Here is a 115343-nt window from a genome sequence, read left to right on the forward strand (position 1 = left end):
GCGCCGTACGGCGAGTGCACGACGACGCGCCAGTCGCCGAGCTCGTCGCGGAAGCGCTCGACGACGACCGTGCGGTCGTCGGGGACGCGTCCGGTCGCGTCGCGCTGCTCGCGCAGGTAGGCCAGCAGGTTGTCGCTCGCCCACGCGTCGAGGCCTGCCGTGCGGAGCCGGTCGGCCGCCGCGTCGGGGTCGGTGGCGGCGAGCGCGTCCGTCTCGCGCACCCACGCGCCGAGCGCACGGCCGAGCTCGGCGGGTCGGCCGGGGGAGTCACCCTTCCAGAACGGCAGCCGCCCGGGGATGCCCGGCGCGGGCGTGACGAGCACGCGGTCGGGCGTGATGTCCTCGATGCGCCACGTGCTCGAACCGAGCGTGAACGTGTCGCCGACGCGCGACTCGTAGACCATCTCCTCGTCGAGCTCGCCGACGCGCTTGCCGCCGCGCGGGGCGCGGCCGCCCGCGGTGTCCGGGTCGCCCGCGACGGTCCCGGTGCCGGCGTCCGTCGCGAGGAACACGCCGTACATCCCGCGGTCGGGGATCGTGCCGCCGCTCGTCGCGGCGAGCCGCAGCGCGCCCGGCCGCCCGGTCAGCCGGCCCGACGCGCGGTCCCACACGATCCGCGCGCGCAGCTCGCCGAAGTCCTCGCTCGGGTAGCGGCCTGCGAGCATGTCGAGGACGGCGTGCAGCGACGCGTCGCCGAGGTGCGCGTAGGGCTCGCTGCGCCGCACGAGCGTCGCGAGCTCCGCGACCGTCCACTCGTCGACCGCGACCATCGCGACGACCTGCTGGGCGAGGACGTCGAGCGGGTTGGCGAGCACGTGGAGCTCCTCGATACCTCCGGAGCGCATGCGCTCGGCGACGACCGCCGACGGCACGAGGTCGCCCCGGTGCGTGGGGAACACCACGCCGTGCGACACGGCCTCCACCTGGTGGCCCGCGCGCCCGATCCGCTGCAGGCCCGACGCGACCGAGGGCGGCGCCCCGACCTGGACCACGAGGTCCACCGCGCCCATGTCGATGCCGAGCTCGAGGCTCGACGTCGCGACCACCGCGGGCAGCCGGCCGTCCTTGAGTTCGGTCTCCGTGCGCGTGCGCTCGGCCCGGCTCATCGACCCGTGGTGCGCGCGGGCGATGACGGGCTCGACGCCCGAGCTCGCGCCCGACTGCGCCTGCACCTGCGCCGCGGTGACCGTGCCCGGGTCGAGCACGTCCTCGCCCTGGCGCTCGGCCCACAGCTCGTTCATGCGCGCCGTGAGGCGCTCCGCCCCGCGGCGCGAGTTCGTGAAGACCAGCGTGGAGCGGTGGTCGGTGACGAGGTCGACGACCCGCTCCTCGACGTGCGGCCAGACCGACGGGCGCGGTGGCCGGACGTCGGGCGCGCCCGTCGGGCGCGACGTCGCAGGGCCCGTGAGGTCGCGCTCGCCGGGGGGCAGAGGTGGCAGGCCGCCGTCCGACCGCGACCCGGCGTCCGGCACGAGTGCCGCCGTCCCGAGGTCCGAGAGGTCCGGGACGGGCACGACGACGTCGACCTCGATGCGCTTGCTCGACGGCGGCTGCACGACGACGACCTCGCGCCCGCCCTCGGCCTCGGGCCGGTGCCCGCCGAGGAAGGTCGCGACCGCCTCGACGGGGCGGACCGTGGCCGAGAGCCCGACGCGCTGCGCCGGGGGCCGCTCGTGCGCCTCGAGCAGCGCGTCCAGGCGCTCGAGCGACACGGCCAGGTGAGCGCCCCGCTTGGTGCCCGCCACCGCGTGGATCTCGTCGACGATCACCGTCTCGACGCCCACGAGCCCCGCGCGCGCCTGCGACGTCAGCACGAGGAACAGCGACTCGGGCGTCGTGATGAGGATGTCGGGCGGGTGGGTCGCGAGCCGGCGGCGCTCGCTCGTGGGGGTGTCCCCGGTGCGGGTGCCGACGACGACGTCCGGCACGTCGAGCCCGAGCCGCACCGCGGCCTGGCGGATGCCCGCGAGCGGCGAGCGCAGGTTCCGCTCGACGTCCGCGGCGAGCGCCTTGAGCGGGGAGACGTAGAGGACGCGACAGCGCGCCTCGCGAGCCGGGGCCTCGTCCGGGGGCGCGGCGAGGATCCGGTCGAGCGACCAGAGGAACGCGGCGAGCGTCTTGCCCGAGCCCGTCGGGGCGACCACGAGGGCGTGCCGGTCGCTCGACACGGCCTCCCACGCACCGGCCTGGGCGGCGGTCGGCGCGTCGAACGCGCCCGAGAACCACGCGCGCGTGGGCGCGGCGAAGCGGGCGAGCGGGTCCGAGGTCACGCGCCCATTCTGGGGCTGCCCACCCACACGCGCCCGCCGCAGCGTGCCGGCGCCCCGGCGGCCTGCCCGTGCGCCCTCGGCGCGACCTGGTGCGACCCCGGGCGACTTCGGTGCGACCTTGGGCGACGCGGTGCGGCCCCGCGCGTCCCGGCGCGCGACCGGGCGGCCGCGGATCCGTGCAAGGCTTGGTCCGTGCGCTACCGCGAGTTCTCCGAGCTGGTCGACGAGGTGTTCGGTGCGGCCCTGGGCCGCGCCTACGTGCGCGAGCAGGTGCTGTCCGTGCTCGACGACCGGACCGCCGCCCAGGCGCTCGAGGACGGGGTCGAGCCGCGCGTCGTCTGGCACGCGCTGTGCGACGCGCTCGACGTGCCCGACGCGCGGCGCTGGGGGAACGACGACCACCGCCAGGCGCCGCCGCGCCGCTGACCGGCCCCGACCTGCCCGGCCCCCACCTGCCCGGCCCCGACCTGACCGGCCCCGACCTGCCCGCAACCCGGGGACGCCCGAGGGGCGCACCCCGCCGTGCCCCGCGATGATGGCGGCATGAGCGTTCCCGCCCGCGGCCGCCTCGCCACGCTGCGCCTCACCGCCGCCGACGTGCGCGGCGCGGCCTGGTCGCTCGTCTCGACGGCGGCCGGGCTGGGGCTCGCGATCTGGGTCGTCCCCGGGGTCGAGGTGACCAACCCCTGGTCGCTCGTCCTCGCGGCGCTCGCGGTGGCGGTGGGCGACGCGCTGCTGCGCCCGGTGCTGCGCGGGGTCGCGCGCCGGTCCGGCGTCGTCGGCGCGCTCGTGTCGGGCGTGGTCGCCCAGGTCGCGGTCGCGTGGGCGGCGCTCACCTACCTCCCGGGGTTCCGCAGCGGGACGTGGACCGCCGTCCTCGCCGTCCTCGTCATCGCGGCCGTGCTCATGGCGCTCGGGCGCTGGGTCGTCGGGGCGAGCGACAACGAGTACGTGATCGGGGACCTGCTCCGGCGCGCGCGACGCCAGGCGGGCGTGCCCCGGGGAGCCGCCGCGGGCGCCGCCGCGGAGCGCCCGGCGGGCCTGCTCGTCGTCCTGCTCGACGGCGTCGCGCGCCCCACGCTCGACTACGCCCTCCAGGCCGGCCTGGCCCCGACGCTCGCGCGGTGGCTCGGCGACGGCAGCCACCACCTCACGACGTGGTGGGCCCGCGTGCCCGCGACGACGCCGGCCTCGACCGTCGGGCTCCTGCACGGGTCGACCGAGCACGTCCCCGCCTTTCGGTGGTGGTCGCGCGCGCTGGGGAGGCTCGTCGTGACGAACCGGCCCGCGGACGCGGCGGCGGTCGAGGCGCGCACGAGCGACGGCGCGGGTCTGCTAGCGGGGGGCGGCGTGGCCGTCTCGACGATGTTCTCCGGGGACGCGGCGACGAGCCTGCTCGTCATGAGCCGGGCGCGCGAGGGCCTGGGGCCCGGGCAGATGTTCGTGCACTTCTTCGCGAGCCCGTTCGTCCTCGTGCGCGCCGTGGTCGTCGCGCTCGGCGAGCTGCTCAAGGAGCTCTACCAGGGCTGGCAGCAGGCCGTGCGCGGCGTCGAGCCGCGCGTCTCGCGCCTCGGCTGGTACCCGGTGCTGCGCGCCGTGACGAACGTCGTGCTCCGCGACCTCAACACGACGCTCGTCGCGGAGCAGCTCGTGCGCGGGGCGCCCGTCGTGTGCGTCGACCTCGTGGACTACGACGAGATCGCGCACCACGCCGGGCCGCTGCGGCCGGAGTCGCTGCGCGCGCTCGAGGGCCTGGACCGCGTCGTCGGGCTCTGGGAGCAGGTCGCAGCCGTCGCGCCTCGGCGCTACGACGTCGTCGTGCTCTCGGACCACGGGCAGTCGCTCGGCCCGACGTTCGAGCAGGTCGCCGGGCGGTCCTTCCTCGACGAGGTGCGACGCCTCATGGCGCTCGACCCGCCCGGTGACGGGGCTCGTGCGGACGACGACGGCCGCGCCCGGGACGGCACCGGGTCCGCCCGGGGCGAGGGGCGGCGTCGGGCGACGGCCCCGGACAGCGAGGCGTGGGGCCCTGCCAACACGGCCCTCAACGCGCTGCGTCCCGGGCAGCCGGACGCGCAGGCGGGCCGCATGCTCGTGGGCCCGGACCGCTCCGAGCGCCGCGCCGACGCCGCACCCGCCCTGCCCGAGCTGCCCGAGGTCGCGGTCGTCGGGTCGGGCAACCTCGGGATGGTGTGGTTCCCGCGCGAGCCGCGGCGCCTCACGGGTGACGAGGTCCGCGCCCGGTGGCCCGCGCTGCTCCCGGGTCTCGTCGCGAACCCCGCGGTCGGCGTCGTCGTCGAGCGCGGTCCGCACGGGGAGGTTCGGGCGCACGGCCGGGGCGGCTCGCGCGACCTGCTGACGGGCGAGGTCGTGGGCGCCGACCCGCTCGCGTCGTTCGGGTCGCGCGCGGCGGCGGACCTCGTGCGCGTCGCCGGGCTGGAGGACGCCGGGGACCTCGTGCTCGTGTCCAGCGTCGACGAGGTCGGGATGGTGCACGCGTTCGAGGGCCTGGTCGGGTCGCACGGCGGCCTCGGCGGGGCGCAGAACCAGGCGGTGCTGGTGCACCCCGCGCACCTCGCGGTGCCCGACGACGAGCTCGAGGACGTCGACGGCACGCCGATGCTCGTCGGGGCGGAGGCGGTGCACCGCCGGCTCGTCGCGTGGCTCACCGACCTGGGGGTACGGCCGCCGGTGGCCGAGGACGCGCCGGGCCGGGGGAGCGGCGCGTGAGCGTCACCGTGACGTGGCTCGGCCACTCGAGCGCGGTCCTCGACCTCGCCGCGACCCCCGGCGGGCCGACGGCGCGGCTCGTGACCGACCCGCTCCTGCACCGGCACGCGGGGATGCTCCGCCGGCGCGGAGAGCAGCCGGCCCCGGTGTGGCGGGGCGGCGACGCCGTCCTGCTGTCCCACCTCCACCACGACCACGCCGAGCTGCGGTCGCTGCGGCTCCTCGGCGACGTGCCGGTCCTCACGGCACCCGCCAACGCGCGGTGGCTGCGCGGCAAGGGGCTGCGCGGCGTCGGGCTGGGCGACGAGTGGCACGCGGTGGGCCCGCCGGGGGCCGGGGTCGAGACGCGGCTCGTCACCGCGGTGCACGGGCACCGGCCGATGCCGCACCGGCCCAACGCCGCGAACGGTCACCTCGTGCGGACCACCGGTCCCGACGATCTGCGCGTGTGGGTGGCGGGCGACACCGAGCACCACCCCGGCATGGCGCACCTCCCGGCGCTCGCGGGCGGCCCGGTGGACGTGGCCCTCGTGCCGGTCGGCGGGTGGGGGCCGCGGCTCTCGGGCGGGCACCTGGGCCCGGTGCAGGCCGCGCGGGTGTGCGCCGAGGTCGGGGTGCGGGTCGCGGTGCCGGTGCACTGGGGGACGCTGCACGCGCCGGGCGGCCAGCACCTGCCGCGCGGCTGGATGGACCACGCGGGCGCGGCGTTCGAGGCGGCCGCGCAGCGCGAGGCGCCCGGGACGCGGGTCGTCGTGCTGCGGCCCGGGGAGTCGTGGTCCGCGGACGACGACGGGTGAGCCCGCGAGTCGCGGACACGCCGGGGCGGGTTCCGTGATCGAACACGTGTTCGGCTAGAGTTGTGCACAGGGCGCGCTCCGGCGGGCCCGGGACGCCGGTCCGGCACGACGGTCCCCAGGTCTGGGGCTCGTCGGCACCGCGTGTCGGTGGCTGCCCGTAACGTCGGGCCACAACGAACAGATGGACGTCGAACCGAAGGTGGACTGACATGCCCGCACCCGCAGACCGCGAGAAGGCGCTCGAGGCAGCCCTCGCCCAGATCGACCGGAGTTTCGGCAAGGGCTCCGTCATGCGCCTCGGCGAGGAGGGCCGTGCCCCCGTCGAGGTCATCCCCACGGGCTCCATCGCGCTGGACATCGCGCTCGGCATCGGCGGTCTGCCCCGCGGGCGCGTCATCGAGGTGTACGGCCCGGAGTCCTCCGGAAAGACGACCGTGGCGCTGCACGCCGTGGCCAGCGCCCAGCGCGCCGGCGGCATCGCGGCGTTCATCGACGCCGAGCACGCCCTCGACCCGGAGTACGCCAAGAAGCTCGGCGTCGACACCGACGCCCTGCTCGTCTCCCAGCCGGACACGGGGGAGCAGGCGCTCGAGATCACGGACATGCTGATCCGCTCGGGCGCGCTCGACATCATCGTCATCGACTCCGTCGCGGCCCTCGTGCCGAAGGCGGAGATCGAGGGCGAGATGGGCGACAGCCACGTCGGTCTCCAGGCCCGCCTCATGTCGCAGGCGCTGCGCAAGATCACCGGTGCGCTCAGCGCGTCCGGCACGACCGCGATCTTCATCAACCAGCTCCGCGAGAAGATCGGCGTGTTCTTCGGCTCTCCCGAGACGACGACCGGTGGCAAGGCGCTGAAGTTCTACGCCTCGGTCCGTCTCGACATCCGCCGCATCGAGACCCTCAAGGAGGGCACCGACGCGGTCGGCAACCGGACCCGCGTGAAGGTCGTCAAGAACAAGATGGCGCCGCCGTTCAAGCAGGCCGAGTTCGACATCCTCTACGGGGTCGGCATCTCTCGCGAGGGTGGTCTCATCGACATGGGCGTGGAGCACGGGTTCGTGCGCAAGTCCGGGTCGTGGTTCACCTACGGCGGCGACCAGCTCGGGCAGGGCAAGGAGAACGCGCGCTCGTTCCTGCGCGACAACCCCGACCTCGCGAACGAGCTCGAGAAGAAGATCAAGGAGAAGCTCGGCGTCGGGGCCAAGGTCGACGCACCGGCCGACCCGGCCGCCGGCGTGACCGTCGCGGCCGACGCCGCCGTGGCCGCTCCGGCTAAGGCGACCGCCGCGGCCGGCAAGGGGAAGAAGTCGCCGTTCTGATCGGCGAGCAGGACGGGGTCGAGGGCGCTGAGCCCGTCGACCCGTCCGCGGAGGATGACGGGCGCCGCACCGGCCGCAAGGCCGGGCGGCGCCCGCGCCCGTCGCTGCACGAGCTCGTGGAGCGCGGCGAGATCAGCGACGCCGACCTCGCCGAGCGCGCCCGCGAGACCGTCCTGCGCATCCTCACCGCGGCACCGAAGAGCCGCGCGGAGCTCACGCAGTCGCTCGCGCGCAAGGGATACCCCGAGCACGTCGTGCTGCCCATCCTCGACCGCTTCGAGGAGGTCGGGCTCGTCGACGACGCGCAGTACGCGGAGATGATCGTCCGCACGCGGCACGCCGAGCGCGGGCTGTCCCGCCGCGCGATCTCGACCGAGCTGCGCCGGCGGGGGATCGACGGCGAGGTCGGTGCGGCCGCGCTCGAGCAGGTGGACGACGACTCCGAGGCGGACGCCGCCCTGGCCCTCGCGCGAGCACGTCTCGCCAGGACCCGCGGTCTCGACCGCGACGTGCGCGTGCGTCGGACGGTCGGCGCGCTCGCCCGCAAGGGGTACAGCCCCGGGCTGGCCTTCGAGATCGTGCAGCGCGAGCTCGACGCGGAGGAGTGACGCTCGACCGGCCAGGACGAGCACGGGCGGCCCACCCCACGGCAGAGCGGCCCGTCGCCCGCCCGAGCACGGGCGGGCGACGGGTGCGTCAGCGCACGGTGGAGGTGGCCGGGGCGTCCTCCGTGGGGCCGCCCGCGACCGCCGTCGGGTTGCCGATGCCCGGTCCCGCAGCCGTGGCGCCCGCGGTGCGCCCGCTGAGGAAGCGTGAGAGCCACTGGGCCAGGGCGGTCAGGGCGTAGTTGATGACGATGAAGATGACCGCGGCGACCGTGAGGGTCTGCAGGGTGTTGCCGAAGGCCGTGCCGAGGATCTGCGCGGCCCGCAGCAGCTCGGGGTACGTGATGATCTGCCCGAGCGCGGTGTCCTTGAGCACGACGACGAGCTGCGACACGAGCGCGGGCAGCATCGCGATGAGCGCCTGCGGGAGCTGGATCGACCGCAGGGTCTGCCCGCGCGTCAGGCCGATCGCCACGCCGGCCTCTCCCTGGCCCTTCGGCAGGTTGCCGACGCCGGACCGGACGAGCTCGGCGATCACCGAGCCGTTGTAGAGCACGAGGGAGATCACGACCGCGAGGAACGGGGCGTCCGGGACCTTCTGCAGCCCCAGCAGGAGCCAGAAGAAGATCATCATGAGGAGCACCGGCACGGCGCGGAAGAACTCGACGACGACACCGCACGCCCAGCGCAGCGCGCGCACGTGCGAGAGCCGGCCGGAGCCGAAGACCAGCCCGAAGATCACGGCACCGACGATCGCGAAACCGGCGGCGCGCAGCGTGTTCTGGAGGCCCGGCAGGAAGAAGTTCTCCCACGCGTTGGCGGTGAAGACGGGACCCCACTGCTCCCACGAGAGCTGGCCCTTGCGTCCGAGCTCCAGCAGCACGAGCACGGCGATCCCGATCACGATCACGGCGCCGATCACGTTGCCGACGGCGATCGCGCGCCGGGCCCGGGGCCCGGGGGCGTCGAAGAGGACGGACTGACGCGGGGCGCTCATCGGCGGACCGCCAATCGGGTCGAGAGCGAGGTGGTGAGCAGGCCGATCGGGATGACGAGGATCACGTAGCCGATCGCGAAGGTGAGGAAGATCGCGTAGATGTAGTTCGAGTTGAACTCGATCATCGTGCGCATGAGGCTCGACGTCTCCGTCGTGACGCTCGCGGCGGCCGCGACGGTGGAGTTCTTCAGCAGCGCGATGAGGGTGTTGCCGAGGGGGGCGATGGCGCCGCGGAACGCCTGCGGGAGGATGACGAGGCGCGCGGCGGGAGCGAAGGAGAGGCCGATCGCCCGCGCCGCCTCGGCCTGGCCGATCGGCACCGTGTTGACGCCCGAGCGGATCGCCTCGCACACGAAGGCGGCGTGGTAGACGGTCAGGCCGATGACCGCGAACCGGAAGAAGTTCGTCGGGAAGTCGGGGGACAGGCTGATCTGCAGCTGGGTCCACACCGCGAGGACCATGAACGTCATGATGATCGTCAGCGGCGTGTTGCGCAGGAGGTTCACGTAGGTCGAGCCGGCCCACCGCAGGCTCGAGACGGGGGAGATCCGCATGAGCGCGAGCGCCGTGCCGAGGATCAGGGAGAAGATCGCAGCCCAGAACGTCAGCTGGATGTTCACCCAGAACGCGCCGAGCACGTCGTAGGTGCTGAGGAGCTCGGTGAACTGGGAGAGGTAGTCACCCACGGTTGGTCATCCTCCGGGAGGGCGTGGTCGTGGACCGACCGGACGAGGCCGGGGAGCGGAGCGCGGCACGCCGCGCTCCGCTCCCCGGCAGAGAGGTCAGGCGCAGGGGTCGACCGTCGGCGGGTTCTCGCTCGCGTTCGGCGTGTACCCGGTGCCCTCGGTGTTCTTGCTGACGAACTCCTCCCAGGAACCGTCCTCGATCATCTTCTCGATCGCGGCGTTGACGTCCTCGCAGACGTCGTTGTCCTGGGGCAGGCCGACGCCGTAGCGCTCGGTCGAGAACGGCGCCCCGACCACCTTCACCTTGCCCTGGTTCTGCGGCTGCGCCGCGAGGCCCGCGAGGATGATGTCGTCGGTCGTGACGGCGTCGACCTGGCCGGCCGTGAGCGCGGTCACGCACTCGGCGTACCCGGGGCGCTCGAGGAGCTGCACGCCCGCGGCGTACTCGTCCTTGATGCGCTGCGCCGACGTCGAGCCCGTGACGGAGCAGAGGTTCTTGCCCTCGAGCGACTCCGGGCCGGTGATGTCGGTGTTGTCCTCGGCGACGAGCAGGTCCTGCCCGGCGACGAAGTACGGCCCGGCGAACGCGACGGTCTCCTTGCGCGTGTCCGTGATGGAGTACGTCGCGAAGATCATGTCGACCTGACCGGTCTGGAGCATCGTCTCGCGCTGCGCGGACGGTGCCTCGACCCACTCGATCTGATCCGGGGAGTAGCCGAGCTCGCCCGCCACGTAGGTGGCGACGTCGACGTCGAACCCCGTGTAGGTCGACCCGTCCTGGAACCCCAGGCCGGGCTGGTCGAACTTGATGCCGATCTTGACCGTCTCGCCGCCGCCGTCGCCGCTGCCTCCGGCGGACTGCTCGGGGTCCGTGGTCGTGCTGTCGTCGCCGACGTCGCCGCTGCTGCACGCTGCGAGCGTGAGCGCGGTGAGAGCGGCCAGCACGGCAGCACCTGCGTGTCGTGTGCGCATCGTTCCTACCCTTCGTGAGTGGTGGTCGTCCGACGACGGTGTGCCTCGTCGGTCGGCCGGGTGTGGGGGGCCTGGCGGCCCGGTCCGTGGTGGTCGGTGCGTGGTGAGGGCGGGGGACCTCAGTGCGTGAGGATCTTGGAGAGGAAGTCCTTGGCCCGCTCGCTCTTCGGCGCGGTGAAGAACTCCTCGGGGTGCGCCTCCTCGACGATCTGGCCGTCCGCCATGAAGACCACCCGGTTCGCGGCCTTCCGGGCGAAGCCCATCTCGTGGGTGACGACGATCATGGTCATGCCCTCCTTGGCGAGCGAGACCATGACGTCCAGGACCTCGTTGATCATCTCGGGGTCGAGCGCCGACGTGGGCTCGTCGAACAGCATGACCTTGGGCTTCATCGCGAGGGCCCGGGCGATGGCGACGCGCTGCTGCTGGCCGCCCGAGAGCTGCGCCGGCATCTTCTGCGCCTGGTTCTTCACGCCGACCCGGTCGAGGAGGGCCAGGGCGCGCTCCTTCGCGTCCTTGCTCCGCTCGCGCCGCACCTTGACGGGCCCGAGCGTCACGTTGTCGAGGATCGTCTTGTGCGCGAAGAGGTTGAAGGACTGGAAGACCATGCCGACGTCGGAGCGCAGCCGCGCGAGCGCCTTGCCCTCCTGGGGGAGCGGTTCGCCGTCGACGAGGATCTCGCCCGAGTCGATCGTCTCGAGCCGGTTGATCGCCCGGCACAGGGTCGACTTGCCCGAGCCGGAGGGTCCGATGACGACGAGCACCTCGCCGCGCCGGACCGTGAGGTTGATGTCGCGCAGCACGTGGAGCTCGCCGAAGTGCTTGTTCACGTCGCGCAGCTCGACGAGCGGCTCACCGAGGACCTGCTCGGCGGGGAGGGGCTGAGCGTCCTGAGCGCTGCGCTGCGCGTCGGACGGCGAAGGGGTTTCGTCGGCCATTCCTGGACACTATGTCCCTTCTGTTGCACGGTGCCACCTCATCCGGCAACAACCGGGCAACAGTTCAGTAACACGGCACCCGGAGCCGTACCCTGGACGGTGATGTCCACGATCGCCCCTGCCCCCGTCCCGGCCGCCCCCGCACCGCACGCCACCGCCGCTGCGCCGGCCGACGCGTACCCCCGCACCTACGTCGTGCGCACCCTCGGGTGCCAGATGAACGTCCACGACTCCGAGCACATGGCGGGGATGCTCGAGCAGGCGGGCTACACGCGTGCGAGCGCGCAGGACGAGGCCGCGAACCGCGCCGACGTCGTCGTCATCAATACGTGCGCCGTGCGCGAGAACGCCGCGACGCGCCTGTACGGCAACCTCGGCCAGCTCGCCTCGGTGAAGGCCGCGCGACCCGGCATGCAGATCGCCGTCGGCGGCTGCCTCGCGCAGAAGGACCGCGGCACCATCGTCGAGAAGGCCCCCTGGGTCGACGTCGTGTTCGGCACCCACAACCTCGACGCCCTGCCCGTCCTGCTCGAGCGCGCGCGGCACAACGAGGCGGCGCAGGTCGAGATCGCCGAGTCGCTGCAGGTGTTCCCCTCGACGCTGCCGACGAAGCGCGAGTCCGTCTACGCGGGGTGGGTGTCCATCAGCGTCGGCTGCAACAACACGTGCACGTTCTGCATCGTGCCGCACCTGCGCGGCAAGGAGCGCGACCGCCGTCCGGGTGAGGTCCTCGCCGAGGTGGGCGCGCTCGTCGAGGCCGGTGCCATCGAGGTGACGCTGCTCGGCCAGAACGTCAACAGCTACGGCGTCGAGTTCGGCGACCGCGGCGCGTTCGCCAAGCTCCTGCGCGCGTGCGGGACGATCGACGGGCTCGAGCGGGTGCGGTTCACGTCGCCGCACCCGGCGGCGTTCACCGACGACGTCATCGCGGCCATGGCCGAGACGCCGAACGTCATGCCCCAGCTCCACATGCCGCTCCAGTCGGGCTCCGACCGGGTGCTGCGCGCGATGCGCCGCTCCTACCGCTCCGAGCGGTTCCTCGGGATCCTCGACCGTGTCCGGGCCGTCATGCCCGATGCCGCGATCACCACCGACATCATCGTGGGCTTTCCCGGCGAGACCGAGGAGGACTTCGCGGAGACGATGCGGGTCGTCGAGGCGTCGCGCTTCTCCTCCGCGTTCATCTTCCAGTACTCCCCGCGCCCCGGGACGCCCGCCGCGACGATGGACGGCCAGCTCCCCAAGGAGGTCGTCCAGGAGCGCTTCGAGCGGCTCCAGGCGCTCCAGGAGCGGATCGCCGGCGAGGAGTCCGCACGCCAGGTGGGCCGGACGATCGACGTCCTCGTCGGCGAGGGCGCAGGGCGCAAGGACGGCGCGACGCACCGCGTCACCGGTCGCGCCCCCGACAACCGCCTCGTGCACCTCGCGCTCCCCGCGGCCGTCGTGGCCGGGGCGCCCGACGACGCCCCCTCCGACGGGACCGGTACGCCCGGGTCCGTCGACCCGCGCCTCGCGGACGACCTCGACGTCCGCCTGCCGCGTCCCGGCGACGTCGTCACCGTCGAGGTCACCCGCTCGGCGCCGCACCACCTCATCGCGGACTCGGCGCTCGCGGGCGGCACGTTCGCCGTGCGCCGCACCCGCTCCGGCGACGCGTGGGCGCGGCGTGAGCGCGCCCGCCTGGGCGGGGGCGACGACGACCACGGCCACGGGCACGGCGGCGGCGCGCCGTCCGGCCCGGTCGTCCTGGGGCTCCCGACGCTCCGCGCCTGAACGGCGGGGTCCAGGACCCCGACGGCGGGCGCGGACGACGGCGCCAGGACGTCAGTCGTCCAGGGTCCCCGGCGGGAGCTGGGCGCCGATGGCGTGGAAGAGCTGCACGGCGGTACCGAGCCCGCACGAGACGGTCTGGGCGAGCTGGTCGTCGGTCGCGCCGTGCTCGAGGTCGACGGAGACCTCGGCGTAGAGCGCGAGCCGTCCGCCCTCCTCGCGCACGTAGACCTTGGGCCAGATGCGCTCGCGGTTCCAGTCGTTGACGGTCTGGAGCGTGACGAGGCGCGACTCGACGGGGAGCGTCGTCGACCAGCGGCCGCGGACCTGGAGGATCTCCGACCGGTCACCGAGCAGCAGGAACCAGAAGCGGTGCCCGTCCCACGTACCCGTGATGTCGCCGTCGTCGTCCACGCGGAAGTGGTAGCCGCGGCGCGTCAGGTGGTCGCCGATGCGCGCCATCGACAGCGCGCGCGGCAGCTCCTCCTCGCGCGGGAGCGAGTCCGGCGCCTTGGGCCGGCGGTTGCCGAACAGGCGCGTGAACCAGTTGGTGCGGGCCTGCGTCATGGCGCCTGCCTCGCGGGGTCCGGGTAGAACTCGTCGAGCGCGTCGAAGAACATCGACCCCGTGCTCAGGCCGCACTGGAGGAGCTGGTCGAGCTGGTCGTCCGTCACGCCGTGCTCGAGGTCGACCGTGACCTCGGTGAAGACCTGGATCATCCCGTTGTCGCGGACGCGCGTGTAGGTCTTGGGCCAGATCCGGTCGGCGTTCCACTCGTTGCAGAACTCGAGGATCTCCTCGAGGCGCTCGAGCGCGAGGTCGCGGTTCCACTGGCCGCGCACCTGGAGGATCTCGTCGTCGTTGCCGAAGAGCAGGAAGTAGAACAGGCGGCCGTGCCACAGCCCGCCGACATCGCCGTCGGAGTCGACGAAGTAGCTGTACCCGCTGTCGGTGATCCACTCGACGACCCGCGAGAGCGTGAGCGGTGTGGGAGGCCGCAGGACGTCGGTCGCGACCTGACCCAGCTCGCGTGCCAGCAGGTCCTCGACCTGCGACTGCAGGTCGTCCGCCGGCCGGGCCGCGCCCGACCGGCCCCCGTCCTGCGCTCCGCCGGGATTCCCGTCCCGCCGGTCGTCGTCGTCCCGCGCCCCGAAGAACCTCACCTCCCTACCGTACTCGCGCGCGCCCGCGGACGCCGCATCGCGGGCCGTCCGGGGAGGCGCGGCGAGGGTGGTGGAGCGGGCACCACTACGGTGGGACGGTGACCGTCCGCGCCGTCGTGCTCCCCGGAACCGCCCTGCTCGTCCCGGGGGCGGCCGGTGCCGCCTCGGTCCTCGGGCCGGTGCGCGACGCCGCGCTCGCGGCGCTCGCCGACCTCGTGGCGGGCCCGCCCGGTGAGGCGGGTGCGTCGGCCGTGGTCGTGGTCGCCCCGGGAGCCGCGCGCGCCCGCGGCGCCGCCCGGGCCTCGCTCGCCGCGGCGGGTGTCGCGGACCGGTGGATCGACCCCGCGTGGGCCGCCGCCACGCGACCGCTCGACCGACCCGTCGCCGGGACGGCCGCCTCCGTGGCGCTCCTTGCGCTCGCCGGTGCGGGCTGGACCGGTCCCGTCGACGTCGTGGAGCTCGGTGGCGCGGCGACGCGGACGGCGGCAGGTGCGATCACGGAAACGAGCTTGGAGACGAGTACGGAGACGAGCTCGGGGACGAGCACGGAGGCGGGTGCGGCGACGGAGACCGTCCTGGACGCCGCCCGAGAACTCGGTGCGGAGCTCGCCCGGGAGGGGGCGCGGCTCGTCGTCGTGCACGACCCGCGTGCGCCCCTGCCGCAGGCCGTGCTCGACGGGTTCGTCGCCGCGGCGGGCGCCGAGGCCGCGCCGGCCGACGAGCCGGACCCCGTCGCGGCGGTCCGGCGGTACGAGGTCCGCGCCCCCGCAGCCGCCGCCCGCCCGGCGGGGCCCGCCGCCCGCCCGGCCGGGCCCGTCGTCAGCCGCTGAGGCCCGTCCCGACGGCGGCCGCCTCGTCGTCGCGCCCGAGCCGGCGCAGCGCCGCGACCATCTCGTTGCCCACCATCGCGCGCGACTCCGCGTCGTGGACGATCGCGAAGCCCTCCATGGCCGACTCGAGCAGCTCCACCGCGTCCGTGTCCTTCCCCGCCGCGCAGCGCGAGCGCCCCGCGAGCCAGAAGGCGTGCGCCGCGTCGCGGACGTCCCCGACGCGGGCGAACTCCTCGGCGACGGACTCCGCGAGCGTCGCCGCCGCGTCGAGCTCGCCCGCGGTCGCGAGGAGGCGGGCGCGCGTGTCGTCGAGGTCGCGGCGCTCGCGCGCGTCGGCCGCCGCGTCGCGCTCGACGAGCTCGGCGGCCCGCGGCGCCGGCGCGACGTCGCTGCCCTCGCCCGCTGCGGCCAGGTCGTCGAGCGTGCGCTCGACCTGGGCCAGGGCGGCGGTCACGTCGCCCCGCCCGGCCTCGAGCCGCGCGTAGGCGCGCACGACCGGCCCGACGAACCGGGGCGCGACACCACCGGCCCGCAGGAGCGTGAGCGCGTGCAGGAAGGCGGGCGCGGCGCCCTCGTCGTCGCCCTCGAGCGCGGCGAGCTGCGCCGCCTCGGCGAGCGCGAAGCCGGCGCGGTCGAGGTGGCCGGAGCTCTCCAGGTGCGACGACGCGCGACGCAGGAGGCGTGCCGCCCGGACCGGGTCGTCACCCGCGACGTCGTCGGCGAGCGCGAGCAGGCCGTCGGCGTCGGTGGGCTCGTCGGTGCCCTCCGCCGGGGCTCCACCGGTGACCGCGGGCTCCTCCGGCGCGAGCCCGGCGGGGAGGTCCGACGGACCGCTCGTCGCGCCCTCGGCCACGGCGACGGGCCGCGGCGACGCAGGCGGGGCGTCCAGGGAGAGCACCGCCAGGTCGACGGGGAGCGTGCGCGCGCCGCGCTCCCACGCGTCGCGCAGCCGCTCGGACGCCGCCGTCGTGCCGTTGCGCGCGTCGAAGGACTGCGCGAGGGCGGCCGCCTCGCCGCGCACCCACGCGTCGAGCTCCGCGAGCGTCGTCGCGGGAACGTCCCGCAGGGCGAGCGCGGTGTCGCCGTGGTCGGCCCGCAGGACGCCCGTCGCGACGCTCACGCTCGTGAGGAAGCCGAGCCGGTCGCCCGGCGAGTCCGCCTCCGTGAGGAACGCCTGGTGCTCCACGAGCAGGCGCAGCGCGCGCGACGCGTTGCCCGTCCGGGCGAGGAACTCCACGTGACGACCCTTCGGGCCCGTCATCGTCACCCCGGTGTCGAGGTGGCGCAGCCCGCGGCGGTGCGAGCGGGCCGCCGCCTCGGCGTCGCCGACCTCCACGTACGCGAGCTGGAGGTGGGACAGCATGTCGCCCGGCTCGGTGGCGCACGACGGCGATCCCTGGAGCACGCCCTCGAGCAGCCGGATGCCCTCGTCGTGCCGGCCCGTCTCGAAGAGGTACGCCGCGCGGTCGCCCGGCTCGCACGCCTCGCACTGCGAGTAGTCGTCGCGCGGGGTCGCGACCCACGCGCGGTACGCGTCCTCGACGTCCGCGCCGCCACGCTCGCGCGCCCACTCGAAGCGCTCCAGGGCGACGGCGTTCGTGCCGTTGCCCGCGAGCGCGTACCGGCGTGCCATGTCGTCGAGCGTGCGCTCGATCTGCGCGGCGGGGACGTCGGGGAACTCCATGAGGTGCCCGACCATCCACTTGAACGACCAGAACAGCGAGTGCGTGTCCTCGGCGTCGAAGTGCTCGGGGTGCTCGTCCCACCAGCGCAGCATCTTGGTGAACGGCAGGTACGCCTTAGTCACCTCGCCGCCCCACACGTACGACTCGACGAGGACGAACAGCGCGTAGGCGCGCGCGGCGTCGGGGCCCTCGGCCTCGACGCGCTCGAGCTCGGCCACGGCGGCCGTGGAGCGCGCGAGGCCGTAGGGCATGCGGCGGACGTCGTACAGGGCGGCGTTCACCTGGTCCACGGACCGGGTCATCGGTTCTCCTCGTCGGCAGGGGGGTCGGTTTCCGTGGCGGGGTCCTGCCCGGCCGCGAGGGCGCGGGCGAGCAGGAGCGACAAGGAGTCGTTCATGAGGGTCGCCTCGACGGGCTGGAGCGCCTTGCCGGACGCGAGCACCGCCGTGACGTAGAGGGAGCGGGCACCCGCGGCGCGCACCTGCGCGTCGGGGCTCGCGAGCAGGTCGCGCACCGTGGCGTTGGCGTCGTTGAGGACCAGGCGGCGGGGGCGGGCCGGGGCGCTGAGGCCCGCGAGGATCTCGCCCCAGAGGTCGTCCGTCTCCGCGACGCGGGCGGCCTCGCGCGCGTGGTCGCCCTCGCGGTCGTGCAGGAGCATGGCCGGGAGGGCGTCGGGCTCGTACCGGCGCAGCACGACGTCGCAGTCCTGCTCGGCGAGCGCGGCGTCGAGCGACGCGAGCGCGTCGGCGACCTCGAGCTCGCGCAGCGGCTCGACCTCCGTGAGGACGTGCGCGACGTCCGCGGCCGAGACGGGCGACAGCCGCCACTGCGGGAACCGCGCCGCGACGCGCTCGAGCAGGTCGGCGTCGTAGACGTAGCCGCCGTTGACGACCGCGAGCCCCTGCGCCGCCGCGACGGGCGCGATGCGCCGGAACTCCTCGACGCTCGCGGTGTACAGCAGGCGCCCGTCGGGGTGGTCCGTCGCGAGGTCGGCCAGGGTCGTGGACCCGGCCGTCGTCTCGAAGGGCAGCACGCGCGCGGCGACGTCGAGCATCTCGTCGTCGGTGAGCGCGAGCGCGCGCACGGCGAGGTGGTGGGTCTCGAGGAAGCGCCGCGCGAGGACCGAGTCCGTCGCGAGCGTCTCCAGCAGCCACCGGCGCACCTGCGCCCCGAGCGCGTCCCGGGTCGCGAGCAGGACCTCGTCCTCGTACAGCCCCTCGCGCGACGCCGTCGGGCGCAGCACGGACGCGTCGAGGACGCACCGCACGAAGAACGCCCACGGGGGCAGCAGGTCGTCGACCGCGCTGCCCAGGAGCATGCGCTTGAGGTAGACCCGGTGCCGCGACGTCGTGGTCGGCGCGACCGCGGCCGGGAGCACGTACGCGACGCCTGTCAGGCCGGCGAGCGGCAGGTCGAGGTCGATCCGTGCGAGCGGGGTGAAGCCGAGCGTGCGCTCGGCGTAGCCGGCGAGCTCGGCGTCGCGGGCCGCGGGCGTCGGGTGCGCAGCGCGCCACGGCAGGTCCTCCCCGCTGAGCCGGCGCACCGCGACCGGGGCGTCGCCGCCCGCTCCGCCGTCACGGTCCTCGCCGGGGCCGCCGTCGAGACGCGTCTCGAGGAGCAGCTCGACCGGCAGGAGCGAGCCGAAGTCCTGGGCGAGCGCGACCACCGACTCCGGGGCGAGCCAGTGCTCGGTGTCCCGCCGCGGGTGCAGCCGGACGACGCTCCCGGGCTCGACGGGCGCCACCGGGTCGTCCGGCGCGAGCTCGACGAGCTCGTACCGGCCGTCGGCGCGGCCGCGCCAGCGCACGGGGACGGGCGCGTCGCCCGCCGTCGTGCGGCGCGCGGAGCGCGAGACGAGCTCGATCTCGTCGGCGACCATGAACGCGGACAGGAGCCCGATGCCGAACTGGCCGAGGAACTCCTCGCGACCCGTCCCGAGCTCGACGTCGCGCTTGGAGCTGCGCCCGATGGTCGCGAGCAGCTCCTGCGCCTCGTCCCGCGTGAGGCCGACACCCGAGTCGTGCACCTCCAGGCCGCCGTCGGGCAGCGGACGGAGCAGGATCCGCGCCGGCGCCTGCGGTCCCTCGAGCCCGGCGCGCGCGGTGATCGCGTCGACGCCGTTCTGCAGCAGCTCACGGAGGTAGACGCGCGGGCTCGAGTACAGGTGCCGGGCCAGGAGGTCGACGACGCCCCGCAGGTCGACCTGGAAGGCCGTCGTCGCCTCCTCGCCCGGGGCGCCGTCCGGAGCGGTGCGGCCCGCGGTGGTCTCGTGCGTGCCGGTCACCGCGCGTCGACGTCGGCGCCGCCCTCGGCCACGGTCTGCGCGGCCGTGTCGGGGAAGCGGGCGTCGAGCGCGTCGAAGAACTGCAGGCCCGTGAACAGGCCGCACTCGATGAGCTGGCCGAGCTGGTCGTCCGCGACGCCGAACTCCAGGTCCGTCGCGACCTCGGTGTAGACCGCGAGCTGGTCGTCCTCGACGCGCGCGTAGACCTTCGGCCAGATCTTGTCGCGGTTGAACTCGTTGGCGACGAGCGCGACCTGCGCCTCGGCCGACGCCGGGAGCGTCCGGTTCCACCGGCCGCGGACCTGCAGGATCTCCTGCTTCTCACCCATGAGGAAGAAGAAGAACACCTTGCCGTCCCAGTTGCCGCCCAGGTCCCCGTCCGAGTCGACGAAGTACCGCCACTCGCGGCTCGTGAGGAACGCCTCGACGCGCTCGCGCGTCAGCGGCGCGTTCTGGCTCGTCGGTGCGGCGTCCGGCTTGGTGAAGAAACCCATGTTCTCGAGTCCTTGTCGTCTGAGAGGTCGTGCGAGGTCGTCGTGCTGAGGTCGTACGCGTCGGTGCGCGCGGGCGGACCGACCACGGACACCCTACGCATCCTCGCCCACACGCCTCGGGCCGCCGACCGCCCGGACGGTACCGTTGCGCGGGTGAAGACCGAGCACGACCCCGCAGGCCCGGGCGTCGTCGTCGCCGTCGTCGGGCCGACGGCCACGGGGAAGTCCGACCTCGCCCTCGACCTCGCCGAGCGCCTGTCCGTCCCCGGGGCGCCCGCGGAGATCGTCAACGCCGACGCCTACCAGCTCTACCGCGGCATGGACGTCGGGACCGCGAAGGTCCCCGTCGCCGAGCGCCGCGGCGTGCGCCACCACCTCCTCGACGTGCTCGACCCCGCCGAGGACGCGTCCGTGGCCCGCTACCAGAGCGAGGCCCGCCGCGTGCTCGACGAGATCGCCGCCCGGGGGGCGCGCGCCGTCGTCGTGGGCGGCAGCGGGCTGTACGTCCGCGCCCTCCTCGACGACATGCGCTTCCCGGGCACGGACCCCGCCGTGCGGGCGGCGCTCGAGGCGCGCGCCGAGGAGCAGGGCCCGCGCGCGCTGCACGACGAGCTCCTCCGGCGCGACCCCGCGGCGGCCGCGAGCATCGGCCCGGCCAACACCCGCCGGCTCGTCCGGGCGCTCGAGGTCATGGAGCTCACCGGCGAGCCGTTCACGGCGAACCTCCCGCGCCAGGTCTACGTCCGCCCGACCGTGCAGATCGGGCTCGACTGCGACCGGGCCGTGCTCGACGCGCGGGTCGCCGGCCGCGTCGAGCGGATGTGGGAACAGGGCCTCGTGGCGGAGGTGCGCCGCGTCGAGGCGCACGGCATGGGCCGCACGGCCCGGCGCGCCGTCGGCTACGCGGAGGTGCTCGCCGCGCTCCACGGCGAGACCACGGAGGAGGCCGCGCGCGAGGCCGTCACCGCGAACACGCGCCGCCTCGCGCGCAAGCAGATGGGCTGGTTCGGCCGGGACCCGCGCGTCGGGTGGCTCGACGCGCAGTCGCCGACACGCGTCGAGGACGCTCTCGCGCTCGTCGCCGCGGCGGACGAGCGCACTGCCGCGCAGGGCACGGACGGGCACGACCCCGCGACCGTGCCGGGCACCGCCGTCGGGCCGGACGAGGCAGACAGCAGCGCGCCCGTGCGCCGTAGTCTGGGCTCATGACGCGCACCCGCTTCACCAAGGGCCACGGGACCCGCAACGACTTCGTGCTCCTCGCCGACACGAAGGGCGAGCTCGACCTCACGCCCGAGCTCGTGCGCGCCCTCGCCGACCGCCGCGGCGGCGTCGGGGGGGACGGCGTCATCCGCCTCGTGCCGACCGCGCTCGTCCCGGAGTCGCGCGACGTGCTCGCGGAGGACCCGCACGCCATCTGGTTCATGGACTACCGCAACGCCGACGGCTCGGTCGCCGAGATGTGCGGCAACGGGGTCCGCGTCTTCGCGGCCTTCGCCGAGCGCCTCGGGCTCGTGAGCTTCGCGGGCGGCACCGAGGTCCCGGTCGGCACGCGCGCGGGCGTCAAGCGCGTGCGCAAGGAGGACGACGGCTGGTTCGCCGTCGACATGGGCCCGTGGTTCCTCCCCGGCGGCCGCCCCGCGCTCCAGGACGGCTACGACGCGACCGTCGTCGTGCGGGGCTGGGAGGTGCCGCGCCCGGCGCTCAGCGTCGACCTCGGCAACCCCCACACCGTCCTCGCCGTCGCGCGCGAGGACGTGCTCGAGCGCGCCGACCTCACCGAGGCGCCCGTCGTCGAGCCGCACCCGTCCCACGGGACGAACGTCGAGCTCGTGGTGCCCCTCGGCGAGACGACCGCGGACGACGGCACCGTCGTCGGGCACGTCCGCATGCGCGTGCACGAGCGCGGCGTCGGGGAGACGCCGTCGTGCGGCACGGGCGCGTGCGCGGCGGCGCTCGCGGTCCGCGTGTGGGGCGGCCCCGACGCGCCGGACACCTACCTCGTCGACGTCCCGGGCGGCACGGTGCGCGTGCGGGCGCTCCCGGGCGGCCGCGTCGAACTCGCCGGTCCCGCGGTGCTCGTCCACGCGGGGGAGATCGACCTCGCCGCGCTCGTCCCGGGGACGCCGGTCCCGCCGGAGGAGGACGCGCACGAGGGCGCGGACGGCCACGTGACCGCCCCGCCCGCCGAGCCGGTCGCGGCGGCGTCCGAGGGCGACCGCGCGCCGGTCTGACCGCCGGCTCAGCGGGGCGCGACGACCTCGAGGACGCGGAACCCCTTCGCGCTCGCGGCGCGCTCGACGACCGCGCCCGGCAGGAGCGGGGGCAGCGCCTCGGCGAGCCAGCGCTGGAGCGAGTCCGAGCCCAGGTTGCGCTGCACCACGAGGTGCGCGCTCGCGCCCGGCGCGAGCCGGGGCAGCCAGTGCAGGAGCATCCCGTGCAGGACGTCCTTGCCGACCCTGATCGGCGGGTTCGACCACAGCGCGGCGAGCGCGACGTCGTCGGGCACGTCGTCCGGGAGGACCGCACGGACGTTGTCCAGCCCGAGCCGCTGCGCGTTGCGGCGCACGAGGTCGAGCGCGCGCTCGTTGACGTCGACGGCCCACACGGTCGCCTCCGGCGCCTCCAGGGCCATCGTCAGGGCGACCGGGCCCCAGCCGCAGCCGAGGTCGAGGACATGGGCGGGGCCGTCGTCGGGCCGGGCCGCGAGGACGTCGTCGAGCGGCGGGGTGGTGCGCAGGAGCACCTGCGTGCCGAGGTCCAGGCGGCCGGGGGAGAAGACGCCCGAGGCGACCTCGACCTCGACGTCGCGGCCCGCGAGCCGCACGGAGATCGTGCGGCGCTCGGCGGCGGACGCGGGCCGGGCGGTGAAGTAGTGGTCCGCCGCGCCGTCGGGCGCGGCGTCGACGGCGGGGTCCTGGTCCTCGGTCACGTCGGCCGATCCTACGCGGGCGCGCCCACGTCAGGAGGCGGCGCGGCGCGTCCGGGCCGCCCGTCGTGGGCTTAACCACTGGCCTCGGGACGATTTCGCGTGCCACGCTTGTTGTCACACCCGGGACGCACGAGCGCCCACCACCGACGGAAGGCGGCACATGAGCCCAACCCCTGCGAACACTCCGAACCCCACCTCGGCTCAGGACGAGCCGACCGGCGCGACGCGGGACATCGCGAGCGACGTCGTGGCGCGGGTGCTCGCTCGGGCCGGGACGGCACGCGCCGAGGGCGGCACGGTCCACACGGAGCACGACGGCGAGCAGCTCGAGCTCGAGGAGCGCAGCGCGCTGCGCCGCGTCGTCGGCCTGTCGACCGAGCTCGAGGACGTCACCGAGGTCGAGTACCGGCAGCTGCGCCTCGAGAAGGTCGTGCTCGTCGGGCTCTGGAGCCCCGGCTCCGACCCGCGCGAGGACGGCGCGCCCACGTCCGCCGAGGAGGCCGAGATCTCGCTGCGCGAGCTCGCCGCCCTCGCGGAGACCGCGGGCTCGCAGGTGCTCGACGGCGTGATCCAGCGCCGCGCGAAGCCCGACCCGGGCACGTACCTGGGCTCCGGCAAGGCCGCGCAGCTCGCCGACGTCGTCGCCGCCAGCGGCGCGGACACGGTCGTGATCGACGGCGAGCTCGCGCCCTCCCAGCGGCGCGCGCTCGAGGACATCGTCAAGGTCAAGGTCATCGACCGGACCGCCCTGATCCTCGACATCTTCGCCCAGCACGCCAAGTCGCGGGAGGGCAAGGCCCAGGTCGAGCTCGCCCAGCTCGAGTACCTCCTCCCGCGCCTGCGCGGCTGGGGCGAGTCGATGTCCCGCCAGGCCGGTGGCCAGGTCGGCGGCGCCGGCGCGGGCATGGGGTCGCGCGGTCCCGGTGAGACGAAGATCGAGCTGGACCGCCGGCGCATCCGCAACCGCATGGCCAAGCTGCGCCGCGAGATCCAGGCGATGGCCCCGGGGCGCGAGACGAAGCGCGCGTCGCGCAAGCGGCACGCCGTGCCGTCCGTCGCGATCGCGGGCTACACGAACGCGGGCAAGTCGAGCCTGCTCAACGCCATCACCGGCGCGGGCGTGCTCGTCGAGAACGCGCTGTTCGCGACGCTCGACCCCACGGTGCGCCGCACGCGCACCGAGGACGGCCGGGTCTACACGCTCGCCGACACCGTCGGGTTCGTGCGCGCGCTGCCGCACCAGCTCGTCGAGGCGTTCCGCTCGACGCTCGAGGAGGTCGGCGACGCCGACCTGCTGCTGCACGTGGTGGACGCGTCGCACCCCGACCCGGAGGGCCAGATCGCGGCGGTGCGCCACGTCCTGGCCGACATCCCGGGCGTGGAGGACGTGCCCGAGGTGATCGTGCTCAACAAGGCGGACCTCGCCGACCCGGAGACGATCGCGCGCATCCGGCTGCGCGAGCGCCGCACGGTCGTCGTGTCGGCGCACACGGGCGAGGGGATCGAGCACCTGCGCGAGCTCATCGCGCACGAGCTCCCGCGCCCGGACGTCGAGATCGACGTCGTCGTGCCGTACCACCGGGGCGACCTCGTGCACCGCGTGCACACCGAGGGCGAGATCGACCACGAGGAGCACACGCCCGAGGGCACGCTCCTGCGCGGCCGTGTCGCCCAGGCCCTCGCGACGGAGCTCGTGGGCGCCTCCGCCGGGAGCTGAGCCGCCCCCCCGGGCCTCCCGGCGGCGCGGCGGGCCCGCCCGCTGGACCCGGCGTCGGCCCCACGCACGACCCCGCGCGGCCACGGCTGCGCGGGGTCGCGTGCGTCCCGGGCCGGTCCACAGGGCCCCCGCCGCGTGGGTGCCCGACCGTAGAATCGGCAGGTGCCCCCCTCCACCCGTACCGCTCCCGTGCCCGACCGTCCGGACACGGAGGCGCCCGGGCAGGCGGCCGGTGACGTGCCCGCCGTCGAGGAGCTCCTCGACCTCGCGGTCACGCGCCTGGGCGGCGCGCGGCGCGACGGCCAGCGGACCATGGCGCGTGCCGTCACGGACGCCATCGAGGGCTCCGAGCACCTCGTGGTCCAGGCCGGGACCGGGACGGGGAAGTCGCTCGGGTACCTCGTGCCGGCCGTCCGCCACGCGGTCGCGACCGACGAGCGTGTCGTCGTCTCGACGGCGACCCTCGCCCTCCAGCGCCAGGTCATCACGCGGGACCTCCCGCTCGTGGCCGACGCCGTCGCGGACCGCCTCCCGCGGCCCGCGTCGATCGCGCTCCTCAAGGGTTGGCACAACTACCTGTGCGTGCACAAGATCGCGGGCGGCTACCCCGCGGACGAGCCCACGCTCTTCGACCTCCCCGGCGAGGCGGCGGGCGCCGCCGACCACCCTGCCGCGCGCGGCGGGACGAGCATGGCGGCCCTCGGCGAGCAGGTCGTGCGTCTGCGGGAGTGGGCCGACGAGACGCCCACGGGCGACCGGGACGACCTCGTCCCCGGCGTGAGCGACAAGGCGTGGCGGCAGGTCTCCGTCACGGCGCTCGAGTGCCTGGGCCAGCGCTGCCCGCTGCTCGCCGAGTGCTTTCCCGAGAGGGCGCGCGCCGCGGCGCGCGAGGCCGACGTCGTCGTGACGAACCACGCGATGCTCGGCATCGCGGCCATGGGGTCGCCCGGGGTGCTGCCCGAGCACGACGTCCTGGTCGTCGACGAGGCGCACGAGCTCGCGGACCGCGTCACGGCCGCCGCGACGGTGGACCTGTCGGTCCCGGCGATCGAGAGCGCGGCGCGCCTCGCGCGCCGCCACGGCGGGGTCACGACGGACGCGCTCGACGCCGCGTCCGCGGCGTTCGGCACGGTCGTCGGGTCGCTGCCCGCCGAGCGCTTCCCCGACGGCCTGCCCGACGCCGCGCGCTCCGCCGTCGCGGCGGTGCGGGACGCCGCGCGCGAGGTGCTCTCCACGCTCAAGCCCGAGACGGGCGTGACCAAGCCGGCCCAGCCGGACACGGGCCTGAAGATGGCGCAGTCGACGATGCTGCAGCTCTTCGAGGTCGCCGAGCGCATGGCGGCCGACCCCACGGGCCACGACGTGCTGTGGTGCTCGCGGCCCGGGGAGGGCGGCTGGTCCGGCGACCGCTTCGGCGACGGCGCGAGCCGCCTGCACGCCGCCCCGCTCGGTGTGGCGGGCCTCATCCGCACCCACCTGCTGGCGGAGCGCACCGGCGTCTTCACGTCCGCGACGCTCGCGCTCGGCGGGAGCTTCGACGCCGTCGCGCGCACCTTCGGGCTCGGTCCCGCGGCGACGGGCGGAGCCGCGGACGCGGGCGACAGCGACGCGCCGCGATGGCGCGGGCTCGACGTCGGGAGCCCGTTCGACTACCCGCGCCAGGGCATCCTCTACGTCGCGAAGCGCCTGCCGACGCCCGGCCGCGAGGCGTCGACCGAGCACCAGCTCGACGAGATCGCGGCGCTCGTCGAGGCCGCCGGCGGTCGGACCCTCGGTCTGTTCTCCTCGCGGCGCGCCGCGGTGGCCGCGGCCGAGGCGATGCGCGAGCGGCTGGACGTGCCGGTCCTGTGCCAGGGCGACGACCAGCTGCCGACGCTCGTGCGGGAGTTCGCCGAGGACCCGGCGACGTGCCTGTTCGGCACGCTGTCGCTGTGGCAGGGCGTGGACGTGCCCGGGCCGTCGTGCCAGCTCGTGCTCATCGACCGCATCCCGTTCCCGCGCCCGGACGACCCGGTGAGGTCGGCGCGGGCTCGGGCCGTCGAGGCCGCGGGCGGCAACGGGTTCATGCAGGTCTCCGCGACGCACGCGGCCCTCCTGCTCGCCCAGGGTGCCGGGCGGCTCGTGCGGTCCACGGCCGACCGCGGGGTCGTCGCGGTCCTGGACCCGCGGCTCGTGACGGCGCGCTACGGGTCGTTCCTCACGCGGTCCATGCCGGGGTTCTGGCAGACGACCGACCGCGACGTGGCCACCGCTGCGCTCCGCCGCCTCGCCGCCCTAGGCTGAGCCCTTTCCAGCGACTTCACGGAGGCGACATGACGAGCACGTCACCGCAGGGCACCGGCGACGCGACCACGGGCGGTCCGGGAGGGGGAGCGCGGACGACGAAGCTCGCGATCGTCGGCGCCGGTGCCGTCGGCTCGACGCTGGCCTACGCCGCGCTCATGCGCGGCGCGGCGCGCACGGTGGCGCTCCTCGACGTCAACCGCGCGAAGGTCGAGGCCGAGGTCCTCGACCTCCAGCACGGCATCCAGTTCATGCCCATGGCGCGCGTCGAGGGGTCCGACGACGTCGCGGTGTGCGCGGGGGCCGACGTCGTCGTGGTCACGGCCGGCGCCAAGCAGAAGCCGGGCCAGACGCGCCTCGACCTCGCCGAGGGCACGATCGGGCTCATGCGGACGATCCTGCCGGGCCTCGTGGAGGTCGCCCCGGACGCCGTCTACGTCATGGTGACCAACCCCGTCGACATCGTCACGTACGCGGCGCTCAAGTTCTCGGGGCTGCCCCCGACGCAGCTCTTCGGCAGCGGCACCGTGCTCGACTCCTCGCGGCTGCGGTTCCTCGTGGCGCAGCACTGCGGCGTCGCGGTGCAGAACGTGCACGCGTACATCGCGGGGGAGCACGGCGACAGCGAGATCCCGCTCTGGAGCTCCGCGACGATCGGCGGCGCGCCGCTGCTCGAGTGGCAGGGCATCGGCGGTCGGGGACCGCTCACGGGCGACGTGCGCGACGAGATCGCGCGCGAGGTCGTGCAGTCGGCCTACCGGATCATCGAGGGCAAGGGTGCGACCAACTACGCGGTCGGGCTCGCGGGCACCCGGATCATCGAGGCGGTGCTCGCCGACGAGCACCGGGTGCTGCCCGTGTCGACGCTCCTCGACGGCATCTACGGGCTCGAGGACGTCTGCCTGTCGCTCCCGACGCTCGTCGACCGCCGGGGCGCGACGGAGCGCGTCGAGGTCCCGCTGGCGGACGACGAGCTCGCAGGCCTGCGCTCGTCCGCGGAGTCGCTGCGCGCGGTCGCGCGACGCTTCGGGCTCTGAGCCACGGGCCCGTCGGGCCCGGCACGACGAGAGCCGGGCGGTCGAGGGACCGCCCGGCTCTCGTCGTGTCCCGAGCCTGCCCGGAGGGGCGCCCGGAGCCGCTCGGGGACCGTTCAGAGGCTGCGCAGGACGGAGACGACGCGCCCCAGCACCTGGGCGTCGTCGCCGGGGATCGGGTCGTACGCGGCGTTGTGCGGCATGAGCCACACGTGGCCGTCGGCGCGCCGCAGGCTCTTCACGGTGGCCTCGCCGTCGATCATGGCGGCCACGATCTCGCCGTTCTCCGCGACCGGCTGGCGCCGCACGACGACCCAGTCGCCGTCGCAGATCGCGGCGTCGATCATTGAGTCGCCCTGGACGCGCAGGAGGAAGAGCTCTCCCTCGCCCACGAGCTGGCGCGGCAGCGGGAAGACGTCCTCCACGACCTGCTCCGCGAGGATGGGGCCACCGGCGGCGATGCGGCCGACGACGGGGACGTACGACGGCGCGGGGTGGGCCTCGTCGTACGCGGGCTCGGGGGCCGTCCCGGCCGGCGCGAGCGGGGTGGCGCGGCGGGCGTCGTCGGGCTGGACCACCTCGATGGCGCGCGGACGGTTCGGGTCGCGCCGCAGGAACCCCTTGCGCTCGAGCGTGGTGAGCTGGTGCTTGACGGAGGACGGGCTCGTGAGCCCGACGGCCTCGCCGATCTCGCGCATGCTCGGCGGGTAGCCGCGCTGCTCGACGCACGCGCGGATGGTCTCGAGCACGAGCCGCTGGCGCGGGGTGAGCCCGTCACCCCCTGCCGACCCGTCCGGCAGCTCGCGCACCTCGGCGAGCCCCCGTGCCCTGTCCGTGCCTCGTCCCGCCATGGTCGCTCCGCCCTCGTCCGTCGCGTGCCGCCGGCGCCAGCCGGGCCTGCGGCCTCCCCTCCCCGGGGCGTGTGCCCCGGGACCTCGGTCGCCCCTCCGGGTCCGAGCGGACATGTCCGGCGAACCGACCTGACCCCAGGCTAGGGGAGGATGCGACACGAATCAAACACCTGTTCGAGCATGTCTCGACTCTGTCGGCCGTTCGTGATAGACCTTCGTACAGATGTTCTACGTACAGGTGTTCGACCGCAACGGGTCGGCGTGGAGATGAGACGGGCGCGCGGGTCCGATCGACCGGGGAAGGCGATCGGGCTCGCGGGCCGGGACGGAGGGGACATGGACACGGTGGCGATGGCGACGGCAGCGCCGTCCGCGCTCGGGCGGGGCGGCGCAGCGGAGCGAGGCGCCCGCCCGGAGGCTCCGCTGCGGCTCACGCGACGCGGCCGTGCGGTCCTCGTGCTCCTCGTGGCCGTCGTGCTCGTCCTCGCGGCGCGGGTCGGGCTGGCCGTCGCGAGCGGGCCCGGGGAGCCGGTCGAGGTCCGCGTCCACGTCGTGAGCGCGGGGGAGACGCTGTGGGAGCTCGCCCAGGGCGTCGCGACCCCGGGGGAAGACCTCCGTGAGGTGGTCAGCGGGCTCGTGGAGCTGAACGGCCTGTCCTCGTCCGGCGTGCAGGCCGGCCAGACCATCCTGCTCCCGGTCGCCGAGCGGTGACGCGACGCGCGGGCGGCGGTCCAGGTCCTGTGACGCAGCACACGGCGCCGACGCGCGACAGGTTGCGGCCGAGGGTTGCGCCGGCGCCTTAGGTCCGCCTAAGTTAGTGTCACCTCACACGCCGGCTGGGGGGCTGGGCGGACGAGGCGAGGAGTGTGCGGACCACCGCGACTCCTGTGCACGTCGCCGCGCGCGAGGCGAGTCGCGCGCGAGATGGGGACGGGGGCGTCCCGACGGGGGCGGTCGACTTCGACCGCCCCCGTTCTGCTGCCCAGGGCCGGGCGCGTCGTCGGCGTGTTGCACCGCGCGCCCGCGACGACATACGTTCGTCGCGCCGACCTGTCGGCGCGACCCGCGGAGGAGCCCGCCATGCACTGCCCGTTCTGCCGTCACGCGGACTCCCGCGTCGTCGACTCCCGCACGTCCGACGACGGTGCCTCCATCCGCCGGCGACGCCAGTGCCCGGAGTGCAACCGCCGCTTCACCACGATCGAGACCGCCAGCCTGTCCGTGGTCAAGCGGTCCGGCGTGACCGAGCCCTTCTCGCGCGAGAAGATCGTCAACGGCGTCCGCAAGGCTTGCCAGGGGCGCCCGGTGAACGAGGACGACCTCGCCGTCCTCGCGCAGCGCGTCGAGGAGACCATCCGCGCGAGCGGGAGCGCCGAGCTCGACGCCTACGAGATCGGTCTCGCGATCCTCGGGCCGCTGCGTGAGCTCGACGAGGTCGCCTACCTGCGCTTCGCGAGCGTCTACCAGGCGTTCGACTCGCTCGAGGACTTCGAGAGCGCCATCACGTCGCTGCGCGTCGACCGGGAGGAGCGCGAGGCGGCGGCGGGCCGTGCGGCGGCCGAGGCCACCGACGACGTCGCGACCGACCGCGAGGCTGCACCCCAGCCCTGACAGTCACGCGACGGTCCCGCGCCTCGCGCTCGGTCCGAGGTTCGGTCCGCACAGCCGGACACGGCTGCGCGCGGCCGCGGCGCTACAGGTCGCTGGACCGCGACGCCCAGATGTTGATGCCCGTGTCCACGGGGAGGGCGTCGACGGCCGCGATCTCCTCCGGGGAGAGGTCGGGGGCGTCGAGGGCCGCGAGGTTGTCGTCGAGCTGGCGCGTCGAGCTCGCGCCGAGCAGGACCGACGTGACGCGCTGGTCGCGCAGCGCCCAGCGGATCGCCGTGGACGCGAGCGTCCGTCCGTGGGCGCGTGCGAGCTCGTCCAGGTGGCGCACGCGGTCGAGGTTCTCCTCCGAGAGGAACGCCGGGCGCAGGGGCCCGCCGCGCGCTGCGCGCGACCCGTCCGGGACCCCGTGGAGGTAGCGGTCCGTGAGCATGCCCTGGGCGAGCGGGGAGAACGCGACGACGCCGAGCCCTTCGTCGCCCGCGACGTCGAGCACGGTGGCCCCCGCCTCGTCGTGCGGGTCGGGCGCCTCGATCCACCGGTTGAGCATGGAGTAGGAGACCTGGGTGACGACGAGCTCGACCCCGGCGTCGGCCGCGACCCGCAGGGCCTCGCGCGTCCGCCGCGCCGAGTACGACGAGATGCCGGCGTAGCGGGCGCGCCCCGACCGGACCGCCGTCGCCAGCGCACCGATGGTCTCCTCGAGCGGGGTGGAGGGGTCGTAGCGGTGCGAGTAGAAGATGTCGACGTGGTCGAGCCCGAGCCGGCGCAGCGACGCGTCGAGGGACGAGAGCAGGTACTTCCGGGACCCGCCCTCGCCGTAGGGGCCGGGGCCCATGCGGTAGCCCGCCTTGGTGGTCACGACGAGCTCGTCGCGCACGGGCCGGAGCTCGCGCGCGAGCAGCCGGCCCAGCGACTCCTCCGCGGCGCCGCCGGGCGGCCCGTAGTTGTTCGCGAGGTCGAGGTGCGTCACGCCACGGTCGACGGCGCGCAGCACGATCTCGCGCTGCGTCGAGAAGGGGTCGGCGACGCCGAAGTTCTGCCAGAGCCCGAGCGCGACCTCCGGCAGGCGCAGGCCGCTCCGGCCGAGCGCACGGTGCGGGAGCGCGGCACGCGCCGGCGCGGGACCGCCTGTGGTGTGGGGAGGAGCGGGGGAGGCCTGCGGCGTGGGGTCGGGCGACACGTCCCGACGCTACCCGACGGCGTTCGCCGCGCGGTCGTCGGCGCTCGCGGCGCGGTCCCCAGCGCCGGCGCCCGCAAGGCCGGGACGGCCGGTCCGAGCGGACAAATGAGGTGGCGTCGGGCCGCCCGGTGAGGGAGGCTGGCGGGGTGCCCGCAGCGTCGGGCCGACCGCAGTGCCCCCACCGAGTTCCCCGTCGACGAGGAGACCGCCATGGCGTCCGACCAGCAGCGACCCGCTGCAGAGACCGCACCGACCGAGGAGGCCAAGGCGAAGTTCCGGGAGGCGCTCGACCGGAAGAACGCCGCGCGCCACCGCACGGCGGACGGCGAGTCGAACACGGGCTCCGTGCACGGCTCGGAGACCGTCGGACCGGTCCAGCGCACCTTCCGCCGCAAGTCCGGCTGAGCAGCACCCCCGACGTCCGGTCGTCCCCTGCGGGGCGGCCGGACGTCGTGCGCCCGCTGGACTAGGGCTCCGCGCGCGCGAAGCGTCGTCCGGTGAGCTCGTGGGCCTCGACCACGACCCACTCCTCGGTCGGGACGTCGACGGTGGGGACGAGCGGGTCCGCACCCTCCCGGACGGGATCCACCTCGTGCTCGGTGCGCAGACGGTGGGCGGTGCCGCGCGCGACGACGCTCCACGCCCCGTCGTCGTCGACGTGGTCCCACTCCAGGGCGACCCGCTCGTTGATGGCGAGCGTCGCGAGCTTCGTGCCGGGGACCGTGCGGAACGCGAGCGTGCGCTCGTGCGCCCGCACGGTCACGGGGTAGATGTCCGGCTCGCCCCGCACGCTCACGGCGAGGCGTGCGACGTGGGTCCCCTCCACGAGGTCCCACGACGCGTCGGCGTCGAGGATCTGCGGCGCGTCGTGCGTGTATCCGGTCATGCCTCATCGTGGCACCGGCGCGCGAGAGGCGCTCAGCGGCGAAGGTCACGGCCGCCGAGGACCTTCGCCGCGTGCGGACGGGCCGCGCGCGGCGAAGGGTCCCGGGGTGCTGGGCCGCGTCAGTCGAGGACGCGCAGGGCGATCGTCTGCTCCATCGCGGCCAGCGCCTCGATGACGGCGGGCTCCACGCGCGAGCCGACGTCGGTGACGACGTAGCCGATCTCGCCGCGGGTGGCGAGGAGCTGGCCCTCGATGTTCGTCCCGTGCTCGGCCAGGGTCGCGTTGACGGCGGCGAGGACACCGGGGGTGTTGCGGTGCAGGTGCGTGATGCGCGTGATGCCCGTCGTCTGCTCGAGCGCGAGGTTCGGCACGTTGACGCTGAGCGTCGTGGAGCCGGTGGTGAGGTAGTCGCGCAGCTTGGCGGACACGAACTGCCCGATCGCCTCCTGGGCCTCCTCCGTCGAGCCGCCGATGTGCGGCGTGAGGATGACGTTCGGCAGGCCGCGCAGCTCGGAGTCGAACGCGTCGCCCTTGCGCTTGGGCTCGTGCGGGAAGACGTCGACCGCGGCGCCGGCCACGCGGCCCTCGACGATCGCCTCGCGCAGCGCGCCGTAGTCCACCACGAAGCCGCGCGACAGGTTGAGGAAGATCGAGCCCGGGCGCATGCGGGCGAACTGCTTGGCGCCGAAGAGCCCGGCGTTGCCCTGGCGCCCGTCGACGTGGAGCGTGACGACGTCGGCCTGCTCGAGCAGCTCGTCGAGCGTGTCCATGCGGCGCGCGTTGCCGAGCGCGAGCTTCTCCGCCGTGTCGTAGAAGACGACCGACATGCCGAGGTTCTCGGCGACGACCGAGAGCTGCGTGCCGATGTTGCCGTAGCCGACGATGCCGAGCGTGCGGCCACGGACCTCGTGCGCGCCCTCCGCCGACTTGTCCCAGCGGCCCTCGTGCAGCGCGCGGTCGCGCTCGGTGAGGCGGCGCGTGAGCGCGATGATCTCGGCGAGCGCGAGCTCGACGACGGAGCGCGTGTTCTGGAACGGCGCGTTGAACACGGCGACGCCCTGCGTCGCGGCCGAGCGCAGGTCGATCTGGTTCGTGCCGATGCAGAACGCGCCGAGCGCCACCAGGTCGGGGGCGTTCTCGAGCACGTTCGCCGTGACGTTCGTCTTGGACCGGATGCCGAGCAGGTGGACGCCGTCGAGCGCCTCGATCAGCTCGGACTCGTCGAGGGCCCCGGTGCGGACGGTGACGTCGATGCCCGCGGCCTCGAGGTTCGAGGCGGCGAGGGGGTGCAGGTTTTCGAGGAGGAGGGCGCGTAGCACGCCCCCATGGTGCGCCCGTCCCGCGGTCCGGACCAAACGGGTCTTGACCCTCGGGACGAGGTGACCCCGCGCCCGGACGCGACCGCTGTCAGGCTCCGGCGCCCCGTGCGTCGTCCGACGGCGCGGGGGCGACGCCGGCGGGCAGCGGGCGCGCGTGCACGACGACGAGGCGCTGGGTCGGCCGCGTCATGGCGACGTACAGGTCGGACGGGCCCGAGGGCCCGGTCGCGACGTCGGCGGGCTCGACCAGCACGACGGCGTCGAACTCCAGCCCCTTGACCTGAACCGGGTCGAGCACGACGACCGGGTCCTCGCCGCCCGCGTCGGCGAGCCCGAGCGCGGCCCGTAGCGCGGGGACCGCGGGCGCGGCCGCGACGACGGCGACGCGGCCGGACTCCGCGGCGACGAACTCGGCGCGCGCGGCCTCGGCCTCGGCCCGGACGCGTGCCTCCAGCGCGCCCGGTGCTACCTCGACCACGCGCAGGGCGTCCTCGACGTCGCGCGCGGACGTGAGCGGCGAGACCGGGAGGCCGGCCGCGACGGCCGCGCGTCGGGCCGCGTCCGCGACGGAGGCCGGCGTGCGGTAGTTGACCGTGAGCTCGGCGAGCCGCCACGCGTCGCGGAAGACCGGGTCGAGCATGCCCTTCCACGACCGGGCGCCCGCGAGCGAGGACGTCTGGGCGACGTCGCCCACCACCGTGAACGACCGCGTCGGGCACCGGCGCACGAGCATGCGCCACGCCATGGCGGACAGCTCCTGCGCCTCGTCGACCACGACGTGGCCGTAGGTCCACGTGCGGTCCTGCGCGGCGCGCTCGGCGGTGGTCAGGCGCGGGCCGCTCGCGGCGAACCGCTCGGCGAGGACGTCGGCCCCGACGATCCCGCCGCCCGCACCGGACGACTCGAGCACCTGCCGCGCGTACTCGAGGTCCTGCGCGCGCTGCGCCGCGCGCGCGGCGGCCTCGGCCCGCTCCGCCTGGTCGTCCTCGCCGAGCAGCTCCGCCGCCTCGTCGAGGAGCGGCACGTCCGCGGGGGTCCACGGCGCACCCTTGGGCCGCTCGAGCAGCCGCCGGTCCTCGGGCGAGAGCTCGGGCGCGGCCTCGGCGAGCCGGTGCGGCTTGGTCCACAGGTCCTCGACGAGGCGCTCGGGCGTGAGCGGCAGCCAGGCCAGGTTGAGCGCGACGCGCACGTCGCGGTGGGAGCGCAGGTCCTCCAGCGCGAGCGCGCGGTCCTCGCCGACGAGCGGCTCGCCGAGCTGGCGCCCGTACTGCTCGACGAGGCGCGAGAGCATCTCGCGGACGAACGTGACCCGCGCGAGGTTGTGCGGCTTGTGGGTGCGCCGCGCCTTCGCGATGGCGTCGCGCACGTCGCGGCGGCGGATGACGAGGTCGTGGCCGTCGAGCCGGACCGGCACGTCGGCCGCGGGCACGCGCTCGCGTGCGCGCACGGCCCGGCGCACCGCACGGGCCATGACCGCCCGACCCTTGACGCGCGCGACGCGCGGGTCCTCCTCGCCGTCGGCGACGACGCCGGGCAGGAGGTCGGCGATGGTCGTGCTCACGACGCCGGTCTCGCCGAGCGACGGCAGCACCTGGTCGATGTAGCGCAGGAACGAGAGGCTGGGGCCGACGAGCAGCACGCCCGAGCGCTCCAGCAGCCGCCGGTGCGCGTACAGCAGGTAGGCCGCGCGGTGCAGCGCGACCGCCGTCTTCCCCGTGCCGGGCCCGCCCTGGACGACGAGCGCCCCCGCGAGCTCGGAGCGGATGATCGCGTCCTGCTCCGACTGGATCGTGGCGACGATGTCGCCCATGCGTCCCGTGCGGCCCGCGGCCATCGCGGCGAGCAGCGCGCCCTCGCCCGAGAGCGTCGTGCCCGTCACGGCCTCGGGGGCGTCGAGGTCGAGGAGCTCGTCCTCGAGTCCCGTCACGGCACGACCGCGCGTCACGAGGTGCCGACGGCGCACGACGCCGTCCGGGTGGGCCGCCGTCGCGCGGTAGAACGCCTGGGCGGCGGGCGCGCGCCAGTCCGTGAGGAGGCTCGAGTGCTCTTCGTCGGTGAGGCCGATGCGCCCGACGTAGCGCAGGGTGCCGTCGTCGAGGTCGAGGCGGCCGAACGCGAGGCGGTCCTCGACCGCGTCGAGCTGCGCGACACGGTCCTCGTACAGCGTCGCGAACGCGTCGCGCTCGCTGCGGTTCTGCGGCGAGCCCGACGGGCCGGACCGCCGGACCTCGTCGAGGCGTGCCCGGGCGGCCGCCCGCAGCTCGTCGAGGCGCGCGTAGAGGGTGTCCACGACCTCCTGCTCGAGCCGGAGCTCGTCGTTGCGTCCCACGCTGTCCCTTCCTCGACCGGCGCCGCGCCGCCCGCGCGGCCGTCCATTATGGCGTACGACGACCGTCCCGGGGACCGACGACCGGCGCGTCCCGGCGCCGTGACCGGGCCGGACGCGCGCCTGCGGCTAGGATCGTGGCCCATGGCGACCAGAGGGGAGCGGGCGTCGTGACCGGGAGCGAGCGTCGAGCCCCGGGCCGACCCTCCGCGCGCGGCGACGACGCCGCCGGACCGGACCAGGCGCGCCCGGGGCGCGCCGTGCTGGCCCCGACGGACGAGCTCCGGATCCTGCTCGTGGAGGACGACGACGGGGACGCGATCCTCGTCGAGGAGCTGCTGGCCGACGGCAACCTCAAGGTAGAGCTGCACCGTGCGACGACCCTGGACGGTGCCCTCGAGATGGTCGTCTCCCACGACGTCGACTGCGTGCTGCTGGACCTGGGCCTGCCCGACTCCGTGGGCCTGTCCGCCGTCGAGCGCGTGCGCGCGGGGTCGCGGCCGCCGGCGCTCGTCGTCCTGACCGGCCACTCGGGCATCGACCTCGGCGTGCAGGCGGTCGCCGCGGGCGCCGACGACTACCTCGTCAAGGGGGAGGTCGACGGCGACCTGCTCGGGCGGTCCGTGCGCTACGCGGTCCAGCGCCGCATGTCCGTCGAGCAGCAGCGCGCGCTGTACCGCAGCGAGGTCCGCGCGGCAGAGACGGCGCGCCTCGAGCGTGCGCTCCTGCCGACCCCGCTCGTGCAGGACGACCGCCTCGACGTCATGGTCGGCTACGTGCCGGGCGGCAACGGCCTGCTCGGCGGCGACTTCTTCGACGCGGTCGAGCGCCCGGACGGGACGGTCCTGTGCGTCATCGGGGACGTCGCGGGGCACGGCCCGGACGAGGCCGCGCTCGGCGCGACGCTGCGCACGGCCTGGCGCACCATCGTCCTCAGCGAGACCCAGCCGGAGGCGATCCTGCCGCTGCTCGAGCGTGTGCTCGTGCCCGAGCGCGCGCGCCCGGAGGTCTTCGTCACGCTGTGCCAGGTCGTCGTCTCCGCGGACCGACGCAGCGCCGAGGTCTACCTCGCGGGCCACCTCGCGCCGCTGCTGCTGCGCGACACGGCGTCGGAGATCACGCCGACGTCGCGCGGCCGCGCCCTGGGCATCCCGGTCGCGGGCGGCTGGACGTCGCAGCCGGTCGAGCTCGGCGAGCGCTGGGCCCTCATGCTCTACACCGACGGCCTCGTCGAGGCGACCGTCGCGGGAGCCGGGGCGGGCGACGCACGGACCCGCCCCGAGCGCGTCGGGGTCGACGGCCTGCGCCGCGCCGTCGACAGCGCGCTGGAGCAGGGCGTCGAGGGCGTCGTCGAGCGGGTCTTCCGTCGCGTGCGCGACCTCCACGGCGGCCCCCTCGCGGACGACGCGGCCCTCCTCGTGCTCGGGTGGGACGGCAAGGGCACCTCCCCGGGCGAGCGGTCGGCCACCCTCGCCGACTCGGACGAGTGGGCCCGGTGAGCGCCGCCGGCGACCGCAGGCGCGCGGGCGAGCGTCGTGCCCCGACGCTGCGTCGGCGGCTCGGCTGGGCGCTCGTCGTCGCCGGGGTGATCCTCCTCGGCGTGCTCGCGACGTCCGCGATCGCGCTGTCGCGCGTCCTCACCCTCCAGACCGACGTGACCGGGCCGTTCTTCGATGCGGTGAGCGAGGCGGACGGCGCGTACGTCGGCCTGCTCGACGCCGAGGTCGCGGTGCGCGCCTACGTCGCCACGGGCGACGCGACGGCGCTCGAGGCCTACACGCGCGCGGTGGGCGTCGACGCCGAGGGCGTCGTCCCCGACGCCGCGCTCGTCGACCGCCTCGGCCTCGACGACGAGCTCGCCGGGACGCTCACCCAGGCCGAGTCCTCGGTGCGCGCCTGGGTCTCCGACGCGGCCGAGCCCGCCATCGCGACCACCGAGGCCCAGGGCCCCGGGCGCGTGCGCGCCGTCGACCAGGCGCGCGGCGCCGAGCTCTTCGCGGCGGCGCGCGCCGACACCGCGCAGTACGTCGACCAGCTGCGCGACGAGCGCGTCGAACGCCTCGACGCGCTCGACCGGTGGAGCCGCGCGCTGTTCGGGAGCGTCCTCGTCCTCGTCGGTTCGGCGCTCGCGGTCGGCATCATCCTGTGGGTCTGCCTCAAGCGCTGGGTCACCGAACCCATGGCCGAGCTCGCGCACCGGGTGCGGCGCGTGAGCTCCGGGAGCCTCGACGAGCCGGTCGTCACGTCCGGGCCCGCCGAGATCGCGGACCTCGCGCAGGACGTCGAGCACATGCGCGTCGAGCTCGTCAGCCAGGTCGCGGAGATCAAGGCGTCGCACGAGGACGCGGCGCGCTCGCACGAGCTGCTCGCCGAGCAGGCGCGCGAGCTGGAGCGCTCGAACCGCGACCTCGAGCAGTTCGCGTACGTCGCCTCGCACGACCTCCAGGAGCCGCTGCGCAAGGTCGCGAGCTTCACGCAGCTCCTCAAGAAGCGCTACGGGGGCGAGCTCGACGACCGCGCCGACCAGTACATCGACTTCGCGGTCGACGGCGCGAAGCGCATGCAGCGCCTCATCCAGGACCTGCTCGGGTTCTCCCGCGTCGGCCGGACGGGCACCGAGCGCGTCGACGTCGACCTCGAGGACGAGCTCCGGGGCGTGCTCGAGGACTTCTCCGACAAGATCGCGGAGTCCGGGGCGCGCGTCACGCACGACCCGCTCCCCGTCGTCGTGGGGGAGCAGGCGCTCCTGCGCCAGCTCCTCGCGAACCTCGTCGGCAACGCGCTGAAGTTCCGCCACCCGGACCGGGCGCCCGCCGTGCACGTGGGCGTGCTCGCGCGCGACACCCACTGGGAGCTGTCGGTCGAGGACAACGGGATCGGCATCGACCCGCAGTACGCCGACCGCGTGTTCGTGATCTTCCAGCGCCTGCACGCCAAGGACGTGTACGAGGGCACGGGCATCGGCCTCGCGCTGTGCAAGCGCATCGTCGAGTACCACGGCGGGCGCATCTGGATCGAGCCGCGCGAGGGCGGGACGACCATCCGCTTCACGCTCGCCCACGCCTACGTCCAGGCGCAGGTCGGCTACGCTCGCTCCGACCCCGGCGGCGCCGGTCCGGACGCTCCGGCCCCCGCGCGCCCCGACGACGAGGAGAGCCCCGCATGAGCCACGGCAGCAAGCCGATCGACGTCCTCCTGGTGGAGGACGACCCGGGCGACGTGCTCATGACCCGCGAGGCGTTCGAGGACCACAAGGTCACCAACCGCCTCTCGGTGGTGTCCGACGGCGTGAGCGCGCTGCAGTTCCTGCGCAAGGAGGGCGAGCACGCGGGCGCCCCGACGCCCGACCTCATCCTCCTCGACCTCAACCTGCCCCGGATGGACGGGCGCGAGGTCCTGGCCGAGCTCAAGGCCGACGACGCGCTGCGCAAGATCCCCGTCGTCGTGCTCACGACGTCGGAGGCCGAGGAGGACGTGGTGCGCAGCTACTCGCTGCACGCCAACGCCTACGTCACCAAGCCGGTCGACTTCGACCGCTTCATCGACGTCGTGCGGCAGATCGACGACTTCTTCGTCTCCGTGGTGCGCCTCCCCGGTCGCTGACCGCCGACGCAGCCCGGCCGGGAATGATCCCCGGCCCGGGTCGCGTTACCTCGTCAGGCCCGCAGCGCGCCACCGGCGGCGCACGGGCGAAGGACGTGACGAGGAGGATGCATGCTGGACCCTCGCGGGATCTACGAGCTCGACGAGCAGGCCGTGGCGCGCCTGTGGCCCACGCCGCCCGAGGCGGGCTCCGGGCCGGTGCTGCTGCACGCGGTCGCGGGGTTCGTCGACGCGGGCAGCGCGGGAGAGGTGGCCGTCGACCACCTGCTGGAGATCGGCGAGGTCACCCGCCTGGTGACGTTCGACGCCGACCAGCTCATCGACTACCGCTCGAAGCGGGCCACGATGACCTTCAGCACGGACCGCTGGTCCGACTACGACGAGCCGTACCTCGTCGTCGACCACGTGCGCGACGCCGAGGGCACCGGCTTCCTGCTGCTGCACGGCGCCGAGCCGGACGTCCAGTGGGAGCGCGTGGTCGCCGCGGTGCGCGACGTCGTCGAGCGTCTGGGCGTCTCGCTCGTCGTGGGCTTCCACGGCATCCCGATGGGCATCCCGCACACGCGGCCGCTCTCGGTGACGGCGCACGCCACGCGCCCCGAGCTGCTCGGCGAGCACACGTCGTGGTTCGGGACGGTCAAGGTCCCGGCCAGCCTCGCCGCGCTGCTCGAGCTGCGGCTCGGGCGCGCCGGCCACGACGCCGTCGGCTACACCGTGCACGTGCCGCACTACCTCGCCCAGTCGTCGTACCCGCCCGCGGCGGTCGTCGCGCTCGAGCACGTCCAGCGCGTGACGGGTCTCGACCTCGCCACGGGCGGCCTCGCGGAGGCGGTCCAGGACGCGAAGACCGAGGTCGAGCGCCAGGTGCGCGACTCCGAGGAGGTCGCGGCGGTGGTCCGGGCGCTCGAGGAGCAGTACGACGCCTTCGCCCGCTCGGTCGGGCGCACGAGCCTGCTCGCCGAGTCGGCCCCGATCCCCACGGCCGACGAGCTCGGCGCGGAGTTCGAGCGCTTCCTCGCGCAGCAGTCGGGGGAGTGACGGCGCGCTCGGCCCCGCCGGGGAGTATGTGCCGAAAAATCAGCACGAGAGGGCTCGTTCTCCATGGCGGACCTGACGTGGTCCATGCCACACTGTGACCCGTTGCAGTGACGTACTTGCGCACGACCCGGTGCAGGGCCGGTACGTGGGTCCGCCCGGCGGGGCGGTCCTGCGTCGGGCCTGCCGGCCGCACACGGCCGGGACGCCGGCGAAGGACGTGGGACATGGCATTGCGGCGCACGGGGGTGGACGAAGGGTCCGCCTGCTGATGTCCCCGGATGGACAGAAGGTCAGAGGAACAGCATGGCGCAGGGTTCTGTGAAGTGGTTCAACGCCGAGAAGGGCTACGGCTTCATCGCGCAGGACGGCGGCGGTGCCGACGTCTTCGTGCACTACTCGGCGATCGAGTCGAACGGGTACCGCACGCTCGACGAGGCGCAGCGGGTCGAGTTCGAGATCACCCAGGGGCCGAAGGGCCCGCAGGCGGAGAAGGTCCGCCCGCTCTGACGTCCACGACGTCCTGCGGTCGGGTCGCCCGGTCGTAGCAGCAGCGCAGGAGCCGCGTCCCCTCCCGGGGGCGCGGCTCCTGGCGTGTCAGCCCTCGCGCGTCGCCCGAGCGTGCTCGTCGGGCGCCGGACGCGCGGTCGTGGCGTCCCCGGGAGCGGGCCCCTCGAACGTGGGGTCGGCGGACCCGGGGTCCGCGGGCGTGGGGTCCGGGAGGGGCGCCGCCGGGCCGACGAAGGTCCGCAGCTCGCTCCCCACGAGGACGCGCGCCGGCACGGCAAGCGAGCGCACGGTGCGCGCGAGGCCCGGGCCGGTCAGGGCAGGCTCGGCACCGCCCGGCGCGACCGCGGCGAGCACCACGTTCCCGTACCGGCGGCCCTTGAGCTGTGCCGGCTCGGCGATCGCTGCGACACGCCCCTCCTCCACGGCGCCGTCGCCCGTGCCGCCCCCGAACGCGGCGGCGAGCGTCGCGAGCTCGCGCCGCACCGACGCGAGCGGCGGCCGGTCCGCGCAGTTGACCAGGTAGACGCCCCCCGGTCGCAGGACGCGCCGCACCTCCTCGGCCATGCCGAGGGTCACGAGGTGGTCGGGCGTGCGGTCGCCGTGGAAGACGTCCCGGACCACGACGTCGAACGACGCGTCGGCGAGCCCTTCCACCGCGTGCCGGGCGTCGTCGGGCCGCAGCCGCAGGCGCGGGGAGCGCGGCAGGTCGAACCAGGTGCGGACGAGCTCCAGGAGGCGCGCGTCGAGGTCGACCCCGAGCTGCGTCGAGCCGGGGCGGGTGTCCTCCACCCAGCGCGGCAGGCTGCACCCGGCGGCCCCGAGGTGCAGCGCACGCACGGGCCCGGGGTGCAGCTCGTCGACCACCGCGGCCATCTGCTGCATGTACTCGAACGCGAGCATCCCGGGGTCGTCCAGGTCGAGGTACGAGCTCGGCACCCCGTTGACGTAGAGGGTGACCGCGGACGGGCGGTCGGGGTCGCGCTCGACGCGGGCCGTGCCCGTCGTGGTCGCGACGGGCTCGTCCGGGAGGTCGGACGCCGCGGGCCCGCCGCGCGCGGGGCCCCGACGCCGGGGCGGTGTGGGTGGTGCGGGGGACCCTGGAGGGCGTCGGGAGGTGCGGCGAGCCATGTGCCCCACGGTACGGGCTGTCGGCGTCCGGCACGTTGACAGGATCGAACAGGTGTTCGATAGTGGAGCAGGAGGTGCGCGATGTCGAACGAAGCAGGCGCGAGGGCGCAGGTCGTGGTTCCCGCCGAGGTCCGGCGGCTGCTCGCCCGCGCGGACGCGGAGCTCGTCGCTGCGGCGCTCGCGCAGGACGCGGGGGAGCGGTTCGTCCACGCCCACCTCGGCGCGCTGCGGGCAGCCGCCGCGGTCGTCGCGCTCCGTGCGCGCCCCGTGCGGCGCGGGCGCGCCCGCTCGGTGTGGGAGCAGCTCGCGGACGCCGAGCCCGCGCTCGCCGCGTGGTCGGTGTACTTCGCGAGCGGCGCGCGCGTCCGTGCCGCCGTGGACGCCGGGCGGTTCGACGAGGTCGACCCGCGTCGCGCCGACGAGCTCGTCGCGTGCGCCGAGGACTTCCGCGACGAGGTCGCGATGCTCGTCGACCCGGACGCCGGCTTCGTCCGGCTGCCCGGGCTGCGGACGGTGGCGTCGTGACGACCCGGCCGGTCGGCCCGCGGGCACGGTGAGCACCCGATGAGCCGGGGTCCTCGTGCCGTCGTCCGCCGGGACTGGGGGGACGACGAGAGCGGCTGCTCGATCCTGCACGTCGACATGGACGCGTTCTTCGCCTCGGTCGAGCTCGCGCGGCGTCCCCAGCTCGTCGGGCGACCGGTCATCGTCGGCGGTGCCGAGCGGGGCGTCGTCCTGGCGGCCACGTACGAGGCCCGCGCGTTCGGCGTCCACTCGGCGATGCCCATGACGACCGCGCGCCGGCTGTGCCCGCAGGCGGTCGTCGTGCCGCCGGACCACGCGCGGTACCACGAGGTCTCGCGCTCGGTCATGGCCGCGCTCGGGGAGATCACCGCGCTCGTGGAGCAGGTGAGCGTCGACGAGGCGTTCCTCGACGTGAGCGGCGCGCGGCGCCGTCTCGGGCCGCCCACACGGATCGCGGCCGCGCTGCGGCGTCGGGTCCAGGCGGACCACGGGATCACGTGCTCGGTCGGGATCGCGACCACGAAGTTCGTCGCGAAGCTCGCGTCCACGCACGCCAAGCCCGACGGCATGCTGCTCGTGCCCGCCGCGGCGACGGTGCCGTTCCTGCGCACCCTGCCGGTGGGGGCGCTGTGGGGCGTGGGCGAGCGCACGGAGGCCGTCCTCGCGCAGTGGGGCATCCGGACGGTCGCCGAGCTCGCCGACACCGACGTGGCGTCCCTGCAGACGGCGGTCGGCAAGGTGTCCGGGGCGCACCTGCACGACCTCGCGTGGGGTCGTGACCCACGCCCCGTCCAGCCGGAGCGCTCGGAGCGGAGCATCGGCGCGGAGACGACGTTCGAGCACGACCTGCGCGACCTCGCCGCAGTGCAGGCGCGCGTGCTCGAGCTCGCCGACCGGTGCGCCGGGCGGCTCCGGCACCAGGGCCTCGTCGCCCGCACGGTGAGCGTGAAGGTCCGCACGAGCGACTTCCGGACCGTCACGCGCGCCCGCACGCTCGGCGCCCCGACGGACGTCGCGCGCGAGATCTACCTCGTCGCACGTGAGCTCGTCGCGGGGGTGGACCTGCGAGGGCTCGCGGTCCGGCTCGTGGGGGTGCGTGCGGAAGGTCTCGAGCCGCGCGCGGAGGCCGTCGTCCAGCCCACGCTCGAGGAGGCCGTGGTGGAGACGAACGCCGTCCGACGGCGCGCGGAGGAGGCCGTCGACGCCGTCCGCGGCCGTTTCGGGGTGAGATCCATCGCGATGGGGCCTGCCCGGGCCCGCTCGACTACCACCCCCGCGGATGTCGATCTATCCTGAGGGTGTCACACGACCACCGTGGAGAATCGGGGTGCTCATGCCTCTGTCTGAGTACGAGCAGCGGGTCTTGGAGCAGATGGAGCGCGCGCTCACCTCGGACGATCCGCGGTTGGCGAACACGCTCCAGGCCCCTCGACGTCGCTCTGCGCTGCGCTACGTCCTGGCCGGTGTCGGCGTCGTGGGAGGGCTGCTCCTGCTGGTGCTGGGCGCCGCGCTCTCGCAGACCTGGCTCGGCGTCATCGGCTTCGTCCTCATGTTCGCCGGCGTCGTGCTGGTCTTCCAGGCACCGCGCGCCTCCCGCAAGGGACCGGTCGGCACCGTCGAGGCCGACGGCACCGTCCGGCCGGCCGCAGCGAGCAGGACGTCGCGGAAGCCGTTCCTCAGCCGGCTCGAAGAGCGCTGGGACCGTCGGCGCGAGCAGGACGGTCGCTGAGCGACCTCTCGATCCCCTCGACGGCAGCGTCGACGAGCGCCTGGAGGCGCTCCGGGCTGACCGTCTCGCGCGGACGCGGGGCGTAGCGCTCCGCCTCGAGCGCCGACGCGAGGGCCGTGAGCGTCTCGGCCAGGTCCTCGTCCCCGGCATCCGCCCCGCGTCGCGCCTGCAGGGTCGCGACGACGACGGCGGGCACGCGGCGCGGCGTCGTGGACGACGGCCACCGCACCTCCAGCGCACCGAGCCGTGCCACGAGCTCGGCCCACGCGTCCTCGGCGTCCCGCAGGCTCTCCGCCTCGGTGCGTCGGCGCAGCACGAACCACAGCCCTGCGGCGAGCGCCGCCGCGACGAGCAGCGCCACGCCCACGACGAGCGGCCACGAGGTGGAGTCCTCCTGCGTGCCGCCCGTCGTGCCGCCGGCCCCCGGGGCGGTGGGTGCCGGCGTCACCGGCGCCGACGGCGCGGCCGTGGTGGCGTCCGGCGTCGGGACGTTCCCCGGGTCCGCCGGGCCGCCGGGCGTGACGGCGACCGGGGTCGCCCACCGCGGCGTCGGGCCGGTCTGCTGCGCGGGCGTCGGCTCGAACCGGACCCAGCCCTGCCCCGGGAAGTACAGCTCGGGCCACGCGTGGGAGTCGCGGCCCGTGACCTTGTAGCTGGAGTCGTCGACGCGCTCGCCCGGGAGGAACCCGACGCCCAGCCGTGCGGGGATGCCGAGCGTGCGGGCCATCATCGTCATCGACGTCGCGAACTGGACGCAGTAGCCCGTCCGGTCCTGGAGGAAGTCCCAGACGGCGTCGCCCGAGGCGCCCGGCGGCACCTCGGTGGAGTACGTGAACTGCGAGATGTCGCGGAAGTAGGTCTGCAGCGCGAGCGCCTGGTCGTAGCGCGTCGTCGCGCCGTCGACGACGGACGTCGCGAGGTCGCGGATGTCCTGCTCGTGCTCCGTCGCGGGCACGTCGAGGTAGTTGGGGTCGTCCGGGTCCGCGCCGCTGGCGCCGCGCAACGCGTCGGCGTCGAGCGGCCGCGGGAAGACCGTGACCTCGTAGGACGTGCCCGCGCCCGTCGGCTGCTCGCCGAGCACCTCGTCGCGCACGTCGTCGTACGCCCAGTCGCCGTCGATGCCGACGGCGCGCGGCTCGGTCGGGAGCGGCAGCTTGGTGTCGCGCAGCGACTCGAGCGTGACGCGCAGCGACGTGGGGTCCCCGGTGGCGCCCGGGTCGTCGGGCCACAGGAGCTGCTCGCCGCCGTCGATGGGCGTGCCGTCGCGGTCGGCGCCGCGGCGCCAGTTGGTGCCGTCGAAGCCGGTGAGCGTGAAGACCCGCAGGGGGCCGACGCCCTCGCCGTCGGTCCGGTAGCGCAGGACGACCTCGGCGGACCGCTCGGCGAGGTCGCGCCGCATGTCCAGGTCGTCGGAGAGCCGGACCGTCTGGCCGGTCGAGGAGAACAGGCGCGACCACGACGCCGACGCCACCTCGGGGAGCGAGGCGCTCGCCGACCCGAGCCCGAGGGCGGTGACCGCGACGGCGACGGCCACGACGAGCGCGCCCGCGGCACGCAGGCCTCCGGCGGCGCGGTCCTCCGGGCGTCGCGCGGACGCCCCGCGGCGGACGGCGCGGTGCGGGTTGTCCACGGCGAGGAGCAGCACGAGCGCGGTGACGGTCACGACGAACGCGAGCGGCGGGACCTCGCCGACGATGACGAGCCCGGGCACCCACAGGGCGAGGAGCGGCAGCGCGACCCCCGCGCCGAGCCGCAGCCCGCCGGCCATGAGGTCGGCGACGACGAACACCACGACCGCGCCGCCGACCGCCAGGAGCGCGATGGGCAGGCTGGGGTCGATCGGGGCGACCTCCGCGAGCGTGAGGTCGCGCGCGGTGCCCAGGCGGGACAGGACGCGGTCGACGTTGGACAGGCCGATGAGGAGCGAGAACCGGTCCGTCGGCCCGCCGTACAGCCCGAGCAGGGCCCACAGCCCGACGACGAGCCCGGCGAGCGACGGCAGGAGCGCCGCCGGCGGGGCGAGCACCTCGCCGCGCGCCGCGTGGCTCCGCTCGAGCGCCCAGCGGCTGAGGCCGGTGACGAGCGCGAGGACGACGACGACGCGCACGACCGTGCCCGTCCAGCCGCCCGGCCCGACGACGCTCCCCAGCGCGTACGCCGACGCGACGACCGCGGTGGCGACGAGCGCGCTCGTCGCGAGCACGCGCAGGCCCGCGGAGCCCGAGGTTTCCGGTCGGGGTGCGGTCATCGTGAGCCTTCCGCGAGCAGGGTCCAGGCGTGCTCGAGCGACGCGGACGGGTCGACGAGCGCGGCGTGCCACCCCGTCGAGCGGAGCGCGGCGACGGTCTCGACGGCGTCGGCGTGCTCGGGCGCCCAGGGCCGGGTGCTCACCACGAGCGCGCGGTGGACGCCGTCCCCGGCCATCGCGGCGACGGTGTGCCGGGCCACGGAGCCGAGCGGGCCGAGCACGGCGACGGTGATCTCGCCCGGGCGGCGGTCGCGGCGCAGCGCCTCGGAGGTCGTGACGACGGAGCGGTCGGCGTCCGCCACGACCTGGTGCCCGTGCAGGTCGACCGTGGCGTCGAGCAGGTCGGCCGGGCCCTCGCCGGACCGGTTGACGCGGAAGCCGGTGCCGGGGACCACCGCGGCGAGCGACGTGGGGACGAGGCGGACGGGGTGCCCCGCCTGGAGCAGCGACACCACGATCGACGCCGCGCACTCGACGGCCCACTCGCCGTCGGCCAGCGCCCGCGGGCTCGACGCGGCGAGCTCCGGGTGGGGCAGGAGGCCGCGGTCGAGGAGCACCGTCACGGGCGGCAGGCCCGCGCTCTCGTCGGAGCGCACCATGAGCTGGCCGCGGCGCGCGGCGCTGACCCAGTGCACGCGGCGGGGGTCGTCACCGGCGACGTAGTCGCGCAGGACCGAGTCGTCGCTCGACGCGAGCCGGGCGCCGGAGGCCGAGCGCTCGTGCTCGCCGAACGCGCGGCTCCCGCGCACGGGCAGCTCGACGGTGCGCGGCCAGACGGCCACGGCCGTCGAGTCGCCGAGCTCCTGCGTCGCGCTGACGAGGCCGAACAGGTCGGTCCGCGTCGTGAGGAGCGGGCCGAGCGGCCACCGGCCGCGGCGCAGCGGCCGCAGGCGGTACCGCACGGCGATGTGGTTGCCGACCGTCGCGACCTGCGCGCGCAACGAGCCCTGGTCGGACAGCTCGTGCGCGGCCTGCTCGCTGATGCGCAGGCGCGCGAGCGTGGAGGCCGTCGACGACGTCGTGCGCGCCGCCGCGACGGTCAGGCGCGCGGTCGTGAGCTGGCCGCGCACGGCGGGGTTGGGCTGCACCCGGCGCGTCACGTGCAGCGCGCCGCGCCCCCGGTCGATGCGCCGGGCCGCCATCCAGCACCACGCGGCCCCCACGGCGAGGAGCCCCGCCGCGCCGAGCCCGACGAGGTCCGGCAGGCCGAGCGTGACGCCGAGTACCACGAGCGCGGCGCCCGCACCGAGGACCACGGTGCCGCGGCGGGTCGGGCGCGCGCTGGCGAGGCTCCTGGTCCTGCGTCGGAGCCGCGCGAGGAACGACGGGCCGCGCACGTCAGCGTCGCTCGGTCGCGTCCAGCGCGGGGATCGGCGTCTGCGCCACGAGGGACGCGACGACGGCCTCGGCGTCCTGGCCCGAGAGCCGTGCCTCGGTGGTGACGACGAGCCGGTGCGCGAGCACGGGCACCGCGAGGTACTGCACGTCGTCGGGGAGGACGTGGTCGCGCCCCGCCATCGCGGCCAGGGCCTTCGCCGCGCGCAGGAGCTGGAGCGTCGTGCGGGGGGAGGCTCCGAGGCGCAGGCCCGGGTGCTCGCGCGTCCCGGTGACGAGCGCCAGCACGTAGCGCTTGACGGCCGTGGACGCGTGGACCGAGCGCGCGACCTCGGCGAACCGCAGCACGTCCGCCCCGGTGGTCACCGGCCGCAGGTGCGCGAGCGGGTTGTCCGTCTCCTGGCGGTCGAGCATCCGCAGCTCGGCGTCGACGTCGGGGTACCCCACGGTGAGCCGTGCCATGAAGCGGTCGCGCTGGGCCTCGGGGAGCGGGTAGGTGCCCTCCATCTCGACCGGGTTCTGGGTCGCGACGACGAGGAACGGGCTCGGGAGCATGTGGGTCGTGCCGTCGACCGTCGTCTGGCCCTCCTCCATGCACTCCAGGAGCGCCGACTGCGTCTTGGGGGAGGCGCGGTTGATCTCGTCGCCGATGACGATGTTGGAGAAGACGGGGCCGGGCCGGAACTCGAACTCGTGGTTCGCGGCGCGGTAGATGTTGACGCCGGTGAGGTCGCTCGGCAGGAGGTCGGGCGTGAACTGGATGCGGCCGACCTTGCAGTCGATCGTGCGGGCCAGCGCCTTGGCGAGCGTCGTCTTGCCGACGCCGGGGACGTCCTCGACGAGGAGGTGACCCTGCGCCAGGAGGACGGCGACGGTGACGGTCACGAGGTCCGGCCGCCCGGTGACCACGGACTCGATGCCGGAGCGGATCCGTCCGGTGGTCTCGACCAGCTCGTCGAGACCGGCGAGGCGACCTGACCCGGGCTCGTCGGAGGGCGCGACAGGGGCGATGTCGGGGAGCACGGGGACCTCCGTCGTCGGTGGCGCAGGGCCGCGGACCGGCGAGACCGCGGGTGGGAAGAGCCTAGTAGACGGTGGGAGGTCCGCCGACCCCGGCCCGGTGGCGCGGGCCGTCCCGACCGGCCCGTGCCCCTCCCTCTCCCTCCACGGGCACCGGGCGCCGCCGCCCAGGACCCGCCGGACGGCTCCCGGAAGCGGTCGCCGCCCGACGGCGGCCCCGCCGGACGCGGCCACGACGCGCCCTGGGGAGTCCTCCCCTCCACCGCGCTCCAGCCCGTCTGACCTGCGGAGATCCTGCGAAGACGGGTGAAACCCGTGAGTTTCGCCGAGAGCGGTGGAGGGAAGTGGAGTACCGTGGAGCAGAAGGGAGCAAGAGGGGAGGTGCCAGGTGCATGTCCGGCTTCGTGGACGACGTGCTCGGCGGTTCCTCCGGCCTGCTCCTGGGCACCTTCACGCCGCGTCTGGACGACAAGGGGAGGCTCATCCTCCCCGCGAAGTTCCGGTCGCGGCTCGCACCGGGTCTCGTCATGACGCGGGGGCAGGAGCGCTGTCTGTTCCTGCTGCCGATGGACGAGTTCCGGCGCATGTACGACCAGATCCGGCAGGCGCCGGTGACGAGCAAGCAGGCCCGGGACTACCTGCGCGTCTTCCTCTCGGGGGCGAGCGACGAGATCCCGGACAAGCAGGGACGTGTCTCGATCCCCGCGCCCCTGCGGGCGTACGCGGGGCTCGACCGCGACGTCGCCGTGATCGGCGCCGGCACGCGCGTCGAGATCTGGGACGCGCAGGCGTGGGAGACGTACCTCGCGGAGCAGGAGTCGGCGTACTCCGACACCGCGGAGGAGGTGTTCCCGGACCTGCGCTTCTAGGGCCGAGCACCCCCGGCCCCGCACGGTGAGGCCTCCTCCCGCCCGGTCTGGCGCACTTCCCCGGCGCCAGAAAGGACGCGGAGGGAGACCTGACCGTACGGGGCCCGCAGCACAGCACGACCAGCAGCAGCACCGGAGCACGACGACCAGCAGGGAGAGGAGGAGGACGTGACGAGCACCCCCGACGACGCCGCCGAGCGGCACGTCCCGGTCCTCCTCCAGCGCTGCGTCGACCTGCTCGCGCCCGCGCTCGGCGAGCCGGGCTCCGTGCTCGTCGACTGCACGCTCGGCATGGGCGGCCACACGGAGGCCGTCCTGGAGCAGGTGCCGACGGCGCGCGTGGTCGGCATCGACCGCGACCCCGAGGCGATCGACCGCGCGTCGCGCCGGCTCGCCCGGTTCGGCGACCGCTTCCGCGCCGTGCACGCCGTGTACGACGAGATCGAGGACGTCGTCGCGGACGTGGTCGGCGCACCGGTCCAGGGCGTGCTCATGGACCTCGGCGTCTCCTCGCTCCAGATCGACGAGACGGAGCGCGGGTTCTCCTACGCGCAGGACGCCCCGCTCGACATGCGCATGGACCCGACCGTGGGTCTCACGGCCGCGGACGTGCTCAACACGTACGACGAGCGCGCGCTCACCCGGATCCTGCGCGACTACGGCGAGGAGCGGTTCGCCCAGCGGATCGCGCGGGCCGTGGTGCGCCGGCGCGAGCAGCAGCCGTGGGAGCGCAGCGCGGACCTCGTCGACCTCGTCCGCGCGTCGATCCCGGCGGCCACCCGCACGACGGGCGGCAACCCCGCCAAGCGCACGTTCCAGGCGCTGCGCATCGAGGTGAACGGCGAGCTCGAGGTCCTCGAGCGCGCGGTCCCCGCCGCGGTGGACGTGCTCGCCGTGGGCGGGCGCATCGTCGTCGAGTCGTACCACTCGCTCGAGGACCGCATCGTCAAGCGCGTGCTCGCCGCCGGCGCGACGATCAGCGCGCCCGCCGGCCTGCCGGTCGTGCCCGAGCAGGACGAGCCGTACCTGCGGCTGCTGACCCGGGGGGCCGAGGAGGCGCCGGCCGGGGAGCGCGAGACGAACCCGCGGTCCGCGTCCGTGCGCCTGCGTGCCGCCGAGCGCACCCGCCCGACACCGCCGCACCGCCGCCCGTCCGCCGCTCGCCGCTCGCCGGCGCCCGGCCACCGACCGACCGACCGACCGCACGACCCGGGGGAGACGACACGATGAGCGCACAGAGGTCGACCGCCGCCCGCCCGCTCCCGCGCCCGGCCCGGCCGGCGCCCGCACCGCGCCCGTCGCTGACCGCCCTGCCGGGCGGCGCGTCCGAGCGGGCGCTGCGCTCGCGTCTCGAGCTCGTCCGGGCGCCGCTGCAGGCGCGCTCCAAGGTCCCGTTCCTCGTCGTCTGCATGTCGATCCTCGGCGCCGCGCTCCTGTGTGCTCTCCTGGTGAACACGACGATGGCGCGCAACTCCTACGAGATGTCGGAGCTGCGCCGGGAGGTGAGCCGCGTGGCCCAGGACACGCAGAGCCTGCAGCTGCAGGTCGCCGAGCAGAAGACGGCGCTGCCGGAGACCGCACGCGGGCTCGGCATGGTCGAGGCGCAGGACCCGGCGATGGTCCGGCTGTCCGACGGCACGGTGCTCGGCGTGGCGCAGGAGGGGGCGGGGGAGTGACGCAGGGCACGGGCGCCGGGCGCACCGGCCGGTCACGACCGGCGGCGGGCACCCCGCGTCCCCGTCCCGCCACCGCGGCCTCCCGGGCCTCCTCGGGGGGCCGTGCTGCGTCCGCCGGTCGGGCCGCGGGTGCTCGCTCCGGTGGTCCCGCGCCCGCGCGCGCCGCCTCGACGGGCACCACCTCGGCGCGCGCCACGTCCGGTCGTGCCTCGACGGCGCGCACCACGTCCGGTCGCACGTCGACCACGCGCAGCACGTCGGGGCGCGCCCCGGTGTCGCGCGCGCCGCGCGGCGCCGGCCGCCCGCCGTCCCGTCCGGCCCGGGGGACCCGCGAGCCGGGCCGGCCCGAGCGTCGGCAGCGCTGGCTCATCGTCGTGGCGGGCGTGATCACCGCGGTGTTCATCGCGCAGCTCGTCAACGTCCAGGTGCTCCGCGGGCCCGCGCTCGCGGCCGAGGCCCAGAACGACCGCACGCGCAGCTCGACGACGATCGCGCACCGCGGCGACATCACGGACGCCGACGGCGTGGTGCTCGCGACCTCGGTGGACCGGTACACCGTCGCGGCCGACCTCCAGGCGATCGCGAGCTTCGAGCCCCGTTCCGGGGACCTCGTCAACGGCGAGCCGCTCGAGGAGGGCGGCGCGGTCGGCGTCGCGAAGCTGCTCGCCCCGATCCTCGACCGGTCCGCGGTCGAGCTGGCGGCCGACCTCGTTGGCACGTCCCGGTACCTCGTCCTGGAGAAGGACGTCACGCCCGAGGTGCAGCGTCAGATCGCCGTCCTGCGCCTGTCCGCGTTCGTCAGCACGACGATGACGAGCGAGCGCACGTACCCGGCGGGCACGGTCGCCGGCAACCTCGTGGGCTTCGTCAACGACGAGCAGACGGGCGGGGGCGGCATCGAGGCGTCGTACGACGACGTCCTGGCCGGGACGCCGGGCTCGCGCCGGTGCGAGGCAGGGCTCGGCGGACAGCTCATCCCGACGGGACGGTGCGACGTCGTCGAGGCGGTGCCCGGCCTGAACGTGCGCCTCACGACCGTGCGCGACGTGCAGTGGAAGGCGCAGGACGCGATCGACCGGGCGGTGAGCGAGACCGGCGCGGAGTACGCGATCGCCGTCGTGCAGGACGTCCGCACGGGCGAGGTGCTCGCGCTCGCGGACTCGGGCACGGTGAACCCGAACGACCGCTCGACGGACGCCGTCGCCCGCCCGAGCCGTGCCGTCGCGAACGTGTTCGACCCCGGGTCGACGGGCAAGGTCATCACGATGGCGGCGGCCATCGAGGGCGGCCACGCGGACGCCGGGTCGCGGTTCGAGGTGCCCGACCGCTACACGACCCCGAACGGTCAGACGTTCAAGGACTCGCACGACCACCCCGTCGAGCGCCTGACGCTCGCGGGCATCCTCGCGGAGTCGTCGAACACGGGCACGGTCCAGGTCGGCGAGAAGATCCCCAAGCAGGTCCGCTACGACTACCTGCGCAAGTTCGGCTTCGGGCAGAAGTCCGGCCTCGGGCTGCCCGGCGAGTCGGCGGGCATCCTGCACCCGGCGGACTCGTGGGACGGCCGCACGGAGTACGCCGTGCTCTTCGGCCAGAGCGTGTCGGTCAACGCCATCCAGGCGACGAGCGTCTTCTCGACGATCGCGAACGGCGGGGTCCGCACGACGCCCAGCATCGTCGCCGGGACGACGGACGAGCGCGGCGAGCTCGTGCCCGCGGAGCGCCCGGCGCCGGAGCGCGTCGTGTCGCAGGAGACGGCGGACACGGTGCTGCACATGATGGAGTCCGTCGTGGAGGAGGGCACCGGATCGAGCGCCTCGGTCCCCGGCTACCGCGTCGCGGGCAAGACCGGCACCGCGGAGGCGGCGGGCGAGGACGGGCGGCTGTCCGGGATCATGGCGTCGTTCATCGGCGTCGCGCCCGCGGACGACCCCCGGTACACCGTGTCGGTCTTCCTCAAGAACCCGCACTCGTCGATCTTCGGCGGCGTCGTCGCGGCGCCGGTGTTCAGCGAGATCATGGGCTTCACCCTCGAGCACGAGGGCGTCCAGCCGAGCACCGAGCCCTACGTGCCGCTCCCGACGACGTGGTGAACCTCACCGCCCCTCTCCCGGTCGCCGGTGAAGGTCCCGTGAAGCGCGCCCCGGCCCGGGTGCAGCGGCCCGCGGGCTTGCGGGGCGGCCCGTCCCGGCACGGTAGGTTCTACACGTGACATCCCCGATCGACCGTCTTCGCCCTGCCACGACCACCCGTCGGTCGGTGGCGGACCTGGCAGCACGGTTCGGGCTCGACGTCCGCGCGGGTGGCGCGGACGCCGCACCGGGCTCCGCCGAGGTGTGGTCGGTGGCGTCGGACGACCGCACCGCCGACGCGGGCGACCTCTTCGTGGCGCTGCCCGGCGCCCGGGCGCACGGGGCGCGGTTCGCGCCCGCCGCCGTGGGCCGCGGCGCCCGTGCCGTCCTCACGGACGCCGAGGGCGCCGACCTGCTCGCGGACGCCGGCCTCGACGTGCCGGTGCTCGTCGCCCCCGACCCCCGCGCGCTCCTCGGCCCCGTCGCGGCCTGGGTGTACGGCGCCCCCGCGCAGGACCTCACGACGTTCGGCGTGACGGGCACGAACGGCAAGACCACGACGACGTACCTCGTCGACCACGCGCTGCGCGCGCTCGGCTGGACGGGCGGCCTCATCGGCACCGTGGAGATGCGCTCCGGCGACCGGGTGCTGCCGAGCCGCCTCACGACCCCGGAGGCGGCCGACCTCCAGGCCCTGCTCGCGGCGATGCGCGAGGACGGCGTACGCACGCTCGCGATGGAGGTCTCGTCGCACGCGCTCGCGCTCCACCGCGTCGACGGGCTCGTCTACGACGTCGTGGGCTTCACGAACCTCAGCCAGGACCACCTCGACTTCCACGGCGACCTCCAGGAGTACTTCGAGGCCAAGGCGCTGCTGTTCACGCCCGAGCACGCGCGCCGCGGCGTCGTCGTGGTCGACGACGCGTGGGGCGAGCGCATGGTCTCGGCCGCGCGCGTCCCGGTCGCCACGCTGCGCGTGAGCCCGACCACGGCAGGCGACGAGCAGCCCGCGGCGGACTGGACCGTGCACGACGTCGAGCCGTCGGAGGCGGGCGGCTCGGCGTTCACGCTGCGGCACCGCGACGGCCGCAGCGTGCGCACGACGACGTCGCTGCCCGGGCACTTCAACGTCGCCAACGCCGCCCTCGCCCTGGCCCTCGTGCTCGAGGCGGGCACGGACGCGCGCGACCTCGAGACGGCGCTCGCGGCGGCCGGTGGGCTCGACCCGGCGGTCCCGGGCCGCATGGAGGTCGTCTCGGAGCCGCCCCACCGCCCGCGCGTCGTCGTCGACTTCGCCCACAACCCGGACGCTCTCGCCCTCGCGCTCGACGCGCTGCGGCCCACCACGCCGGGCCGGCTCGTCGTCGTGTTCGGCGCGACCGGCGACCGGGACCGCGGCAAGCGGCCCACGATGGGCGGCGTCGCGGTCGAGGGCGCCGACGTCGTGGTCGTGACCGACGACGACCCGCACGGCGAGGACCCGGCCGCGATCCGCGCGGAGGTGCTGCCCGGAGCCCACGCGGCGCGCGAGGCCGCGGCCGCCGCACCCGAGCCGCGCGACGTCGTCGTGCTCGAGGTCGCGCCCCGCGCCCGGGCGATCCGCGAAGCGATCCTCGCCGCGGGCCCGGACGACACGGTGCTCGTCGCGGGCCGCGGCCACGAGGTGTGGCAGGAGATCGCCGGCGTCGACCACCCCCTGGACGACCGCGTCGAGGCGCGGGCCGCGCTCGAGGAGCGCCCCGCGACGACGCCGCCCCACGACACCCTCGACCTGAAGGAGCACCACGCATGATCGAGCTCACTGCGGCGCAGGTGGCCGCAGCGACCGGCGGACGCCTGTCCGCCGACCCGGAGGTCCGGGTCGGGGGGCCCGTCGTCGTCGACTCGCGCCGGGTCGCGCCGGGGTCGCTCTTCGTGGCGCTGCCGGGCGAGCACGTCGACGGTCACGACTACGCCGCGGGTGCCGTCGAGGCGGGCGCGACGCTCGTCCTCGCCGCGCGCGAGCTCGACGTGCCGTGCGTCGTCGTGGACGACGTCCAGGCCGCGCTCGGCGAGCTGGCCCGCCACGTGCTCGCGACGCTGCGCGAGCGCGGCGACCTGCGCGTGGTCGGCGTCACGGGCTCCGTGGGCAAGACCACGACGAAGGACCTGCTCGGCCAGCTCCTGCGCCCCGAGGGCCCCACCGTGGTCCCGCGCGGGTCGTTCAACAACGAGATCGGCCTGCCGCTCACGGTGCTGGAGGCCGACGAGTCCACGCGCTTCCTCGTGCTCGAGATGGGCGCGAGCGGCGTGGGGCACCTCACCTACCTCACGCGCATCGCGCCCCCGGACGTCTCGGTCGTGCTCGTCGTGGGCAGCGCCCACCTGGGCGAGTTCGGCGGGATCGAGGCCGTGGCGCGCGCCAAGTCCGAGATCGTCACGGGCCTCGCGCCCGGCGGCGTCGCCGTGCTCAACGCCGACGACTTGCGGGTCGCGGCGATGGCCGACGTCGCGCCGGGGGAGGTCGTCACCTTCGGGACGATCCCCGCGGCGGACGTGCGCGCGGAGGACCTGGGCATCGACCGCACGGGCCGGGCCTCCTTCACGCTGCGCGTGCGCCCCGGCGCGTCGGGCGACGCGACGCGCGGCGAGGGCACGAGCGCGCGCGTGACCCTCGGCCTCGTCGGCGAGCACCACGTCACGAACGCGCTCGCGGCCGCGACGGCCGCGCTGCGCCTCGGCGTCACGCTGCCCGACGTCGTGGCCCGGCTGTCCGACGCGCGTGCCCTGAGCCCGCACCGGATGCAGGTCACCGAGCGTCCCGACGGCATCACGGTGATCGACGACTCCTACAACGCCAACCCGGACTCGATGCGCGCCGCGCTCAAGGCGCTCGCCGTCATGGCGGGGCGCGACCGGCGGTCCGTCGCCGTGCTCGGCGAGATGCTGGAGCTCGGCGAGGACTCGCGCGTCGCGCACGACGACATCGGTCGGCTCGTGGTGCGATTGAACGTCAAGCTGCTCGTCGTGGTCGGCGAGGGCGCCGGCGGGATCCACGACGGCGCGACCCAGGAGGGGTCGTGGGGCGACGAGACGCGCTTCGTCCCCGACGTCGAGGCGGCGTCCGCGCTGCTGCGCGACGAGCTGCAGGAGGGGGACGTCGTGCTCGTGAAGGCCTCGAACGGGTCCGGGCTGTGGCGGCTCGGCGACGAGCTGGCGGCCGCGGGCGCCGGTGCGGCAGGAGGTGAACGCGCGTGATCGCGATCATCGTCGCGGCGGGCGTCTCCCTGCTCGTCGCGCTCTTCGGGACGCCGCTGTTCATCCGGTTCCTCGTGCACCGCAACTACGGGCAGTTCGTCCGCCAGGACGGCCCGACGGCGCACTTCACCAAGCGCGGGACGCCCACGATGGGCGGGGTCGTCATCATCGGCGCGACGCTGCTCGGCTGGGCGATGTCGTACGTCGTCTCGGGCCGGTTCCCGAGCGTGTCCGCCCTGCTCGTCCTGTTCCTCATGACGGGGCTCGGGATCGTCGGCTTCCTCGACGACTTCACGAAGATCCGCAAGCAGCGCAGCCTCGGGCTCACGGCCCGCGCGAAGATCATCGGCCAGGGCGCGGTCGGCATCGCGTTCGCGGTGCTCGCGCTGCAGTTCCCCAACGAGCACGGCCGCACGCCGGCGTCGACGCGCATCTCCTTCCTGCGCGACACGAACCTCGACCTCGCGTTCGCGGGCGTCACGGTCGGGCTGATCCTCTTCGTGCTCTGGGCCAACTTCCTCATCACCGCGTGGTCGAACGCGGTCAACCTCACCGACGGTCTCGACGGGCTCGCGACGGGCGTCTCGCTCATCGTGTTCGGCTCGTACGTGCTCGTGGGCATCTGGCAGCTCAACCAGACCTGCCAGCGCCTCGCGTCGGCCGGGCCGAGCTGCTACGAGACGCGCGACCCGCAGGACCTCGCGATCGTGGCCGCCGCGATCGTCGGCGCGTGCTTCGGGTTCCTGTGGTGGAACGCGAGCCCCGCGAAGATCTTCATGGGCGACACGGGCTCGCTCGCGCTCGGCGGCGCGCTCGCCGGCCTGTCGATCCTCACGCGCACCGAGTTCCTCGCGCTCATCATCGGCGGCCTCTTCGTCATCATCGTGCTCTCCGACGTCATCCAGATCGGGTTCTTCAAGATGACCGGGCGGCGCGTGTTCAAGATGGCGCCGCTGCACCACCACTTCGAGCTGTCCGGGTGGGGCGAGGTCACGATCGTGATCCGCTTCTGGCTCATCGCCGGGCTGTTCGCGGCGCTGGGCATCGGGATCTTCTACGCCGAGTGGGTGGTCGGCTAGTGGCACGCGACCCCCACGACCTCGCCGTCCCGCTCGAGCGTGCGCGCGTCGTCGTCGCCGGCCTCGGGGTGTCCGGGCGCGCCGCCGCGGCGGCGCTCCGCCCGCGCGCGGCGTCGGTCGTCACGCTCGACGACGGCGCCGCCGACGCCGACCTGCACGACGCGGCGGACGTGGACCTCGCGGCGACGGACCTCGTCGTCGTCTCGCCGGGCTGGCGCCCGAGCCACCCGCTGCTCGTGGCCGCCGCGGAGCGCGGCGTGCCGGTGTGGAGCGAGGTCGAGCTCGCGTGGCGCCTGCGCGTCGCCGGCCCGTCGGGGCGGCCCGCGCCCTGGCTCGCCGTCACCGGGACGAACGGCAAGACGACGACCGTCGAGATGCTCGAGACGATCCTGCGGACCGCGGGCCTGCGGACGGCGGCGGTCGGCAACGTCGGGACGCCCGTCGTCGAGGCCGCGCTCGACCCGACGCTCGAGGTGCTCGCGGTCGAGCTGTCGAGCTTCCAGCTCCACTTCACGCACACCACGTCCCCCGAGGCGGGCGCCGTCCTCAACGTCGCCCCCGACCACCTCGACTGGCACGGCGGGATCGACGCCTACGCGGCCGACAAGGGCCGCGTCTTCGAGGACGCCCGGGTCGCGTGCGTCTACAACGTCGCGGACCCTCGCACCGAGGCGCTCGTGCGCGAGGCGGACGTCGTCGAGGGGGCCCGGGCCGTCGGCTTCACGCTCGGCGCCCCGGCGCGCGGGCAGCTCGGCGTCATCGAGGACGTGCTCGTCGACCGCGCGTTCCACGCGCCCGCGGACGCTCCGGACCGGCACACGCACGCCGCCGAGCTCGCGACGCTCGGCGACCTGTCGCACCTCGCGGGCGCCGACGGCGTCGTGCCCGCCCACGTCGTGGCGAACGCGCTCGCGGCGGCCGCCCTGGCACGGGCGCACGGCGTCCCGGCCGTCGCGGTCCGCGACGGGCTGCGCGCGTTCCGCACGGGGTCGCACCGCATCGAGCAGGTCGCCTCGGTCGACGGCGTCGCCTACGTCGACGACTCCAAGGCGACCAACGCGCACGCCGCGTCCGCGTCCCTCGCCGCGTTCGCGCCCGGGACCGTCGTGTGGGTCGCGGGCGGCCTCGCGAAGGGGGCGTCGTTCGACGAGCTCGTCGCGGCGCGCGCCGACCGGCTGCGTGCCGTCGTGCTGATCGGCGTCGACGCGGAGCCGTTCGCCGGTGCGCTCGCCCGACACGCGCCCGATATCCCCGTCGTGCGCGTGGATCCTGGCGACACTGGGACCGTGATGCCCCGCGCCGTCGACTCCGCCCGCCGCCTCGCGCAGGCCGGCGACACGGTGCTGCTCGCGCCCGCCGGCGCGTCGATGGACCAGTTCCGCTCGTACGCCGCGCGCGGCGACGCGTTCGCCGAGGCGGCGCGCGCCCTGCGCCCCGACCACGGGTAGGCCGGGCAGCCCATGACCCAGACCGCGAACGGGCGAGGCGCGCCCTCGACGCGCACCGTCCCCCGGGCCGGCACGAGCCGGACGGTGCCGCGGGGCCGGGCGACGACCCGCGAGCCGCGACGCCCGCGGCCCGAGCCCGCCGAGCGCCCGTGGCTCGGCCAGTGGAACAGCACGGTGACGAGCTACTACCTGCTCGTCGGCGCGACGGCGCTGCTCGCGATCATCGGTCTCGTCATGGTGTTCTCCAGCTCGGCGGTCACGCAGATCGCCGCGGGCAAGTCACCCTTCGGGGCGTTCCTCGAGCAGGCGAAGTTCGCCCTCATGGGCCTGCCCGTCCTGCTCGTCGCCACGCGCGTGCCGGTCGACTGGTACAAGCGGCTCGCGTGGCCCGCGCTCCTCGTGGCGCTCGGGCTGCAGATGCTCGTGTTCACGCCGCTCGCGAAGAACGTCAACGGCAACACGGGCTGGATCGACCTGAAGCTCTTCACGTTCCAGCCGGCCGAGGTCGCGAAGCTCGCGCTCGCGCTGTGGCTCGGTGTCGTGCTCGGGCGCAAGCAGCGGATGCTCGGTCAGTGGCGGCACGTGCTGATCCCCGCGGTCCCCGTCGCGGTCGCGGTCGTGGGCCTCGTGCTCGCGGGTCACGACCTCGGCACGGCGCTCGTCGTCATGGCGATCATCGCGGGTGCGTTCTTCGTCTCGGGGGCCGACGGGCGCCTGCTCGCCCTCGGGGCGGGCGGTGCCGCGTTCGTCGTCGGGTACGTGTTCATCCTCAACCAGTCGGGCGGCGACCGGCTCTCGCGCATCATGGCGACGTACCGCGAGTGCACCGACACCCTCGGCGAGTGCTACCAGTCGATGCACGGTCTGTACGCGCTCGGCACGGGCGGGCTCACGGGCGTCGGCCTCGGGGCGAGCCGCGAGAAGTGGTCGTACCTGCCGGAGGCGCACAACGACTTCATCTTCGCCGTGATCGGCGAGGAGCTGGGGCTGCTCGGCACGCTCCTGGTGCTGGGGCTGTTCGTCATCGTCGGCGTCGCCACGAGCCGGATCGTGCGCCGCCACCCCGACCCCTTCGTGAAGATCACGACGGCCGGGATCGCGTGCTGGATCGTCGGCCAGGCGTTCATCAACATCGGCGTCGTCATCGGGCTCCTGCCCGTGATCGGCGTCCCGCTGCCGCTCGTCTCGGCGGGCGGCTCCGCGCTCATCATGACGATGGCCGCGCTCGGCGTGCTCATCTCGTTCGCACGCTCGGAACCGGGCGCGGCCGAGGCGCTCGCCGCGCGGGGGAGCGTCGTGCGGCGCTCGCTCGCCGTCGTCGGCCGGGCGGCACGCCCCCGGCGCCGGACCGCGCGATGACCTCCCCGGCCGTCGCGGCCGCTCCGGCCGCGACACCGGACCCGTGGGGCGCCCCGTGCCCCGCACGACAGACCTCCGCACGACGGACAGGACGCGGCACCTGCCGCAGGGAAGGACGACGAGGTACGTGACGACGATCGGTTCGGTGGTGCTCGCAGGCGGCGGGACGGCGGGGCACGTGAACCCGCTCCTCGCGGTGGCGGACGAGCTCCGGGTGCGTGAGCCCGGCGTGGTGGTGACCGCGCTCGGGGTCGCGGGCGGCCTCGAGGACGACCTGGTCCCCGCCCGGGGCTACCCGCTGCGGCACGTGCCGCGCGTCCCGCTCCCGCGCCGCCCCAGCGCGGAGTGGGTCAACCTCCCGGGACGCCTCAAGTCCGCCGTGGACGCGGCGGGCGCCGTCATCGACGAGACCGGCGCGCGCGTCGTCGTCGGCTTCGGGGGCTACGTCTCCACGCCCGCGTACCTCGCCGCGCGCCGTCGCGACGTCCCGGTCGTGATCCACGAGCAGAACGCGCGCCCCGGCCTGGCGAACCGCCTCGGTGCCCGGTGGGCCGCGCGCGTCGGCGTGACGTTCGAGGGCACGCCGCTCAAGGGCGGCGTCGTCACCGGGCTGCCGCTCCGCCGCGAGATCCAGGACCTCGTGGCCGCGCGGGCGGCGGACGCCGCCGGGGTGCGCGCGGACGCCGCGGCGCGCCTCGGCCTCGACCCCCGCGCTCGCACGCTCGTCGTCACCGGCGGCTCGCTGGGGGCGCAGAGCCTCAACGAGGCGGTCTCCGGTGCCGCCGGCGCGCTCCTGGGGGCGGGCACGCAGATCCTCCACCTGACGGGCAAGGGCAAGGACGGCGCGGTGCGCGAGGCGGCGGCCGGTGCCGTCGCGGGCCACCCCGGCGCGCGCTACGACGTGCGCGAGTACCTCGCCGAGATGCAGCTCGCGCTCGCGGTCGCGGACCTCGTCGTGTGCCGCGCGGGCGCGGGCACGGTGGGCGAGCTCGCGGCGCTGGGCATCCCGGCCGTCTACGTGCCGCTGCCCATCGGCAACGGGGAGCAGCGGCTCAACGCCGGCCCCGTCGTCGCCGCGGGTGGCGGCCTGCTCGTCGACGACGCGCAGCTCGACGCGGCGTGGGTCGCGCGCGAGGTCCCGGCGCTGCTCGGTGACCCGGGTCGGCTCGACGCGATGGCCGCGGCCGCCGCGGGAGCGGGCGTGCGCGACGGCGCCGCCCGCGTCGCGGACCTCGTCGCCGAGGCCGTCGCCGGTGCGTCGGGGGCACGGCCGTGACGGCGGCGTCCGGCGAGGGCCCGCTCGCGCTCGAGGAGCTCGGCACGGTCCACCTCGTCGGCGTCGGCGGGGCGGGCATGTCCGTCGTCGCCCGTCTCCTCGCCGCGCACGGCGTCCCCGTCCAGGGCTCGGACGCGCGCGAGGGCGACGCGCTCGCCGCGCTGCGCGCCGACGGCGTCCGGGTGTGGGTGGGGCACGACGCCGCGCACGTCGCCGGCGCGGACACCGTCGTGGTGTCGAGCGCGGTGCGCGAGACGAACCCCGAGCTCGCCGCGGCGCGCGCGGCCGGGCTGCGCGTGCTGCACCGCTCGCAGGCGCTGGCCTCGCTCATGGCGTGCGGCCGGTCCGTCGCCGTGGCGGGTGCGCACGGCAAGACCACGACCTCCGCCATGATCGCGTCCGTCCTGCGCGGCGCGGGCCTCGACCCGTCGTTCGCGATCGGCGGCACGGTGCTCACCGAGGACGGTCCCGTCGCGGGCGGCCACCTCGGGTCGGACGTCCTCGTGGCCGAGGCCGACGAGTCGGACGGGTCGTTCCTCAACTACGCCCCGGACGTCGCCGTCGTCACCAACGTGGAGCCGGACCACCTCGACCACTACGGGTCGCGCGCCGCGTTCGAGCAGGCGTTCGTCGACTTCGCCGCGCGGATCGTCCCGGGCGGGACGCTCGTCGCGTGCGCCGACGACGCGGGGGCGTGCGCGCTCGCGTCGTCGCACGCCCGGGCCGGGGGAGCGGTGGTCACGTACGGCACGTCCGCGGACGCCGACGTGCGCGTCGCGGACGTGGCCCCCACCGACGAGGCGGGCCGACCGGGGGTGCGGGCGTCGCTCACCGGAACGGTCGGCACGGCGCGCCTCGACGGGCTCGAGCTGCTGCTGCGCGTGCCGGGGCACCACAACGCGCTCAACGCGACCGCGGCCGTCGTGACGGCGGTCGTGCTCGGCGTCGACCCGGCGGCGGCGGTCGCGGCCGCGCACGGCTTCCTCGGCACCGGCCGCCGTTTCGAGGCTCGCGGCGAGGCGGGCGGCGTGCGGGTCGTCGACGACTACGCGCACCACCCGACCGAGGTCGCCGCGCTGCTCGACGCCGCACGGCCCGTCGCGGCCGGCGGCCGGGTGCTCGTGCTGTTCCAGCCGCACCTGTACTCGCGCACCGCGACGTTCGCGCGCGAGTTCGCGGACGCGCTCGCCGGAGCGGACGAGGTCGTGGTCACGGGCGTCTACGCGGCGCGCGAGGAGCCGGACCCGGCCGTGAGCGCGCGCACGATCACCGACCTGGTCGACGCTCCCGGCGTGGTCGTCGCCGCGGTCGAGGACCGCGTCGAGGCGGCCCACCGCGTCGCGGACGCCGCCCGCCCGGGCGACCTCGTGCTCACGGTCGGAGCGGGGGACGTCACGGAGCTGGGTGCCGTCGTCCTCGAGCGCCTCCGCGCGCGTCGCGACGGTGCCCCGGCGCCCGGAGGAGGCGAGGCCTGATGCGTCCGCCGCCCCAGCCTCGTCCCGCCGCGCCGCGGCCGGGCCGGTCGGGCGCGGGCGAGCGGGCCGGACGGCCCGCGGCCCCGGACCCCGCGAAGCCGGCCCCGAGCTCCGCGAAGCCGGCCCCGAGCTCCGCGAAGCCGGCCCCGCCCGCCGGCGCGCGCCGTGCGCCGGTCGAGGACACGCCGACGCGACCGGTGCGCCGCGTCGCGGCGCCGGGCTCCGAGCTCGTGCGCTCGTCGGGCGGCCGTTCCGGCACCGTTCGTCCTCCGGCCGCGCGCGGTAGCGGCAGCCGGGGCGCGGGCACGACGACGTCGGTCCCGCGCGGCGCGTCCGCCCCGACCGGGGTCGTCTCGCACGGCATGGCCGAGCGGCTCGCGGAGCGCGACGCGATGCGCCGCCACCGGCTCCGCACGCGCGTCCTCGGCTGGGTCGCGGGGCTCCTCGTCGTCGCCGGTCTCGCGTGGGTGGCGTTCTTCTCGCCCGTGCTCGGCCTCGACCTCGACAAGGTCACGGTCTCCGGCGAGGGCACGGTGATCGACCCGCAGCAGGTCCGCGACGTGGTCGCCGCCGCGGACGGCGTGCCGCTGCCGCGTCTCGACACGGTCGCGCTGCGCGAGCAGGTGCTCGACCTCAACGGCGTGCGCGACGTCGAGATCCGGCGTGCGTGGCCCTCGGGCCTCGCCGTGCTCCTCGAGTCGCGCGAGCCCGTCGTGGCGGTGCCCGTGGACGACGGCTTCGCGCTGCTCGACGCGGACGGCGTCCACGTGCGCACCGACCCGGTCGTGCCCGAGGGGCTGCCGGAGATCGACGCGCCGCTCGACGACCAGGGGACGCGGGCGCTCGACGCCGCGCTCGTGCTGCTCAACGCGCTCCCGGCAGACCTCCACGCGCAGGTCGCGGAGGTCTCGGCGCCGACGCGCGACGCGGTCCGCATGACGCTGCGGGACGGGGTCGTCGTCGAGTGGGGGAGCTCCGAGGAGGCGGCGCTGAAGGTGCGCGTCCTGCAGACGCTCCGGGCCGTCCCGGAGAACGCGGAGGTCACCGTGTACGACGTCTCGGCCCCGCGGCTCCCGGTGACGCGGTGAAAGCGCGCGTGGCGATCCCCGACACGCGCGAGACGGTCGTTGATGATGGGCACGTCGACACCTACGGTCGACCCATGAACGACCTGACATAACTATAACCCTCTACTTGAGGGTGAAGGTTCAGGGCTGACCGATCGAGAGGCATTGACGTGGCAACTCCGCAGAACTACCTAGCAGTGATCAAGGTGGTCGGCATCGGCGGTGGGGGCGTGAACGCCGTCAACCGGATGATCGAGGTCGGCCTCAAGGGTGTCGAGTTCATCGCCATCAACACGGACGCGCAGGCGCTCCTCATGTCCGACGCGGACGTCAAGCTCGACGTCGGCCGCGAGCTCACGCGCGGTCTCGGCGCCGGCGCCGACCCGGAGGTCGGCAAGAAGGCGGCCGAGGACCACGCCGAGGAGATCGAGGACGTGCTGCGCGGCGCGGACATGGTCTTCGTCACGGCGGGCGAGGGCGGCGGCACCGGCACGGGCGGTGCACCGGTCGTCGCCCGCATCGCGCGCTCGCTCGGCGCGCTGACCGTCGGCGTCGTGACGCGGCCCTTCACGTTCGAGGGCCGCCGCCGCTCGGTCCAGGCGGACCAGGGCATCGAGAACCTGCGCAACGAGGTCGACACCCTCATCGTCATCCCGAACGACCGCCTCCTGTCGATGTCGGACCGCAACGTCAGCGCGCTGCAGGCGTTCCACCAGGCCGACCAGGTGCTGCTGTCCGGTGTCCAGGGCATCACCGACCTCATCACGACCCCCGGTCTCATCAACCTCGACTTCGCGGACGTCAAGTCCGTCATGCAGGGTGCGGGCAGCGCCCTCATGGGCATCGGCAACGCGCGGGGCGACGACCGCGCGGTGCAGGCCGCCGAGATGGCGATCTCGTCGCCGCTCCTCGAGGCGAGCATCGACGGCGCCCACGGCGTGCTGCTCTCCATCCAGGGTGGTTCCGACCTCGGCCTGTTCGAGATCAACGAGGCGGCGCGTCTGGTCCACGAGGCCGCGCACACCGAGGCGAACATCATCTTCGGCGCCGTGATCGACGACGCGCTGGGCGACGAGGTCCGTGTCACCGTCATCGCGGCCGGCTTCGACGGCGGTGCCCCGCAGGTGCGGGGCGACGCGCGGGCGCTCGGCCAGGTGGCAGGTGCCCAGCGCCCCGCGACGAGCGCGATCCCGGTCGTGCCCGCCGCGCGGACCGTGCCGCCGGCACCGACGACGGGTGCGCACACGCTGCCGCGGCCGGTCGTGCCGATCCAGCCGGAGGCCGACGACGTGCCCGTCACGCTCGACGGCGGTCACGGCCCGGTGCCGGTGCAGCCGGTCGCCCCCGCCCCGTTCACCGTGGTCGGTCCCGGCGACGCCGGGAACCACAACGCGGAGGCCGTGCCGGGCGGGCAGAACGAGGGCGTCGACGTGCCCCCGCGGATCTTCGACGAGGAGCCCCCGCGCCGCAAGGTCGAGGAGCTCGACGTGCCCGACTTCCTCAAGTGACGGTGCGCGACCGCGTGGCGCGGTGCGGGGCCGCGTGAGCGCCGGGGCCGTGCAGGACGGGAGGGGCGGTGCCGACGGCGCCGCCCCTCCCGTCGTGCTCGAGGTGGACCTCGGGCCGGGGGTGCGCGCCGGCTTCACGACGCGCGACGGCGGGCTCTCGCCGGCGCCGTGGGACACGCTCAACCTCGGGCTGAACGTGACCGACGACGCCGATCGGGTGCGCGCCAACCGTGCGCGCGCGGCCGCGTGGCTCGGCGTCCCGGCGTCCTTCGCGACGCAGGTGCACGGCACCCGCGTCGCGACGGTGGAGCCTGTGCCGCGCGGTGCGGACCCCGTCGACACGGTGGGGGAGGCGGACGCCCTCGTCGCCCCGTCCCGCGGCGCGGGCCTGGGCGTCCTCGTGGCCGACTGCGTGCCCGTCCTCCTCGCGGACGCCGAGGCGGGCGTCGTCGGCGTCGCGCACGCCGGGCGCCGCGGCCTCGCGCACGGGGTGGTCGACGCGGCGCTGGGCGCCCTGGTCGCCGCCGGTGCGCGGGTCGACCGGGTGCGGGCCGCCGTCGGGCCGAGCGCGTGCGGGCGGTGCTACGAGGTGCCCGCGTGGATGCGCGACGACGTCGCGCTCGCGCGTCCGGCCACGTGGTCGACGACGTCCTGGGGGACGCCGGCGCTCGACCTGCCCGCCGGGGTCGTCGCGGACCTCGTCGCGGCGGGCGTGGCGGACGTCGTGCGCGTCCCGGCGTGCACGATCGAGGACGAGCGGTTCTTCTCGCACCGTCGGGCGGCGCGTCGTGGCACGACGACCGGCCGGTTCGCCGGGCTCGTGACGCTCACCGGCACCTGAGCGGGCTCGGTCCGACCTCCGCACGAGGTTGCGCACGCCGGGCGTGTCGTCCGGGGCTCGCCGCGCACCCTCGGTTAGCGTGAACGCACCGGTCCGACGGCCGGTGGACCGAGGATCGATCGAGGACGGAGCAAGGCCCATGGCGGGAGCGCTGCGCAAGACCATGCTGTATCTGGGCCTCGCTGATGATCGCGGCGAGGACGAGCAGGACGAGTACGTCGACGAGCTCGACGAGACGGGGGCGGACGTGGCGCACGACTACCAGGCACCGGTGACGCCGCTGCACCGCGCGCTCGGGCCGCGCGAGGTGCCGCAGACGAGCATGTCGGCGGCCGAGCTGCGGCGGATCACGACGGTGCACCCGCGGTCGTACAACGACGCGCGCGTGATCGGCGAGGCGTTCCGCGGCGGCACCCCCGTGATCATGAACCTCTCGGACATGGACGACGCGGACGCGAAGCGCCTCGTCGACTTCTCCGCGGGCCTCATCTTCGGGCTGCACGGGGCCATCGAGCGCGTCACCAACAAGGTGTTCCTGCTCTCGCCCGAGCACGTCGAGATCACCGGCGAGGAGCAGGCCGCCGCGCCGGCCCCCGGTCGCGCGGGCTTCTACAACCAGAGCTGAGCGTGCGCGCGGCGCGGTGCACCCGCCGAGCACGCGCCGCACGCACGGAGGGACGGGCGCGGTGACGCGCCCGTCCCTCCTGCGCGTCCGCCCTGGGCGTAGCGCGTGTCCCCGGCGGGGCCGGGGGCGGTGCGTCTGGCACAGTTGACCCGTGATCTGGGACCTCATCACAGGCATCGTCGGATTCCTGCTCTGGCTCTACCTGCTGCTGCTCATCGGTCGGCTCGTGTTCGACTGGGTGCAGTTCTTCGCGCGCGACTGGAGGCCCCGGGGGGTCCTGCTGGTGCTCGCCGAGGTGATCTACTCGGCGACGGACCCGCCCCTGCGCGCGCTGCGCCGGCTCATCCCGCCGCTCTCGCTGGGTCAGGTGCGCCTCGACCTCGCGTTCATCATCCTGTTCTTCGCGGTGACGATCGCGGCGCAGATCGTGTCCTCGCTCTGAGACGCACGTCACCCGACCAGGGTGTCCGGACGGCCCGTACCGGGCCGCTACGTCCGGTTCGCCCCGACCCCCACCGCACGCCCGCGCACGCTGCACGCCGTCGGCACGGTTCCGACGGCGCGCGACGGCGCGGCTGCACCCGCCCCTGGGGGCAATGTCCGCTACTTTGGAGTCTGGTGATCGCGAGGTCGCCCGGACCGACACGCAAACGCTATGAGGTGAACCGATGGCACTGCTCACTGCAGAGGACATCCTGAACAAGAAGTTCTCGGCGACGAAGTTCCGCGAGGGCTACGACGTCGAAGAGGTCGACGACTTCTTGGACGAGGTGGTGAGGACCCTCAACTCCGTGCAGGAGGAGAACGAGGACCTCAAGTCGAAGCTCGCTGCGGCGGAGCGTCGTCTCGCCGAGCTCAGCCGGGCCGACGCGTCCAGCGCTGCGGTGCAGCCCCCCGTCGTCGAGACGCCGAAGGCGCCCGAGCCGGAGCCGGAGCCCGTGCGCCCCGCGCCGATCTCGCAGGCCGTCGTCACGAAGAACGCGGCGGAGCCCGAGTCGGCGACGGGCATGCTCCAGCTGGCCCAGAAGCTGCACGACGACTACGTGCGCTCCGGCCAGGAGGAGGGCGACCGCCTCATCGCGGAGGCCAAGGAGGAGGGCTCGCGCATCGTGCGCGAGGCCGAGGAGACCTCGCACCGTACGCTCTCGCAGCTCGAGCAGGAGCGTTCGCTCCTCGAGCGCAAGATCGACGAGCTGCGGATCTTCGAGCGCGACTACCGCACGCGTCTCAAGAGCTACCTGCAGAACCTGCTGGGCGACCTGGACAACCGGGGCAGCGCCCTCCCGCCGCGCAGCAACGTCGGCGGGGCGAGCCGCACGAGCGACCTGGCTCCCGGCATCTAGCACCTGCGTCGACCGTCCGGCAGCGGCCGGTACGCCACGCACCTGCGCCTTCTCTCCCGCCTCGGCGGACCGGCGTGGTGTGTTGTGCGTACCGGCCGCTGCGTCTACTCTCGCGTGACTCGAACTTGGAGGGGCGACATGACCAAGCTCACCACCGCGGCCCGTTCGGCCGTGCGCGACCGTTTCCCGAACCTCGCGAAGGACGTCAAGTCCTTCCCCGTGCGCGACGGGGAGGAGCCCTGGACCCTGCGGGAGGCCGAGGAGCTCGCCGCGGAGCTGCTGGCCGAGAAGGAGCGGCTGGAGGGGGAGCTCGCCGTCGCGGACGAGGAGCTGTCGAACCTCCTGCGACACTCCGGTGACGGTGCCGGCGACGACCAGGCAGACTCCGGGTCCAGCGCCCTCGAGCGCGAGCAGGAGCTGACGCTCGTCAACAACGTGCGCGACCTCCTCGCGCAGACGTCGCACGCGCTCGACCGCATCGCGGCCGGCACGTACGCGACGTGCGAGGAGACCGGGCTGCCGATCGGCAAGGCGCGCCTGCAGGCGTTCCCGCGCGCGAACCTCTCCGTCGAGGCCAAGCAGCGCGCCGAGCGGCGCTGAGCACCGGGCCGTCGCGGGGCCGCGTCGACCGGGGCGACGACGTGGCAGACTTGCCGCCGATGTCCACCTCTGCGCGCCCCGAGCCCACCGACCCCGCCGACGCCTCCCCGCAGGCGCCCGCCGACCCCTCCGCAGGAGCCGTCCGGCGCGGTCCGCGACGCGTCCTGGTCGTGTGGACCGTCGTCCTCGCCGTCCTCGTCCTCGTGCTCGACCAGCTCACCAAGTGGTGGGCGGAGTCGAGCCTCACGCTGGGCGACGACACGATCCCGCTCGTGGGGTCCCTGCTCGGCCTGCGGCTCATCTACAACCCGGGCGCGGCGCTCTCCATCGCGACGGGCATGACGTGGCTCCTGACCATCGTCGTGGTCGCGGTCGTGGTCGTCATCGTGCGCATGGTGAGCCGCATCGGCTCGCGCGCGTGGGCCGTCGCGCTGGGCCTCCTGCTGGGCGGCGCGCTCGGCAACCTCGTCGACCGCTTCTTCCGCGAGCCCGGCTTCGCGCGCGGGCACGTCGTCGACTTCATCGCCTACGCGAACTGGTTCGTGGGCAACGTCGCGGACATCGCGATCGTGGCCGCGGCCGTGATGATCGCCGTCCTGTCGGTGCTCGGCATCGGGCTGGACGGGACGCGCCACGGCGGCGACGACGCGGACCCCGGGACGAGCGCCGACGACGCCATCGAGCCGACGTCCGGGCCCGCACCCGAGCCGACCGCCACGCGGACCGACGACGAGGGGGCGCGGTGAGCCTCCGGTCGCTCCCGGTGCCCGACGGCCTCGCCGGCGAGCGGGTCGACGCCGGGCTGTCCCGGCTCCTCGGCCTCTCGCGGACGCGGGCCGCCGAGCTCGCCGCGGGCGGCGCCGTCCGCCTCGACGGACGCGAGGTCGGCAAGTCCGACCGGCTCGTCCCGGGCGGGTGGCTCGAGGTCGACGTGCCCGACGCCGCGCCCGCCGTCGAGGTCGTCGCGGAACCCGTGCCGGGCATGGGCATCGTGCACGACGACGACGACCTGGTGGTCGTCGACAAGCCCGTCGGCGTCGCGGCCCACCCGTCGCCGGGCTGGACGGGCCCGACCGTCGTCGGCGCCCTCGCGGCCGCGGGGTACCGGATCTCGACGTCGGGCGCCGCGGAGCGTCAGGGCATCGTGCACCGCCTCGACGCCGGGACGTCGGGGCTCATGGTCGTCGCGAAGAGCGAGGTCGCGTACACCGCGCTCAAGCGCGCCTTCAAGGAGCGCACGGTCGAGAAGGTCTACCACGCGCTCGTCCAGGGCCACCCCGAGCCCACGACCGGGACGATCGACGCGCCGATCGGGCGGCACCCCAGCGCGGACTGGAAGTTCGCCGTCACGGCGGAGGGCAAGCCCTCGGTCACGCACTACGAGGTCCTCGAGATGCTGCCCGCCGCGTCCCTCGTCGAGGTGCACCTCGAGACGGGACGCACGCACCAGATCCGGGTGCACTTCTCCGCGCTGCGGCACCCGTGCGTCGGCGACCTCACGTACGGTGCCGACCCGGTGCTGGCCTCGCGCGTGTCCCTGACGCGCCAGTGGCTGCACGCGATGCGCCTCGGGTTCGAGCACCCCACGACCGGGCAGTGGCTCGAGCTGACGAGCGAGTACCCGGACGACCTCGCGCACGCGCTCGAGGTGCTGCGCGGGGCGTACGCGTGACCGTCGCCGCCTCGGGGCCGGGCGACGCCCGGCTCGCCGTGGAGCGCGTGTCCGACGACGCCGGGCTGGCCGCGGCGCACGCGCTGCGGCTCGCGGTGTTCGTCGACGAGCAGGGCGTCCCGGTCGAGGAGGAGATCGACGACCTGGACACCGCGGAGACGACCACGCACGTGCTCGTGCGGGACCGCGAGCGGGGCGGGGAGGTCGTCGGCACGGGCCGGCTCCTCACGGACCCCGGGCGCCCGGGCGAGGTGCACGTCGGCCGGGTCGCGGTCGCCGCGGTCGCGCGCGGCACCGGCGCGGGCGCCACGGTGATGCGCGCGCTGGAGGGGGTCGCGCTCGCCGAGCACGCGGTCCCCGGACCGGACGGACGCCGCGCCGTGCGCGTGCTCCTCTCCGCCCAGGTCCAGGCGATCGGCTTCTACGAGCGGCTCGGGTACGCCGTGTCCGGGCCCGTCTACCTCGACGCGGGCATCGACCACCGCGACGCCGCCAAGACCCTGACGACCGACGCCTGACCCCTCTCGGCGGGGCGCCGCGGGCCGTCCGCGTGACGTGCCGCACGACCCGCCGCCACCTCGCCAGGGTGTGGGTGGGGCACGCCTAAGATCGGGGCATGCCCACCGCGACTGAGGACTTCGTCCACCTCCACGTCCACACCGAGTACTCGATGCTGGACGGCGCGGCCCGGATCGGGGACCTGTTCGACGAGGTCGAGCGCCTGGGGCAGAAAGCCATCGCGACGACGGACCACGGCTACGTGTTCGGGGCGTTCGAGTTCTGGTCGCGGGCGCAGGCGAAGGGCATCAAGCCGATCATCGGCGTCGAGGCGTACGTCACGCCGGGCACGAGCCGGTTCGACCAGACCCGCGTGCGGTTCGGGCAGCAGGGGCAGGAGTCCGACGACGTCTCGGCGCGCGGTGCGTACACGCACATGACGCTGCTCGCGAAGGACAACGAGGGTCTGCACAACCTGTTCCGGGCGTCGTCGCTCGCGTCGCTCGAGGGGCAGATGGGCAAGTGGCCGCGCATGGACCGCGACCTCCTCCAGCGCTACGGCAAGGGCCTCGTCGCGACGAGCGGGTGCCCGTCGGGCGAGATCCAGACGCGCCTGCGCCTCGGCCAGTGGGACGAGGCGGTGCGGACGGCGGGCGAGCTCCAGGACATCTTCGGCCGCGAGAACTTCTTCGTCGAGCTCATGGACCACGGGATCGATATCGAGACGCGGGTCACGAAGGACCTCCTGCGCCTCGCGGAGACCATCGGCGCGCGCCTCGTCGCGACGAACGACCTCCACTACGTGCGCGAGGAGGACGCCTCCAGCCAGGAGGCGCTGCTCGCGATCAACTCCGGCTCGACGCTCGACGACCCGGACCGGTTCAAGTTCGACGGCACCGGCTACTACGTGAAGTCGGCGGCCGAGATGCGCCGGGTCTTCGCGGAGCTCCCCGAGGCGTGCGACAACACGCTGCTCATCGCCGAGCAGTGCGAGGTGTCGTTCAACACGAAGGCGAACTACATGCCGCGGTTCCCCGTCCCCGAGGGCGAGGACGAGACGAGCTGGTTCGTCAAGGAGGTGGAGCGCGGGCTGCACCGCCGGTACCCGAACGGCATCCCGGACGCGGCGCGCAAGCAGGCGCAGTACGAGACCGAGGTCATCATCCAGATGGGCTTCCCGGGGTACTTCCTCGTGGTCGCCGACTTCATCAACTGGGCCAAGGACCAGGGCATCCGCGTCGGCCCGGGCCGTGGTTCGGCGGCGGGCTCCATGGCCTCCTACCTCATGGGCATCACCGAGCTCGACCCGCTGGAGCACGGGCTGATCTTCGAGCGGTTCCTCAACCCCGAGCGTGTGTCGATGCCCGACGTCGACGTCGACTTCGACGAGCGTCGGCGCGGGGAGGTCATCCGGTACGTCACGGAGAAGTACGGCGACGACCGCGTCGCCCAGATCGTCACCTACGGCACCATCAAGGCCAAGCAGGCGCTCAAGGACTCGGCGCGGCTCCTCGGCTTCCCCTTCGCGATGGGGGAGAAGCTCACCAAGGCGATGCCGCCAGCGGTCATGGGCAAGGACATCCCCCTGTCGGGGATCTTCGACCCCCAGCACGAGCGGTACTCCGAGGCGGCGGAGTTCCGCCAGCTCCACGACACCGACCCGGAGGCGCAGCGCGTCGTCGAGCTCGCGCGGGGTATCGAGGGGCTGAAGCGGCAGTGGGGCGTGCACGCGGCGGGCGTCATCATGTCGAGCGACCCGCTCATCGACATCATCCCGATCATGCGCCGTCCTCAGGACGGCGCGGTCATCACCCAGTTCGACTACCCGACGTCCGAGGGCCTCGGCCTCATCAAGATGGACTTCCTCGGGCTGCGGAACCTCACGATCCTCGACGACGCGCTCGAGAACATCGAGATGAACGGCAAGGAGCCGATCGAGATCGAGTCGCTCACGCTCGACGACAAGGCGTCGTACGAGCTGCTCGCGCGCGGTGACACGCTCGGCGTGTTCCAGCTCGACGGCGGCCCCATGCGCGCGCTCCTGCGCCAGATGAAGCCGGACAAGTTCGACGACCTCTCGGCCGTCATCGCGCTGTACCGCCCGGGCCCGATGGGCATGAACTCGCACACGAACTACGCGCTGCGCAAGAACGGGCTGCAGAAGATCGAGCCCATCCACCCGGAGCTCGAGCAGCCCCTCGCGGAGATCCTCGACGAGACCTACGGCCTCATCGTCTACCAGGAGCAGGTCCAGAGGGCCGCGCAGATCCTCGCCGGGTACTCGCTCGGACAGGCAGACCTGCTGCGGCGCGCGATGGGCAAGAAGAAGAAGGAGATCCTCGACAAGGAGTTCGTGCCGTTCCAGGCGGGCTGCCGGGAGCGTGGGTACTCCGACGCCGCGATCCAGGCGGTCTGGGACACGCTGGTCCCGTTCGCGGGCTACGCCTTCAACAAGGCGCACTCCGCCGGGTACGGCCTCGTGGCGTACTGGACGGCGTTCCTCAAGGCGAACTACCCGACGGAGTACATGGCGGCGCTCCTGCAGAGCGTGCGCGACGACAAGGACAAGCTGGCCCTCTACCTCAACGAGTGCCGCCGCATGCACATCACCGTGCTCCCGCCGGACGTGAACGACTCGGCGGCGAAGTTCACCGCGGTGGGCGGCGACATCCGCTTCGGTCTCACGGGCGTGCGCAACGTCGGCGCAAACGTCGTCGACGCGATCATCCGCACGCGCGAGGAGAAGGGCGCGTTCACGTCGTTTACCGACTTCCTCGACAAGGTGCCGGCCGTGGTGTGCAACAAGCGCACCATCGAGTCGCTCATCAAGGCAGGCGCGTTCGACTCGCTCGGCCACGCGCGGCGCGCCCTGCTCGTCGTGCACGAGCAGGCCGTCGACTCGGTCATCAGCGTCAAGCGCAAGGAGGCGGAGGGCCAGTTCGACCTCTTCGCCGACTTCGGGGGCGCCGACGCCGAGGACGGCATGTCGTTCTCCGTCGACGTGCCCGACCTCCCGGACTGGGACAAGAAGCAGCGCCTCGCGTTCGAGCGCGAGATGCTCGGCCTGTACGTGTCCGACCACCCGCTGTCCGGGCTCGAGCACGTGCTGACGCGTGCGGCGGACACCGGGATCGCGAACCTCCTCGCCGACGAGGGCCGGCCCGACGGCTCCACCGTGACGATCGCCGGCCTCGTGACGTCGCTCCAGCGCAAGATGAGCAAGAACGGCAACCCGTGGGCCGCGGTGACCATCGAGGACCTCGAGGGCGCCGTCGAGGTCATGTTCTTCGGCGAGACGTATCTCGCGTACTCGACCGTCCTCGCCGAGGACCAGGTCGTGGTCCTGCGCGGGCGCGTGCGTCGGCGCGACGACACGATGCAGCTCCAGGCGATGGAGGTCTCGCTCCCGGACATCACCGTGGGCGCCGAGTCGCCGCTCGCCGTGAAGGTCTCGCACACGCGCTGCGTCGAGCCGATCATCCTGCGCCTGCGCGAGGTCCTCGCGACGCACCCCGGCTCGGCCGAGGTGCACGTCCAGGTCCTCGAGCCCGGCAAGACCACGGTCGTCCGCGCGGGCGACGGGTTGCGGGTCGAGAAGTCGCCGGCGCTGTTCGGCGACCTCAAGGCGCTGCTCGGGCCGTCCTGCCTGCTCTGACACGCCGACGCCGCCGGTCCGGCACTGCGCACGGTCCCGCCGAGCAGACGGTGCCACGGCCCGGGCGGTGCCGTCCTGCCCGCGGTGCGGCGCACCCAGGACGACGCACCCGCGGCGGCTCGTCGTCGGCGTCGTGTGACGACCGGCACGAGACGGCTCCGGCCGGTGCCGGGCGGGCCGCGCCTAGACTCGCGAGCGTGATCCGACTCAACCCCGAGCAGCGTGTCTTCGTCACCGAGCGGCACCTGGCCACGCTCACGACCCTGCGCGAGGACGGGAGCCCGCACGTCGTCCCGGTGGCGTTCACCTGGGACCCGGACGCGGGCGTCGTGCGGATCACGACGAACCGCGGGTCGGTGAAGGCGCGCAACGCCCGCCGGGCCGGCCCGGACGGGGCACACCCGCGCGCCGCGGTGTGCCAGGTCGACGGCGGGCGGTGGCTCACGCTCGAGGGGACGATCGAGGTCGTCGAGGACGCGGACGAGGTGGCGGACGCCGTCGCGCGCTACGCCCGCCGCTACCGCCCGCTGACGCCCAAGCCGGAGCGCGTGGTGCTGCGCCTCACGCCGGACAAGGTGATGGCCTCGACGTACATGGCCTGACCTCGCCCGACGAGTCGTACCCGCCGCTCAGGCGACGGTCGCGCTCTCCCCGCCCTGCGGCCGGTCCACCGTGACGACGTCGCCGCGGTGCAGCTGGCGGCCTCGGCGCGTGTCCACCTCGCCGTTCACGCGCACCTCGCCCTCGGTGACGAGCTCGCGCGCCTCCGCGCCGGACTCGGCGAGCCCGGCGAGCTTGAGGAACTGGCCGAGGCGGATGACGTCGTCGGAGATCTCGACCGGGCGGGCGTCGTCGGAGGCGTTCATGACGCCATTCTCCCCGGCGCCGCGTGCCGCGACGACACGACTCCCGACGAGAACGCGCCGGCGCGAGCCGCCAGGACGACCGGTGGGCGAAACGCGCTCGTCGCGGACCTCCCGGGCTCCTAGACTCGTCGCATGATCTCCCGCATCGATCTCCGAGGGCGTTCCCTGTCCGCACGCGAGCTCGCCGAGGCCCTGCCGCGCGCAGAGGTCGGCGTGGAGGACGCGGCGCATCGGGTCGCGCCGATCCTCGAGGCGGTGCGGACGCGCGGGGCCGAGGCCCTGCGCGAGTACGCCGAGCGCTTCGACGGTGTGCGGCCGGAGCACCTGCGGGTCCCGGCCGACGAGATCGCCGCGGCGCTCGCGGCGCTCGACCCGCAGGTCCGGGCAGGGCTCGAGGAGTCGATCCGCCGGGTCCGGCTCGTGCACGCGGCGCAGCGCCCGCAGGACTTCACGGTCCAGGTCGCGCCGGGCGCCCAGGTCCGCCAGCGGTGGGTGCCCGTGCGCCGCGTCGGGCTCTATGCCCCCGGTGGCCTGGCCGTCTACCCGTCGTCCGTCGTGATGAACGTCGTCGCGGCGCAGGAGGCGGGCGTGCCGAGCCTCGCCGTCGCGTCGCCGCCGCAGCGGGACAGCGGCGGCCTGCCGCACCCGACGATCCTCGCCGCGTGCGCGCTGCTCGGCGTCGACGAGGTGTACGCCGTCGGCGGGGCGCAGGCGGTCGCGATGTTCGCGTACGGCGCGGCCGGCAGCGAGCCGCAGGACGGCGACGTGCTGTGCGAGCCGGTCGACGTGGTGACGGGCCCCGGCAACGTCTTCGTCGCGGCGGCCAAGCGGCTCGTGCGAGGCGTCGTGGGTATCGACGCGGAGGCGGGCCCCACCGAGATCGCAGTCCTCGCCGACGCCTCGGCGGACCCGGGGCACGTCGCGGCCGACCTCATCAGCCAGGCGGAGCACGACCCGCTGGCCGCCGCGGTGCTCGTCACCCCGTCGGTCGAGCTCGCCGCCGCGGTCGAGGCGCGCCTCGCGGACCTCGTGACCGCGACGAAGCACGCGCAGCGCGTCGCGCAGTCGCTCGCGGGCCCGCAGTCCGCGATCGTGCTCGTCGACGACCTCGAGCACGGGCTGCAGGTGGTGGACGCCTACGGCGCGGAGCACCTGGAGATCCAGGCCGCGGGGGCGGCCGAGCTCGCCGAGCGCGTCACGAGCGCGGGGGCGATCTTCGTCGGGCCCTGGTCGCCGGTCTCGCTCGGCGACTACTTGGCCGGCTCGAACCACGTCCTGCCGACGGGCGGCTGCGCGCACTTCTCCAGCGGGCTCGGCGTGCACAGCTACGTCAAGGCCGTCCAGGTGGTCGAGTACGACCGCGACGCCCTCGAGGACCTCGCGGACCGGATCGTCGCCGTGGCGAACGACGAGGACCTCCCGGCGCACGGCGAGGCGGTGCGGGCGCGGTTCCTGTGACCGCCGGTCGGTCCGGCGCGCCGCACGACGGCGGCCCGCACGACCAAGCACGGCGGCACGACGGCGGCCCGCACGACGAGGCCCCGCACGGCGGCGCCTCGCGCGACCAGGCACCGCTCGCCGGCGCTCCGCACGGCGTCTCCGCGCGGGACGCCGTCGTGCGGGTGCGGCGTGCCGTCCCGCGCGACGCGGCCGACCTCGTGTCGTTGCGTGTGCACCTCATGCGCGCGATGGGCGAGCCCGGCGCGGAGGACCCGACGTGGCAGGGCCGGGCGCGCGCGTGGTTCGCCGCGGGTCTGGGGACTCCCGACGTCGTCGCGTTCGTCGTCGACGCACCGGGACGCCTCGCGGCGTGCGCGCTCGTCGAGCTGCACCGGTCCGCGCCGTCGGCGCGCAACCCGCGCGGCACGACGGCGCACCTGTCGAACGTCTGCACGCACCCGGCCGACCGCGGCCGGGGGTTCGGGCGCGCGTGCGTCGGAGCGGCGCTCGACTGGGCCCGCACGGCGGGCGCGGACTCCGTGTCCCTGCACGCGACGCCGGAGGGCGAGCCGCTCTACCGCTCGCTCGGCTTCGTGGACACGACGTACACCGAGCTGCGCCTGCGCTGGTGACGCGGCCCGGTGTCTGGCGCGTCCGCGTCAGCGCACCCCGAGCACGAACGGGTGCACCGCCGCCGCCCCGGCGCGGCGCAGCAGGCGCGCCGCGACCGTGAGGGTCCAGCCCGACTCGGTGTAGTCGTCGACGAGCAGCACGCGGCGACCGGCGAGACCCGCGCGCGCCGCGTCCGACAGCTCGAGCTGGAGGCGGCCCGCGACGCCCGCGAGGCGCGTCGCGGAGTTCACGTCGTGCCGGCCCGGCTCCTCGCGGCCCGGGGCCGGCCCGACCGCGCCGATGAGCGGCTTGCCGAGGTAGCTCGCGAGCCCGTTCGCCAGGTGGAACGTGAGCCGCGGACGCGTCGCGGAGCGGACCGCGACGACGCCGTCCACGAGGAGCCGCCGCTCGGCCGGCGCGGTGCCGTCGGGGGTGTCGTCGTCGGCCCCGGTCCCCAGGTCCGGCTGCGGGGCGGACTCGTAGAGCTCCGCCCAGTCGTCGAGGACGCGCGCGGCGGCGCGCCGGAGCGCGACGGGGGTGTCGCCGTCGGGCGTCGTGGCCGCGAAGAGCTCGCGCAGCGGCGCGGACCAGCCGAGCCCGTCGAGGCGCGCGACCGCGCGCCCGGTCTCCGCGAGCTCGTCCGCACCCAGGCGCCCGCGCAGGTCGAGCCCCAGGCGGTCCATACCGCTCGGCCACTGCCGACGGGCCACGACCTCGACGCCGGGGCGGTCCATGTCGGCGCGCGCGGCGGCGACGGCCTCCGCGTCGGGGAGCGCGGGCAGCGTCACGCCGCCGCACGTGTCGCAACGGCCGCACCGCCACCCGTCCTCGAGCTCCGGGTCGTCGAGCGCGGCGCGCAGGAACGCCATGCGGCACCCGTCGGTGGCCTCGTAGTCGAGCATCGCCTGCTGCTCGGCCGAGCGCGTGGCGTCGACGCGCGCATAGCGCTCGGCGTCGTACGTCCAGGGCTCGCCCGTCGCCTCCCAGCCGCCCTTGACGCGCCGGACCGCGCCGTCGACGTCGAGCACCTTGAGCATGCCCTCGAGGCGTGACCGCTTGAGGTCGACCTGCGTCTCGAGCTGCGCGACGGACTGCGTGCCGCCCGCGCCGAGGGCGTCGAGGGTCGCCCGCACCTGGTCCTGGGGCGGGAACGCGGTGGACGCGAACCACTCCCAGATGCGGCGGTCCTCCTCGCCCGGCAGGAGCACCACGACGGCCGAGTCCACGCCACGGCCCGCGCGCCCGACCTGCTGGTAGTACGCGATGGGCGAGCTCGGCGCCCCGAGGTGGACGACGAAGGCCAGGTCCGGCTTGTCGAAGCCCATCCCGAGCGCGGAGGTCGCGACGAGCGCCTTGACACGGTTCTCCTTGAGGTCCTCCTCGAGCCGCTCGCGCTCGGCGGGGTCCGTCTGGCCCGTGTACGACGCCACGGCGAGACCGGCGGCGCGGAGCTGGCTCGCGACCTGCTCGGCGGCGGAGACGGTGAGGCAGTACACGATCCCCGAGCCGTCGACGTCCTGGAGCGCCTCGACGAGCCACGCGACGCGCGTCGGCTGGTCGGGCAGGCGCAGCACGGCGAGGTGCAGCGACTCGCGGTCCAGGCCGCCGCGCAGGACCAGGACGTCCTCGTGGGCCGCACCGCCCGCGGCGTCGCCGACGGCCCCGCCCGCGGCGTGCGCCGCCGTGACGCCGAGCTGCTCCGCGACGTCGGCGGTCACGCGCTCGTTCGCCGTCGCGGTCGTCGCGAGCACCGGGATGCCGGGCGGCAGGTCGGCGAGCAGGGTGCGGATGCGCCGGTAGTCCGGCCGGAAGTCGTGGCCCCAGTCCGAGATGCAGTGCGCCTCGTCGATGACGACGAGGCCCGCGTCGGCCGCGAGCCGGGGGAGGACCTCGTCGCGGAAGCCGGGGTTGTTGAGCCGCTCCGGCGAGCACAGGAGGACGTCCACCTCGCCGTCCGCGATCGCGCGGTGGACGTCGTCCCACTCGGTGACGTTCGCAGAGTTGATCGTCACCGCCTTGATCCCGGCGCGTGCGGCGGCCGAGATCTGGTCGCGCATGAGCGCGAGGAGCGGGGACACGATCACCGTCGGGCCGGCGCCGCGGTCCCGCAGCAGCCGGGTCGCCACGAAGTACACGGCCGACTTGCCCCACCCGGTGCGCTGCACGACGAGCGCACGACGGCGGAACGCCACGAGCGCCTCGATCGCGCGCCACTGGTCCTCGCGCAGCGTCGCGTCGTCGCGCCCCACGAGGGCGCGCAGCGCGGTCTCGGCGTCCTCGCGCAGCGACTGCCCGTCGAGGAGGCCGCGCAGCATGGCGAGCTTGGCGCGCTTGGCGGCCTCGCCGCCGTCGGCCGCAGGAACGGGCGTGGGGTCGGGCGTGGGGTCGCCGCCCCGAGCGCCCGTGCCCGGGACCTCGCCGCCGGCCGTGCGCGCGGCGGGAGCCGCGCCGGCCGGTGCCTGCGGCGCCGCGCCCGCCCACGGGTCGCCGAACGGGTCGGCGGGCTCGTCGAGCGGCGGCTCGTCGGCCGGGTCGAAGGGCAGGTCGGCGTACGGGTCGGTGGGGCTCACCCGCACGATCGTAGGCGCACCCGCCGACCCTCGGGCCGTCGTGCACAGCCCCGGCCCGCGACCCGGTCGGGGTCACGGGCCGGGACGACGCGAGCGGCAGCGGCGCGACGTCAGGAGCGCATGTCCATGACGACGCGCCCGTCGATCCGGCCCTCCTCCATCTCGGCGAAGATCGCGTTGATGTCGTCGAGCGGACGCACGGTGTACGTCGGGCTGATCTTGCCGCGCGCGAAGAAGTCGAGCGCCTCCGCCATGTCCTTGCGCGTCCCGACGATCGACCCGCGCACGGTCAGGCCGAAGAGGACGGTCGTGAAGATGTCGAGCGGGAACTTCTCCGGCGGCAGGCCGACGAGCGAGACCGTGCCACCGCGGCGCAGCGCCCCCACGGCCTGCGGGAACGCGTGCGCGTTGACGGCGGTGACGAGCGCGCCGTGGACGCCGCCGCCCGTCTTCTCGCGGATCTCGGCCGCCGCGTCGGGCGACGTCGCCGCGTTCACCGTCACCTCCGCGCCGTGCTTGCGCGCGAGCGCGAGCTTCTCGTCGTCGACGTCCACCGCGGCGACGCGGCGGCCCATCGCGACCGCGTACTGCACCGCGATGTGCCCGAGGCCGCCGATCCCGGAGACCAGCACCCACTCGCCGGGCTGGGTGTCCGTGACCTTGAGCCCCTTGTAGACGGTGACGCCGGCGCACAGGATCGGCCCGACGGCGGAGAGGTCGACCCCGTCGGGGATCACCGGGCAGTACCGCGAGTCGACGAGCATGTACTGGCCGAACGAGCCGTCGACCGAGTAGCCGCCGTTCTTCTGCTGCGGGCACAGCGTCTCCCAGCCCGTCTCGCAGTACTCGCACTCGCCGCACGCGCTCCACAGCCAGGCGTTGCCGACCGTGTCGCCCACGCGCACGCGCGTGACCTGGTCGCCGACCGCGACGACCGTGCCGACGCCCTCGTGGCCCGGCACGAACGGGGGAGCGGGCTTGACCGGCCAGTCGCCGTGCGCGGCGTGCAGGTCCGTGTGGCACACGCCGGTGTAGTCGACCTTGACCAGGGCCTCGTGGGGCCCGGGCGACGGGACGTCGAGCTCCTCGACGACCAGCGGGTCGGTGAACGAGCGGACGACGGCGGCACGCATGGCGGACACGGGGATCACCTCGTTTTCTCGGGGAGAGGGCCAGGAGGACCCTGCCGACGGTCCTCCCTTCCCTCTCGACGCTACGCGCGCGACGCCGCTCCGGCGCCCCGGACGGCCGGACCGGCGACCGACGTCCGCCCAGGTCGGGACCTCCGCCTCTCGCCGGCGAGGCCGACCGTCCCGGCCGACCGCGCGCCGACCGGCCTGGGGGACCGCCGCGTGCCGGTCGTCCCGGGTGCCCGCGTGCCGGACGTCACGGGCGGCCGCGCGCCCACGCTTCGTAGACTGGGGGAGTGACCCCACCCTCCGTCGCGGGACGACCCCTGCTCCCGCTGCGCCCCGAGCTCGCCGGCGTCGAGCCGTACGGTGCGCCGCAGCTCGACGTCCCGGTCCTGCTCAACGTCAACGAGAACCCGCACGCGCCGAGCGAGGCCGTCGTCGCGACCATCACGCGCGCGGTGCACGACGCCGCCACCGGGCTGAACCGCTACCCCGACCGCGACTTCCTCGGCCTGCGCACCGACCTCGCCGCCTACCTCGGGACGGAGGCGGGCGTCGTGCTGGGGGCGGAGCAGCTCTGGGCGGCGAACGGCTCGAACGAGATCATGCTCCACGTGCTGCAGGCCTTCGGCGGCCCGGGGCGCACGGCCGTCTCCTTCGCGCCGACGTACTCGATGTACCCGGAGTACGCGCGCGACACGCACACGGCCTGGGTCGTCGGGCGCCGCGCGGAGGACTTCACGCTCGACCCGGAGCACGCCCGCGAGGTGATCGCGCGCGAGCAGCCGTCCGTCGTCCTGCTCGCGAGCCCGAACAACCCGACCGGCACGGCGCTGCCTGCCGCGACCGTCGAGGCGGTGTGCGAGGCGGCGCTCGCGGTGCGCGTCCCGCTCCCCGGCGGGCAGGAGGCGCCCGCCGTCGTCGTCGTCGACGAGGCGTACGGCGAGTTCCGGCGCGCCGGGACGCCGTCGGCGCTCGAGCTGCTCGAGCGCTACCCGAACCTCGCGGTGACGCGCACGATGTCCAAGGCGTTCGCGCTCGCGGGCGCCCGCGTCGGGTACCTCGCGGCGTCGCGCGAGCTCGTCGACGCGCTGCGCGTCGTGCGCCTGCCGTACCACCTGTCGGCCGTGACGCAGGCGGTCGCGCGCGCGGCCCTCGCGCACTCGGGCGAGCTGCTCGCGCAGGTCTCCGCGCTGCGCGAGCGCCGCGACGAGACCGTCGCGTGGCTGCGCTCGCTGCGGCACCCGGACGGTCGTCCGGTCGAGGTCGCGGAGTCCGACGCCAACTTCGTCCTGTTCGGCACGTTCGCGGACCGGCACGCGGTCTGGGCGGCGTTGTTGGAGCGGGGCGTGCTCATCCGGGAGACTGGTCCCGACGGCTGGCTGCGGGTGTCGATCGGCACCGGCGACGAGATGAGGGCCTTCCGTCAGGCCCTCGTGGAGGTGGCAGGACTGTGAAGCGCACCGCGCGCATCGAGCGCGCGACGTCCGAGTCGAGCGTGCTCGTCGAGCTCGACCTCGACGGGACCGGACGGACCGAGATCTCGACGACCGTCCCGTTCTACGACCACATGCTCACGGCGCTGGGCAAGCACTCGCTCATCGACCTCAAGGTCGTCGCGACGGGGGACACCCACATCGACGCGCACCACACGGTGGAGGACGTCGCGATCACGATCGGCGAGGCGCTGCGCGTCGCGCTCGGCGACAAGGTGGGCATCGGGCGCTTCGGCGACGCGACGGTCCCGCTGGACGAGGCCCTCGCGCTCGCCGTCGTCGACGTGTCCGGGCGGCCGTACCTCGTGCACTCGGGCGAGCCGGAGGGGCAGGAGTACCACCTCATCGGCGGGCACTTCACGGGGTCACTCACGCGGCACGTGCTCGAGTCGATCGCCCACCACGCGGGCATCTGCATCCACGTGCGCGTCCTCGCGGGCCGCGACCCGCACCACATCGTCGAGGCGCAGTTCAAGGCGCTCGCCCGGGCGCTGCGCGCCGCCGTCGCGCCGGACCCGCGCGTCGAGGGCGTCCCGTCCACGAAGGGAGCCCTGTGAGCACGCACGACGACGACGCGCTGGACGGCGTCGAGATCCCCGACGACCTCTCGTCGCTGACGGCCTCGGCGGTCCCCGACCTCGTGGCGCTCATCACGCAGATCGCGGGCGCGGAGCCGCTCGCGGCGGCGTGCTCGCTCGCGCAGGTCGAGGCGGACGTCGTGCCGACCGACGTCGGTGCCGTGGCGGTGCTGCGCGACCCCGCGGGCGACGCACCCGCGCACGCGGCCGCCGCCCTGACGACCCTCGTCAAGGGCGTGCCGCTCGTGCTCGTCGAGCGCAGCGGCGAGCAGCTCACGATGACGCGCTGGGCGGACGGCGTGCAGGGCGACACCCTCGCGCCGGGCCTCGTGCTCGGCGGTGCGCCCGAGTCGCTCGAGGACCTGCTCACCGGCACGACGACGCTCGCCGACCAGGACGGCGTCGTGGCGAGCTCGTCGATCTCCCGCTGGAAGGCGATGCGCCTGCTCACGTCGGCGGCGCGGCGCGCACGGAAGGACGGCGCATGACCGAGCCCACCGCGGCGGCGTCTACCGCCCGCCGCCCGTCCGTCGTCGTGCTCGACTACGGGTTCGGCAACGTCCGCTCGGCCGTGCGCGCGCTCGAGCGCGTCGGCGCGGACGTCGAGCTGACGGCGGACCGGGCGCGCGCGCAGGACGCGGACGGGCTCGTCGTCCCGGGCGTCGGCGCGTTCGCCGCGGTCATGACCGGTCTGCGCGGCGTGCGGGGCGACGAGATCGTCGGTCGGCGGCTCGCCGGCGGGCGGCCCGTCCTCGGGATCTGCGTGGGCATGCAGGTCATGTTCGAGCAGGGCGACGAGCACGGGACGCTCACCGACGGTCTGGGGGAGTGGGCGGGCCTCGTCGACCGTCTGGAGGCCGACGTCGTGCCGCACATGGGCTGGGACACGGTCGACGTGCCCGAGGGCAGCGTGCTGTTCCGCGGGGTCGAGCGCGAGCGCTTCTACTTCGTGCACTCCTACGCGGCCCGGTCGTTCACGACCGGCCAGGACCTCCCGGCGGACTCGCCCGTCCGCCGACCGCTCGTCACGTGGTCCGAGCACGGTGGCCGCTTCGTCGCGGCCGTCGAGAACGGCCCGCTGTCCGCGACGCAGTTCCACCCCGAGAAGTCGGGCGACGCCGGCGCGACCCTGCTGGAGAACTGGGTCCGCTCGCTCTGACCGTCTGCGCACGCGGCACACGCCCGGCGCGCACCACCCGGCGCGAGCGACGCGCCACCGCCTACACCGATGGAGACCCTCGTGACCGACCGCCTCGTGCTGCTCCCCGCCGTCGACGTCGCCGACGGCCAGGCCGTCCGCCTCGTCCAGGGCGAGGCGGGCTCCGAGACCTCGTACGGCGACCCGCTCGCCGCCGCGCTCGACTGGCAGTCCGGCGGCGCGGAGTGGATCCACCTCGTCGACCTCGACGCCGCGTTCGGCCGCGGCTCCAACGCGGAGCTGCTCGCCGACGTCGTCGCGCGCCTCGACGTGCAGGTCGAGCTGTCCGGGGGCATCCGGGACGACGCGTCGCTCGAGCGCGCGCTCGCCACCGGCGCGCGCCGCGTCAACCTCGGCACCGCGGCGCTCGAGAACCCCGAGTGGACGGCGAAGGTCATCGCGGAGCACGGCGACGCGATCGCGGTCGGGCTCGACGTGCGCGGCACCACGCTCGCCGCGCGCGGGTGGACGCAGGAGGGCGGCGACCTCTGGGAGGTCCTCGACCGCCTGGAGGCGGCCGGGTGCGCGCGGTACGTCGTCACCGACGTGACCAAGGACGGGACGCTGCGCGGCCCGAACCTCGACCTGCTGCGCGACGTCGCGGCGCGCACCGACGCGCCTGTCGTCGCGTCCGGCGGCATCTCCAGCCTCGAGGACCTCGAGGCGCTGCGCTCGCTCGTGCCGGCCGGCGTCGAGGGCGCGATCGTGGGCAAGGCCCTCTACGCGGGCGCGTTCACGCTACCGCAGGCGCTCGACGTCGCGGGTCGGCCGTGACGAGCGACCACGAGCCCGCGGGCCCGGGCAAGGCGCTCCCGCCGTCCTCCGGCTTCGCGGGCGACGACGGATCGGCCGACCCCGCGCTCGCCGCGCTCCTCGACGCCTACGCCGCGGGCTCGGCCTCGCTGTCCGACGTCGTCGCGCGCCTCGGCGAGACGCGCGTGCTCGTGCCGATCCTCGCCGAGCTCGAGAGCGCGGGCGAGGGCGAGCACGGGCACACGGTCGACAAGGAGGCGTCGGCCGGGGTCGTCGCCATCGAGGCGCCGGACGGGCGCCGCGCGCTGCCCGTGTTCACGTCCGTCGCGGCGATGGCGGCGTGGCGCGCGAGCGCGCGGCCGGTGCCGGTGGACGCGCGCCGCGCGGCGCTGTCCGCCGTGAGCGAGGACTGGTCGCTGCTCGTGCTCGACCCGGCTGGACCGGTCACGGCGCTCGTGCCGCGCCCGGCCGTGTGGGCGCTCGCGCAGGGCAAGGACTGGTCGCCCGCGGTCGTCGACGGAGTCGTCGTGCCGGAGGTGCTCGCCGCCGTGCAGGGGTCGCTCGCGGGCGTGCCGCACGTCGCGCGCGTCTGGGCCGAGCCGGGCCGCCGGGCCGAGGTCGCGGTGGTCCTGCGCATCGACGCCGGCCTCGACCGCGCCGGTCTCGACGCCGTGCTCGGGCAGGTCAACGCCGCGCTCGCGACGGACGCGGTGGTGTCCGAGCGCGTCGACGGGCTCGAGCTCCGCGTCGGCCGGGCCGACTGAGGCGGCCCTCCGACCCGGACCGCCCGCGCGGACGCGCCGGCCGAAACGGATCGGCGGGCAGCGCTGCCCGGGCTCAGCGCCGGCGCAGGCGGCTGAGGCCCCACGCGAGCGCGGCCGAGAACGCCACGACCGCGCCCAGGGCCTGGCCGCCCAGGATCACGCGGTTGAGGTCGAGGGCGGGCTGCCAGCGCACGCCCGCGTCGTCGACGACGTAGACGCCCTTCGCGACGACGCGCACCCCGAACCCGCCGCCACCGCCCGAGCCCTCGCCGCCCGCCTCGCCCCCGGCGTTGCCGGAGCCCGGGTCGGACGACGAGCCACCGTCCGCGGTGCCGTCGCCGGGACCGGCGTCCGCCCCGCGTGCCGCCGCACCGACGCGACGCCGCCAGTCCGCGGCTCCCTTGCCGGAGAGCTCGCCGGTGCCGGACCCCCAGCCCGAGCCCGTGCCGCCCCAGACCGTCGCGACGGGGATGACGAGCGTGCCGTCCCGCTCGTACGACTCCCCGAAGACGCGACGCACGGTGAGCGTGTCGCGTGCCGCGTGGGTGATGTGCGCCGGGTCGACGGGGGGCGTGTCCGAGCTCGCGTGTGTGCTCATGGCACGAAGGGTAGACCTGGGGCCCCCGGTGCGCGCGGGAACCGCGCGCACCGCCTCGCCGTCGAGGCCGTCGGTGCGCGGACGCCGGGACGGGTCAGGCGTCGCACTCCGGGAGGCCCGTGAACGCGGACTCGTCGCCGAGCATCGTCTGGAGGGTGCTCACGGGCACGAGGAGCGACTTCTCCGTCGACGTCTTCGCGTAGACCACGCCGATCACCTCGCCCGCCTCGTTGAGCGCGGCGGACCCGGAGCTGCCGGGCTCGACGGGGGCGTCGGTGACGAGCACCTCGCCGAGGTTCTCGTGCAGCGGGTCCGTCGTCGTGCCGATGACCGACCCCTGCGTCACGGTGAGCCGCCCGCCCTCGGGGTACCCGACGACCGTCACCGCGTCGCCGGGCGCCGGGTCGGCGGCGGCCAGGGTCGGGGCGGACGGGAGGTCCTCCGCGGTCCGGACGATCGCGAGGTCCGCCAGACCGGCCACGCTCGCCGTCTGGGCGGCGATGTCGCGCCCGTCGTAGGTGAGGAGCTGGAGCGAGCGCGACGAGTCGACCACGTGCTTGTTGGTGATGAGGGTCCGGGAGTCGACGGCGAACCCCGAGCCGGTGGACAGGCCGTCGCACCGGACGTTGCGGATGCGCACGGCCATGCGCTGGACGGCGTCGAACCCGTCGGGGGAGAGGTTCTCCGAGCCGGCCGGGTCGTCGGGCGCCACGAGCGACGGCACGACCGAGCCCGGCACCGGCTCGGGAAGCTCCGGCAGGACGCCGCACGCGCCGAGCGAGCCGCCCGCGAGCGACAGCCCGAGCAGCGAGCCGAGGACGCGCACCGCCGCGCGCCGGGACGGGCGGCCCGTCATCCGGCGAGCTCCTGCTGGAGCTGGGCGTTCGCGTCGGTGGCCTCCTGGCAGAGCACCCCGACCTGGTCGGCGAACCGGTCGATGTCGGCGGGGTCGTAGGCGTCCCGGTTGTTGAGGTACCCGATGAGCTGCGTCTGCGCCGTCGTGCACTGCCCGAGCGCGGCCGCGACCTTGCCCGCTGCGTCCGAGACCCGGCTCTGGTAGTCCAGGTACTGCTGGGACGCCTCGTTCTCGTCGCCCAGCTGGGCCTTCTCGTTGGCGAGGTCGCTGATGCGGTCCTGGGCGGCGGTGAGCTGGGTGCGCGCGGACTCGAGCTCCGCGTTCGCGCCGTCGAGCTCGGTGCGCAGCTGCGCGACGTCCTGCCCGAGCCCGCGCGCCTGCGCCTCCCACCCGGCGCTCGTCTCCTGCCAGCGCGTCGTGGTGAGCCAGAGGTACGCGCCGACGCCCAGCGCCGCGGCGAGGGCCAGCGCGAGCACGACGATCGCGACCACGGCCCCGCGACGCCGTCGAGGCCGGGCCGCCGCGGCGTCGTCGCTCGCCGGTGCGCCGTCGCCCGGCGCGGTGGCCGTGGCGGACGCCGCGCCGGGTGCGGCACCCCCGGGGCCGGCCGTCGCCGGCGCGAACGACGGCGGCCCGACGGCGCCCGGTCGGGCCGTCGGGACCGCGTCGGCCGGGGTGCCCCGCGGCACGCTCTCGGGCGGCTGCGGTGGGCCCACGGGACCGCCGTGCGGGGGCGGGACCGGGGGCGTGCTCAACTCACGGCGCCCGTGTACTTCTCGCCCGGCCCCTCGCCCGGGGCGTCCGGGTAGACCGACGCCTCGCGGAAGGCCAGCTGGAGCGAGCGCAGCCCGTCGCGGAGCGAGCGGGCGTGCTGGTTGCCGATGTCGGGGGCGCTCGCCGTGACGAGCGCGGCGAGCGCGTTGATGAGCTTGCGCGCCTCGTCCAGGTCGAGGTGGCCCTGCTCCTGCGCGTCCTCCGCGAGCCCGCACTTGACGGCGGCGGCGCTCATGAGGTGGACGGCCGCGGACGTGATGACCTCCACGGCGGCCACGTCGGCGATGTCGCGCACCGCGTCGGTAGTGGGGTCGGGCACGGCGGCGTTCTCGGTACTCATGGCGACCATCTTTCCATCCGGCGGGGGGAGCGGTGGCCCGGTGCGCGGGAAGGACGGCCGACGCGCCCCGGGCCGGGGACGACGTCGGCCGCCGCCCCGGCGAGGGGCGACGGCCGACGGGTGCGACCGCCCCGCAGGGCGACCACGACGGGTCAGACGCGGACCGGCTCCGCGGCCGTCCCGGGCTGGCCACCCTCGAGCGGGGCGTCCGCGGCGGCGAGGGCCGCGCGCAGGTCGCGACCGAGGTTCGCGTCGACGTACGTCCAGTACTGCACGGCGCGCTCGCGGATGTCCTCGCTGCGCACGGCGCCGACGTGGCCCGTGATCGTCTCGAGGAAGCGCGCGCGGGCGGCGTCGTCGAAGACCTCGCGGTAGAGCGTGCCCGCCTGGCCGAAGTCGTCGTCCTCCGGGTGCAGCGTCGCGGCGCTGCGCGTCAGCTCGCCGTCGGCCTCCCAGCCGGCGGACTCCGCGGCGCGGGCCGGGTCGGCGTGTGCGCCGCCCTGGCTGTTCGGCGCGTACACCGGCGTGGTCGCCGACGAGAACGAGTAGCGCATCGACCCGTCCTTCGCGTACGAGTGACCGGCCTCGGCGGCCGCGTGGGGCGCGTTCACCGGGAGCTGGGCGTGGTTCGTGCCCACGCGGTACCGGTGGGCGTCGGCGTAGGAGAAGATGCGCGCGAGGAGCATCTTGTCCGGGCTCGTCGCGATGCCCGGGACGAAGTTGCTCGGCGCGAACGTCGCCTGCTCGATCTGCGCGAAGTAGTTCTCCGGGTTGCGGTTCAGCTCCATGACGCCCACCTCGATCAGCGGGTAGTCGGCGTGCGGCCACACCTTCGTGAGGTCGAACGGGTTGAACCGGTAGGTCTTGGCGTCCTCGTACGGCATGACCTGGACCGAGAGCGTCCAGCGCGGGAAGTCGCCCCCCTCGATGTGCTCGTACAGGTCGCGGATGTGGTGGTCAGAGTCCGACCCGGCGAGCTGCGAGGCCTCGTCCGCCGTGAGGTTCTTGATGCCCTGCTGGGTCTTGAAGTGGTACTTGACCCAGAACCGCTCGCCCGCCGCGTTGATCCACTGGTAGGTGTGCGAGCCGAACCCGTCCATGTGGCGCCAGCTCGACGGGAGGCCGCGGTCACCCATCAGCCAGGTCACCTGGTGCGCCGACTCGGGGGAGAGGGACCAGAAGTCCCACTGCATGTCGTTGTCGCGCAGGTTCGAGCCGGGCAGGCGCTTCTGCGACCGGATGAAGTCGGGGAACTTGATGCCGTCGCGCAGGAAGAACACGGGCGTGTTGTTGCCGACGAGGTCGTAGTTGCCCTCGGTCGTGTAGAACTTCAGCGCGAAGCCGCGAGGGTCGCGCCAGGTGTCGGGCGAGCCCTGCTCGCCGGCGACGGAGGAGAAGCGCGCGAGCATCTCGGTCGTCGTGCCGGGCTGGAACAGCGCCGCGCGGGTGTACGCGCTGACGTCCTGGGTCACGGTGAACGTGCCGAACGCACCGCCGCCCTTGGCGTGCACGACGCGCTCCGGGACGCGCTCGCGGTTGAACTGGGCGAGCTTCTCGACGAGGTAGTGGTCGTGCAGGACGATCGGGCCGTCGGCGCCGACGGACTGCGAGTGGGCGTCCGAGGCGACGGGCGCGCCGGCGTTCGTCGTGGTGAAGGGGGCGGTCATGGGTCTCCTTCCGTGAGCCGCGGGTACGGCTCGTCTGGCGTTCTCAAACAGTGCATCCGTGAGGAAACGGACGCGCTCCGGGTGCACGAGGCCCCGGAGCGGGTGGTGCGGGGTCAGTCGGCGCAGTCCGGGCAGAGTCCCCAGAACGTCACCTCGGCGGTGTCGATCCGGAACCCCGCGGTGCTGCTGGGGGTGAGGCACGGGGCGTGGCCCACGGTGCAGTCCACGTCGGCGACGGCGCCGCAGCCCCGGCACACCACGTGGTGGTGGTTGTCACCGAGCCGGCGCTCGTAGCGGGCCGGGTGCCCGGCCGGCTCGATGCGGCGCACGAGCCCCTTGTCGGTGAGCGTGTGCAGGACGTCGTAGACGGCCTGGACGGAGACGGAGCCCAGCGCCGTGCGCGCGGCGCGCAGCACGTCGTCGGCGTCCGCGTGCTGCTGCACCTCGACGGCGTCGAGCACGGCGAGGCGTGCGGCGGTGACGCGCAGGCCGTGGTCGCGCAGCTCGCTCTCGTGGCGTGCGCGGCGGGGCCCGTCCTCGAGGCCGGTGCCCGCGGTCGACGTCGCTCCTGTGGTCATGGCTCCCACTCTACCCCTCTATTCTGGAAGAGTTCCATTGATGGATCGAATCAGATGTCCACGGGTGCGCTCGGCTCGACCTGCACGCCCGCTCTGCTATCCTTGACAGCTGACCGACCCGTTCGTGTCCGTACTGCCCGGTTCCGGGTGGTGGGGAAGACGTGCGGGTGCGCAAGTGGATGACATCCCACCCGGGCTTCGACCGCCGACTCACGTCGCGACAGAGGCCGGGTCCTGGTCCGGAGCGAGCCCCTCGGGGACCGTTCCGCCGTGGTCGTCGCGTTCGCGTGACGTCCCGACCTGATGGCCTCCGCCCTGCGCCAGGGACGGAGGCCTTCTTCGTGTCCGGGCGGTCTACCGACGACTTCCTAGGAGCATCACATCAGCGAGCCTCGCATCAACGATCGGATCCGCGTCCCCGAGGTCCGACTCATCGGTCCCGGCGGGGAGCAGGTCGGCGTCGTCCGCACCGAGGTTGCCCTGAGCCTTGCCCAGGACGCGGACCTCGACCTCGTCGAGGTCGCCCCGGACGCCCGGCCCCCCGTCGCCAAGCTCATGGACTTCGGCAAGTTCAAGTACGAGTCCGACATGAAGGCGCGTGAGGCGCGGCGCAACCAGGCGAACACGGTCCTCAAGGAGATCCGTTTCCGCCTGAAGATCGACCCGCACGACTACGGCACCAAGAAGGGCCACGTCGAGCGCTTCCTCGCGGCGGGCGACAAGGTCAAGGTCATGATCATGTTCCGCGGCCGTGAGCAGTCGCGCCCCGAGATGGGTGTCCGCCTGCTCCAGCGCCTCGCGGACGACGTCGCGGAGCTCGGCTTCGTGGAGTCCATGCCGAAGCAGGACGGGCGCAACATGACCATGGTGCTCGGTCCGGTGAAGAAGAAGGCCGACGCCAAGAGCGAGCAGCGCAAGCGCGCGCAGGAGGCCGAGCCGCGTCTCACCAAGTCCGCCCAGCGCGCCGCTGCGCGCTCCGGCGACGACGCGGACGTGACCGACGAGCCCGAGACGGTCGAGACGCAGACCGTCGAGGCCACCGGCGCGGTCGAGGCGACGGAGACCACGGCCGCGGTCGAGGCCGCCGCCCCGGTCGAGGAGCACGCCCCGGCCGAGGCCCCGGCGCAGGCCGCTCCGGCTCCGCGCTCCGCTCCGGCTCCGCGGTCGGCTCCGGCTCCGCGGTCGGCTCCGGCTCCGCGGTCTGCTCCGGCTCCGCGGTCGGCTCCTGCCCCGCGTCCCGCGGCTCGGCCGGCCGCGGACTCGAAGCCGGCGGCGCCGCGCCCGACGCCCGCGGCCTCGCCCGCGTCGTCGGACGGCGCGAAGCCCGCAGCACCCCGGCCCGCCGCGCCGAAGCCGGGCGCCCCGCGCCCCGCGCCCAAGCCGGCACCCAAGCCGACGCCGCGCGGCAAGGCCGGCTGACACCGGCACCACGGACGGACCCTGCTCGGGGTCCGGGCCCACCGGCCCGGACCCGAACACGTCGGCCACCGCGAGGTGGCTGACCGGACACAAGGAGAGACGGCAGTCATGCCGAAGAACAAGACGCACTCGGGTGCCAAGAAGCGCTTCCGCATCACGGGTTCCGGGAAGGTCATGCGCGAGCAGACCAACGCCCGTCACTACCTCGAGCACAAGGCGACCAAGCGCAAGCGCCGCCTCGCTGCCGACCAGGTGGTCTCGCCCGCCGACGTCAAGTCCATCAAGAAGCTGCTCGGCAAGTGACCCGGCAGGTGGCGGGACCCGCCACCGACCGGCTCACCCCTGAGCCCCGAACTGCAAGGAGCATCACGTGGCACGCGTGAAGCGGGCGGTCAACGCCCAGAAGAAGCGCCGTACGACCCTCGAGCGCGCCAGCGGCTACCGCGGCCAGCGCTCGCGCCTCTACCGCAAGGCGAAGGAGCAGGTCACCCACTCCCTCGTCTACTCCTACCGTGACCGCAAGGCGCGCAAGGGCGACTTCCGCAAGCTGTGGATCCAGCGCATCAACGCTGCGTCGCGCGCCCAGGGCCTGACGTACAACCGCCTCATCCAGGGCCTCAAGGCCGCGGGTGTCGAGGTCGACCGTCGCCTGCTCGCGGAGCTCGCGGTCAACGACGTGGCGGCGTTCAACGCGCTCGTCCAGGTCGCGAAGGACGCACTCCCCGAGGACGTCAACGCGCCCAAGGCCGCAGCCTGACCAGCGCCTCGCCCGGCCGCCCGTCGGCCACGGACGCCCGTCCGGCGCCCGGCCCGCTCGACCCCACGCTGACGAACCCTCGCAGCGACCGGGTCAAGGCGGTCCGTGCGCTGGCCGGGCGTCCGGCGCGTTCACGGCACGGACAGCTCCTCGTGGAGGGCCCGCAGGGCGTCCGCGAGGCGGTCCGGCACGCCCCCGACCAGGTCCGTGACGTCTACGTCACGCCCGCCGCGGCGGACCGGCACCCGGAGATCGTCGCCGACGCGCGCGCGGCCGGGCTGCACGTGCACGGCGCGACGCCCGAGGTGCTGGCGGCGATGAGCGCCGACGCGCAGGGCGTGCTCGCCGTCGTGCGTGCGGACGCGCTGCGGCTGGAGGACGTCGTCGCGACGCTCGCGCGGCGCGACCGCCCGGCGCTCGTCGCGGTGCTCGCGACGGTCCGGGACCCGGGCAACGCGGGGACCGTGGTCCGCGCGGCGGACGCCGCCGGGGCCGACGCCGTCGTGCTCGCCGGCGAGAGCGTCGACGTGCACAACCCGAAGGTCGTGCGGTCGACGGCCGGGTCGCTCTTCCACCTCCCGGTCGTCACGGGCGTGAGCCTGGCCGAGGCCGTGGCCGCGCTGCGCGGCGCGGGGCTCACGGTCCTCGCTGCAGACGGCGCGGGGGAGCTCGACCTCGACGACCTGCTCGACGTGGCCGGCACCGCGGGCGCCGGTACGGAGCGCCCGGTCGACCTCGCCGCGCCGACGGCGTGGGTCTTCGGGAACGAGGCGTGGGGGCTGCCCCCGGAGGACCGCGCGCTGGCCGACGCCGTCGTGCGCGTGCCGATCCGCGGCCGGGCCGAGTCCCTGAACCTCGCGACCGCGGCGACGGTCTGCCTCTACGCCTCCAGCCGCGCGCACCGGCCCGCCCGAGGCCCGGGCGCCGTCCCGGAGGGCGGCGCGTGAGGCTGTTCGCCGCGCTCTACCCGAGCGCCGCGGCGCTCGACCACCTCGCGCTCGCCCTCGCGGACGCGCACGCCCAGGAGGCCCGCCGGCCCGACGGCGCACCACTCGTCCGCTGGACGTCCCCCGAGCTGTGGCACCTCACGGTGTCGTTCTTCGGCGACGTGCCCGAGGGGGCCGTCCCCGACCTCGCGGCGGCGCTCGAGCCGGTCGCGCACGACGCCGCGCCGCTCGACCTCCGGCTCCGGGGCGCGGGCGTGTTCGACCGCCGCGTCCTGTGGGTGGGCGTCGGCGGGGACGGTGCCGACGCCCTGCGGGCGCTGAGCGCCGCGGTCGCCGAGGCGGCGGGCGACGCGGGCGTGCGGGTGGACCGCCGTCCCCGGCAGCGCGCGCACCTCACGGTCGCGCGGGCCGCGGCCGGGGCGCGCCAGGCGAACCGCCGGGCGCGCGGTCGCGGCGCGACCCGTCCCGACCGCACCGCGGGCGACCCGCTCGCCGCGCCCGCCGCGGCCCTCGCCGTGTACGCCGGCCCGGGGTGGACGACCGACGCGCTGCACCTCGTCGAGTCCGACCTCGGCGACGCCTCGGGGCACCCGGTGCACCGGACGCTGCGGACCCTGCCGCTCGGGCCCGCCGCGCGCTGAGCGGGACCACCCTCCGGCCGCGCCCGGAGACGCCTGTGCGAGGATGGGCCGCATGAGCCTGAGCGGTGGTCGTCGATTTCCCGGGCCCGTCACGGGCCCGCGCGACTGACGCGTGCTCCCCGCCCGCCTCGTGGCGGGACGGGTCCTGGCCCGGACGGGCGCCCTAGAATGACGGCGACGCGCGCACGTGCGCGCCCCGCACGCCCCGCCCCGAGCGGCGCGTGCCGCGGGTCGACGCCGGCCGTCGTCCGCTCCCCGCAGTCCCGCCCTCGCCAGGAAGGCACGCATGTCCAGCCCTGACGCCGACGTCGTCACCCCCCACGCGGGCGACGGCGGACCGGACACCACCACCGGACCCTCCCCGCTCGACGCCGACGCGCTGCAGCGCGCGCTCGACGCCGCGCTCGCCGCCGTCGCCGCGGCCGGCGACCTCGACGCGCTCAAGCGCGTGCGCACCGAGCACGCGGGCGACCGCAGCCCGCTCGCGCTCGCGAACCGCCAGATCGGTTCGCTCGCCCCCGCGGACAAGAAGACCGCGGGCAAGCTCCTCGGCCCGCTGCGCGGCCGGCTCAACCAGGCCCTCGCCGCGCGCCAGGCCGAGCTCGAGGCCGAGCGCGACGAGCGCGTCCTCGTCGAGGAGGCCGTGGACGTCACGCTGCCCGTGGACCGCGTCCCCGCGGGCGCGCGGCACCCGCTCGAGACGCTGCAGGAGCGCGTCGCGGACTTCTTCGTCGGTATGGGCTGGGAGATCGCGGAGGGCCCCGAGGTCGAGGCGGAGTGGTTCAACTTCGACGCCCTGAACTTCGGCGTGGACCACCCCGCGCGCCAGATGCAGGACACGTTCTACGTCGCCGGCCCCGACGGCGAGGACGGCGCGGAGCCGTCGAACCTCGTGCTGCGCACCCACACGTCGCCGGTCCAGGCCCGCTCGCTGCTCGAGCGCGGCGTGCCGCTGTACGTGGCGTGCCCGGGCAAGACGTTCCGCACGGACGCGCTCGACGCGACGCACACGCCCGTCTTCCACCAGGTCGAGGGCCTGGCGATCGACAAGGGCCTGACCATGGCGCACCTGCTCGGCACGCTCGACGCGTTCGCGCGCGCGATGTTCGGCCCGGACGCGCGCACGCGCCTGCGGCCCGCGTACTTCCCGTTCACCGAGCCGAGCGCCGAGATGGACCTGTGGTTCCCCCAGAAGAAGGGCGGGCCGGGCTGGATCGAGTGGGGCGGCTGCGGCATGGTCAACCCGAACGTGCTGCGGTCCGTCGGGGTCGACCCCGACGAGTACTCGGGCTTCGCGTTCGGCATGGGCATCGAGCGCACGCTCATGCTGCGCCACGGGATCGCGGACATGCACGACATGGTGGAGGGCGACGTGCGCTTCTCCGCCCAGTTCGGAACGGAGATCTGATGCCGTACGTCGCCATCGACTGGCTGGGCGACCACGTCGAGCTGCCCGCGGGGCTCACCGCCGAGCGGCTCGCCGCCGACCTCGTCCGCGTCGGCCTGGAGGAGGAGGCGATCCACGGCGCGGCCGTGACGGGTCCCCTCGTCGTCGGGCGCGTCCTCGAGATGACGCCCGAGCCGCAGAAGAACGGCAAGACGATCAACTGGTGCCTGGTCGACGTCGGGCCGGAGCACAACGCCGCCGAGATCAAGGGCGTCGAGCCGGCCGACATGCCGGCGGGTGGTGCGCGCGGCATCGTGTGCGGCGCGCACAACTTCGCGCCGGGCGACCTCGTCGTCGTCGCGCTGCCGGGCTCCGTCCTGCCCGGTCCGTTCCCCATCGCGAGCCGCAAGACGTACGGGCACGTGTCCGACGGCATGATCTGCTCGCAGCGCGAGCTCGGCCTCGGCGAGGACCACGACGGCATCATCGTGCTGCCGCGGCTCGGGTACGCGGCCGAGGACCTCACCCCGGGGCAGGACGCGGTCGCGCTGCTCGGGCTCGGCGACGAGGTGCTCGAGATCAACGTGACGCCCGACCGCGGGTACGCGTTCTCCTACCGCGGCGTCGCGCGCGAGTTCTCGCACTCGACGGGCGCGCGCTTCACGGACCCGGGCCTGCCCGGCTCCCTGCCCACGCCCCCGCCCGCGGCGACGCCCGACGGCTTCCCCGTCGAGGTCGACGACGCGGCGCCGGTCCACGGCGTCGTCGGGTGCGACCGGTTCGTCACGCGCGTCGTGCGCGGGCTCGACCCCGCGGCGCAGACGCCGGCGTGGATGCAGCGCCGCCTCACGGCGTCGGGCATGCGGCCCATCTCGCTCGCGGTCGACGTGACGAACTACGTCATGCTCGACCTCGGGCAGCCGCTGCACGCGTACGACCTCGAGAAGGTCGCGGCCCCCGTCGTGGTGCGGCGCGCCGCTCCGGGCGAGCGGCTCACGACGCTCGACGACGTGGACCGCGCGCTCGACCCGGAGGACCTGCTCATCACCGACAGCCCCGACGGTGCGCGCGGCGCGCGCGTGCTGGGTCTCGCCGGCGTCATGGGCGGTGCCTCCTCGGAGGTCGGGCCGGAGACGACGGCGGTGCTCGTCGAGGCCGCCCACTTCGACCCCGTGACGGTCGCGCGCACGTCGCGTCGCCACAAGCTGTCGAGCGAGGCCGCGAAGCGGTTCGAGCGCGGCGTGGACCCGCTGCTGCCCGCGGTCGCGGCGCAGCGCGTCGTCGACCTGCTCGTCGAGCTGGGCGGCGGGACCGCCGACCCGGCCGTCAGCGACCTCGACCGCGTGACCGCGCCCGCCCCGATCCACCTGCCCGTCGGCGAGGCCGAGCGCCTCGTCGGCGTGCCGTACACGCTCGAGCAGGTCGTCGGGACGCTCGGGGCGATCGGGTGCACCGTCGATGCGGACGACGCCGCCGCGACGGGCGTCGTCGTCGTGACCCCGCCGTCGTGGCGCCCCGACCTCACCGAGCCGGCCGAGCTGGTCGAGGAGGTCGCGCGCCTCGTCGGGTACGACGAGATCCCGTCGGTGCTCCCATCGGCGCCCGGCGGCCGCGGGCTCACGCGCGAGCAGCGCGTGCGCCGGTCGGTCGCCCGCGCGCTCGCCGAGCACGGGTTCGTCGAGACGCTGAGCTACCCGTTCGTCGGCGAGGGCGAGCTCGACGCGCTGCGGATCCCCGCGGACGACGAGCGCCGCCGGGCGCTGCGCCTGCTCAACCCGCTGGCCGACGACCGCCCCCTGATGCGCACGGACGTGCTGAGCACGCTCCTGGAGACGACGCGCCGCAACGTGGGCCGCGGGCTCGGGGACGTCGCCGTGTTCGAGGTCGGCCTCGTGACGCACCCGCGCCCTGGCGCCCCGGCCGCGCCGTCGCTGCCCGGCGGGGTGCGTCCCTCCGACGACGACCTCGCCGCGATCGAGGCCGCGCTCCCGGCGCAGCCGCGCCACGTCGCGGGCGTCCTGGTCGGTCGTCGCGAGCGGGCGGGCTGGTGGGGCCCCGGACGTCCCGCGGACTGGACGGACGCGCTCGACGCGGCGCGCCTGGTCGCGGACCGAGCCGGCCTGCGGGGGGACGACGCCGTGCGCGTGGTCGCGGACACCGCGCGGGCACCCTTCCACCCGGGCCGCTGCGCGCGCCTCGAGCTCGCCGACGGGACGGTCGTCGGGCACGCGGGCGAGCTGCACCCCAAGGTGCTCGAGAACGTCGGCCTGCCCGCCCGCTCCGTGGCGTTCGAGCTCGACCTGTCGGCGCTCGTCGCGGGCGCGTCCGACGAGCCCGTCCAGGCGACCCCGGTCTCCGGGTTCCCGGCGGCGAAGGAGGACCTCGCGTTCGTCGTCGCCGCCGACGTGCCGGCCGAGGCGCTGCGCGCCGCGGTCGTCGAGGGCGCCGGCGAGCTCGTCGAGGAGGTCGCGCTGTTCGACGTCTTCACGGGCGAGCAGGTGGGCGCCGGGCGCAAGTCGCTCGCGTTCTCGCTGCGGCTGCGCGCCGCGGACCGCACCCTCACCGCCGACGACGTCGCGCGGGTCCGGGAGGGCGCCGTGGCCGCCGCGCGGGAGCGCGTCGGGGCGGAGCTGCGCGCATGAGCGGCGCACCGGGGGAGGGCACGACGCCGGACGTGGCGCCCGCGCGCACCGCGCTCGTCACCGGGGCGTCGCGCGGCATCGGCCGCGCGGTCGCCGTCGGGCTCGCCGCGTCCGGTCTCGACGTCACGCTCCTCGCGCGCGACGCGGGCCGGCTCGCCGGGGTGGCCGACGAGATCGCCGCGCTCGACGGCGCGGGCCGTGCCGTCGTCGTCACGGCGGACGTGACCGACGCCGCGGCGGTGGCCGCGGCCGTCCGCGAGGCCGAGGCCACGCTCGGGAGCGTGGACCTGCTCGTCAACAACGCGGGCCGGGTCGACGCCGAGGTGCCGCTCTGGGAGGCGGACCCCGACGAGTGGTGGGCCGTCCTGGAGACCAACGTGCGCGGGCCGTTCCTGCTCGCGCGCGCCGTCGTCCCCGGGATGCTCGCGCGCGGCGGCGGCCGCGTCGTCGACCTCAACAGCGGCGCGGGCTCGCACGACATGGAGGGCGCGAGCGCGTACAACGCGAGCAAGACGGCGCTCCTGCGTCTCGGGGCGAACCTCCACCGCTCGGGCCACGCGCTCGGGCTGCGGACCTTCGAGGTGTCGCCGGGCGTCGTGCAGACCGACATGACGGCGTCCATGGTCATGCACGAGGGCCGCACGGAGTGGACGCCCGTCGAGCGCACGGTCGAGATGGTCGTCGCGATCGCCCGCGGCGAGCTCGACGCGTTCTCGGGGTCGTTCGTGCGCGTGACGCACGACTCGCCCGGGTCGCTCCGCGCGGCCGCCCAGGAGGCCGCCCGCGCGGGCGTCGCGCTGCCCGGTCCCGACGGCCGTCGGCTGCGCGTCACGCGCTGGGGCTCCGACGACCCGATGCCGGGAGAGCTCCCCGCCCGCTGAGCGCACGCACCCCGCACGGCCGACGCCGCCCGACCCCCCGGTCGGGCGGCGTCCGTGCGTCCGGGCACGGGGTCACAGGGGGACGCACGTGTCCCGGTCGACCCACACGTGCCACAGGCCCCGCTCGGGGTGCTCGTACTCGAACGCCACGAGGCCGCCCGCGTCGTGCGTGACGACGCCCGTGAGCACGACCCGCCGGCCGTCGCGGTCGAACGTCGTGCAGAGGGCGGGCACCTGGACCGGGACGGCCGCGTCCGGCAGGAAGGGGCGGGTCGCGGGGGCGACGTGCTGCGTCATACCCGGAAAGACGCGTGCACGCGCGTCGTCTCACGCCTCGGGGCGGGTGAAAAGCGCACGGGTCGCCGCGTAGCATGGCCCGCGACACGGGGTGCCCCGCACCGGGGCTGAGATGAGACCCGTCGAACCTGATCTGGCTCGTACCAGCGAAGGGATGTCCGCGCGATGACGCTCGCCCTGCCTCGGCACACCTCCGACCCGGCCTCCGCCCCCGTGGACCGTGACCGCCGCCCCGACCCGGGCCGTCGGCCCGACCCGGTCCCGTCCCGCCCCCGCGTCCTCTCCGTCGCGGGGACCGACCCGACCGGCGGCGCCGGGATCCAGGCCGACCTCAAGGCGTTCTGCGCGCACGGCGCCTACGGCATGGCCGTCACCACGGCGCTCGTCGCGCAGAACACCCACGGCGTGCGGTCGGTGCACGTCCCCGGGCCGGCGTTCCTGCGCGCGCAGCTCGACGCCGTGTCCGACGACGTCGACGTCGATGCCGTGAAGATCGGCATGGTCGCGGACGAGGCGAACGCCCGCGCCGTCGGGGAGTGGCTCGACGACCTCGCCGCGGCGCGCGCCGCCACGGGTGCTCCGCGGCCCTGGGTCGTCCTGGACCCGGTGATGGTCGCGACGTCCGGCCACCGCCTGCTCGACGCGGGTGCCGAGCAGGCCGTGCGCGACCTCGCGGCGCGCGCCGACGTCGTCACGCCGAACCTGCCCGAGCTCGCCGTCCTCGGCGGGCAGGAGCCCGCGACGACGTGGGACGACGCCCTGCACCAGGCGACGTCGTACGCGACCGCGAGCGACGCCGTCGTGCTGCTCAAGGGAGGTCACCTCACCGGACGCACGTCGCCCGACGCGCTCGTCGTCCCCGCGCCCGGGCCGACGACGGGCCGCGCGCCGGGGGCGGTCACCGTCACGACGTTCGACGCCGAGCGTGTCGACACGCCCCACACCCACGGCACGGGGTGCTCGCTCTCGGCGGCGCTCGCGGCGCTGCGACCGCAGCGCGCGAGCTGGGAGGAGGCGGCGCGCGAGGCGAAGGAGTGGCTCACGGGCGCGCTGCGTGCCGGCGCCGCGCTGCGGGTGGGGACGGGCCGGGGGCCCGTGGACCACCTGCACCGCTCGGCGCCCGTGCGGCCGGGCTGAGCCCGGGCCGACCGGGCGAGCCCGGGCTGCTGCGACGTGCCGAGCCCGGGCCGCGGGACGCACTCAGGCCGTGGGGCCGCTCGCTGCGTGGTCGGCCCTGCGGTCGGCTCCGCGGTCGGTGTCGAGGTCGGCCAGCGCGTCGCGGAGCACGGCGAGCGTCGCGCGCGCGACGGCGAGGCGCTGCGCGGGCGGGGCGTCCTCGGGCCGCGTGGTCACCTTGGCGCCGACGAGCGGGACCGGCCCGGCCGCGGCGAGGAACTCGCGCACCTCGGCCGGGCCGAGCATCGACTCGTCGGGGCCAGGGAGCGCGGGGTCCGGGCCGTGGGGCGGCACGTGCGCGTCCGCCCACGGCGCGCCCCACCGGCCGGGCCGGCCGGCGGCCCCGGAGAGCATCGCGCTCGCGAGGAGGCCTGCGCCGGCGGCCGCCCGCGCGTGCTCGACGGGCGTCGCGGCGCTGCGCCCCTCGATGGCGGACCGGCCCCAGTTGAGCCCGAGGTGCAGGGGGTGGCCGGTGTCCCGGGCCGCGCGCGCGACGGCGGCGATCTCGTCGTCGAGCGCGAGGAAGCCCTTCTCCGCGACGCCCCACGGGCGTGGCGCGTCGCAGTGCTCCACCACGAGCGGCAGCCCGGCGGGCGCGACGGCGGCCAGCTCGGTGAGGCTGCGCGCGAGCGCTGCGCCGGAGCCGCGGCCGGGACCGGGCGCGGACTGGAGCTCGACCGCGACGACGCGTCGTCGACCCTCCGCCTCGGCGAGCCGGGTCACGGCCGCGAGGACGCGCGCGACGCCGTCGACCGCCTCGCGCCGACCCTCCTCGTCGTCGGACGCGAGGCCGTAGGAGCGGTCGGCCGTGGCGCGGCGGGCCGTCGCGGCGACCGTCGTCGGCAGCAGCGCCCAGTGCGCCGGGAGCGCGGCCGCGGTCGTCGCGAGCGCATCCGTGTCGTCCGGGTCGACGGGGTGCTCGAGGCCGCCGAGGCCGTCCTCGTCGAGGGCGGCGTACCAGCCGCCCGGGTCGGGGACGCCCGCGAGGGCGTAGGCACCGAGCAGGGTCAGGGGGCGGTCGTGCAGGTCGGTCATCGGTCCTCGTCGGTCGTGGTGGGGGTGCCGGACGCGTCAGGCGCGGGCGACGTCCTGGTCGGCGGTGGCGTACTCGCACGCGTAGCCCGGCGGGACCCAGCGCCACCGTGCCTCGACGTCCTGCACCGCGACGCCCGCGGGTCGGTCGGCGACGCACGCGTCCGCCTGCTGGCGCACCGCCACGGTCACGTAGTAGACGACGAACACCGCGGTGAGCAGCACGGCGAGCACGGTCACGGTGCGGCGCAGCGCGGGGGAGGGGCCGCCGTCGGAGCCGTCCTCCTCGCCCGGGCGCGGGGGCACCCAGTCCCAGCTCACGCGGTCCCGGTCGTCGTGCCGGTCGCGGTGGCGGGAGCGTCGTCCGCCCCGGCGGGACGGAGCAGCACCTTGCCGGTGGTCGCCCGTCCCTCGAGCGCGCGGTGGGCGTCGGCGGCGTCGGCGAGCGGGAACGTCGCGCCGACGCGCACGTGCAGCGTGCCGCCCGCGACGGCGCCGAGCACCTCGGTCGCGCGCTCGACGAGCTCGGCGCGCGTCGCCGTGTGGTCGGCGAGCTTGGGCCGCGTGAGGAAGAGCGAGCCGCCCGCGTTGAGGCGCTGCGGGTCGAACGGCGGGACCTGCCCGGAGGAGCCGCCGTAGAGGACGAGCGTGCCGCGGCGGCGCAGCGACGCGAGCGACGCGTCGAACGTGTCCTTGCCGACCGAGTCGTACACCGCCGCGACGCCCTCGCCGCCCGTGAGCCCGCGCACGACCTCGGGCAGCTCGGCGGTGAGGTCGGCGAACGCCGTGTACTGGATCGCGTGCTCGGCGCCCGCGCCGCGGGACAGCTCCGCCTTCTCGGGGGTCGAGACCGTGGAGATCACGTGCGCGCCCCGCGCCACGAGCATCTGGGTCAGGAGCAGCCCGACGCCGCCCGCGCCCGCGTGCACGAGCACACGGTCGCCCGGACGCACGGGGTACGACGACGTGCACAGGTAGTGCGCCGTGAGCCCCTGGAGCGCGACGGCGGTCGCGTCCTCGAGCGAGACGGCGTCCGGCACGTGCAGCGCCTGCCCGGCGTCCACCACGACGAGCTCCGCGTACGACCCCGGCGCCTCGGTCCACACGACGCGGTCGCCGACGGTGAACCCCTCGACCCCCTCGCCCACCTCGGCGACGACCCCGGCCCCCTCGCTCCCGACGACGTGCGGGTACTCCATCGCGTACACGCCGGAGCGCTTGTACGTGTCGATGAAGTTCACGCCCGCCACCGCGGAGCGGACGAGGAGCTGCCCCGGGCCCGGCGACGGGTCGGGCAGCTCGGTGTACTCGAGGACCTCGGGACCGCCCGCCGCGCGGGCCACGATCGCGTGCATGGCCTCAGCCTAGGGTCGCGCGGCGGTCACGGTCGCCCTCGGTCGGCGACCTTCGCGTGCACGGACGCGAGGTGCTCGCGCGCCGCCGCCGCGGCGCGGCCGGTGTCCCGGTCGCGGACGGCGTCGAGGATCGCGTCGTGCGCGTCCTGGTCGTCCCGGTGCGTCGTGCCCGTCCGGTCGAGGTCGACCATGGCGACCATCGCGCGGCGCAGGCGCGGGACGAAGGTCGCGAAGAGCTCGGCGAGCACCGCGTTGTGCGCGGCGTCGACGACCGCCCGGTGGAACGCGAGGTCCGCGTCCACGTAGTCGACGGGCGACGCCGTCGCCGCGACCTGCCCGCGGCGGGCGAGCGCCGTCGTCATGGTGCGCAGGTCCGCGGGCGTGCGGCGCGCGGCGGCGAGCCCCGCGGCCTCCGCCTCCAGCGCGGCGCGCACCTCGAGCACGTCGGCGATCTCGCCGCGGCGCAGGACCTCGCCCCAGTCGTCGGTGGTGTCCGTCGAGACGACGTACACGCCCGAGCCCTGCCTGCTGTCGAGGACGCCGCGGCCCGCGAGCTGGCGGATCGCCTCGCGGACGGTCGATCGGCCCACGCCGAGCTCGGCGGCGAGCGCCTGCTCCCCGGGCAGCCGGTGGTCGAGGGGCCAGGCACCGGAGCGCACGCGCTCGAGCAGGAGCTCGGCGGCCTGGTCGGCCAGGGGGCGTCGCTGCAGCGCGGTCACGCAAACCTCTCAGGTTGTCTGAGGACTTGATCGGCGCTAGCGTACCCCGCATGTCCTGGACGGCGCTCCTCCTTCGGCGCCACGGCGGGGTCTGACCGGACCGGCCCCCCGCCGTGGGGGTCCGTCGTGCGCCGGTCGTCCCGCGCCCCGCCACCTCGGGGCTCCAGCCGAAGGACCGCCATGACCGTCTCCGCCACCCCCGTCCGCACGGACCGCCCCGCCGCCACGACGACGCCGTCGTGGAACCGGCAGCGCCCGTCGCCCATGCCGTCGTCCCGCTACGCCGACGTCCACGCCCGTGTCGACGTGCCCGACCTGCCCGACCGCCGCTGGCCGAACCGCCGGCTCACCCAGGCGCCGCTGTGGGTGCCCGTCGACCTGCGCGACGGCAACCAGGCGCTCGCGGAACCGATGGACCCGGCGCGCAAGCGCCGCTTCTTCGAGCTGCTCGTCGCGATGGGGTACACCGAGATCGAGGTGGGCTACCCGTCGGCGTCGCAGACCGACCTCGACTTCGTGCGCCTGCTCGCCGAGACCGACCTCGCGCCCGAGCACGTGACCGTCGTCGTGTTCACCGCCGCGCGCGCCGACCTGATCGCGCGCACGGTCGAGTCCGTGCGCGGGCTGCGCAACCCGGTTGTCGTCCACGTGTACACCGCGACGGCGCCCGTCTGGCGGGACGTCGTGCTCGGCCGCGACCGCGAGGAGCTCGCCCGGCTGATCACCGACGCCGGGACCGAGGTGCTGCGCCACGCCGGCGACGACCCGCGCGTCCGGTTCGAGTTCTCGCCCGAGGTGTTCAACCTCACCGAGCCCGACTACGTGCTCGACGTGTGCGACCGCATGACGACGCTCTGGGACGCGACGCCCGAGCGGCCCGTCGTCCTCAACCTCCCCGCCACAGTCGAGGTCGCGACGCCCAACGTCTACGCCGACCAGATCGAGTACATGGACCGGAACCTCGCGCGGCGCGACGGCGTGATTCTCTCGGTCCACCCGCACAACGACCGGGGCACCGGCGTCGCGTGCGCCGAGCTCGCGGTCCTCGCGGGCGCGCAGCGCGTCGAGGGGTGCCTGTTCGGCAACGGCGAGCGCACCGGGAACGTCGACCTCGTGACGCTGGGCCTCAACCTGCACGCGCAGGGCGTCGACCCGATGGTCGACTTCTCCGACCTCGACGCGATCCGCGACGTCGTCGTGGCGTGCAACCGGATCGACGTCCACCCGCGCCACCCGTACGTGGGCGACCTGGTGCACACCGCCTACTCCGGCACGCACCAGGACGCGATCCGCAAGGGGATGGCGCGGCACCGGGCCGACGCCGCGGCGGCCGGCCTCGACCCCGCGGCTGCGCCGTGGCGCGTGCCGTACCTGCCGGTCGACCCCGCGGACCTCGGGAGGTCGTACGAGGCCCTCGTGCGCGTGAACAGCCAGTCCGGGAAGGGCGGCGTCGCGTACGTGCTGCAGTCCGTCCACGGCCTGGACCTGCCCCGGGGCCTCCAGGTGGACCTCGCGCGCCGCGTCCAGGAGCACGCCGACGCCACCGGTGCCGAGGTGACGCCCGACGTCCTCCTCACGCTGTTCGACGCGGCCTACGCGCGCCCCGGCGCCGTCGCGCCCGTCGCGTGGACGAGCCGGCGCGCCGACGACGGGACGGAGCACCTCGACCTCGAGGTCACGGTCGACGGCGAGCGCGTCGCCGCGTCCGGGACGGGCACCGGCGCGGTCGACGCCCTCGTCGACGCGCTGGCCCGCCTCGGCCGCCCGGTCGAGGTCGTCTCGCTCACGCAGCAGTCCGTCGGCAGCGGCAGCGACGCGACCGCGGTGACCTACCTCGAGCACCGCGGCCCCGACGGCACCCCGCGCTGGACCGTGGGTCGTGACGCGTCCGTCCTGGGAGCGGCCGTCCGCGCGGTCTGCGCGGCGACGGCCTGAGGCCGGGTTCGCGGGTCCGCAGGGATCTACGGCCCGCAGGGTCGGGTCCGCGGTGGAGTCGGACCGCGCGCTCGGACTGGCGCACCGTCACCTCGGTCGTGCGGGCGGGGGTTCTCGGAGTGCGCCTCTGACGTCCTTCGCGCACGGTCCGACCCCACCGCTCGTCCTGTCCGTCGTCGCGCGACCGGGATCAGGTCGGGCGAACGGTCCGGCCGGGCCCGTCGCCTCGGTCCCGGACGTTCCGCTGAGAAGCGAGAAGTGGCCCCTCCGAGCCCCGCTCGTGGGGCCACTTCTCTCTTCTCGTCACCGCATGTCGGCTCGGACGAGTCCGGCGGACCGGCCGCGGGGCCGGAGGCCGATGCGCAACCGCGGACGCGACCCGCGGGCCGGTGACCCCACCGACCCGACCCCGCGTACCGTGGGGCAGGACCTCGGGCCCGACCGTTGCATAAGTATGTATAGTGATGCATATGACGATCAGAGTCGCGGTCGCGGGTGCGTCCGGGTACGCGGGCGGGGAGACGCTCCGCCTGCTCGCCGGGCACCCCGAGGTGGAGATCGGCGCCGTGACGGCGCACAGCAACGCGGGCACGCTCCTCGGCGAGCACCAGCCGCACCTGCGATCCCTGGCCGACCGCGTCCTCCTGCCGACGGCGGTCGAGCACCTCGTGGGGCACGACGTCGTCGTCCTCGCGCTGCCGCACGGTGCCTCGGGCGAGATCGCGGCGCAGCTCCCCGACGACGTGCTCGTGCTCGACCTCGGCGCGGACCACCGGCTCGAGTCCGCGGCGGACTGGTCGGCGTTCTACGGCTCCGAGCACGCGGGCACGTGGCCGTACGGGCTGCCGGAGCTCCTGCTGACGAACGTGCCGGGTGCCGCGGCGACCGAGACCCGGCAGCGTGAGCGGCTCGCCGGTGCGCGACGCGTGGCCGTCCCCGGGTGCAACGTCACGGCTGTCACGCTCGGCATCCAGCCGGGCGTCGCCGCCGGGCTCGTCGAGGGCACGGACCTCGTCTCGGTGCTCGCCAACGGGTACTCGGGCGCCGGCAGGTCGCTCAAGACGCACCTGCTCGCGTCCGAGGCGCTCGGGTCGGCGCAGCCGTACGCCGTCGGCGGGTCGCACCGGCACATCCCGGAGATCGCGCAGAACCTGCGGGCCGCGGGGGCCCCGGCCGTGAGCATCTCCTTCACGCCCACGCTCGTGCCCATGTCGCGCGGCATCCTCGCCACGGTGACGGCGCGCCTGTCCGACGACGCCGCGCGCCTCGACCCCGCGGCGCTCGACGCGCGCGTCCGCCAGGCCTGGGAGGACGCGTACGTCGGCGAGCCGTTCGTCCGCGTGCTGCCTGCGGGCCAGTGGCCGACGACGGCGATGACCCTCGGCGCGAACATCGCGCTCGTCCAGGTCGCGGTCGACCACGCGGCGGGCCGCGTCGTCACCGTCACGGCGATCGACAACCTCGTCAAGGGCACCGCGGGCGCCGCGGTGCAGTCCATGAACATCGCGCTCGGCCTGCCGCAGACGGCGGGCCTCACGACCGAGGGGGTCGCCCCGTGACCGTCACCACCCCGCAGGGCTTCCGGGCCGCCGGCGTCGCCGCCGGGCTCAAGTCCACCGGCGCTCGCGACGTCGCGCTCGTCGTCAACGACGGGCCGCTCGACGTCGCCGCGGCCGTCCTCACGACGAACCGGGTGTTCGCCGCGCCGGTCGCCTGGACGCGCCAGGCCGTGCGCGACGGGCGCGCGACGGCCGTCGTGCTCAACTCGGGCGGCGCGAACGCGTGCACCGGGCCGGAGGGCTTCGCCGACACGCACCGCACGGCGGAGCACGTCGCCGACGTGCTTGCGACGTCGGCGGGCGACGTGCTCGTCTGCTCGACGGGCCTCATCGGCGTGCGGCTGCCCATGGACACGCTCCTCGCGGGCGTCGACGCCGCCGCGGCGGCGCTCGCGGACCCGGTCGCCGCGGTCGACGGCGGCGGCGACGCCGCGCTCGCCATCATGACGACGGACACCGTGCCGAAGACGGTGGCGGTGGTCCGCGAGGTCACGGACGCCACCGCGACGGACGGTGCCGCGACGTGGTCCGTGGGCGGCATGGCGAAGGGCGCGGGCATGCTCGCGCCGGGCCTCGCGACCATGCTGTGCGTGCTGACGACGGACGCCGTCGTCGACGCCGCGACGGCCGACGCCGCGCTGCGCGCCGCGACCCGCACGACGTTCGACCGCGTCGACTCCGACGGCTGCATGTCGACGAACGACACCGTGATCCTGCTCGCGTCGGGCGCGTCCGGGGTCGAGGTCGGTCTCGACGCGCTCACCGACGCCGTCACGGAGGCGTGCGGGTCGCTCGCGCGCCAGCTCGTCGCCGACGCGGAGGGCGCGAGCCACGACGTCGCCGTCACGGTGGTGGGTGCGTCCAGCGAGGACGCCGCGGTCGCCGTCGCGCGCGCCGTGACGCGGTCCAACCTGTTCAAGGCCGCGATCTTCGGCAACGACCCGAACTGGGGCCGCATCGTGTCCGCCGTCGGGACCGTCCCCGAGGACGTCGCGCCGTTCGACGCGCTCCTGCTCGACGTGACGGTCAACGGCGTCCAGGTCTGCCGGGCCGGGGGAGTGGGCGAGCCCCGCGAGCTCGTCGACCTCGCCGCCGAGCGGGAGGTGCGCGTCGAGATCGACCTGCACGCCGGCTCCGCGAGCGCGACCGTCTGGACCAACGACCTCACGCACGACTACGTCCACGAGAACAGCGCGTACTCCTCATGAGCGCCCCCACCACGCCCACGCCCCACCCGGACGACGCCGCGTTCGACACCCGCACCGACCTGCGCCCCGAGCAGAAGGCCGAGGTGCTCGTCGAGGCCCTGCCGTGGCTCGAGGAGTTCGCCGGCGCGCTCGTCGTCGTCAAGTACGGCGGCAACGCCATGGTCGACGACACGCTCAAGGCCGCGTTCGCCGAGGACATGGTGTTCCTGCGCCGCGTCGGGCTGCGCCCGGTCGTCGTGCACGGCGGGGGCCCGCAGATCTCCGCGATGCTCGACCGGCTCGGCATCGAGTCCGAGTTCCGCGGGGGCCTGCGCGTCACGACGCCGGAGGCGATGGACGTCGTCCGCATGGTCCTCACCGGCCAGGTCTCGCGCGAGCTCGTCGGACTCATCAACGCGCACGGCCCGTACGCCGTCGGGCTCTCGGGCGAGGACGGCGGCCTGCTGCAGGCCCAGCGCCGGCACGCGACCGTCGACGGCGAGCCGGTCGACGTCGGGCTCGTCGGCGACGTCGTCGAGGTGCACCCGTCCGCGGTCCAGGACCTGCTCGACGCCGGCCGCATCCCCGTCGTGTCGACCATCGCCCCCGACCTCGAGGACCCGACCCAGGTGCTCAACGTCAACGCGGACACCGCGGCCGCGGCGCTCGCGGTCGCGCTCGGAGCGAAGAAGCTCGTCGTCCTGACCGACGTCGAGGGCCTGTACACGTCGTGGCCGGACCGCGGGTCGCTCGTCGCGCAGATCACGCGCTCCGAGCTCGCGGCGCTCCTGCCGTCGCTCTCGGCGGGCATGGTCCCCAAGATGGAGGCGTGCCTGCGTGCCGTCGAGGGCGGGGTCCCCGCGGCGACGGTCATCGACGGCCGCGTGCCGCACTCGACGCTGCTCGAGGTCTTCACCACCCAGGGCAACGGGACGATGGTCGTCCCCGACGCCGCGGGCGCGCCGGCGCCCGCGCTCACCACGACCGCCGGAGGGGCCGCGTGAACGCGCTCGACCACCCGACGGGCGCGCCCGCGCCCGCACCGACGACCACCGTGACGGCCCCGGCCGACGGCTCCGTCGCGCAGTGGACCGACCGCTACACCCACGCGGTCATGGACACGTTCGGCCCGCCGCAGCGCGTCCTCGTGCGCGGCGAGGGCGCGTACGTGTGGGACGCCGACGGGAAGCGGTACCTCGACCTGCTCGCGGGCATCGCGGTCAACGCGCTCGGCCACGCCCACCCGACGCTCACGGCGGCGGTCTCGGCCCAGCTCGGCACGCTCGGGCACGTCTCGAACTTCTTCGGCACCCCGACGCAGATCGCGCTCGCCGAGCGCCTGCTCGCGCTCGCGGAGGCGCCCGAGGGGTCGCGCGTGTTCTTCACGAACTCGGGCACGGAGGCCAACGAGGCGGCGTTCAAGATGACGCGCCGCACGGGCCGCACGCGGGTCCTCGCGCTCCAGGGCGGCTTCCACGGGCGGACCATGGGGGCCCTCGCGCTGACGTCGAAGGCCGCGTACCGCGAGCCGTTCGAGCCGCTCCCGGGTGGTGTCGAGTTCGTCGCGTTCGACGACGTCGCCGCGCTCGAGGAGGCCTTCTCGCCCGCGGCCGTGGCGGCCCGCGGCGAGGTCGCGGCGCTCGTCGTCGAGCCCGTGCAGGGCGAGGCCGGCGTGCGCGCGCTCTCGCCGGGCTACCTCGTCGCCGCGCGCGAGCTCACCGCGCGCCACGGCGCGCTGCTCGTCCTCGACGAGGTCCAGACCGGCGTCGGGCGCACCGGCTCGTGGTTCGCCTACCAGCAGCGGGAGGTGGGCGGCGGCGTCGTGCCCGACGTCGTCACGCTCGCCAAGGGCCTCGGCGGTGGGTTCCCCGTCGGCGCGGTGGTCGCGTACGGCGAGCGGGCGGCGACGCTGCTCGGCCGCGGCCAGCACGGGACGACGTTCGGCGGCAACCCCGTGGCGGCGGCGGCGGCGCTCGCGACGCTCGGGGTGATCGAGCGCGACGGGCTGCTCGAGAACGTGCGGGCCGTCGGGGCGCTCCTGCGCGACGGCATCGCCCGTGCGGGGAACCCGCTCGTCGCGGGCGTGCGCGGCCGCGGGCTCCTGCTCGCCGTGCAGCTCACGCGGCCCGTCGCGGCCGACGTCGCGCGCACGGCGCTCGACGCGGGCTTCGTCGTCAACGCCGTCGCGCCCGACGCGATCCGGCTCGCGCCGCCTCTCGTCCTCACGCCCGACCAGGCGCGCGACGTCGTCGCGTTCTTCGCCGCGGTCGCGGTCCCCGAGGACCCCGCCGCCCCGGCCGGCGCACCCACCACCCCCACGACCGACCCCACGACGAGGAGCTCCTGATGGCCCCCCGGCACTTCCTGCGCGACGACGACCTCACGCCCGCCGAGCAGCGTCAGGTCCTCGAGATCGGCCTCGCGTTCCGCGACGACCGCACGTTCCGCCAGCCGCTCGCCGGGCCGCAGGGCGTGGCCGTCCTGTTCGACAAGCCGACGCTGCGCACGCAGCTCTCGTTCGCGACGGGCATCGCCGAGCTCGGCGGCTTCCCGGTCGTCGTGGACGGCCGGCTCGCCCAGGTCGGGGTGCGCGAGTCCGTCGCGGACGTCACGCGCGTCCTCGACCGGCAGGCGTCCGCCATCGTGTGGCGCACGTTCGGCCAGGACCGGATCGAGGAGATGGCGGCGATCAGCCGGGTCCCGGTCGTCAACGCGCTCACCGACGACTTCCACCCGTGCCAGATCCTCGCGGACCTCCTGACGATCGCCCAGCTCCGCGGCGGGACGGGCGCGCTCGCGGGCCAGACGCTCGCGTACGTCGGCGACGGCGCGAACAACATGGCGCACTCCTACCTGCTCGGCGGCGCGACCGCGGGCCTGCACGTGCGGGTCGGCACGCCGGACGGGTACCCGCCGCACCCGGTCTTCGTCGCCGACGCCGAGCGGATCGCGGCCGAGACCGGCGGCTCGGTGCTCGTCACGGCCGACCCCGTCGAGGCCGTCGCGGGGGCGGACGTCGTCGCGACCGACACGTGGGTGTCCATGGGCGACGAGGCGGAGGCCGAGGACCGCGCCCTGCCGTTCGTGCCGTACCAGGTGAACGACGAGCTCCTCGCGCACGCCAAGCCCGACGCGATCGTGCTGCACTGCCTGCCCGCCTACCGGGGCAAGGAGATCACCGCCGAGGTGATCGACGGCCCCCGCTCGGCGGTGTGGGACGAGGCGGAGAACCGGCTGCACGCGCAGAAGGCGCTGCTCACGTTCCTCCTGGAGCGGTCGTGACCGAGGCCCGCACGGCGACGACGAAGACGGCGCGCCACGCGCGCATCGCCGAGATCGTGCGCCGCACCGAGATCCACTCCCAGGCGGAGCTGGCGCGCGAGCTCGAGCGCGAGGGCCTGTCGGTGACCCAGGCGACGCTGTCGCGCGACCTCATCGAGCTGCGCGCGGAGAAGGTGCGCGGCGCCTCGGGCGCGCTCGTGTACGCGGTGCCGGGGGAGGGCGGGGACCGCAGCGTGCAGACGGCGGAGTCGCCCGAGTACCTCGCGGCCCGGCTCGCGCGCCTGTGCTCGGAGATGCTCGTGTCCGCCGAGGCGTCCGCGAACCTCGTCGTGCTGCGCACGCCCCCCGGTGCTGCGAACTACCTCGCGTCGGCGATCGACCACTCCGTGCTCCCGCACGTGCTCGGCTGCATCGCGGGCGACGACACGATCCTCGTCATCGCGCGCGACCCCGACGGCGGCGCGGACCTCGCGCGGCGCTTCCTCGAGCTCTCCGGACCCCACGGCGGGACCGTCCCCGGCACGCCGGACTGACCGCCGTCGGACCACGCCCCGCGCGGCCGCAGCGCCCTGCGAGACTGGACCCCGACCCCACCCGCACGTCACAGAAAGAGACCGTCATGACTGAACGCGTCGTGCTCGCCTACTCGGGCGGCCTGGACACGTCGGTGGCCATCGGCTGGATCGCCGAGGCCACGGGCGCCGAGGTCGTCGCCGTCGCGGTCGACGTCGGCCAGGGCGGGGAGGACCTCGAGGTCATCCGGCAGCGTGCCCTGGACTGCGGCGCCGTCGAGGCGTACGTCGCCGACGCGCGCGACGAGTTCGCGGCGGAGTACTGCATGCCCGCGCTGCGCGCGAACGCCCTGTACCTCGACCGGTACCCGCTCGTCTCGGCGCTGTCGCGCCCGGTCATCGTCAAGCACCTCGTGCGCGCGGCGCGCCAGTTCGGCGCGACGACCGTCGCGCACGGCTGCACGGGCAAGGGCAACGACCAGGTGCGCTTCGAGGTCGCGACGACGTCCCTCGCGCCCGAGCTCAAGACGATCGCGCCCGTGCGCGACCTCGCGCTGACGCGCGAGAAGGCCATCGAGTACGCGGAGAAGCACGCGCTGCCCATCGCCACGACGAAGCACAACCCGTTCTCGATCGACCAGAACGTGTGGGGGCGCGCGGTCGAGACCGGCTTCCTCGAGGACATCTGGAACGCGCCGACCAAGGACGTCTACAACTACACCGACGACCCCACGTTCCCGCCCGTCGCGGACGAGGTCGTCGTCACGTTCGAGCAGGGCGTGCCGGTCGCGCTCGACGGCGTCGCGGTGACCCCGCTGCAGGCGATCCAGGAGATGAACCGCCGCGCGGGCGCCCAGGGCGTCGGGCGGATCGACATCGTCGAGGACCGGCTGGTGGGCATCAAGTCGCGCGAGGTCTACGAGGCGCCGGGCGCGATCGCCCTCATCGCCGCGCACCAGGAGCTCGAGAACGTCACCCTCGAGCGCGAGCAGGCCCGCTTCAAGCGCGGCGTCGAGCAGCGCTGGACCGAGCTCGTCTACGACGGCATGTGGTTCAGCCCGCTCAAGCGCTCGCTCGACGTGTTCGTCGACGACACCCAGCGCTACGTGTCCGGCGACGTGCGCCTCGTGCTGCACGGCGGGCGCGCGACCGTCACGGGCCGGCGCTCGGACGCGAGCCTCTACGACTTCAACCTCGCGACGTACGACGAGGGCGACTCGTTCGACCAGTCGCAGGCCAAGGGATTCATCGAGATCTACGGTCTCACCGCGAAGCTCGCCGCCGCGCGCGACGAGAAGTTCGGCAACGGTGTGGACCTCGGGACGGGAGCGCTGTGAGCACGCACGACGACCAGGACGGCACCGCCGTCGAGCCGACCGAGACGGCGCGCGTCAGCCTGTGGGGCGGCCGGTTCGCGGGCGGCCCCGCCGACGCGCTGGCCGCGCTGAGCAAGTCCACGCACTTCGACTGGCGCCTCGCGGGCCAGGACGTCGCGGGCTCGAAGGCTCACGCGAAGGTCCTGCACGCCGCGGGCCTGCTCGACGACGACGAGCTCGACGGCATGCTCGCCGCGCTCGAGCGCCTGCGCAAGGACGTCGCGTCGGGCGCGTTCGTCGCGGCCGACGACGACGAGGACGTGCACACCGCGCTGGAGCGCGGGCTCATCGAGCGGGCCGGGCCCGAGCTCGGCGGCAAGCTGCGCGCGGGCCGGTCGCGCAACGACCAGATCGCGACGCTCACGCGCATGTACCTGCGCGACGAGGCGCGCACGATCGCGCGCCTCGTGCTCGACGTCGTCGACGCGCTGATCGAGCAGGCCGCCGCACACCCGGGCGCGGCCATGCCCGGTCGCACGCACCTCCAGCACGCCCAGCCGGTGCTCCTCGCGCACCACCTGCTCGCCCACGCGTGGCCGCTGCTGCGCGACGTCGACCGGCTCATCGACTGGGACGTGCGCGCCGCGCGCTCGCCGTACGGGTCGGGGGCGCTCGCGGGCTCGTCGCTGGGCCTGGACCCGGCGGCGGTCGCCGCCGAGCTCGGGTTCGACGGCCCGGTCGAGAACTCGATCGACGGCACCGCGTCGCGCGACGTCGTCGCGGAGTTCGCGTTCGTCGCCGCGATGCTCGGGGTCGACCTCTCGCGCCTCGCGGAGGAGGTCATCCTCTGGGCGACGAAGGAGTTCGGCTTCGTGCGCCTGCACGACTCCTACTCCACGGGGTCGAGCATCATGCCGCAGAAGAAGAACCCGGACGTCGCCGAGCTCGCGCGCGGCAAGGC

Annotated in this window: 106 protein-coding genes and 1 riboswitch (2 of these 107 only partly in view); of the genes, 72 read left to right on the forward strand and 34 right to left on the reverse strand. The window is 75.1% G+C overall.

The window, feature by feature from the left end; all coding sequences use genetic code 11:
* Positions 1-2270 carry the 5' end (the start) of a DEAD/DEAH box helicase gene (locus ACI769_RS02595; protein ID WP_085388099.1) on the reverse strand. Its footprint begins 2704 nt before the window's first position, so only the first 2270 of its 4974 coding nucleotides appear in the window; the start codon lies at positions 2268-2270; its stop codon lies off the left edge, out of view.
* Positions 2271-2462: 192 nt separating this feature from the next.
* On the opposite strand from ACI769_RS02595, the gene ACI769_RS02600 reads away from it, so the two are divergent.
* From ACI769_RS02600 to ACI769_RS02620, 5 genes are all read left to right on the forward strand, one after another.
* Positions 2463-2696: a DUF3046 domain-containing protein gene (locus tag ACI769_RS02600; RefSeq protein ID WP_085388098.1), complete on the forward strand. Its 234-nt coding sequence runs from the start codon at positions 2463-2465 to the stop codon at positions 2694-2696.
* Between the two features lie 117 nt (positions 2697-2813).
* A complete protein-coding gene (locus ACI769_RS02605) occupies positions 2814-5000 on the forward strand; it encodes an alkaline phosphatase family protein (RefSeq protein WP_085388097.1) in 2187 nt (728 codons plus the stop codon).
* Complete coding sequence (locus tag ACI769_RS02610; protein ID WP_085388096.1) at positions 4997-5797, forward strand: MBL fold metallo-hydrolase; 801 nt, start codon at positions 4997-4999, stop codon at positions 5795-5797. The genes ACI769_RS02605 and ACI769_RS02610 overlap by 4 nt, the downstream gene beginning before the upstream one ends.
* Positions 5798-6006: 209 nt before the next feature.
* Entirely contained in the window at positions 6007-7119 is a 1113-nt protein-coding gene (gene recA / locus ACI769_RS02615) for a recombinase RecA (RefSeq protein ID WP_034655657.1), read from the forward strand.
* Positions 7120-7235: 116 nt separating this feature from the next.
* Positions 7236-7727, forward strand: a complete 492-nt coding sequence (locus ACI769_RS02620; protein WP_228485303.1) for a regulatory protein RecX — start codon at positions 7236-7238, stop codon at positions 7725-7727.
* 88 nt (positions 7728-7815) lie between these two features.
* On the opposite strand, the gene ACI769_RS02625 is transcribed toward ACI769_RS02620, so the two are convergent.
* From ACI769_RS02625 to ACI769_RS02640, 4 genes are all read right to left on the reverse strand, one after another.
* Positions 7816-8721, reverse strand: coding sequence for an amino acid ABC transporter permease (locus ACI769_RS02625; protein ID WP_021482421.1), 906 nt, complete (start codon positions 8719-8721; stop codon positions 7816-7818).
* A complete protein-coding gene (locus ACI769_RS02630; RefSeq protein ID WP_021482422.1) occupies positions 8718-9407 on the reverse strand; it encodes an amino acid ABC transporter permease in 690 nt (229 codons plus the stop codon). Before ACI769_RS02630 ends, ACI769_RS02625 begins: the two co-directional genes overlap by 4 nt.
* 96 nt (positions 9408-9503) lie before the next feature.
* Positions 9504-10379, reverse strand: a complete 876-nt coding sequence (locus tag ACI769_RS02635; protein WP_086151306.1) for a glutamate ABC transporter substrate-binding protein — start codon at positions 10377-10379, stop codon at positions 9504-9506.
* A 119-nt stretch (positions 10380-10498) separates the two neighbouring features.
* Positions 10499-11317, reverse strand: a complete 819-nt coding sequence (locus ACI769_RS02640; RefSeq protein WP_034655661.1) for an amino acid ABC transporter ATP-binding protein — start codon at positions 11315-11317, stop codon at positions 10499-10501.
* Positions 11318-11419: 102 nt separating this feature from the next.
* Here ACI769_RS02640 and miaB point away from each other — a divergent pair, with 102 nt between their 5' ends.
* Positions 11420-13090 carry a tRNA (N6-isopentenyl adenosine(37)-C2)-methylthiotransferase MiaB gene (gene miaB, locus ACI769_RS02645; RefSeq protein WP_144722828.1) on the forward strand — a complete coding sequence of 557 codons (1671 nt, stop codon included), beginning with the start codon at positions 11420-11422 and terminating at the stop codon, positions 13088-13090.
* Between the two features lie 51 nt (positions 13091-13141).
* Here miaB and ACI769_RS02650 read toward each other — a convergent pair whose 3' ends face one another.
* Together ACI769_RS02650 and ACI769_RS02655 are read right to left on the reverse strand one after the other, a co-directional pair.
* The gene (locus ACI769_RS02650; RefSeq protein ID WP_021483660.1) at positions 13142-13654 is read right to left on the reverse strand and encodes a YbjN domain-containing protein; all 513 of its coding nucleotides are present in this window, start codon (positions 13652-13654) and stop codon (positions 13142-13144) included.
* A complete protein-coding gene (locus ACI769_RS02655; RefSeq protein ID WP_081599986.1) occupies positions 13651-14250 on the reverse strand; it encodes a YbjN domain-containing protein in 600 nt (199 codons plus the stop codon). Before ACI769_RS02655 ends, ACI769_RS02650 begins: the two co-directional genes overlap by 4 nt.
* 98 nt (positions 14251-14348) lie before the next feature.
* Here ACI769_RS02655 and ACI769_RS02660 point away from each other — a divergent pair, with 98 nt between their 5' ends.
* Positions 14349-15080, forward strand: a complete 732-nt coding sequence (locus ACI769_RS02660; RefSeq protein WP_409141106.1) for a hypothetical protein — start codon at positions 14349-14351, stop codon at positions 15078-15080.
* On the opposite strand, the gene ACI769_RS02665 is transcribed toward ACI769_RS02660, so the two are convergent.
* Genes ACI769_RS02665 through ACI769_RS02675 form a run of 3 tightly spaced genes read right to left on the reverse strand, consistent with a single transcriptional unit; the run spans position 15070 to position 19543 of the window.
* Complete coding sequence (locus ACI769_RS02665; RefSeq protein ID WP_409141107.1) at positions 15070-17067, reverse strand: hypothetical protein; 1998 nt, start codon at positions 17065-17067, stop codon at positions 15070-15072. The genes ACI769_RS02660 and ACI769_RS02665 overlap by 11 nt on opposite strands.
* On the reverse strand, positions 17064-19049 hold the full coding sequence (locus tag ACI769_RS02670; RefSeq protein WP_409141108.1) for an HSP90 family protein: 1986 nt from the start codon (positions 19047-19049) through the stop codon (positions 17064-17066). Before ACI769_RS02670 ends, ACI769_RS02665 begins: the two co-directional genes overlap by 4 nt.
* Complete coding sequence (locus tag ACI769_RS02675) at positions 19046-19543, reverse strand: YbjN domain-containing protein (RefSeq protein WP_021483506.1); 498 nt, start codon at positions 19541-19543, stop codon at positions 19046-19048. The genes ACI769_RS02670 and ACI769_RS02675 overlap by 4 nt, the downstream gene beginning before the upstream one ends.
* A 153-nt stretch (positions 19544-19696) precedes the next feature.
* Here ACI769_RS02675 and miaA point away from each other — a divergent pair, with 153 nt between their 5' ends.
* Positions 19697-20752, forward strand: a complete 1056-nt coding sequence (gene miaA, locus ACI769_RS02680) for a tRNA (adenosine(37)-N6)-dimethylallyltransferase MiaA (protein ID WP_409141109.1) — start codon at positions 19697-19699, stop codon at positions 20750-20752.
* Positions 20749-21777, forward strand: a complete 1029-nt coding sequence (dapF, locus tag ACI769_RS02685) for a diaminopimelate epimerase (RefSeq protein ID WP_144722832.1) — start codon at positions 20749-20751, stop codon at positions 21775-21777. The genes miaA and dapF overlap by 4 nt, the downstream gene beginning before the upstream one ends.
* Before the next feature lie 8 nt (positions 21778-21785).
* On the opposite strand, the gene ACI769_RS02690 is transcribed toward dapF, so the two are convergent.
* Entirely contained in the window at positions 21786-22475 is a 690-nt protein-coding gene (locus ACI769_RS02690; RefSeq protein WP_076406521.1) for a class I SAM-dependent methyltransferase, read from the reverse strand.
* A gap of 160 nt (positions 22476-22635) precedes the next feature.
* On the opposite strand from ACI769_RS02690, the gene hflX reads away from it, so the two are divergent.
* The 3 genes from hflX (at position 22636) to ACI769_RS02705 (ending at position 27512) form a co-directional block, all read left to right on the forward strand.
* Positions 22636-24192, forward strand: a complete 1557-nt coding sequence (hflX, locus tag ACI769_RS02695; RefSeq protein WP_085388090.1) for a GTPase HflX — start codon at positions 22636-22638, stop codon at positions 24190-24192.
* 189 nt (positions 24193-24381) lie between these two features.
* Complete coding sequence (locus ACI769_RS02700; RefSeq protein ID WP_370512511.1) at positions 24382-26475, forward strand: ATP-dependent DNA helicase; 2094 nt, start codon at positions 24382-24384, stop codon at positions 26473-26475.
* A gap of 29 nt (positions 26476-26504) precedes the next feature.
* Positions 26505-27512, forward strand: coding sequence for an L-lactate dehydrogenase (locus ACI769_RS02705; RefSeq protein WP_021479748.1), 1008 nt, complete (start codon positions 26505-26507; stop codon positions 27510-27512).
* 113 nt (positions 27513-27625) lie between these two features.
* Here ACI769_RS02705 and lexA read toward each other — a convergent pair whose 3' ends face one another.
* Entirely contained in the window at positions 27626-28360 is a 735-nt protein-coding gene (gene lexA / locus ACI769_RS02710; RefSeq protein WP_031315073.1) for a transcriptional repressor LexA, read from the reverse strand.
* Between the two features lie 336 nt (positions 28361-28696).
* Here lexA and ACI769_RS02715 point away from each other — a divergent pair, with 336 nt between their 5' ends.
* On the forward strand, positions 28697-29071 hold the full coding sequence (locus ACI769_RS02715) for a LysM peptidoglycan-binding domain-containing protein (protein WP_051028136.1): 375 nt from the start codon (positions 28697-28699) through the stop codon (positions 29069-29071).
* A gap of 369 nt (positions 29072-29440) precedes the next feature.
* On the forward strand, positions 29441-29971 hold the full coding sequence (nrdR, locus tag ACI769_RS02720; protein WP_043654539.1) for a transcriptional regulator NrdR: 531 nt from the start codon (positions 29441-29443) through the stop codon (positions 29969-29971).
* Between the two features lie 82 nt (positions 29972-30053).
* On the opposite strand, the gene ACI769_RS02725 is transcribed toward nrdR, so the two are convergent.
* A complete protein-coding gene (locus ACI769_RS02725; protein WP_144722833.1) occupies positions 30054-31151 on the reverse strand; it encodes an aldo/keto reductase in 1098 nt (365 codons plus the stop codon).
* A 210-nt stretch (positions 31152-31361) separates the two neighbouring features.
* Between ACI769_RS02725 and ACI769_RS02730 the strand changes: the two genes are divergently transcribed.
* Positions 31362-31556, forward strand: coding sequence for a DUF5302 domain-containing protein (locus ACI769_RS02730; RefSeq protein ID WP_031316400.1), 195 nt, complete (start codon positions 31362-31364; stop codon positions 31554-31556).
* 61 nt (positions 31557-31617) lie between these two features.
* Here the strand turns inward: ACI769_RS02730 and ACI769_RS02735 are convergent, their stop codons facing one another.
* The 3 genes from ACI769_RS02735 to ACI769_RS02745 form a co-directional block, all read right to left on the reverse strand.
* A complete protein-coding gene (locus ACI769_RS02735; RefSeq protein WP_034655066.1) occupies positions 31618-32037 on the reverse strand; it encodes a pyridoxamine 5'-phosphate oxidase family protein in 420 nt (139 codons plus the stop codon).
* A 119-nt stretch (positions 32038-32156) separates the two neighbouring features.
* Positions 32157-33356, reverse strand: a complete 1200-nt coding sequence (gene serA, locus ACI769_RS02740; protein ID WP_043654536.1) for a phosphoglycerate dehydrogenase — start codon at positions 33354-33356, stop codon at positions 32157-32159.
* 88 nt (positions 33357-33444) lie between these two features.
* Complete coding sequence (locus ACI769_RS02745; protein ID WP_085388088.1) at positions 33445-35685, reverse strand: AAA family ATPase; 2241 nt, start codon at positions 35683-35685, stop codon at positions 33445-33447.
* 167 nt (positions 35686-35852) lie between these two features.
* Here ACI769_RS02745 and ACI769_RS02750 point away from each other — a divergent pair, with 167 nt between their 5' ends.
* From ACI769_RS02750 to ACI769_RS02770, 5 genes are all read left to right on the forward strand, one after another.
* Positions 35853-37181, forward strand: coding sequence for a PP2C family protein-serine/threonine phosphatase (locus ACI769_RS02750; RefSeq protein WP_409141110.1), 1329 nt, complete (start codon positions 35853-35855; stop codon positions 37179-37181).
* The gene (locus ACI769_RS02755) at positions 37178-38848 is read left to right on the forward strand and encodes an ATP-binding protein (protein ID WP_085388793.1); all 1671 of its coding nucleotides are present in this window, start codon (positions 37178-37180) and stop codon (positions 38846-38848) included. The genes ACI769_RS02750 and ACI769_RS02755 overlap by 4 nt, the downstream gene beginning before the upstream one ends.
* Positions 38845-39285 (forward strand): response regulator, encoded by a 441-nt coding sequence (locus ACI769_RS02760; RefSeq protein ID WP_021482350.1) that lies wholly within the window; start codon positions 38845-38847, stop codon positions 39283-39285. Before ACI769_RS02755 ends, ACI769_RS02760 begins: the two co-directional genes overlap by 4 nt.
* Before the next feature lie 111 nt (positions 39286-39396).
* Entirely contained in the window at positions 39397-40323 is a 927-nt protein-coding gene (locus ACI769_RS02765; protein WP_034655073.1) for a proteasome assembly chaperone family protein, read from the forward strand.
* Between the two features lie 303 nt (positions 40324-40626).
* The gene (locus ACI769_RS02770) at positions 40627-40830 is read left to right on the forward strand and encodes a cold-shock protein (protein WP_034655075.1); all 204 of its coding nucleotides are present in this window, start codon (positions 40627-40629) and stop codon (positions 40828-40830) included.
* Between the two features lie 87 nt (positions 40831-40917).
* Here the strand turns inward: ACI769_RS02770 and ACI769_RS02775 are convergent, their stop codons facing one another.
* Complete coding sequence (locus ACI769_RS02775) at positions 40918-41958, reverse strand: spermidine synthase (RefSeq protein ID WP_157446643.1); 1041 nt, start codon at positions 41956-41958, stop codon at positions 40918-40920.
* Positions 41959-42039: 81 nt separating this feature from the next.
* On the opposite strand from ACI769_RS02775, the gene ACI769_RS02780 reads away from it, so the two are divergent.
* From ACI769_RS02780 to ACI769_RS02790, 3 genes are read left to right on the forward strand one after another with little or no spacing between them, the layout of a single operon-like run.
* Positions 42040-42483, forward strand: a complete 444-nt coding sequence (locus ACI769_RS02780) for an SAV_6107 family HEPN domain-containing protein (protein WP_034655077.1) — start codon at positions 42040-42042, stop codon at positions 42481-42483.
* A 39-nt stretch (positions 42484-42522) separates the two neighbouring features.
* On the forward strand, positions 42523-43779 hold the full coding sequence (locus ACI769_RS02785) for a DNA polymerase IV (RefSeq protein WP_021482845.1): 1257 nt from the start codon (positions 42523-42525) through the stop codon (positions 43777-43779).
* Positions 43780-43816: 37 nt separating this feature from the next.
* Entirely contained in the window at positions 43817-44212 is a 396-nt protein-coding gene (locus tag ACI769_RS02790) for a DUF3040 domain-containing protein (RefSeq protein ID WP_031316425.1), read from the forward strand.
* On the opposite strand, the gene ACI769_RS02795 is transcribed toward ACI769_RS02790, so the two are convergent.
* From ACI769_RS02795 to ACI769_RS02805, 3 genes are read right to left on the reverse strand one after another with little or no spacing between them, the layout of a single operon-like run.
* Positions 44160-46460, reverse strand: a complete 2301-nt coding sequence (locus ACI769_RS02795; protein WP_409141111.1) for a transglutaminaseTgpA domain-containing protein — start codon at positions 46458-46460, stop codon at positions 44160-44162. The genes ACI769_RS02790 and ACI769_RS02795 overlap by 53 nt on opposite strands.
* Positions 46457-47797, reverse strand: coding sequence for a DUF58 domain-containing protein (locus ACI769_RS02800; RefSeq protein WP_409141112.1), 1341 nt, complete (start codon positions 47795-47797; stop codon positions 46457-46459). Before ACI769_RS02800 ends, ACI769_RS02795 begins: the two co-directional genes overlap by 4 nt.
* Before the next feature lies 1 nt (position 47798).
* The gene (locus tag ACI769_RS02805; protein ID WP_198947338.1) at positions 47799-48806 is read right to left on the reverse strand and encodes a MoxR family ATPase; all 1008 of its coding nucleotides are present in this window, start codon (positions 48804-48806) and stop codon (positions 47799-47801) included.
* Between the two features lie 443 nt (positions 48807-49249).
* Here ACI769_RS02805 and mraZ point away from each other — a divergent pair, with 443 nt between their 5' ends.
* The 23 genes from mraZ (at position 49250) to ACI769_RS02920 (ending at position 75717) form a co-directional block, all read left to right on the forward strand.
* The gene (mraZ, locus tag ACI769_RS02810; protein ID WP_031316739.1) at positions 49250-49684 is read left to right on the forward strand and encodes a division/cell wall cluster transcriptional repressor MraZ; all 435 of its coding nucleotides are present in this window, start codon (positions 49250-49252) and stop codon (positions 49682-49684) included.
* A gap of 168 nt (positions 49685-49852) precedes the next feature.
* Entirely contained in the window at positions 49853-50914 is a 1062-nt protein-coding gene (rsmH, locus tag ACI769_RS02815) for a 16S rRNA (cytosine(1402)-N(4))-methyltransferase RsmH (protein ID WP_051028216.1), read from the forward strand.
* Positions 50911-51360 carry a hypothetical protein gene (locus tag ACI769_RS02820; protein WP_074810049.1) on the forward strand — a complete coding sequence of 150 codons (450 nt, stop codon included), beginning with the start codon at positions 50911-50913 and terminating at the stop codon, positions 51358-51360. The genes rsmH and ACI769_RS02820 overlap by 4 nt, the downstream gene beginning before the upstream one ends.
* Before the next feature lie 383 nt (positions 51361-51743).
* Positions 51744-53453 (forward strand): peptidoglycan D,D-transpeptidase FtsI family protein, encoded by a 1710-nt coding sequence (locus tag ACI769_RS02825; RefSeq protein WP_409141113.1) that lies wholly within the window; start codon positions 51744-51746, stop codon positions 53451-53453.
* 115 nt (positions 53454-53568) lie between these two features.
* Positions 53569-55224 carry a UDP-N-acetylmuramoyl-L-alanyl-D-glutamate--2,6-diaminopimelate ligase gene (locus tag ACI769_RS02830; RefSeq protein ID WP_409141114.1) on the forward strand — a complete coding sequence of 552 codons (1656 nt, stop codon included), beginning with the start codon at positions 53569-53571 and terminating at the stop codon, positions 55222-55224.
* On the forward strand, positions 55221-56669 hold the full coding sequence (gene murF / locus ACI769_RS02835; RefSeq protein ID WP_043657980.1) for a UDP-N-acetylmuramoyl-tripeptide--D-alanyl-D-alanine ligase: 1449 nt from the start codon (positions 55221-55223) through the stop codon (positions 56667-56669). Before ACI769_RS02830 ends, murF begins: the two co-directional genes overlap by 4 nt.
* Complete coding sequence (gene mraY, locus ACI769_RS02840; RefSeq protein WP_021483305.1) at positions 56666-57748, forward strand: phospho-N-acetylmuramoyl-pentapeptide-transferase; 1083 nt, start codon at positions 56666-56668, stop codon at positions 57746-57748. Before murF ends, mraY begins: the two co-directional genes overlap by 4 nt.
* On the forward strand, positions 57748-59196 hold the full coding sequence (gene murD / locus ACI769_RS02845) for a UDP-N-acetylmuramoyl-L-alanine--D-glutamate ligase (RefSeq protein WP_396051293.1): 1449 nt from the start codon (positions 57748-57750) through the stop codon (positions 59194-59196). Before mraY ends, murD begins: the two co-directional genes overlap by 1 nt.
* Before the next feature lie 12 nt (positions 59197-59208).
* Positions 59209-60555 carry a putative lipid II flippase FtsW gene (gene ftsW, locus ACI769_RS02850; RefSeq protein ID WP_043657972.1) on the forward strand — a complete coding sequence of 449 codons (1347 nt, stop codon included), beginning with the start codon at positions 59209-59211 and terminating at the stop codon, positions 60553-60555.
* 127 nt (positions 60556-60682) lie between these two features.
* On the forward strand, positions 60683-61831 hold the full coding sequence (gene murG, locus ACI769_RS02855; RefSeq protein ID WP_144722841.1) for an undecaprenyldiphospho-muramoylpentapeptide beta-N-acetylglucosaminyltransferase: 1149 nt from the start codon (positions 60683-60685) through the stop codon (positions 61829-61831).
* Positions 61828-63306 (forward strand): UDP-N-acetylmuramate--L-alanine ligase, encoded by a 1479-nt coding sequence (gene murC / locus ACI769_RS02860; RefSeq protein ID WP_144722842.1) that lies wholly within the window; start codon positions 61828-61830, stop codon positions 63304-63306. Before murG ends, murC begins: the two co-directional genes overlap by 4 nt.
* Positions 63306-64394, forward strand: a complete 1089-nt coding sequence (locus tag ACI769_RS02865) for a cell division protein FtsQ/DivIB (RefSeq protein ID WP_144722843.1) — start codon at positions 63306-63308, stop codon at positions 64392-64394. The genes murC and ACI769_RS02865 overlap by 1 nt, the downstream gene beginning before the upstream one ends.
* Positions 64395-64543: 149 nt before the next feature.
* Positions 64544-65881 carry a cell division protein FtsZ gene (ftsZ, locus tag ACI769_RS02870; RefSeq protein WP_144722844.1) on the forward strand — a complete coding sequence of 446 codons (1338 nt, stop codon included), beginning with the start codon at positions 64544-64546 and terminating at the stop codon, positions 65879-65881.
* Positions 65882-65915: 34 nt separating this feature from the next.
* Positions 65916-66722 (forward strand): polyphenol oxidase family protein, encoded by an 807-nt coding sequence (locus ACI769_RS02875; RefSeq protein ID WP_232322580.1) that lies wholly within the window; start codon positions 65916-65918, stop codon positions 66720-66722.
* A 139-nt stretch (positions 66723-66861) separates the two neighbouring features.
* Positions 66862-67347: a cell division protein SepF gene (locus tag ACI769_RS02880; protein WP_034652914.1), complete on the forward strand. Its 486-nt coding sequence runs from the start codon at positions 66862-66864 to the stop codon at positions 67345-67347.
* Between the two features lie 151 nt (positions 67348-67498).
* Complete coding sequence (locus ACI769_RS02885) at positions 67499-67789, forward strand: YggT family protein (RefSeq protein WP_021482710.1); 291 nt, start codon at positions 67499-67501, stop codon at positions 67787-67789.
* Positions 67790-68015: 226 nt separating this feature from the next.
* Positions 68016-68690 (forward strand): DivIVA domain-containing protein, encoded by a 675-nt coding sequence (locus ACI769_RS02890; RefSeq protein WP_034652912.1) that lies wholly within the window; start codon positions 68016-68018, stop codon positions 68688-68690.
* A gap of 138 nt (positions 68691-68828) precedes the next feature.
* On the forward strand, positions 68829-69290 hold the full coding sequence (locus ACI769_RS02895) for a TraR/DksA C4-type zinc finger protein (RefSeq protein ID WP_021482712.1): 462 nt from the start codon (positions 68829-68831) through the stop codon (positions 69288-69290).
* A 59-nt stretch (positions 69291-69349) separates the two neighbouring features.
* A complete protein-coding gene (locus ACI769_RS02900) occupies positions 69350-70036 on the forward strand; it encodes a signal peptidase II (protein ID WP_081600060.1) in 687 nt (228 codons plus the stop codon).
* Complete coding sequence (locus ACI769_RS02905; RefSeq protein ID WP_043655591.1) at positions 70033-70962, forward strand: RluA family pseudouridine synthase; 930 nt, start codon at positions 70033-70035, stop codon at positions 70960-70962. The genes ACI769_RS02900 and ACI769_RS02905 overlap by 4 nt, the downstream gene beginning before the upstream one ends.
* Entirely contained in the window at positions 70959-71480 is a 522-nt protein-coding gene (locus ACI769_RS02910; RefSeq protein ID WP_051028218.1) for a GNAT family N-acetyltransferase, read from the forward strand. Before ACI769_RS02905 ends, ACI769_RS02910 begins: the two co-directional genes overlap by 4 nt.
* A gap of 98 nt (positions 71481-71578) precedes the next feature.
* Positions 71579-75115 carry a DNA polymerase III subunit alpha gene (gene dnaE / locus ACI769_RS02915; protein WP_409141115.1) on the forward strand — a complete coding sequence of 1179 codons (3537 nt, stop codon included), beginning with the start codon at positions 71579-71581 and terminating at the stop codon, positions 75113-75115.
* Between the two features lie 197 nt (positions 75116-75312).
* Complete coding sequence (locus ACI769_RS02920; protein WP_085388081.1) at positions 75313-75717, forward strand: pyridoxamine 5'-phosphate oxidase family protein; 405 nt, start codon at positions 75313-75315, stop codon at positions 75715-75717.
* A 27-nt stretch (positions 75718-75744) separates the two neighbouring features.
* Here ACI769_RS02920 and ACI769_RS02925 read toward each other — a convergent pair whose 3' ends face one another.
* Positions 75745-75981: an RNA-binding S4 domain-containing protein gene (locus ACI769_RS02925; protein WP_034652908.1), complete on the reverse strand. Its 237-nt coding sequence runs from the start codon at positions 75979-75981 to the stop codon at positions 75745-75747.
* Positions 75982-76113: 132 nt separating this feature from the next.
* Here ACI769_RS02925 and hisD point away from each other — a divergent pair, with 132 nt between their 5' ends.
* The gene (hisD, locus tag ACI769_RS02930) at positions 76114-77439 is read left to right on the forward strand and encodes a histidinol dehydrogenase (RefSeq protein ID WP_409141116.1); all 1326 of its coding nucleotides are present in this window, start codon (positions 76114-76116) and stop codon (positions 77437-77439) included.
* On the forward strand, positions 77436-78053 hold the full coding sequence (locus tag ACI769_RS02935; protein WP_051028219.1) for a GNAT family N-acetyltransferase: 618 nt from the start codon (positions 77436-77438) through the stop codon (positions 78051-78053). Before hisD ends, ACI769_RS02935 begins: the two co-directional genes overlap by 4 nt.
* Before the next feature lie 27 nt (positions 78054-78080).
* Here the strand turns inward: ACI769_RS02935 and ACI769_RS02940 are convergent, their stop codons facing one another.
* Both ACI769_RS02940 and adhP read right to left on the reverse strand, forming a co-directional pair.
* Positions 78081-80348, reverse strand: coding sequence for a RecQ family ATP-dependent DNA helicase (locus ACI769_RS02940; RefSeq protein WP_043655610.1), 2268 nt, complete (start codon positions 80346-80348; stop codon positions 78081-78083).
* A gap of 365 nt (positions 80349-80713) precedes the next feature.
* Positions 80714-81736 carry an alcohol dehydrogenase AdhP gene (gene adhP, locus ACI769_RS02945; protein ID WP_051028484.1) on the reverse strand — a complete coding sequence of 341 codons (1023 nt, stop codon included), beginning with the start codon at positions 81734-81736 and terminating at the stop codon, positions 80714-80716.
* A gap of 293 nt (positions 81737-82029) precedes the next feature.
* Between adhP and ACI769_RS02950 the strand changes: the two genes are divergently transcribed.
* The 6 genes from ACI769_RS02950 (at position 82030) to ACI769_RS02975 (ending at position 86525) form a co-directional block, all read left to right on the forward strand.
* A complete protein-coding gene (locus tag ACI769_RS02950; RefSeq protein WP_085388080.1) occupies positions 82030-83193 on the forward strand; it encodes a histidinol-phosphate transaminase in 1164 nt (387 codons plus the stop codon).
* Positions 83190-83789: an imidazoleglycerol-phosphate dehydratase HisB gene (gene hisB / locus ACI769_RS02955; protein ID WP_021482124.1), complete on the forward strand. Its 600-nt coding sequence runs from the start codon at positions 83190-83192 to the stop codon at positions 83787-83789. The genes ACI769_RS02950 and hisB overlap by 4 nt, the downstream gene beginning before the upstream one ends.
* The gene (locus ACI769_RS02960) at positions 83786-84298 is read left to right on the forward strand and encodes a hypothetical protein (RefSeq protein WP_034654090.1); all 513 of its coding nucleotides are present in this window, start codon (positions 83786-83788) and stop codon (positions 84296-84298) included. Before hisB ends, ACI769_RS02960 begins: the two co-directional genes overlap by 4 nt.
* Positions 84295-84969 (forward strand): imidazole glycerol phosphate synthase subunit HisH, encoded by a 675-nt coding sequence (hisH, locus tag ACI769_RS02965; RefSeq protein WP_085388079.1) that lies wholly within the window; start codon positions 84295-84297, stop codon positions 84967-84969. The genes ACI769_RS02960 and hisH overlap by 4 nt, the downstream gene beginning before the upstream one ends.
* An 81-nt stretch (positions 84970-85050) precedes the next feature.
* Positions 85051-85782, forward strand: coding sequence for a bifunctional 1-(5-phosphoribosyl)-5-((5-phosphoribosylamino)methylideneamino)imidazole-4-carboxamide isomerase/phosphoribosylanthranilate isomerase PriA (priA, locus tag ACI769_RS02970; RefSeq protein ID WP_034654096.1), 732 nt, complete (start codon positions 85051-85053; stop codon positions 85780-85782).
* Positions 85779-86525 (forward strand): SseB family protein, encoded by a 747-nt coding sequence (locus ACI769_RS02975; RefSeq protein ID WP_085388078.1) that lies wholly within the window; start codon positions 85779-85781, stop codon positions 86523-86525. Before priA ends, ACI769_RS02975 begins: the two co-directional genes overlap by 4 nt.
* 73 nt (positions 86526-86598) lie before the next feature.
* Here the strand turns inward: ACI769_RS02975 and ACI769_RS02980 are convergent, their stop codons facing one another.
* The 6 genes from ACI769_RS02980 to ACI769_RS03005 form a co-directional block, all read right to left on the reverse strand.
* A complete protein-coding gene (locus ACI769_RS02980) occupies positions 86599-87123 on the reverse strand; it encodes a hypothetical protein (RefSeq protein ID WP_085388077.1) in 525 nt (174 codons plus the stop codon).
* Positions 87124-87217: 94 nt separating this feature from the next.
* Positions 87218-87979, reverse strand: coding sequence for a serine protease (locus ACI769_RS02985; RefSeq protein ID WP_085388076.1), 762 nt, complete (start codon positions 87977-87979; stop codon positions 87218-87220).
* Positions 87976-88695 carry a hypothetical protein gene (locus tag ACI769_RS02990; protein WP_232322579.1) on the reverse strand — a complete coding sequence of 240 codons (720 nt, stop codon included), beginning with the start codon at positions 88693-88695 and terminating at the stop codon, positions 87976-87978. The genes ACI769_RS02985 and ACI769_RS02990 overlap by 4 nt, the downstream gene beginning before the upstream one ends.
* Before the next feature lie 35 nt (positions 88696-88730).
* Positions 88731-89093: a DUF1844 domain-containing protein gene (locus tag ACI769_RS02995; protein ID WP_043659864.1), complete on the reverse strand. Its 363-nt coding sequence runs from the start codon at positions 89091-89093 to the stop codon at positions 88731-88733.
* A 152-nt stretch (positions 89094-89245) separates the two neighbouring features.
* Positions 89246-90760: a catalase gene (locus ACI769_RS03000; RefSeq protein ID WP_085388075.1), complete on the reverse strand. Its 1515-nt coding sequence runs from the start codon at positions 90758-90760 to the stop codon at positions 89246-89248.
* Between the two features lie 113 nt (positions 90761-90873).
* A complete protein-coding gene (locus tag ACI769_RS03005; protein ID WP_081600341.1) occupies positions 90874-91338 on the reverse strand; it encodes a Fur family transcriptional regulator in 465 nt (154 codons plus the stop codon).
* Between the two features lie 432 nt (positions 91339-91770).
* Here ACI769_RS03005 and infC point away from each other — a divergent pair, with 432 nt between their 5' ends.
* The 8 genes from infC (at position 91771) to ACI769_RS03045 (ending at position 100012) form a co-directional block, all read left to right on the forward strand.
* Positions 91771-92757 carry a translation initiation factor IF-3 gene (gene infC, locus ACI769_RS03010; protein WP_409141127.1) on the forward strand — a complete coding sequence of 329 codons (987 nt, stop codon included), beginning with the start codon at positions 91771-91773 and terminating at the stop codon, positions 92755-92757.
* A 108-nt stretch (positions 92758-92865) separates the two neighbouring features.
* Positions 92866-93060 carry a 50S ribosomal protein L35 gene (rpmI, locus tag ACI769_RS03015; protein WP_034653792.1) on the forward strand — a complete coding sequence of 65 codons (195 nt, stop codon included), beginning with the start codon at positions 92866-92868 and terminating at the stop codon, positions 93058-93060.
* Positions 93061-93127: 67 nt separating this feature from the next.
* Entirely contained in the window at positions 93128-93514 is a 387-nt protein-coding gene (rplT, locus tag ACI769_RS03020; RefSeq protein ID WP_024840664.1) for a 50S ribosomal protein L20, read from the forward strand.
* A gap of 68 nt (positions 93515-93582) precedes the next feature.
* Positions 93583-94461 (forward strand): RNA methyltransferase, encoded by an 879-nt coding sequence (locus ACI769_RS03025; protein ID WP_185981330.1) that lies wholly within the window; start codon positions 93583-93585, stop codon positions 94459-94461.
* A complete protein-coding gene (gene thpR / locus ACI769_RS03030) occupies positions 94458-95102 on the forward strand; it encodes an RNA 2',3'-cyclic phosphodiesterase (protein WP_163188431.1) in 645 nt (214 codons plus the stop codon). The genes ACI769_RS03025 and thpR overlap by 4 nt, the downstream gene beginning before the upstream one ends.
* Positions 95103-95388: 286 nt before the next feature.
* Entirely contained in the window at positions 95389-96510 is a 1122-nt protein-coding gene (pheS, locus tag ACI769_RS03035; RefSeq protein WP_083712017.1) for a phenylalanine--tRNA ligase subunit alpha, read from the forward strand.
* Positions 96510-99131 carry a phenylalanine--tRNA ligase subunit beta gene (gene pheT, locus ACI769_RS03040; protein ID WP_409141117.1) on the forward strand — a complete coding sequence of 874 codons (2622 nt, stop codon included), beginning with the start codon at positions 96510-96512 and terminating at the stop codon, positions 99129-99131. The genes pheS and pheT overlap by 1 nt, the downstream gene beginning before the upstream one ends.
* The gene (locus ACI769_RS03045; protein ID WP_034651421.1) at positions 99128-100012 is read left to right on the forward strand and encodes an SDR family oxidoreductase; all 885 of its coding nucleotides are present in this window, start codon (positions 99128-99130) and stop codon (positions 100010-100012) included. Before pheT ends, ACI769_RS03045 begins: the two co-directional genes overlap by 4 nt.
* A gap of 72 nt (positions 100013-100084) precedes the next feature.
* Here ACI769_RS03045 and ACI769_RS03050 read toward each other — a convergent pair whose 3' ends face one another.
* Positions 100085-100309 (reverse strand): hypothetical protein, encoded by a 225-nt coding sequence (locus ACI769_RS03050; protein ID WP_114554204.1) that lies wholly within the window; start codon positions 100307-100309, stop codon positions 100085-100087.
* 77 nt (positions 100310-100386) lie between these two features.
* Positions 100387-100481: riboswitch (TPP riboswitch) on the forward strand.
* On the opposite strand from ACI769_RS03050, the gene thiD reads away from it, so the two are divergent.
* Positions 100475-101446 (forward strand): bifunctional hydroxymethylpyrimidine kinase/phosphomethylpyrimidine kinase, encoded by a 972-nt coding sequence (thiD, locus tag ACI769_RS03055; protein ID WP_409141118.1) that lies wholly within the window; start codon positions 100475-100477, stop codon positions 101444-101446. Its footprint overlaps the riboswitch before it by 7 nt.
* A gap of 63 nt (positions 101447-101509) precedes the next feature.
* Here thiD and ACI769_RS03060 read toward each other — a convergent pair whose 3' ends face one another.
* Genes ACI769_RS03060 through ACI769_RS03075 form a run of 4 tightly spaced genes read right to left on the reverse strand, consistent with a single transcriptional unit; the run spans position 101510 to position 104591 of the window.
* Entirely contained in the window at positions 101510-102520 is a 1011-nt protein-coding gene (locus ACI769_RS03060; protein ID WP_409141119.1) for a DUF4862 family protein, read from the reverse strand.
* Between the two features lie 36 nt (positions 102521-102556).
* Entirely contained in the window at positions 102557-102838 is a 282-nt protein-coding gene (locus tag ACI769_RS03065) for a hypothetical protein (protein ID WP_076406572.1), read from the reverse strand.
* Positions 102835-103872 (reverse strand): quinone oxidoreductase family protein, encoded by a 1038-nt coding sequence (locus tag ACI769_RS03070; RefSeq protein ID WP_409141120.1) that lies wholly within the window; start codon positions 103870-103872, stop codon positions 102835-102837. The genes ACI769_RS03065 and ACI769_RS03070 overlap by 4 nt, the downstream gene beginning before the upstream one ends.
* Before the next feature lie 26 nt (positions 103873-103898).
* Positions 103899-104591 (reverse strand): FadR/GntR family transcriptional regulator, encoded by a 693-nt coding sequence (locus ACI769_RS03075; protein WP_157446639.1) that lies wholly within the window; start codon positions 104589-104591, stop codon positions 103899-103901.
* A 180-nt stretch (positions 104592-104771) separates the two neighbouring features.
* Between ACI769_RS03075 and ACI769_RS03080 the strand changes: the two genes are divergently transcribed.
* From ACI769_RS03080 to argH, 9 genes are all read left to right on the forward strand, one after another.
* A complete protein-coding gene (locus ACI769_RS03080) occupies positions 104772-106526 on the forward strand; it encodes a 2-isopropylmalate synthase (protein ID WP_409141121.1) in 1755 nt (584 codons plus the stop codon).
* A 464-nt stretch (positions 106527-106990) separates the two neighbouring features.
* Positions 106991-108085 (forward strand): N-acetyl-gamma-glutamyl-phosphate reductase, encoded by a 1095-nt coding sequence (argC, locus tag ACI769_RS03085; protein ID WP_085388066.1) that lies wholly within the window; start codon positions 106991-106993, stop codon positions 108083-108085.
* Positions 108082-109293, forward strand: a complete 1212-nt coding sequence (gene argJ / locus ACI769_RS03090) for a bifunctional glutamate N-acetyltransferase/amino-acid acetyltransferase ArgJ (protein ID WP_085388065.1) — start codon at positions 108082-108084, stop codon at positions 109291-109293. The genes argC and argJ overlap by 4 nt, the downstream gene beginning before the upstream one ends.
* Positions 109290-110276: an acetylglutamate kinase gene (gene argB / locus ACI769_RS03095; protein WP_114553398.1), complete on the forward strand. Its 987-nt coding sequence runs from the start codon at positions 109290-109292 to the stop codon at positions 110274-110276. Before argJ ends, argB begins: the two co-directional genes overlap by 4 nt.
* Before the next feature lie 110 nt (positions 110277-110386).
* Entirely contained in the window at positions 110387-111619 is a 1233-nt protein-coding gene (locus ACI769_RS03100) for an acetylornithine transaminase (RefSeq protein ID WP_171468717.1), read from the forward strand.
* Positions 111619-112554: an ornithine carbamoyltransferase gene (gene argF, locus ACI769_RS03105; protein ID WP_114553706.1), complete on the forward strand. Its 936-nt coding sequence runs from the start codon at positions 111619-111621 to the stop codon at positions 112552-112554. The genes ACI769_RS03100 and argF overlap by 1 nt, the downstream gene beginning before the upstream one ends.
* Complete coding sequence (locus ACI769_RS03110; protein ID WP_171467809.1) at positions 112551-113087, forward strand: arginine repressor; 537 nt, start codon at positions 112551-112553, stop codon at positions 113085-113087. The genes argF and ACI769_RS03110 overlap by 4 nt, the downstream gene beginning before the upstream one ends.
* A gap of 86 nt (positions 113088-113173) precedes the next feature.
* The gene (locus ACI769_RS03115; RefSeq protein WP_043655541.1) at positions 113174-114403 is read left to right on the forward strand and encodes an argininosuccinate synthase; all 1230 of its coding nucleotides are present in this window, start codon (positions 113174-113176) and stop codon (positions 114401-114403) included.
* Positions 114400-115343: the 5' portion of an argininosuccinate lyase gene (argH, locus tag ACI769_RS03120; protein WP_409141122.1), read on the forward strand. It continues 511 nt past the right edge of the window; only the first 944 of its 1455 coding nucleotides appear in the window; it begins with the start codon at positions 114400-114402; the stop codon falls past the right edge of the window. Before ACI769_RS03115 ends, argH begins: the two co-directional genes overlap by 4 nt.

It is taken from the genome of Cellulosimicrobium sp. RS (genome assembly GCF_046159675.1).
Classification (GTDB): Bacteria; Actinomycetota; Actinomycetes; order Actinomycetales; family Cellulomonadaceae; genus Cellulosimicrobium; species Cellulosimicrobium funkei.

Bases quoted from the DNA above. Each gene is read 5' to 3' on its own strand.
- ACI769_RS02605 (WP_085388097.1), top strand. From the start codon at position 2,814: ATGAGCGTTCCCGCCCGCGGCCGCCTCGCCACGCTGCGCCTCACCGCC.
- recA (WP_034655657.1), top strand. From the start codon at position 6,007: ATGCCCGCACCCGCAGACCGCGAGAAGGCGCTCGAGGCAGCCCTCGCC.
- ACI769_RS02625 (WP_021482421.1), bottom strand. From the start codon at position 8,721: ATGAGCGCCCCGCGTCAGTCCGTCCTCTTCGACGCCCCCGGGCCCCGG.
- ACI769_RS02635 (WP_086151306.1), bottom strand. From the start codon at position 10,379: ATGCGCACACGACACGCAGGTGCTGCCGTGCTGGCCGCTCTCACCGCG.
- ACI769_RS02640 (WP_034655661.1), bottom strand. From the start codon at position 11,317: ATGGCCGACGAAACCCCTTCGCCGTCCGACGCGCAGCGCAGCGCTCAG.
- miaB (WP_144722828.1), top strand. From the start codon at position 11,420: ATGTCCACGATCGCCCCTGCCCCCGTCCCGGCCGCCCCCGCACCGCAC.
- ACI769_RS02650 (WP_021483660.1), bottom strand. From the start codon at position 13,654: ATGACGCAGGCCCGCACCAACTGGTTCACGCGCCTGTTCGGCAACCGC.
- ACI769_RS02665 (WP_409141107.1), bottom strand. From the start codon at position 17,067: ATGACCCGGTCCGTGGACCAGGTGAACGCCGCCCTGTACGACGTCCGC.
- ACI769_RS02675 (WP_021483506.1), bottom strand. From the start codon at position 19,543: ATGGGTTTCTTCACCAAGCCGGACGCCGCACCGACGAGCCAGAACGCG.
- dapF (WP_144722832.1), top strand. From the start codon at position 20,749: ATGACGCGCACCCGCTTCACCAAGGGCCACGGGACCCGCAACGACTTC.
- hflX (WP_085388090.1), top strand. From the start codon at position 22,636: ATGAGCCCAACCCCTGCGAACACTCCGAACCCCACCTCGGCTCAGGAC.
- ACI769_RS02705 (WP_021479748.1), top strand. From the start codon at position 26,505: ATGACGAGCACGTCACCGCAGGGCACCGGCGACGCGACCACGGGCGGT.
- lexA (WP_031315073.1), bottom strand. From the start codon at position 28,360: ATGGCGGGACGAGGCACGGACAGGGCACGGGGGCTCGCCGAGGTGCGC.
- ACI769_RS02715 (WP_051028136.1), top strand. From the start codon at position 28,697: ATGGACACGGTGGCGATGGCGACGGCAGCGCCGTCCGCGCTCGGGCGG.
- nrdR (WP_043654539.1), top strand. From the start codon at position 29,441: ATGCACTGCCCGTTCTGCCGTCACGCGGACTCCCGCGTCGTCGACTCC.
- ACI769_RS02730 (WP_031316400.1), top strand. From the start codon at position 31,362: ATGGCGTCCGACCAGCAGCGACCCGCTGCAGAGACCGCACCGACCGAG.
- ACI769_RS02735 (WP_034655066.1), bottom strand. From the start codon at position 32,037: ATGACCGGATACACGCACGACGCGCCGCAGATCCTCGACGCCGACGCG.
- ACI769_RS02760 (WP_021482350.1), top strand. From the start codon at position 38,845: ATGAGCCACGGCAGCAAGCCGATCGACGTCCTCCTGGTGGAGGACGAC.
- ACI769_RS02765 (WP_034655073.1), top strand. From the start codon at position 39,397: ATGCTGGACCCTCGCGGGATCTACGAGCTCGACGAGCAGGCCGTGGCG.
- ACI769_RS02770 (WP_034655075.1), top strand. From the start codon at position 40,627: ATGGCGCAGGGTTCTGTGAAGTGGTTCAACGCCGAGAAGGGCTACGGC.
- ACI769_RS02775 (WP_157446643.1), bottom strand. From the start codon at position 41,958: ATGGCTCGCCGCACCTCCCGACGCCCTCCAGGGTCCCCCGCACCACCC.
- ACI769_RS02780 (WP_034655077.1), top strand. From the start codon at position 42,040: ATGTCGAACGAAGCAGGCGCGAGGGCGCAGGTCGTGGTTCCCGCCGAG.
- ACI769_RS02785 (WP_021482845.1), top strand. From the start codon at position 42,523: ATGAGCCGGGGTCCTCGTGCCGTCGTCCGCCGGGACTGGGGGGACGAC.
- ACI769_RS02790 (WP_031316425.1), top strand. From the start codon at position 43,817: ATGCCTCTGTCTGAGTACGAGCAGCGGGTCTTGGAGCAGATGGAGCGC.
- ACI769_RS02795 (WP_409141111.1), bottom strand. From the start codon at position 46,460: ATGACCGCACCCCGACCGGAAACCTCGGGCTCCGCGGGCCTGCGCGTG.
- ACI769_RS02820 (WP_074810049.1), top strand. From the start codon at position 50,911: ATGAGCGCACAGAGGTCGACCGCCGCCCGCCCGCTCCCGCGCCCGGCC.
- murF (WP_043657980.1), top strand. From the start codon at position 55,221: ATGATCGAGCTCACTGCGGCGCAGGTGGCCGCAGCGACCGGCGGACGC.
- ftsW (WP_043657972.1), top strand. From the start codon at position 59,209: ATGACCCAGACCGCGAACGGGCGAGGCGCGCCCTCGACGCGCACCGTC.
- ACI769_RS02865 (WP_144722843.1), top strand. From the start codon at position 63,306: ATGCGTCCGCCGCCCCAGCCTCGTCCCGCCGCGCCGCGGCCGGGCCGG.
- ACI769_RS02880 (WP_034652914.1), top strand. From the start codon at position 66,862: ATGGCGGGAGCGCTGCGCAAGACCATGCTGTATCTGGGCCTCGCTGAT.
- ACI769_RS02890 (WP_034652912.1), top strand. From the start codon at position 68,016: ATGGCACTGCTCACTGCAGAGGACATCCTGAACAAGAAGTTCTCGGCG.
- ACI769_RS02895 (WP_021482712.1), top strand. From the start codon at position 68,829: ATGACCAAGCTCACCACCGCGGCCCGTTCGGCCGTGCGCGACCGTTTC.
- ACI769_RS02900 (WP_081600060.1), top strand. From the start codon at position 69,350: ATGTCCACCTCTGCGCGCCCCGAGCCCACCGACCCCGCCGACGCCTCC.
- dnaE (WP_409141115.1), top strand. From the start codon at position 71,579: ATGCCCACCGCGACTGAGGACTTCGTCCACCTCCACGTCCACACCGAG.
- ACI769_RS02925 (WP_034652908.1), bottom strand. From the start codon at position 75,981: ATGAACGCCTCCGACGACGCCCGCCCGGTCGAGATCTCCGACGACGTC.
- hisD (WP_409141116.1), top strand. From the start codon at position 76,114: ATGATCTCCCGCATCGATCTCCGAGGGCGTTCCCTGTCCGCACGCGAG.
- ACI769_RS02940 (WP_043655610.1), bottom strand. From the start codon at position 80,348: ATGCTGCGCGGCCTCCTCGACGGGCAGTCGCTGCGCGAGGACGCCGAG.
- adhP (WP_051028484.1), bottom strand. From the start codon at position 81,736: ATGCGTGCCGCCGTCGTCCGCTCGTTCACCGACCCGCTGGTCGTCGAG.
- hisH (WP_085388079.1), top strand. From the start codon at position 84,295: ATGACCGAGCCCACCGCGGCGGCGTCTACCGCCCGCCGCCCGTCCGTC.
- ACI769_RS02980 (WP_085388077.1), bottom strand. From the start codon at position 87,123: ATGAGCACACACGCGAGCTCGGACACGCCCCCCGTCGACCCGGCGCAC.
- ACI769_RS02985 (WP_085388076.1), bottom strand. From the start codon at position 87,979: ATGACGGGCCGCCCGTCCCGGCGCGCGGCGGTGCGCGTCCTCGGCTCG.
- ACI769_RS02995 (WP_043659864.1), bottom strand. From the start codon at position 89,093: ATGAGTACCGAGAACGCCGCCGTGCCCGACCCCACTACCGACGCGGTG.
- ACI769_RS03000 (WP_085388075.1), bottom strand. From the start codon at position 90,760: ATGACCGCCCCCTTCACCACGACGAACGCCGGCGCGCCCGTCGCCTCG.
- ACI769_RS03005 (WP_081600341.1), bottom strand. From the start codon at position 91,338: ATGACCACAGGAGCGACGTCGACCGCGGGCACCGGCCTCGAGGACGGG.
- rpmI (WP_034653792.1), top strand. From the start codon at position 92,866: ATGCCGAAGAACAAGACGCACTCGGGTGCCAAGAAGCGCTTCCGCATC.
- pheS (WP_083712017.1), top strand. From the start codon at position 95,389: ATGTCCAGCCCTGACGCCGACGTCGTCACCCCCCACGCGGGCGACGGC.
- pheT (WP_409141117.1), top strand. From the start codon at position 96,510: ATGCCGTACGTCGCCATCGACTGGCTGGGCGACCACGTCGAGCTGCCC.
- ACI769_RS03045 (WP_034651421.1), top strand. From the start codon at position 99,128: ATGAGCGGCGCACCGGGGGAGGGCACGACGCCGGACGTGGCGCCCGCG.
- ACI769_RS03050 (WP_114554204.1), bottom strand. From the start codon at position 100,309: ATGACGCAGCACGTCGCCCCCGCGACCCGCCCCTTCCTGCCGGACGCG.
- thiD (WP_409141118.1), top strand. From the start codon at position 100,475: ATGACGCTCGCCCTGCCTCGGCACACCTCCGACCCGGCCTCCGCCCCC.
- ACI769_RS03060 (WP_409141119.1), bottom strand. From the start codon at position 102,520: ATGACCGACCTGCACGACCGCCCCCTGACCCTGCTCGGTGCCTACGCC.
- ACI769_RS03070 (WP_409141120.1), bottom strand. From the start codon at position 103,872: ATGCACGCGATCGTGGCCCGCGCGGCGGGCGGTCCCGAGGTCCTCGAG.
- ACI769_RS03080 (WP_409141121.1), top strand. From the start codon at position 104,772: ATGACCGTCTCCGCCACCCCCGTCCGCACGGACCGCCCCGCCGCCACG.
- argC (WP_085388066.1), top strand. From the start codon at position 106,991: ATGCATATGACGATCAGAGTCGCGGTCGCGGGTGCGTCCGGGTACGCG.
- argB (WP_114553398.1), top strand. From the start codon at position 109,290: ATGAGCGCCCCCACCACGCCCACGCCCCACCCGGACGACGCCGCGTTC.
- ACI769_RS03100 (WP_171468717.1), top strand. From the start codon at position 110,387: ATGGACACGTTCGGCCCGCCGCAGCGCGTCCTCGTGCGCGGCGAGGGC.
- argF (WP_114553706.1), top strand. From the start codon at position 111,619: ATGGCCCCCCGGCACTTCCTGCGCGACGACGACCTCACGCCCGCCGAG.
- ACI769_RS03115 (WP_043655541.1), top strand. From the start codon at position 113,174: ATGACTGAACGCGTCGTGCTCGCCTACTCGGGCGGCCTGGACACGTCG.